Below are 113753 nucleotides of genomic sequence, written 5' to 3' on the forward strand. Positions count from 1 at the left end.
ACCGGCGTCATCGCGATCGAACGGCCGATCTCGACCAGCTGATCGAGCAGCGTCGTGCCCTCGACCCACAGCGTGCCCGGGGCCCAGTAGTGCTCGTCGGATTTGGCGTACTCGATCGTCGGCAGCAGCCAGGCATCGATTCCGGATGCTGCCACCCGCTCCACCGCGGCCGAGGCCACCGCTTCGGCGACCAGGGCGTCGGTGCGCAGCGGCAGGTGCGGACCGTGGTGCTCGATCGCCCCGATCGGCACGACGGCGATCGAGCGCTCCGACGTCGCGGCCACGAGCGCGGGACCCGACAGGTCGGCCCAGCGCCGCGTCACCGGCACGAAGGGCGCGCTCACCGGATCGCGCCCTTGGTGGGTCCCGCGTAGGCGGGGTTGAGCTTGCCGGGGTTCAGCAGCCCGGCCGGGTCGGTCACGGCGGCGAGCTCGACCGTCTGCGCGAGCCGGAAGTCCACGTTCCACTGGTGCGGGTTGTGCACCCCGACCCCCAGATCATTGAGTCTGTGGATGCCGTCGTAGACAGCATCCGGGCTCTCGTAGATGCCCGCGAGCATGCCGATCGGCACGGTGTGACCGGCCTCGATGTGCAGCATGCCGCCGGGGTAGACGGCGTGCACCTCGTCGATGCGGTCCACGAGCGCGTCGCCCGAGACCTCGACGTGGAAGTAGACGCCCGGCTCGGACTTCTGCAGCCACTCGATGGGGTGGTTGTAGCTGAGCACCGAGATCGCCGACGAGACCCCGGGGCCCTCGCGCACGTCCTCGATGCGGCCGCCCGCGGCCTCGATGATCGCCGTGGCTTCGGCCACGAGCGACGCGTCGACGATCATGCGCAGCGAGCTGCGTCCCGCCGGGAAGGCGTCGTCGGGCGGCAGCTGCGCCGTGATGTGCGGGGTGTCGGCCGACACCAGGCGCGGGGCCGGCTGCAGGCGCCCGAGCGTGCGCAGCACCGAGAGGGAGCCGGCGAAGCCCGGGAACGAGGCGTAGAGGCCGCGCCAATCCTGCAGCGGCTCGAGCCGCACGGTCGCCCGCGCGATGATGCCCGCGGTGCCGTAGTTGTGCACGTACCCGAGCGCCTCGTCGCCCTCGACGTGCTGCAGCACTCCGCCCGAGGTGGGCGTGACGACATCGAGCGCCGCGACGAAGCCCATGTCGTTGCTGCCGTGCGCGATCGTTCCCGTGCCGCCCGACCCGCCGCCGAGAAACCCGCCGATCGAGGAGTGCACGGTCGAGGGGTAGATCCACAGCTGCTTACCCTCGGCGCGCGCGGCCTGTTCGAGCGCGTTCATCGGGGCCCCGGCATCCGCCGTGATCGTGTCGCCGTCGATGCCGACGATCGTGCGCGCCCGCGACGTGTCGACGACGAGTCCGCCCGACATCGGGATCGCCTGCCCGTAGTTGCCGGTGCCCTTGCCGCGCGGGGTGACCGGCACCCCGTGCCGCACGGCGAGGGCGACGACCGCCGCGATCTCGTCGGCGGTCGTCGGAAAAGCGACGAGGTCGGCGACTCCCAGCGGCAGCAGCTCGGCGATGATCGGCGACATGCGCGCGCCGTCGACGGATGCCTTCTCCCGCTGCCGCATGTCGCTGCTGACTCCGCGGGGGCCGAGCAGATCGTTCAGGTCCGCCTCGAGGGCGGCGTAGTCGGGGTGGTTCATTCGTTTCCTTTCCTGACGGCGTGGGGCACCCGGCGCCGGCGCTCGCCGCGGCTCGGGGGGTGGCCCGGTACTCTGCATCCATGACGGATGGCATCGATCGCGCCGGCGCGGAGCCCGCGGACGTCGACGCGTCCGCGCGGGCGCTGGGTGCCCGCATCCGAGAGCTGCGCAAACGGCGCGGCATGACGCTGACGCAGGCGGCGCGTGAGGCGGGGCTGTCGCATTCGTTCCTCAGCCAGGTCGAGCGCGGCCTCGAGCGGCTGAGCATGGTCTCGCTGTTCCGCGTCGCGAACGCTCTCGGCACCACGCAGCAGGATCTGCTCACCGAGGACCCGCCGGAGCGGCCCGCCGGCAGTTACCACGTCTACCGTCAGTCGTCCGAGTCGCCGGTCGACGCCGGGTCGGGGCGCGTCGCGGTGCTCGCTGAGCAGCGCGCGCGGTTCCTTCCGATGATCTTCTCGGGTTCGTACGGCGACGACATGTGGTGGGAGCACGCCGAGGAGGAGTTCGTCTATGTGCTGGAGGGCGAGCTGATCGTCGTCTTTCCCGATGCCGAGGTCGCCCTGCGCGCCGGTGACGCGACGTATTACGAAAGCGGCATACGCCACCGCTGGCGCACCCCCGAGGGCGCGACGTGCCGGGTGCTCGTGGTCAAGGAGCAGCAGCACAACTGAGGAGGGTCGCGTGCGACCTCTGGTGCGCGGCATCCGCATCGCCGGCGGCCCGGGACGAGGAGTGTGACGCGCCGCGAGGACTCTCACGGGGCAATGGTCCTCGTGTCGCGCGGATGTCCTCGTGTCGCGCGGCGCCGCGCAGGTCACGAGCTGCCCCCGCCGAGTTCGGCGGCCACCGTTGCCAGTGCCCGCGCATAGGCCTGCTCATCGCCCGGCTGCACTCCGCCCGCCACGACCACCCCGCTCACGCCGGGCACCGCGAGCAGCGAGCGGCCGTATTCGATCGCGAGGCGAATCCCCTCGCGACGCACATCGCGAGCCGCGAACAGAGCGTGCACATAGCCGGTCGGCAGCGTCGCGGCGTGGAACGAGGCCAGCAGTTCCGCTCCCGCGCGGTCCACCACGAGCGGCACGCCGGGCAGCACAGGGGCGACGGTGCCTGCCTGCCTGCCCCGCTCGATGAAGGAGGCAACGTGCTCGGCGTCGCCGCAATACTGCGTGAGACACAGCATCCCGCCCGCTTGCTCCTTCTCGCGCACTCGCTGTCCCCTCAGGGCGGCCGGAGGCGCGTCCGGTGATTCGGCGAACGATGTTGCGAGGCCCTGTGCGCGTGCCAGGGGGAGAAGTGTCGTGCCCTCGAGATCGAAGACGGGCTGAGCGTCGGGCCGGTCGCCCGTGCGCGTGTGATCGCCTGTGACGCAGTGCACCCCGGCCACGCCGATGTCCTGCAGCGCCGCAAGCTCCCCCTCGAGCGCCACGCGATTGCGATCGCGGGCGTTGATGCCCATCCACGCGCGCATTCCGGCGTTCGTCATCAGTACGGCCCGATAGGCGGGCGGATACTGCGTGCGCGAGCCGGCCGCGTCGCCCGAGAGCACGGCGTCGGCACGGCCCCGCAACTCGTCCGCCGTGCGCGCGATGTCGTCGCGCACCATCGCCCGTGCGGGAAACCCGGTCATGATCAGCGGGCGACGGGCCAGGATGTCGAGGACGTCACGGCCGGCAGTCGTCGCGACCGCGGGGTGCGGTCTGCCGGTGCCGGTGCCGGTCACAAGGGCCGCGGCGGCCTCGGTGTTGCGCGAGGGGGCGCCGCCACCGGTACCGTCCCCGTCCCAACGGACGGGCAGGGCGTCGCCGAGAAAGACGCAGGGCGTCGGTGCGACTTCGCACGTGCCGTCGGCGTTGACGCCGCCGCAGGGTCCGTAGGTCATGGTCTTCGGGCAGTCCGCGTGTCGGACGGCGGCAGGTGTCAGCATGCGCTCGCACCTAGACTGCGCCCATGAGCGAAACCGAGTCGAATGCCGAGACCTTCGCCGTCTGGCTCGAGCGCCTCGCCGCGCCCGTTCCCTCGCCCGGCGGCGGAGCCGCCGCGGCCGCGACCCTCGCGATCGGCGCGGCCGTGACCCAGATGGCCGCAGGCTATGCGCCGGAGGGGGACGAACGCGACGCGGCCGTCGCGGCGGCGGCGTCGGGTCGCGCGGAGGCTCTCGCCGCGGGCGAGCGCGATGCCGCAGCATCCGAGGCCCTTGTCGCCGCGTTCCGACTGCCCGAGGACGCGCGCTCCGAGATGGTTCTGGCCGAAGCACTGCGCGAAGCCACCGAGGCGAGCCTCGCGATCGCCGGCATCGCGGCGCCCCTGCAGCAGGTGCTGGTCGCGCTCGCCGACCGGGGCGACCCGCGGCTGCTTCCCGATGTGATCGTCGCCGCGCGGACGATCGCTGCGGCTGTCCGCGCCGCGGCCGCGACCGCCCGCGCGAATCTCACGAGCGGGTCGGCGGCCGGCGACCCCGCGGACTCCGCGCGCCGCGAACGCGAGGCTGTCGCGCTCGGCGACCGGCTCGACGCCTTCGCCGCGAGCCGCACCGACGTGCTCTGATCCGGGCACACCCGGCGGGTCCGGTGCATGGCGCGGCGTGCGCGTGCCCGCGCGAGGACTTCGTGCCCGCGCGAGGAGGATTGCGCGACAAGAGTCCTCACGCGGATGCAAAGTCCTCGCGCCGATCCGCGGATCGACGCACACGCCGATGCATGGGCGGATGCTGGGGCGCGAGGCCGTGGACGCGGGCGCAGACGCGGGCGCAGACGCGGGCGCAGACGCGGGCGCAGGCGCAGACGCCGCCCCGCCCGACAGCGCGGTGCGGTGGATGCTGCGCCGCACTGCCGGGGAGACGCTCGTCATGGTGCCCTCCGCTCAGTCCATCGAGATCGACGTGTCGAGCAGCTCGTTCGTGTAGAGCGAGTCGATCTCGATGGCGTCGGCGTCGGACTGGGTGATCGAGCCCGAGTCGATCAGGAACGGCACGAAGTCATCGAGGATCGACTGCATGCGCTCGGGATCGAACTGGCCGAAGACCCCCGATGCCGGATCGTTCTGCACGATGCCCAGCTCGACCTGCTGCTCGACCGAGTACTCCGCGACGCCGGCCGAGTAGGTCCAGCCCGTGTCGTACTGCTCGACGAGGTCGACGATCAGATCGATCGTGTCGGCGGGATCCTCGAGAAAGTCGATCTGCGACTGCTGCATGATCGGCACGAGCTTGGCGAGGCAGTCGCCGTACTCCTCCAGGGCCTCCGGGCGCACCGCGAGCGGCTCGGGGTAGATCGAGTAGCCGATGTCCGACAGCAGCTGGAAGCCGACCGGCTTGCCCCACTCGGCGATCTCGTTCTCGTAGATGTAGGGCTCAGCGGTGGCGAAGCCCTGCTGCAGGATCGTCGGGTCCGACACGAAACGCTGCGGCGTGCCCTCGTAGCTGAGGTCGATCTGCGACTGGTCGATCATGCCCTGTGATTCGAGCAGCGCCGGGATCACATCGCCCGAGGTGACGACGATGGCACCGTCGGCGGTCGCCTCCTCGATCGTCTCGGCGCCGTTCTGGCTCTCCGGGTCCCACATCAGGATCTGGGGGCTCCAGGTCATCTGCGAGGTCACCGCGACGGTCGGCTGATCCGCTGCGGCCACGATGGCAGCATCCGTGTTGACGGCACCGAGCAGGATGTCGGTGTCGAGGTACATCAGCGCCGGAACCGGCTGGAAGTTGACGTTCGGCCCGCCGGGGCGCACCTCGATGTCGACACCGGTGTCGACGCCCTGGGCGACCAGGGTGCCCGTGACGGTCTTCATCTCTGTGTCGACCGTATAGTCGTCGCCGACGAGGGCGTACATGGCGCCGTGCTCGGCCTCGGGCTGCCAGTCCTGCTGCATGACGACCGTGGCGGGGCACGATTCCGACAGATCGAGCGGACCGCCGGCCTCGGCGGCGGGGGCGGCCTCGGTGGGCGCGCTGCTGGCATCGCTCGCGGGTTCGCTCGAGCACGCGGCGAGGGTCACCGCGAGCGAGATCACGGCGCCGGCGGCGAAGACGGGCCGCAGGCGGGCGGCGGGGGATGGTGTCGACACGGGATTCCTCCAGAGATGGTGGTGCGGGCAGGGTGCGGTGCGGTGCAGGTATGAGGGGCGGGATGCTGCTGCGGTGTGCGCCGCGGTGACGGCTCGGTCGCCGGCGGGCTCAGCGACCCTTCCAGCCGAAGAGGCGGCCCACGACGGCGCGATCGAGTGCGGCGAAGATCGAGAAGACGATGACGCCGAACAGGGCGGTGAAGATAATGGCGAGGAACAGCGACTCCATGTTGAGCCGCAGGGTGTAGGTGCGCAGGAGCCCGCCGATGCCCTGCGAGCCCTGCTGGAAGAAGAAGTCGCCGACGATCGCGCCGATCACCGCGAGGCCGGCGGCATTGCGCAAGCCGGTGAAGATCGACGGAATCGCGGCGGGCAACTGCAGCTTGGTCAGACGCTGCCATCTGCTCGCCTTGTTCAGGGTGAAGAGGTCGTGCGCGCTCGCCTCGGCGGACTGCAACCCGAACAGGGTGTTCGAGATCATCGGGAACACCGCGATGATGACGCACACGACGATGCGAGCGGGGATGCCGTAGCCCATCCAGATGCCGATGAGTGGCGTCAGTGCGAGAATCGGGATCGTCTGCAGGATCACGGCGTACGGGTACAGCACGCGCTCGGCGATGCGCCACTGCGACATGAGGATCGCCCAGCCCATCCCGATCACGACGGCCAGCGCCAGCCCGATGAGGGCGACCGAGGTCGTTTGCCCGAGCGCGACGAGCATGGGCCCGATGATCTGCGGGTTGCCGAGCGTCTCGGCGAATACCTGGTGCGGCGGAGGCAGTAGGAAGCGGCGGTCCTCGCTGAGCAGGAGGTACGACACCGCGTACCAGATCGCGAGGATGCCGAAGATCGCGAGCACGATCGGCAGGGCCCGCGAACTCGCCGCTCCCGCGGTGCGGGACAGTGAGCGGGCGGCGCCCGGTGCCGGTGGAGCAGACTCGGCGGCCGGGGCGGGTGCGACCGCGGCAGAAGGCGCGGTCAGGGTCTTCTCGCTCACGAGTGCTCCTCCAGGGTCTTCGAGAGGTGCCCGGCGATGCGGCCGAACTCGGGGTCGTAGCGCAGCTCGGGCGGCCGGGGATACGACCAGGGCAGTTCGATGTCCTCGACGATCCGGCCGGGCCGTCCGCTCATGACCAGCACGCGGCTCGAGAGGTACACGGCCTCCGAGATCGAGTGGGTGATGAACATCGCCGCGAACGACTTCATCTGGAAGATGCGCTGCAGCTCCGTCTGCATCTTCAGGCGGGTGATCTCATCCAGCGCGCCGAAGGGCTCGTCGAAGAGCGCGAGCTGGGGCTCCGCGACGAGAGCGCGGGCGATCGACACGCGCATTCGCATACCTCCCGAGAGGGCGCGGGGATGCTGCTTCTCGAAGCCCGTGAGACCGACCAGTGCCAGGGCCTCCCTCGCCCGCTCCGCGCGCTCCGCGGCAGGGACCCCCGCCAGCTCGCCGACGAGTTCGACGTTCTTCTGCGCGGAGCGCCACTCGAGCAGGGTCGCGTCCTGGAACACGAAGCTCGTGACGGCAGCATCCACGTCGAGGGTGCCCGCGCTGATCGAATCAAGGCCCGACGCCAGTCGAAGCAGCGTGGACTTTCCGCACCCCGAGGGCCCGACGACCGAGACGAACTCTCCCCGCGACACCGACAGCGAGACATCGGCGAGGGCACGCGTGCCGGTGTCGAAGTCCTTCGTGACGCCGTCCAGACGCAGCGTCGGTGCAGTCGTTGTGAGACTCATGCGGTGATCTCGCTTCTCTCGCGCACGGCCACGGCGGCCGAACTCGTGATTCGGGTGGCGACGACATGGCCCGCGCGCACGACGATCCGGTCGGGCGCCCGCTCGGCGAGTGCCTCGGCCACCGAACTCGCGCGCACGAGCAGCATGTCGGCGGCATCGCCCGCGGCGCCGGTTGCGCGCGGGAGCCCGAGTAGGTCGCGTCCCGCGGCGACGACCCGCCACGCTGTGCGGGGGGTGAGGTGCCCGGCGAGCACGAGCGCGGCGGTGACGTCGATCATGTCGCCATTGCCGAGCGGGTTGAACGGGTCCTGCACGTTGTCGCCGCCGGCGGCGAGCGCCACGCCCGCGTCGAGGATCGCAGCGAGGGGCGGCAGCGCGCGCGGCGTCGCGACCGGGTGCTGCCAGCCCTGCAGATAGAGGTTCGTGAGCGGGTTGGTGATGATGCTCACGCGTGCCTCGGCCGCGAGATCGAGCACGGCCGCGAGGACGTTGGCGGGCTGCACCGCGAGACTCACGCAGTGGCCCGCCGACCGAGTCATGTGTTCCGGCCAGTCAGCCGTGCGGCGGGCGAGGTCGGCGAGGTCGAGCGACGCAGGGTTGAGGGTCTCGTCCGTGTGCAGATCGATGCCGATGCCGGCGGCCTCGGCATGAGTGGCCGCGCGGTCGATTTCAGCGCGCGGGTCGTCGCTGAGGTGCGGCGCGGCGCCGATGAGGTCGACGCCGAGGGCGATGGCCTCCCGAACCAAGCCATCATCGATGAGCTGTCCGTGCATGGCGACAACCTGCAGGTCGACCAGACCGCGGTAGTCCTCGCGGGCATCGATCACGGCGCGGATCCCGCGTAGGGGATCGGCCCCCTCGTGATAGTTGACGTGGGTGCGGATGGCGGTCACGCCCGCCCGGAGCGCAGCATCGAGCTGGCGGCGGGCGTGGGCTGCGATCTGTTCCTCGCGCAGGGATGCCCCGTGCTCCTGCCAGCACGCCACAGCATCCTCGAGCGATCCCTCGGGCTCGCCGAACAGCCGCCAGGTGTAGGCCTTGTCGATGTGGGCGTGCAGGTCCGCGGCGGGCGGCAGCAGCATCCACCCCTCGGCATTCACGTCGGCGCCGCGCGCCGAGGCGATGTCGCGGAGTCCGCTGTTGTCGCCGAGGGGTGTGTCACCGATGACGCCGTCGACGATGCCGAGTGTCGTTGTCGTGCCGTCGGGCAGGGTGACGCCGCGGAGCCGCGCGATCTGCTGGCCGAGCGCCAGGTCTGCGGGGCGGGTGGGGAGCATGGAGCGCCTTTCGCGTCGGTGTCGAGTCCGTGGCACTGTTGTTGGCGTGGCCAACAACAGTCATTCAACGCGTGGTGTGTTTCGGCCGCGGGCGACACGTGTTGCGGGTTCGTTAATCGTGCGGCGGCTGTCGGTTGAGGTCGCTGTCATCGCTCTACCGTGAGTGCGGTGTCGACAGAGGAGTGTGCGTGAGTTATTTCAGCGACGTCGAGCGCGACTTGGTCGTCTCCGGGCGCACCGAACTGGCCGAGGGCGTGCTCGCGATCGATCTGGTCTCACCCAACGGGCGCGATCTGCCGGCGTGGACGCCCGGATCGCACATCGATGTGATGCTGCCCGCCCGGCCGGGTGTGGGGCCGCTCGGGCCGGGTGCGGCATCGGCCGGCCCGGGTGGCGAGCCGCTCGAGCGGCAGTACTCCCTCTGCGGCGACGGCGATGACCGTTCGACGTGGCGGGTCGCCGTGCTGCGCGAGGACGCGGGCCGCGGCGGTTCGGTCGGACTGCACGAGCGGATCGAGGTCGGCGGGCGCCTGCGCGTGCGCGGGCCGCGCAACCACTTTCCGTTCACTCCCGCGGCGGGCGCGCGCTACCTTTTCGTCGCGGGCGGCATCGGCATCACCCCGCTGCGCTCGATGGTGGCCGCCGCCGAGGCTTCGGGCGCCGACTGGACCCTCGATTACGCCGGCCGCTCCCGCGCGAGCATGGCCTTCGTCGACGAGCTGACCGCGCTCTACCCGACGCGCGTGCGGGTGCACGCCGCCGACGAGGGTGCGCGGCTCGACGTCGCGGCGCTCGCCGGGTCTATCGGGTCTGCTGGGTCTGTCGGATCTGTCGGGGCTGCCGGATCCGCTGGGTCTGCCGGATCTGCTGATGCTGCCGGGACTGCCGGGGTGGATGCTGCCGTCTACGCGTGCGGACCCGCCCGGCTCCTCGAGGCACTGGAGGCGGCGTTCTGCGGTGCCCCGGACGTGCTGCACCTCGAGCGGTTCGAGGCGAAGGAGTTCGGCGACCCCGTGTGGACGGAGCCGTTCGAGGTTGAACTCGCCATGACAGGAACCGTCGTCACCGTCGACCCCGACACCTCCGTGCTGGATGCGATCCGCGCGCAGTCGCCCGAGACGCCCGTGCTCTCGAGCTGCCGCCGCGGCACGTGCGGCACCTGCGAGGCGCCCGTGCTCGAGGGCGAGATCGAGCACCGCGACTCGATCCTGACCCCGCTCGAGCGCGAGGAATCGGCCGTGATGATGGTCTGCGTCTCGCGCGCGGCGTGCCCGCGCATCGTCCTCGACCTCTGAGCCCGGCGACGCCCTCCCGCGACGTTGGGGCGTCAGCGCGACGTTGGGGCGCGCTGCTCCGCGCCCCAACGTGATTTCGACGCCCCAACGCCGCTGCGCGCGCGGTTTCGACGCCCCGACATCCGGCATCCCGGCATCCCGCGATGTCTTCTGTATCGAGCCCCTCCGATGGCGTTGGGGCGTCAGCGCGACGTTGGGGCGTGCTGCTCCGCGCCCCAACGTGATTTCGACGCCCCAACGTCGCTGCGCGCGCGGTTTCGACGCCCCGACATCCGGCATCCCGGCATCCCGACGCCCCGACGCCCCGACGCCCCGACACCGAGCACGGGCCCGGCTGCGCTACCGCCCGACGCGGGCGCGCAGCGCGGCGACAAGCTCGGGCTCGTCGGCCGTGACGAGGCGATAGTCGCGCACGACAACCCGACCCCCGACGACCACGTGGCGGGGGCGACGACCCGGGGATGCCCAGAGCAGCCCCGCGACGGGATCGGCCACGCCCGCATCGGCCACACCCGAGACGTCCCACACGCACGCGTCGCCGCGCGCGCCGGGGCGCAGGTGCCCGATGTCGTCGCGCCCGAGTCCCGCCGCCCCGCCCGCCGTCGCCATCTCGAGCACGACCCGCGCAGGCAGCGGCGGACCCACCAAGCCCGAAACCTGCATTGCGAGTCGCGCATCCGCGAGCAGGTGTCCGGCGTCGTTCGAGCCGCCCCCCGACGTGCCGAGGCCGATGGTGATTCCCGCCTCGCGCAGACGAGCGACGGGCGCGATGCCCCAGCCCATCGGCACGTCGCAGCCGGGAGCGTGGGTCGCCGACACACCGTGGCGAGCGAGGATGCCGATCTCGGCATCCGTCACATCGCACAGGTGCGCGATCGTGACGTCGGGAGCAAGCCATCCCCATTCCTCGAGCAGCTCGAGCGGGCGCCGACCGTAGCGGGCGAGCGCGATCTCGGTGTCGACCTGCTCGTTGGCCTGCGTGCGCCGGCGCAGGCCGTGCGTGCGTGCGACCTCGCCGAGCGCGCGGAACGTCGCCTCGGGGTCCGAGTGCACACCCGCGGGCCCCACTGCCACCTGCAGCGCCCCATCGGCCGAGACACCCCCCGTGTGGTCCTCGCCGAGCAGTCCGGCCACGATCGCGTCGGCGCTGGCCGCCGCGAGGTGTGCGTCATCACGCGCCGTGCCGCGTACGAAGACGAGCCGCCCTCCGAGCCGCGCGGCGGCGTCCGCGATGGCGCGCGCAATCGCGACGGAATCGGCGACGGGGTCGGCGCTCGTGCCGGGGTCGGGCCAGTTGAGCTGGTGGTCGGCAACGGTCGTCACGCCCGCCAGCAATGACTCCGCGATTCCGATCGAGGCCGTCGCGCCCGTCAGCGAGGCGTCGATGCCCGCGGCGGCATACGCGGCGGCCATGGCGGGCAGCCATTCGCGCATCGCGACGCCGCGCGTACCCGGCAGGGTGCGGAAACCCGACTGCAGCAGATGATGGTGCGCGTTCACGAGCCCGGGCGTGATGACGCATCCGGTTGCATCGAGAGTCTGCGTCAGGGTCGCCGCGGTCGGCGCCGCGTCGACCACCTGGCCGTCGGCGATCACAAGGTCGCCGTCGCGCTCGGTGGCCCCATCGATCATGAGGCGCTCGGCGCCCGTGAGGATCAGCATCCTTCGTTGATACCACCCCGCCGCCCTGCCTAGCTGCCCGCCAGTGCACGACATGTCGTCGAGTGCACGGGATGTCGTCGGCGCCACGTCGTGCACTCGGCGACATCCCGTGCGCTCGGCGCCACCCCGGCGCCACCCCGGCGCACTCACCCCACGGTCGTGAGCAGCTCGCCGTTCCAGATCCACACCCGCGCGCCGTCCGAGGCCAGCGCTGTCGGCGCCGCCGGATCCGCACCTTCCACGCAGGTACCGCCGACCGTCACGCCCGCGCACGTCGCGCTCGTCTGCGCCGCAACGACCGAGGTCCCGGCGACGGCGAGGGCGACAGCATCCCGCAGCCCCGTGTCGACCCAGGCCGAGCCGTCGAGGGTGTGCACGGCGCCGTCGCAGATCAGGGCGACCACGTCGTCCTCACGCAGCGAGCGGGCATTCGCGCACGGAGCCGCAACAGCTCCCGCCGGCGTCACGACAACCCCGGCATCGAGCGGGTCGATGAAGGTCATCGTGCCCAGCTCGTCGGGGTAGGGCTCCCAGAAGCGTCCCTGCGTGAAGGTGCGCAGTGCCTCCGTCGTGCACTCGGCGGTGAGCGTCGCGACAGCCTGCGCCTGCGTGCCGGCGAGCGGATCGATGCGCGCGACCTGCGTGATGTCGCGATACAGCGGCGTCACGTCGTTCCAGGAGTCCCCGCCGGTGTTCGACCGCTCGATCACCGGCGTCGTGCCCGCGACGCAGTCGCCCGCGGTGGCCCGCCACATCACGCCCTCCGTACCGAGCGTGAGAAAACGCTCGTCGGCCCGCGCGACGACCGGCGCGGGCACGGGCGACGGGGTCGGGATGCTGTCATCCGCGCTGGGCGACGCACTCGGCACCGCGTCGCTTGCGCTCGGCGAGGGCGAGGCGGTGACCGATGCGCCGGCGCCCGTGTCGATCGGATCGGGCCGGCCACGGTCGAGAGCGAGGAGGGCGAGCGCGATCACGCCGATCGCGAGCACCGCGACGATGACGACGCTGATCCACTGGGCGCGGCGCGTCCTGGCGCGCGCGCGGGCGCTGCTGCGGTGACGGGGCATCGCGTCCCCTACGGCGTCTGCGAGCGCTGCCCGGCCGTGGCAGCCGCGCCGTCGCGGCCCTGGGATCCCGACGCACCCGGCGCCCCCGGCGCACCGGACGCACCCGGCGCCCCCGGCGCACCGGACGCACCCGGCGCCCCCGGCGCCCCCGACTGCCCGCGGCGCGTCCGCGGCCCGGGCGACTTCGGCGTCTTCGGTGCCTTGCCGGTCTTGGCCGGCTCCTGCGAGTACCCGTAGCCGCCGTATCCGTAGCCGTACCCATAGCCGTAGCCGTAGGCATCCGGTCCGCGCGTCGGGACCATCGTGAGCACGAGGCCCGCGACCTTCGCGTCGACGGTCTCGAGCGCGTCGATCGCGCCCTCGAGCTGGTGGCGGTTGGTCTCACCCGCGGCGACGATCACGATCGCGCCGCTCGTGCGCTTGGCGAGCACGGCCGCGTCGGTGACGGGCAGCAGCGGGGGAGCGTCGAGGATCACGACGTCGACGTCGCGCGAGAAGGACTCCAGCAGTGCGTGCATCTGCTGCGAGCCCAGCAGCTCGCTCGGGTTGGGCGGGATCTTGCCGGCCGGCAGCACGAACAGCGAGCGGTTGCCCCACTGCTGCACGACATCGGTCAGCTGCACGCGGCCGATCAGCACATCGGTCAGGCCCGCGCCGCCCTCGAGGCCGAGGTACTCATGCACCTTGGGTTTGCGCAGATCGGCGTCGACGAGCACGACGCGCTTGCCGGCGTCGGCGAGGGCGATGGCGAGGTTGACGGATGTCGTCGACTTGCCCTCGCTGGGCACGCTCGAGGTGACGACGAAGCTGTGTCCGCCGTCCATGTCGAGGAACTGCAGGTTCGTGCGCAGGGCGCGGAAGGCCTCGCTGCGCGGATTCTGCGGGTCCTCCTTGAGGATGATCGGCCGCTCCTTCGCGCGCGGGTCGAAGGGGATCGCGCCGATGATCGGACGGTCGGTGACGAGCTCGACATCCCGGGTGCCGCGGATGCGGGTGTCGAGCACCGTGCGCAGCACCGCGAATCCGATGCCCAGCGCCAGACCCACGAGGGCGCCGAGGGCGAGGTTGAGCGGCACGTTCGGGCTGACGGGCACGAACGGCGCCTCGGCGTCCTTGACGCGCGTGAGCTTGATGGGGCTCGTGTCGGAGTCGGGAAGCGTCTCGAGGTCCTCGACCTGGCTGGTCAGGCTCGCCGCGATCGCGTTGGCGAGGTCGGCGGCCAGTACGGGGTCGGGGTCGGCCACCGAAACCTGGATGATCGTGGTGTTCAGCGGGCTGGTCGCGCTGACCTGGGCGCCGAGGGATGCTGCGGTCGTGTCTTCGAGGTCGAGCTCGGTGATGACGGGGTTGAGCACGATGGGCGTGTTCACGAGGTTGACGTACGTCGTCACGCGCGCCTGCGTGAAGGTGTTGCCCTGCTGCAGCTCGGCGACCGTCGACCCGGCCTGGCTCGAGACGAACACCTGGCTGGAGGCCTCGTACACGGGTTCGCGGGTCAGGCTGTATGCCGCGGCGGCCCCGATCCCGAGCAGGGTCAGGGCTACGATCACGAGCCAGTTCTTGCGCAGGATGCGGATGTAGTCGCTGAGCTCCACGGGGTCCCTTCGGGCGTCGCCTGCTGCTCCGGTGGGGGGAGTTGTGGGGAAGAGCGGTGCGTGCGATGCGGCGTCGTTCGGTTGCCTTTTGCGGCGTTGCCTATCCTGCCACACGGGTGTTTCGGCGAAGGGTCGCGCGCGGCGCGGATCCGCGAGCCCCTACCAGCCGCTCGATCCCGTCGCAACGGGGATGATCCGGCGGCCGCGACGGGCGTACCGTGGCGTGCTTCGAGAAGGGAGACATCATGTCCGACAGCACCGCCGACCGGGGGTCGGCATCCGATCACTCGAAGGCGCCGCGCATCAACAGCTACGGCAAGCTCGCCATCTCGCTCGCGATCAGCCTCCTCGTGATGTGGGTGCTCACGATGTCGATGATCTGGGTGATCGATGACTACTACTGGAACCTGTCCAACTTCTACATGGCCCTGATCATGGTCGCCCCGATGGGGATCATCATGGTGCTTGTCATGTGGTCGATGTTCCCGCGCCTGTGGATCAACATCGCGCTCCTGGCCGGCTTCGTCGCGCTGTTCGTCACGGCGCTGCTCCTCGGTCGGGGCGGCGTGTTCGTCGGAGACGAGCAGTTTCTGAAGTCGATGATCCCGCATCATTCGCGCGCCGTGCTCGTGTGCGAGCAGTCCGACATCACCGATCCCGAGATCATCGCGCTCTGCGACACGATCGTCCAGACGCAGCTGGAGGAGATCGATCAGATGAAGGACATCCTCGACCGCTACTGACCCGCCCCCGGCCGCAGCGACGCGACGAAGTCGAGCTTGTCGAGCACGGGCGCAGGGATGACGAAGGGGTACAGGTCGTCCTTGCCCATGGAGCGGTTGACCATGTTCAAGGCGATCGAGAGGGGGATCCACACGCGCGTCACGACGTCGCGGAAGGCGACGACATCCTCGAGCGCCACCGGCTCGGCGAGCCCGTAGGCGGTCGACGTCTCGATCGTGTCGCAGATGTGCAGGTAGTGCGCCCAGGTCTCGGCGAAGTCCTCGTACGGGTGCATCGTCGCGTAGGCGCTGATGAATGAGCCCGGCCATCCGGCCGGCGCACCGTCGGCGTAGTGCCGGTTCACCGCCTCTTCGTAGTCGGCGCGCTCGTCGCCGAAGAGCGCGCGGGCGCGATCCAGGATGCTGCCACCCGCCGCCTCGACGAGCCGCCACTGGATGTAGTGGCCGATCTCGTGACGGAAGTGCCCGAGCATCGTCCGGTAGGGCTCGTCGAGTCGCACCCGCACCCGTTCGCGATACGCGTCGTCGCCCTCGGCGAGGTTGATGGTGATGACGCCCTGGTCGTGACCGGTGACGACGTCCTCGTGCGTGTCCGAGAGCAGATCGAAGCACAGGCCGGTCGTCGGATTCGTGCGGCGCGACTCGATCTCGAAGCCCAGCCGGTCGAGGTCGACGATCAGGCGGCGCTTGGCGCGCTCGGCGATCTGGAAGCTGCGCATGCCGCGCGCGTCGGCGTCGTTCGGGCGGGTGCGGGTGAGGTCGCAGCTGACGCACTGCCCGCCCGGCGTCGCGGCGAGCCAGGTGCATCCCGACAGGCCGAGGTTGCGGCAGATGTGCCAGGTCGCACCGTCGGCGTCGGTGTACCGACCGGCCACGATCGGCACGATGTCGACCTCGGTGCGCGAGAAGGCGAGGTCGGAGCCGCACGAGACGCACACCGAGTTCTCGAAGTGCAGCGGGTTGGCGCACACGCGGCAGCGGAAGGCTCTCATGCCGTCATGCTGTCACGCCCCACGCGCGGCGAGGGCGGGGTTGACGCGGCCACGGTGGAACCCGGCGGCGGCGACCACGGAGTGCGGGCGGTGGGGGCGGACGCGGTGGCGGCTAGGCTCGCGGCATGGAGGAATGGGTCGGCGAGGCCGCGGAACAGCTCGAGCGCATCACGCGCGACCCGATGGCGGATGCCGCGCACGGCGCGATCCGCGTCGTGTCGGTCTCCGCGCCCACGGGGCACGCCCGGTATCAGGAGCTCACGGTGCAGGCGCAGGTGTCGGCCCTCGGCATCGAGGAGAAGACCCAGCCCCTCGTGGTCGTGCTCGACACCCGTCGCCTCCCTCCCGTCGGCGCGGTGCTGCCGGCACGCATCTCGCGCACCCACGAGGGCATGATCGAGGTCGACTGGGAGTCGCTCGCCCGCTGAGCCCGGCATCGGGCGGCCCGGCCGCTCAGCGAACATCGAGGTGCGTGCGGTGGGGTGGGTCGATGGGTAGGCGCAGGTCCGGTGCGGCACGCACCAACGTCGGCATCGCGGTGGCCCTCGTGGCCGCCGGGGCGCTGGCGCTCGGCACGGCCGAGATCGTGTCGTCGACCCGGAGCTCGGCGGCGTCGTGCGTCGCGGGCGAGGGGGCGGCAGCATCCATCGCCGGGTACCGGGGCGTGCAGCTCGAGAACGCCGCCGCGATCATGGATGCCGCCACCGCTGTCGGCTTCGGCGCCGATGCGCAGGTGCTCGGTGTGATGGCGGCGATGGGGGAGTCGGGTCTGCGCAACATCGACTACGGCGACTGGGAGACCTCGGGCGTGCGCAATCCCGACGGCTCGCGCACGACCTCGATCGGGCTGTTCCAGCAGCAGGAGGGCTGGGGTTCGGTCGATGAGCGGATGGATCCGTCGCGCTCGGCGACCCTCTTCTTCGCGCGTCTCGCCGAGGTCGAGGGGTGGCAGGACATGAAGCCCACGCGGGCGATCCACGCGGTGCAGATCAACGCCGACCCCCACCACTACGCGCGCTGGGAGCGATCCGCGCGCGCCGTCGTCGAGGGCCTGTCGCCGGGCGGCTGCGGGGCGCGCTGATCCCGCGGCCAGGCCGCCGCCGCCGACCCGCGGCCGGGCCCACGACCGCGACCCGGGTCAGCGCGAGGACACGCGTGTCGGCGCGGTGGCGCCCGTCGCGAGCGGCGACATCAGTGCCCGAGCCCGGGCGCGCACGTGCCGCACCTCGGCCCGCGCGCCGGTGAGGGCCGCGGTGAGTTCGTACGGGGAGCGCGAAGCGGCCGACTCGATCGCGGCGGCGACCGCGACAGCATCCATGCCGGTGGCCTCGACCGACACCTCGTGCACGCCGACCCACGCGAAGTGCGCGCGCACCTTGCCGCTCGGCCCGGCGACCAGCTCGAGCGGGATCGCCCCGCAGGAGGCCGCGAGGATCAGCACGTGAAGACGGTCGGAGAGCACGACAGTCGCGCGCTCGTAGAGGCTCAGCAGTCGGCGCTCCTGCACGAGATCGGGCACGGATCCCCAGCCGAACGCCTCCGCATCCAGGGCCGCGGCGAGCTCGTCGGCGCGCGCCTCGTCTCCGCGCACCTGGGCGCTCACGACGATCCGCAGGCCGCGGGACCCGGCGAAGGACCGCACGCCCGCGAGCCATGCGTCGGGCGGGAAGGCGCGGGCGCCGCGCAGGCTGATCACGAGGGTGTCGCGAGCCGCCCCCGAGGGGCCGGGCTCGCCGGTGGGGATCGCGTCGCGCGCGAACGCGATGTCGGGGCTGCGCACCGCGCCGGGGACGAGCTCGAACGACGCCTGTTCGCGCATGGGCGAGAAGTCGGCCAGTCGTGCCGACATCCGATACACCCAGAGCGAGGGTGCGCTGATGCGGGCGAGCGCGCGCGGCGCGTAGACGATCGTGCCGCGTCGGGCCTTGACGGCGAGACCGAGCGCCAGGAAGACGAGCTCGCGCACGACGTGGCGCGACTCGAGCTGCACCTCGCCGGGCTCGAACAGCAGCACCGGCCGGGGCGTGGTCAGCAGCGCGCGGATCCACGCCTGGGCGCCGGGGCGCCGCCGGTACACGGGGCCCAGCGGCGCCGCACCGATCTGGTCGATCCAGGCGTCGGGCGCGCGTCCGACGTAGGTGTGCACCGGGCCGATGCCGTGCACCCACTCGAGCGTCTCGCGCCGGATGATCGCGTCGCCGATGTTGGGGTAGTCGCCCGTCATCGCCGCGAAGACCGTGCGCTCGCCGGGCTCGGCGGGCCGGCTCTCGCCCGTCACGCCGGCGCGGGATGCTGTCGCCTCGGTGGACGCGGGCTCGCCCGTTGCCGCGCCCGGCGACGCGTCGGCCGCGGCAGTGACCGGGGGAGCCGCGTTCGCGCGGTGTTCGCGGTCGAAGGTGCGCGCCGCGCGGAAGACGAAGACGAGCGAGAGGGCGTAGGCGAGCGCCCACGCGATCGAGAAGCTCAGCACGACGACGCCGATGTCGCCGGTGAGCGCGGCGGCGACGAGCCCCGTCGTCCAGGTGAGAGCTGCCCGCGTGAACTGCAACGCGAACAGGCGGCGCTCGCGGCCGAGCATCACGAAGAGGAAGTCGGTCGGCGAGACGGCGACCTGCAGCGTGGCGGGGATCGCGAGCATCGCGATCAGGACGCCGGCCGGCGCCCACTCCTCGCCGAGGACGGGACCGGCCAGCAGCGGGCCGCCGATCGCGAGCGCCGCGCCGACGAGGACGCCGAGCGCGAGGAATGCGCGCACGTGGGAGCCGAGGGACGCCGTCAGGCTCGGGCGCTGCTCGCGGATGATGCGGCTGAAGCTCAACTGCGTGACCTGGGCGAGGGCCTGGCCCGCGAGCGATATCGGCGTCGACGCGATGCGCTGGGCGACGCCCACCTGTCCGGCCGCGGCCGGTCCGACGGTCGCGCCCGCGATCACGGTGAGTCCCTGGATCGTGAGCCCCGACATCGCCCCCGCACCGATCGTGGGCAGAGCCCGGGCGAGTGTGTAGGGGGTGTCGCGGGCCGGTTCGAGCTCGGGGTCCGCGGTCTCGGCCGAACCGTCGGACCGGGCCGCGGCATCCATGGATCGTTCGCCCGTCGCGGGCTCTTTGACCAGGCGCGAGGCGGCGATGCCGATGAGTCGGCCCGCGAGCAGGGCGACGGGCAGCAGCGTGACATCGCCCCCCGAGAGGGCGAACACCGCCTGCAGAGACGCCCCCGCGACGCCGCCGACGAGGTTGCGCACCGCGAGGGCGCGCCGCGCGCCCTGCCGCACGAGGCGCGCGCCGTCGAGCAGCGGCAGCCCGAGCGCGGGCACGAGCAGGCCCGTCATGATCAGGATGCCCGACACGTCGGTGAGGCCCGAGAGGTGATCGATGACGCCCACGGCGATCAGCAGGAGGCTGAGCCCGAGCGCCACCGCGGTGCCGAGCCGCAGGCGCCGGCGAACCAGCTCGGCCGCGTGCGTGGTCGGCACGATGTACTCGAGACGCAGCGTCGCGAGCGGCAGAAGGATGAACGCGATCGCGAAGGCGAACTGGTACACGCCGAACTCGGCCGGCGGGTAGACCCGCGTGAGCACGGGCAGCACGGCGACGAGGGCGAGTTGGCCGACGACCTGACTGCCGATCAATGCGAGGGGCGCGCGTGCGCGTCCCGGTCGAAATTTCCCCACGGTAGCTCCCCAGCTTGCGCGTCGGGGAGCGCCATCGATCCCGCCTGGATGTCCATGCTGACACGGGCATGCATCGGGCGGCAGGGTATTGACGTGAGAGTTCTCTCACGCTACGGCAGGGTTCGCCTCATCCGGCGGGGCGCCGTTGCGTCCGGAGCGTCGCGGGGGACGGTCGCGACACGTCGGGCGGATGCTGTCCGCCGTGACGTGCCGCGACCGGTCGGACCCGCGATCGGCGCGGATCCGTGTCAGTTGCAGGTGATGGTCACGCCGCTGGAGACCTCGTGCGTGCCGGGGCCGTACTCCGAGCACAGGCGCGCGTACTCTTCGGCGGCACCGATCGCGAGGCCGATGAGGGCGATGCCGACGATGATCCCGATGATCATCAGGATCACGCTGATGATGATCGCCGCGAGCGCCCAGCCGTTCTTGGCACCGGCCTTGCGGCTCTGCACGAGCGCGATGATGCCGAGGATCAGGGCGACGAGCTGCACGAAGAACGACAGGATGAAGGCGACGATGCCGAGCGTCTTACCGGGCACGGGTGCTCCCGGGGCGGGCGAGGACGTGGCGTAGGCGGGCGGCGGGGCCGCACCGTACGCCGGCGGCTGGTTCGGAGCGGGGTAGCCGGCGGGGTTCTGGTTCGGGGGTGTGCTGCCCGGGGGCGGCGGTGTGGTGTCAGACATGTGCGGGTTCCCTCCCTGATCGCGCGGCACTGATGCGCGCGCAGAGCCGACGTTAGCGAGCGCGCGGGGCGCGACACAACGGGGCGCGCGGCGCGGGCCTCAGCCCGCGACGACCCGCAGCACGCGCGCGACCTCGTCGACCGCGGGGACGAGCTGCGCCGCCGCGAGGGCATAGGTGCGCTCCGATCGCCGGAAGGGGTCGATCACGTCGTCGTCGGCCGGGTCGTGCGGGGGCTCGACGGCGGAACGCAGGCTCGCGACATGGGCGACCGCGCGTCGCGCCCGCTCGGCGGGATCGGACGCGTCGCCGATCGCGGTGGCCAGGTCGGCGGCGCTCGCGTGGACCGACAGCCGGGCGAACTCCCGCACCGTGAAGGTCGAGCGAAGCCGCGCCGGCGCGAGCTCGACGATCGCCCGGCGGTGTTCGCGCGCCATGGCGAGGATCAGGTCGGGGGAGCGCAGCATCCCCTCGGTCAGTCGCCGCCCGCGGTGGGCCTGCGCCTCGGCGGGCGGGGCGCCGTGGGCGACGGCGAGGGATCCGGCCTCGGCGGGCATCGGATAGTCGATCAGGGCCCGCGTGCCGGCGCTGTGCACCTGGATGCTGCCGCCTGTGCGCGCGCGCAGCACCAGTTCGGCGAGGGGTGAACGGGCGACGTTGCCGGTGCACACCGTGAGTACCTCGAGCATGGGCGGGGCCTCCCGGTAGGTTGGCATCGTGCCCCCCGAGTCTAACGACGCTCCAGGCGGCGCCCCGGCCGCGGGCGCAGCCCCTGCCGCGGGTCCCGTCTCCGCCGCGGACACCGTCGACACCCGCGCGACGCGGGCGGCCGCACGCGCCGCCTCCGCGCCCGCGGGCGCAGCGCCCCTCTCGAGGGCCGGCTCCGACCGTCGTCCCGTCGCTCCGCGCTCGTGGACCGCCGGCGGATCGACTGTGCAGGACTGGGGCTACGACCTGCTCGGCTGGGCGATGATCTCCTTCGCCGCCGGCATCCTGCTCTCGGCCGGCATCCCGTCGGTCGTGCCGGGCGCGACCGGCGTGCTGATCGCGGGCATCGCCCTCTGGCTCGGCATGGCCGTGCCCGTGGCGCTCGCCTTCGCGCGGTCGCGGCCGCGGGGGCTGCTGCGCTTCCGCCCGGTCGATCTGCTGTACGGCGTCGTGCTGGGCGGCGTCCTGCGCCTCGCGCAGGGCTGGTTCGAACAGGCCGCGGCCGGAGGCCCCGTGCCCTTCCCCTCCTACCCCACGATCGACGGGCAGCTGTCGTCGTCGTGGTGGTTCGCCGACGCGCTCGCGCCCGTCGTCATCTCGCCGGTGATCGAGGAGTTCTTCTTCCGCGGCGTGCTGCTCGTCGTCATCTACACGGTCGTGCGCCGCGCGCTGGGCGCGCGGGTCGCGGCGTTCGTTGCGGTCGTCGTGACGACCGGTGTCTTCGTCGCCGCACACACGCTCAACGGCGCGCTCGGCTGGGACGACGTCGTCAGCTACGCCCTCGTCGGCATCGTGTGCGGGATGCTGGTGCTCCTCACCCGGCGCATCTGGGGCGCCGTGCTCGTGCACATCGTCTTCAACGCGACCTGGGTGGCGCTCGCGACGGCGGGCACGCTCCTCTCCTGAGCCCGCATTGCCGCCCTGCCCCTGTCGGGGTGTCCCACTTTTCGTCGGTTCCGGTGCCGCTGGGCGACAGATTTCGGGACATGCCGAATGAGTGCGGCGCGGCATCCGCCCTGCCCTTGTCGGGGTGTCCCACTTTTCGTCGGTTCCGGTGCCGCTGGGCGACAGATTTCGGGACATCTTCAGGGGAGTGCGGCACCCGTTTTGCACGGCCGCTGACCCCGCGCGCCGCCCCGCGCAGGCGTAGCGTCGAAACCGACAAAGGGGTTCATCATGAACGAACGCATCATCGTCGGAATCACGGATGCCCAGGCCTCGCGTCGCGCACTGGACTGGGCCACGCGGCGGGCCGCTGATCGGCACCAGAGCCTGCTGCTCGTCTCCATCGTCGGGGGCGCGGTCGGTGCCGTGGGCGAGGGAAGAGTGGTGGATGCCGCCCTCGAGCGCACCCAGGAGATGCTCGATCGCGAGGCCGCTCGCATCGCCGAGTTCCGCATCCCCGTCGAGACCCGCATCGGACGCGGCGATCCGGTCGAGCAGCTGATCCGCGCGGCGGAGAACTCGGCGCTGCTCGTCATCGGCAGCGACTACCGCGGCCACGGGCTCGGTCCTGTGCGCGGTCATCGCGGTATCCGCATCGTCGCGGGCGCCCACTGCCCCGTCGTCGTGGTGCCCGACATCGACGTGTCGGAGCGCCGCGGTGTGATCGTGGGTGTCGACGGCTCCGAGATCTCCGAGGCCGCGATCGCCTTCGCCGCCGCCGAGGCCGATCGCCGCGGCGAGAGTCTCACGGCGATCGGCACGTGGTCGCCGCTGGCCGTCCCGATGGGGGGACTCGCGTACCCCGACGACTACGTCGAGAACATGCAGAAGCTCACCGCCGAGAACCTCGGCATCTCGGTCGCAGGGCTGCGCCAGGACTATCCCGACCTGCACATCGAACAGGTCGTCGAGTCGGGGCTGCCCGGCGCGATCCTCTCGCGCCACGGCGCCACCGCGAGCCTCGTCGTCGTGGGCAGCCACGGGCGCGGCGCGTTCCGCCGGTTCCTGCTCGGCTCGGTGAGCGAAGAGGTGCTCGCCAAGCTCACGACGGTCACGGCCGTCGTGAGGTGACACGCACGACGGGGATGCTGTGGCCCGCATGACCCGCGGGGGCGCGGGGATTTGGGTCACAGCATCCCTTCGGGGTAGTCTTTCCCTTTGGTGCCTGCGTCCTGCTGACCGGGTACCGCGAACGTGAGCCCTCCACCGGCCCGTTGCCCCGGCATCCGCCGTCGACAACAGCCCCGGAGCGGGATTCACGAACCTCTCCGTTCGATCAAGAAAGCAGCACCACTGTGACGCGCACCTACACCCCCAAGGCTGGCGAAGCCCAGCGCGAGTGGCTCATCATCGACGCGACCGACGTCGTGCTCGGCCGCCTCGCGAGCCACGCCGCCGTCCTGCTCCGCGGCAAGCACAAGGCCACCTTCTCCAACCACATGGACATGGGCGACTTCGTGATCATCATCAACGCCGAGAAGGTGGCGCTGACGGGTCAGAAGCTGCAGAAGAAGATGGCCTACCGCCACTCGGGCTACCCGGGCGGCCTCAAGTCCGTCTCGTACGAGGAGCTTCTCGAGAAGAACCCCGTGCGCGCCGTCGAGAAGGCCGTGCGCGGCATGCTCCCGAAGAACAGCCTGGGCGCGCAGCAGCTGCGCAAGCTCAAGGTCTACCGCGGCGCCGAGCACCCCCACGGTGCGCAGCAGCCCACCACGTACACCCTCGACCAGGTCGCCCAGTAAGCGCCGCCGACTTTCCAGGACTTAAGGACACACTCGTGGCGAAGATCTCCGACTCCATCGAAACCCCTCAGAACTACTCGACCGAGACGCCCGCCGAGCAGGCCCAGGCCGTCGCCGAGCGCCCCGTGCTCTCGGTCCCCGGTGCGGCCGTCGGCCGCCGCAAGCAGGCCATCGCCCGCGTGCGCCTCGTTCCCGGCTCGGGCACCATCACGGTGAACGGCCGCACGCTCGAGGACTACTTCCCCAACAAGCTGCACCAGCAGCTCATCAACGACCCCTTCACGGTCCTCAACCTCACCGGCGCGTACGACGTCATCGCACGCATCTCGGGTGGTGGCCCCTCGGGCCAGGCCGGTGCGCTGCGCCTGGGCATCGCCCGCGCGCTCAACGAGATCGACGCCGAGCACAACCGCCCGACGCTGAAGAAGGCCGGCTTCCTCTCGCGCGACGCGCGCGTGAAGGAGCGCAAGAAGGCCGGTCTCAAGAAGGCCCGCAAGGCTCCCCAGTACTCGAAGCGTTGATCCCCGGTTCTTCCGGGATCACCGTTCACGGGTAGGGATCCGATGCCGCTCTTCGGCACGGACGGCGTGCGGGGGCTGGCCAACGGCCCCCTCACCGCCGACCTCGCTCTCACTCTGGCCCAGGCGACCGCCGTCGTCCTGGGCCAGGGTCGTACCGCCGACGCGCGCCGCGCCGCGGGCAAACGCCTCACGGCCGTCGTCGCCCGCGATCCGCGCGTATCGGGGGAGTTCCTCACGGCCGCCGTCGCGGCGGGCCTGGCATCGTCGGGCGTCGACGTGCTCGAGGCGGGCGTGCTGCCCACGCCCGCGCTCGCCTTCCTCGTCGGCGACCGCGATGCCGATTTCGGTGTGATGGTCTCGGCATCCCACAATCCGGCCCCCGACAACGGCATCAAGATCTTCGCGCGCGGCGGTGTCAAGCTGCCCGACGAGGTCGAGCAGCGCATCGAAGCCGCCATGACCGCACCCAAGCTGCAGCCGACGGGCGAGAAGGTCGGGCGCATCATCCGCTTCTCCGACGCCGAGGACCGCTACGTCGTGCATCTGCTCGGCTCGCTCGATGTGCGCCTCGACGGGCTGCGGGTCGTGCTCGACTGCGCGCACGGCGCCGCCGCGGGCGTCTCGCCCGAGACGTTCCGGGATGTCGGAGCCGAGGTCATCGTGATCGGCGCCGATCCCGATGGGCTCAACATCAACGACGGCGTGGGTTCGACCCACCTCGATCAGCTCGCGCGCGCGGTCATCGCGCACGGCGCCGACATCGGCATCGCCCACGACGGCGACGCCGACCGCTGCCTCGCCGTGGACGCTGCCGGTCGGGTCGTCGACGGCGATCAGATCATGGCGATCCTCGCCGTCTCGATGCGCGAGCGCGGCCTGCTCGCCAACAACACGCTCGTGGCGACCGTCATGAGCAACCTCGGTCTGCATCGTGCGATGTCGGCCCACGGCATCCGCGTGCTGCAGACCGCGGTCGGCGACCGGTACGTGCTCGAGGAGATGAACGCGGGCGGTCACTCGCTCGGCGGCGAGCAGTCCGGCCACGTGATCATGAGCGAGTATGCGACGACGGGTGACGGCATCCTGACCGGACTGCATCTGGCGGCCGAGATGGCGCGCACGGGTCGCACCCTCGCCGAGCTCGCATCGATCATGACGGTGTATCCGCAGGTGCTCGTCAACGTCAAGGACGTCGACCGCACGCGCGCCTCCACCGACGAGGGCGTGGCCGTCGCGGTGGCGGCGGTCAAGGCCGAGCTCGGTGACTCGGGGCGCGTCCTGCTGCGCCCGTCCGGGACCGAGCCGCTCGTGCGTGTGATGGTGGAGGCGGCATCCGAAGACGATGCCCACCGACACGCCGACGCGCTCGCGACTGTCGTGCGGGAGCGCCTCGCTCTCTAGCGTTGCGCCGCGTGCCCGCCGCATGCCCGCCGCGGGTCGGTCGCTCCGTCACCTGGCGCGCGGGGGTGTCCCACTTTCTGTCGCCAAGCGGCGCTCAAGGCGACAGATTTTGGGACATGCCCGGCGGGCTGAGCGACGTCGGCCCGGGCTGCCTCGGGGGTGTCCCACTTTCTGTCGCCAAGCGGCGCTCAAGGCGACAGATTTTGGGACATGCCCGGCGGGCTGAGCGACGTCGGCCCGGGCTGCCTCGGGGGTGTCCCACTTTCTGTCGCCAAGCGCCGCCCGAGGCGACAGATATTGGGACATGCCCGGTGGGCTGAGCGACGTCGGCCCGGGCTGCCTCGGGGGTGTCCCACTTTCTGTCGCCAAGCGCCGCCCGAGGCGACAGATATTGGGACATGCCCGGCGGGGCGGAGGATGCTGTGGGTCGGCGCTACGCCAGCGGCACAGAGGTGGCGCCGGGGCCGGCCGCGGGATGCCGCGGTCCGCGCGCCGCGGCGACCGGCATGATCGCCGCGAGTCGGGTGCCCCCGCCGGGTTGCGTGCCGAGGTAGACGCGCCCACCGGCCAGCTCGATGCGCGTGCGCAGCTTGCCGAGCGAACGCAGATCGGCGGGCAGACGCACGCCGATACCGCGGTCGGCGACGATCATCCGCACACGCGAGTTCTCGAGGCTCAGCGACACCTCGATCTGCTGCGCGTAGCCGTGCCGCAGCGCGTTCGAGATGCCCTCGTCGGCCAGCCGCATCAGCAGGAGGCGTTTCTCGAGGCCGAGGGGGCCGTTGCCGGTGCCCTCGGTGGCGCTGATGGCGGCATCCATCCGCAGCGTCACCTCAATGGGTGCGGGAACCCGCGCGACCAGCGCCCGGAGCGCGGGCACGAGGCCGTTGCCGATCTCGCGCGGATAGATCGCCGCCTCGAGGCCGCGCCTGCCCGCGCGACGCAGGGCGTCGAGCTCGTCGAGCACCGACGCCAGGCGCACGCGATCGGAGGCGTCGGCGCGCGCCGCCAGATCCTCCAGATCGGCGCGGATCGCCTCGATGCGACCGCGCTCGCTCGATCGCAGCGCATCGGCCTCGACCTGACGGTCGCGCAGCTCGGCGCGCTGCATCCGCAGCAGGGCGTCGGCCGCGATCGCCGCCGGCAGGATCGTGCGCCGCTCCGCCGCGCGCAGGCGCTGTTGCGAGCGGGTCACCGACAGAGCGAAAGCGAAGATCAGGCTGATCATGATCGACGCCATTGCGGCGTCGATGAGCACCGAGCCCCACTGCTCCTGGCTGTAGATGCCGGTGCTCAGCTGCATGATGGCCCGCACACCACCCACCGTGGCGCCCGCGGCGGCGACGAGCCACAGGGATGCCGGGGGCCGGTGCTGCTCGATGCGCAGCCGTTCGGCGAGCAGCACGGAGACGACCACAACCGCCAGGTTGATCAGCACGCGGCGGCCGACGTCCATCAGCGGCGCGGCATCGATCCCGCGCATCGTCTCGGACTGCACACCCAGCACGAGCACCGCCTGCAGGCTCGCCGAGATCGCAAGTGCCGCCCCGAGGATCGCGACGATACGCATCATCGTGCGGGAGTCGTGCTCACGATCGCGGGGGGTCGGAGCGGGTCCGGTCACCGGCGCACGGTCCGCCGCGGGCGGGTCGCCGGGGCGCCCCGAATGCGGCTCGGACACCGGGCGACGGGCGCGACTGGGGCCGTAAGCGGGAGACACGATCGCACCTCCTGGGCACCGCGGGACAACATGGAACTCTCGTCGGCGCTCCCCAGCCACCGCCAATAGCATAACCCGGGGGCTGGTCGGCGCTGTTCGCAGGGTATTTTCAGGCGGTCAGCCCCAGCTGAGCGACTCGATGTAGCGCAGCAGCACACCCTCCCGCAGCGCCCACGGGCTCACCTCGAGCTCGTCGACATCCATCGCCCTCATCGCCTCGTGCAGCACGACGGCGCCCGCGACGATCTGGAACGTCCGGTCGGCCGTGATCCCGGGCAGCTCCTGACGGGCGGATGCCGGCAGCCGGGCCAGTCGCGGAATCCACGAGCCGAGCGCGGCGCGGGGCAGCAGCATCCGCGGGCTGCCCGACCAGCCCGAGACGGGATAGCCCGCGAGCTTGGCGAGGGAGCGGATGGCCTTGGAGGAGCCGACGACGTGTTCGGGACGCGGCTGGTCGCCGAACGCGCCCGCGACCGCCGCGAGCTCCGCGCGCGCGTGGCGGCGCAGGGCCTCGACGGCGTCCTCGCCGGGCGGGTCCTCCGGGAGGAACTGGATCGTCATGCGTCCCGCCCCGAGCGGCACGGAGGTCGCGACATCGGGCAGCTCGTCGGCACCGGAGGCGATCTCGAGCGAGCCGCCGCCGATGTCGAACAGCAGGATCTGCCCCGCCGACCAGCCGAACCAGCGCCGCACCGCGAGAAACGTGAAGCGGGCCTCGGTCTCGCCGCCGAGCACCTGCAGCGGCTGCCCGAGCGCGGCCTCGATGCGGGCGATCACCTCGGCGCCGTTGAGTGCCTCGCGCACCGCCGAGGTGGCGGTGGCCAGCAACTCCTCAACCTTCTCGGCCGCGGCGACCTCGCGCGCGGTGGTCACGGCCTGCTCGAGGGCGCGGACGCCCTCCTCGGTGATCGCACCCTCGGGGCTGAGGTAGCGCATGAGGCGCAGCACGGTGCGTTGGCTGGTGGTCGCCAGCGGCCGCCCGCCCGGTCTCGCGTCGGCGACGAGCAGGTGGACGGTGTTCGAGCCGATGTCGAGGACTCCCAGGCGCACCCGCCTCAGCGTAGTGGGGCGCACCCCTCCGCGGGCCCCGCCCGACGCCCCCGCTAGCATGGCCGGGTGCCCGCCGACGACACCGTGCCGAGTCCCTATCGCGAGATCGCGCGCAGCGAGTGGGCCCGGCTCGCCGCCGACATGGACCAGCCGCTCACCGAGCCCGAGGTCGTGCAGCTGCGGGGGCTCGGCGATCGCCTCGACATCACCGAGGTGCGAGAGGTCTACCTTCCGCTCAGCCGGCTGCTGAGCCTCTACGCGAGCGCGACGAAGAATCTCGGGGCCGACACGGCGGCCTTTCTGCAGGAGCCCGACACCACGACCCCGTTCGTCGTCGGCGTGGCGGGTTCGGTCGCGGTCGGCAAATCGACGATCGCGCGCCTGCTGCGCGAGCTGATGAGTCGCTGGCCCGGCACCCCGCGGGTCGAGCTCGTCACGACCGACGGGTTCCTCTTCCCCAACGCCGAGCTCGAGCGGCGGGGTCTGATGGAGCGCAAGGGCTTTCCCGAGTCCTACGATCGCCGGGCGCTCGTGCGGTTCCTCACCGAGGTCAAATCGGGCGCCACCGAGGTGCGCGCCCCGTTCTACTCGCACATGCGGTACGACATCGTGCCCGACGCGAGCGTCGTCGTGCGCCGCCCCGACGTCGTCATCGTCGAGGGCCTGAACGTGCTCCAGCCTCCGCCCTCGCCCAACGACGTCGCCGTGTCCGACCTGTTCGACTTCTCGGTCTACGTCGACGCCGACACCGATCACATCGCCCGCTGGTTCACCGACCGCTTCCTCGCCCTCAAGGCCGGGGCGTTCGCCAACCCCACGTCGTACTTCAACGTCTTCGCCCACCTCAGCGACGACGAGGCCGTCGAGACCGCGATGCGGTACTGGAACGACATCAACATGCCGAACCTCGTCGAGAACGTCCTGCCCACGCGCCACCGCGCGACCCTCGTGCTGCAGAAAGATGCCCGGCACAGCGTCGACCGCGTGCTGCTGCGCAAGCTCTAGGCAGGCGACGACGCGGGATGCTGTCGCCCCGCCGCGCCCGGATGCGCCGCACACGGTGGCCACAGCATCCGCCGCTTACACTCGATCGCATGTGTGGAATCGTCGGATACGTGGGCCCGCGGCCCAGCCAGGGCATCCTTCTGTCGGGCTTGGCACGCCTCGAGTATCGGGGATACGACTCCGCGGGCATCGCCGTGATCGATGCCGAAGGCGACCTCGGCATGCGCAAGCGCGCGGGCAAGCTCAGCGTGCTGCGCGGCGACCTCGAGAGCACCCCGCTCGCCGACGGCACGACCGGCATCGGACACACCCGCTGGGCCACCCACGGCGGCCCGACCGACGGCAACGCGCACCCGCACCTGGCCGACGACGACAAGCTGGCCGTGATCCACAACGGGATCATCGAGAACTTCGGCGAGCTGAAGGCCGAGATGGTGGCGGCGGGCTACACCTTCCGCAGCGAGACCGACACCGAGGTCGCGGCGGTGCTGCTCGGGCACGAGTACCGTGCTCACGGCGGCGACCTCGTCGCGGCGTTCCGCACCATCGCCGGTCGTCTCGAGGGAGCCTTCACGCTTCTCGCGATGCACCGCGACCACCCCGGGCTCGTCGTGGGCGCCCGCCGCAACTCGCCGCTGGTGATCGGGCTCGGCGAGGGCGAGAACTTCCTCGGCTCCGATGTCGCGGCCTTCGTCGAGCACACCCGTCGCGCGCTCGCGATCGGTCAGGATCAGATCGTCGCGATCACCCCCGACGGTGTGACGGTGACCGACTTCTTCGGCGGCGCCGTCGAGGTCGAGCCCTTCGAGGTGACGTGGGATGCTGCCGCCGCCGACAAGGGCGGATGGTCCTCGTTCATGGCGAAAGAGGTGTCGGAGGAGCCCGAGGCGGTCGCCAACACCATTCGCGGTCGCGTCCGCGACGGCCAGGTCGTCATTCCCGAGCTGGACGGGCTCGACGAGCTCTTCGCCGGCGTCTCGCGCATCGTCGTCATCGCATGCGGCACGGCCGCCTACGCGGGGCTTGTCGGCAAGTACGCGCTCGAGCAGTGGACGCGCATCCCCGTCGACGTCGAGCTCGCGCACGAATTCCGCTACCGCGATCCCGTGCTCGACCCCGGCACGCTCGTCGTCTCGATCAGTCAGTCCGGTGAGACGATGGACACGCTCATGGCCGTGAAGTACGCCCGCGAGCGCGGAGCCAAGACGCTGTCGATCTGCAACACGCAGGGCGCGACGATTCCCCGCGAATCCGACGCGATCGTCTACACCCACGCCGGTCCCGAGGTCGCGGTCGCCTCGACCAAGGCCTTCGTCGCGCAGATCACCGCGCTGTACCTGCTGGGTCTGCACATCGCCCGCGTGCGCGGCTGGGCGCACAGCGGCACCGAGGCCTCGCTCCTGGTTCTCGAGCTCGAGGCGATCCCGGGCAAGATCAGCCGCATCCTCGAGACCGAGAAGGAGCGCATCGAGCAGCTCGCGCACTGGATGGCCGACACCCGCTCCGTGCTCTTCCTCGGCCGCCACGTCGGGTATCCGATCGCCCTCGAGGGCGCGCTCAAGCTCAAGGAGCTCGCCTACATCCACGCCGAGGGCTTCGCGGCGGGCGAGCTCAAGCACGGACCCATCGCCCTCATCGAGCCGGGCCAGCCCGTGTTCGTCATCGTGCCCTCACCCCGCGCGTCGGCCGACATGCACAAGAAGGTCGTCTCCAGCATCCAGGAGATCCGCGCCCGCGGCGCCCGCGTCATCGCGATCGCCGAGGAGGGGGATGTCGCGGTGCTGCCCTTCGCTGACGAGGTGCTGCGCATTCCGCTCGCCGAGCCGCTCTTCGAACCGCTGCTCGCGGTCGTGCCGCTGCACATCTTCGCGATGGCGCTCGCCGAGGCCAAGGGACTCGATGTCGACCAGCCCCGCAACCTGGCCAAGTCCGTCACGGTCGAGTAGCGTCCGATGATCGTCGGCATCGGCGTCGACCTCGTCGACATCCCGCGCTTCGAGCGCACGATCGAGCGCACCCCACGCCTGCTCGAGCGGCTCTTCTCGCCCGCCGAGCGGGCGCTGCGCCCGCGGTCCCTGGCCGCGCGGTACGCCGCCAAAGAGGCGCTCATCAAGGCACTGGGCGGATCCGACGGCGTGCACTGGACCGAGATCGAAGTCACCCCCGAGGAGTCCGGTCGCCCCTGGTTCACGCTCGCGGGCTCGACCGCCGAGGTCGTGGCGGCACGCGGCATCACCACGATCCATCTCTCGATGAGCCACGACGCGGGATTCGCCACGGCCTACGTCGTCGCCGAGGCCGCGCCGGTGCTCGGCGCGGAGCCCGCCGATCGCCGCTTCCAGGTGCGGTTCGCGGGAGCGGACTGGGAGGAGCGCTCGTGAGCCGGCTGCCCGCCGGAGTCATGCGCGAGGCGACGATCGACGTCGGGTCGATCACCGCCAACACCCGGCACCTGCGACGCCTCACCGGCGTCGACGAGATCATCGCCGTCGTCAAGGCCGACGGGTACGGCCACGGCGCCGCGCGCGCGGCGATCGCTGCCCTCGAGGGCGGCGCGACCCGCCTGGGTGTCGCCGACATCGCCGAGGCGCTCGCGCTGCGCCGCGCGGGCATCTACGCTCCCATCCTCGCGTGGCTGCACGCCCCCGGCGCGTCGTTCGCCGAGGCCGCCTCGCTGGGTATCGAGCTCGGCATCTCCAACATCGACCAGCTGCTGCAAGCCGGTGCGGCAGCATCCGCCGACCGCCCCGTGGGCGTGCACCTCAAGCTCGAGACCGGTCTCGCGCGCAACGGCATCGCGCCGGCCGACTGGGCCATGGTGTGCGCCGAGGCCGCCCGGCTCGAGCGCATCGGGCGGGTGCGGGTCGTGGGGCTGTTCAGTCATCTCTCGAACGCCTCCGAGGCCGAGGATCTCGCCGCCGTCGAGGCGTTCGAGCGGGGAGTGGTCGCCGCCGCGGCCGCGGGACTCACCCCGCCGCTGCGGCACATCGCGGCCACGAACGCGGCGATCGCTCTGCCTGCGGCGCGCATGAACTGCGTGCGCATCGGCATCGGCCTGTACGGGCTCTCGCCGTTCGCCGGTCGCTCGTCGGCCTCGCTGGGGCTGCGGCCCGCGATGACGCTGCGCGCGTCGGTCGCCGCGGTGCGCCGGGTGCCGGCCGGCCAGGGCGTGTCGTACGGGTACGACTACCGCACCTCCGCGGCGACGACGCTCGCCCTCGTGCCCCTCGGGTACGCCGACGGCGTGCCGCGGCAGGCGTCGGGGCGGGGGCCCGTGTCGATCGCGGGGCACCGCTTCGTCGTGGCCGGCCGCATCGCGATGGACCAGTTCGTCGTCGACGTCGGCGACACCCCCGTCGCGGTCGGCGACGAGGTCGTGCTGTTCGGCGATCCGACGCTCGGGGTGCCCGCCGCCGACGACTGGGCGGATGCCGCCGGCACCATCAATTACGAGATCGTCACGCGCATCGGGGCGCGGGTCGGGCGGCGGCAGGTGTCGTCGTGAGCGTCGCGGACGACCTGCTCGGCACGCACGACGTGGTCGATGCCCAGGCGATGGAGAACCTCGGCCGCCGGCTCGGTGCGGGACTCGCGGCGGGCGACCTGCTCGAGCTGACGGGTCCGCTGGGGGCGGGAAAGACGACGCTCACACGGGGCATCGCCGCGGGTCTCGGCGTGCGCGGGCCCATCCAGAGTCCGACGTTCGTGATCGCGCGCACGCATCCCTCGCTCATCGGCGGGGCGCCGCTCGTGCACGCGGATGCGTATCGCCTCGGCTCGGCGCTCGAGCTCGACGACCTCGACATCGATGCCGACGGCTCGGTCGTCGTCGTGGAGTGGGGGCGCGGCATGGCCGAGGGGCTGCGCGAGGTGTGGTGGGAGATCGAGATCGAGCGTCCCGTCGGCGGCCGGGGTGCCGACACGATGTGCGGCGACCTCTCGCGCGCGACCATCGAACTCGACGCCGACGCGCCGCGGGTCGTGACGATCGCGCGGCGGCCGTAGCGCAGCATCCCGCGCGTGTTCGGCCCGGCCCTGCTTCTGCGGGCGTTGGGGCGTTGATCCTGCCCGCCGGGGCGTCGGGGGGTTCCGGCCGCTGGGGCGCGTCGTTCCCGGCCGTTGGGGCGCGTGGGTTCCGGCCGTTGGGGCGCGTCGGTTCCGGCCGTTGGGGCGTTGAAATCACCGTGGGGCGTGCTGCAGCGCGCCCCACGGTGATTCTGACGCCCCAACGCGGGATTCCGTCGGCCGCGAGGTGATTCTGACGCCCCACCGTCGGCTCTGCGGGGCGTGGGCTGGCGTTGGATGCTGGGTCTCGATGTTCTCCGGCCGTTGGGGCGTTGAAATCACCGTGGGGCGTGCTGCAGCGCGCCCCACGGTGATTCTGACGCCCCAACGCCCCCGCACCGCCCCCGCACCGCCCCCGCGGCGCCGCGACTACCCTGGAGGGCGTGATCCTCGCCATCGACACCTCGCTCGGCACCGCCGTCGCGGTCGTCACCCTCGACGGGGAGGTGCGGGGCGAGGCATCCACCCCGAACGCCCTCGGCCACGCCGAGATCATCGGCGATCTGCTCGAGCGCGCGCTCGACGCCGCCGCCGCGACCCCGGCCGACATCACGCACGTCGCCGCCGGCATGGGCCCCGGACCCTTCACCGGCCTGCGCATCGGCATCGCGGCCGCGCGAGCCTTCGCCCTCGGTCGTCGGATCCCGATCGTCCCGGTCGCCAGTCACGACGCCGCGGCCCTCACCCACTTCGACCGGCCCGGCATTCGAGGCCTCATCGCGATCACGACCGACGCGCGGCGCCGCGAATTCGCGTACACGATCTACGCCGGTATCGACGAGCGCGGCCTGCCCATCCGCGCGGCCGAGCCCGACCTCGCCCCCCGCGACGAGCTCGACGCACGGCTCGCCGGGGCGGGGGCCACCACGGGGGACGCCACCGACGCCACCGCCACCGACGCCGCCTCCGCCAGCCCCACCCGCATCGACGTCACCGAGATCTCGGCGGCCGCCCTCGGCCGGGTCGCCGCGCGACAGATCGCGTCGGATGCTGTCGCCACAGCATCCGAGCCCCTCTATCTGCGCTCACCCGACGTCACCGTCGGCGGGCCGCGCAAGCGGGTCGGCACGTGAGCGTGCGCGCGGCGACGGGCGCCGACCTCGGCGCGATCATGGCCCTGGAGCGCGCATCGTTCCCGACCGACGCGTGGTCCGACGCGATGATGCGCGAAGAGCTCGCCTCGCCCCACGGCCGTTACCTCGTGCTCGAAGAAGCGGGCCGGCTGATCGGGTACGGGGGCGTACGGGCGTCCCGCGGGGCCTCGGATGCCGACATCCAGACGATCGCTCTCGCCGAGTCCGCCCGGGGTCGAGGACGCGGGCGGGCCCTGCTGCGGGCGCTGCTCGCCGAGGCGGCGGGGCTGGGGGCGCGCGAGGTGTTCCTCGAGGTGCGCGCCGACAATCCGGTCGCGCAGCAGCTGTACACGTCGGAGGGGTTCGCCGAGATCGGTCGCAGGCCCCGGTACTACCAGCCCGACGGGGTCGACGCCGTCGTGATGCGCCTCGATCTGCGGGGGTGGGCCGCGCAGTGGGCGGCCCAGCGTCCGGCCCGGGAGCCCGCGACGACAACCCGCGCCCTCCACCCGGCGCAGGGCGCGCAGATCACCACCGAGGCAGGAGCCTGCACGTGAACCGCACCGCGCCCCTCGTGCTCGGCATCGAGACCAGCTGCGACGAGACCGGCATCGGCATCGTCCGCGGCCGCATGCTGCTCTCGAACACGATCGCCAGCAGCATGGACGAGCACGCCCGCTACGGCGGCGTCGTGCCCGAGGTCGCCGCCCGCGCACACCTCGAGGCGCTGCAGCCGGCGATCGAGGCGGCGCTCGCCGAATCCGGCGTCGCCCTCGCCGACGTGGATGCTGTCGCCGTGACATCCGGACCCGGCCTTGCCGGCGCGCTCATGGTGGGAGTCGGCGCCGCGAAGGCGCTCGCCGTCGCCCTCGGCAAGCCTCTGTACGCCGTCAACCACCTCGTCGGACACATCGCGGCAGACATCCTCGACGATGCTGCCGAGCCGCTCGAGTACCCGACGGTCGCCCTGCTCGTCAGCGGCGGACACACCTCCCTGCTCCTCGTGCGCGACCTGACGAGCGACGTCGAACTGCTCGGCGAGACCGTCGACGACGCCGCGGGCGAGGCCTTCGACAAGGTCGCGCGCCTGCTCGGACTGCCCTACCCCGGGGGTCCCGAGATCGACCGTGCGGCAGCATCCGGCGACCCGAGCGCGATCCGCTTTCCGCGGGGGCTGTCTCGGGCCAGCGACATGGCGGCGCATCGCTACGACTTCTCGTTCTCGGGTCTGAAGACCGCCGTCGCCCGGTGGGTCGAGCAGGCCGAGGCCGCGGGTGTCGAGGTGCCGATCGCCGATGTCGCGGCATCCTTCCGCGAGGCGGTGATCGACGTGCTCGTGACCAAGGCCCTCGACGCGTGTGCGCAGCACGGCGTGCCGCGCCTGCTGCTCGGCGGGGGAGTGATCGCCAACCGCCGCCTGCGCGAGGTCGCTCTCGAGCGGGCCGAGGCCGCCGGCGTCACGGTGCGCATCCCCCCGCTGTCGCTGTGCACCGACAACGGCGCGATGATCGCGGCGCTGGCCTCCGAGCTGATCATGTCGGGGCGCCCCGCGTCGACCCTCGCGTTCGGCGCGGACTCGACCCTGCCGGTGACCGAGATCCAGGTCGCGGCGGCCGAGACGGTGGATGCCGGGGCCCGGGCATGACCGACCCTTCGCCGCCGCGCGCGCCCGAGGGCATGACGCCGCGCGCGCCCGAGGGCATGACGCCGCGCGCGCCCGAGGGCATGACGTCGCGCGCGACTGAGGGCGCGGCGCCGCGCCAAACCGACGGCGTGACGCCACGCGCGCCCGAGACGGGGCTCGCGGCTCCCGCCGCGGTACCCCCGCCCGCCCTCGTGCCCGAGACGGGTCCGGTGCCGTTCCCGCAGAATCCCGATACGGAGGCCGTGCCGGCACCGCCGCGCACCCGCGGCATCGCGGGGTGGGCGCTCGCTGTGGCGATCGTCGGCCTTGCCGCATCTCTGTTCGTGGGCTGGGGCTTTCCGCTCGGTATCGTCGCGGTCGTGGCCGCGGGAATGGCTCTCCGGCGCGCGGGTGAGAGTCGGCAGATCGCGGGGTGGGCGCTCGCGCTCGGCATCCTGTCGCTGATCTACAGCATGATCTGGATCGCGTGGGCGGCGTCTCAGGCGACGCTGTTCGCCTGAGGCACGGGCGTCAGACGCGATCGGCGAGGATCGCCAGTCGCGTGGCGCCCACCCGCGTGAGCAGCAGCGTCGCGGACTCGGGTCCCGCGAGTCGCAAACGCGTGCGCAGGACGGCGGGATCGACATCCACCCCGCGCTTCTTGATCTCGAGGGTGCCGATGTCGCGCTCGCGCAGGGCGCGGGCGAGCTTCTTGACGTCGGTGGGCAGCACCTCGCGCACGCGGAACGACGACACGAACGGACTCGTCAGCGCCGCGTCGCCCGTCAGGTAGGCCACGCCGAGCGCGAGCGGACCCGCCTCGAGCGCCCGCGCGACCTCGCCGATCAGCCGAGCGCGGATGACCGATCCCGCCGGCTCGTGCACGAAGGCACCGAGCGCGCGCACGGGCTCGTCGTCGGCGTCGCCGGGCGCGGTCAGCTCGTGCGCCCCGCCGCCGGTGAGCACGAGCGCCGAGCGCCGCACGCCCGGCCGGGCAAGGGCCCCGGACCACAGCACGAGTTCGATCGTCGATCCATCGGCGGTGATCCACTGCGCCTCGACGTCGTCGGGGATCTCGCCGCGATCGAACGCCGGACCGAGCTTGATGCCCGCGGGCATCCGAGCCGCGAGGCCGAAGGCCCATGCGAGGCTCGGCGTGTACTCCGACGCCCCAACGGCCCGGGTCTCGCTGTGCCCCGCGGTGCGACGGGCGGGGTCGAGCCAGACCGCGTCGACGCCGGCGAGGTCGGCATCTTCGGCGCGCCCGCAGACGACGGATGCCGCGCCCTGGAACGGCGCGAGGTTGTAGGCCGCGAGGGCCGCTGTGACATCGTCGGACTCGACGGCGCGCACGTCGAGTCCGAGGCCCGCGAGCCCGAGGGCGTCGCCGCCGATGCCGCAGCCCAGGTCTGCGACGACCGAGGGGCCCGCATCGCGGAAGCGACGCGCGTGCAGCGTCGCGACCTGCAACCGCGTGGACTGCTCGAGGCCCGCGCGCGTGAACAGCATGCGCTCGGCCAGGTCGCCGAACTTGGCCCGCGCGCGTGCCCGCAGCCGCGCCTGCCCGACGACGGCCGACACCAGGTCGGGGGAGTGCCCCGCCGCGCGCAGCCGCGTGACCTCGCGGGCGACGTCGTCTGTCGACTCCAGCGCCGGGGTCGCGTCGAGCAGCCGCAGACCCTCGGGGGTCAGCAGCGCGGTGAGCTCGGACATCAGCACCGGACCAGCCTAGGTGCAGCCCCCGACACGGCCGGATGACGGCATCCGTCACCCGGATTGGCACTCGCGTTGCATGAGTGCCAGCGGATGCCTACACTGTGATTAGCACTCTCACCACGAGGTTGCTAACAAGTCTTGGATCAAGAAAGAGGTAGACCGTGACGGTTTCCACTCAGGTTTCCATCAAGCCGCTCGAGGACCGCATCGTCATCCGCCAGGTCGACGCGGAGCAGACGACGGCTTCTGGCCTGGTCATCCCCGACACCGCGAAGGAGAAGCCCCAGGAGGGCGAGGTCATCGCGGTGGGCCCGGGTCGCATCGATGACAACGGCAACCGCGTTCCGCTCGACGTCGCCGTGGGCGACCGCGTGATCTACAGCAAGTACGGCGGCACCGAGGTCAAGTTCGGCGCCGATGAGTTCCTCGTGCTCTCGGCCCGCGACGTGCTCGCGGTCGTCGTCCGCTGAGCGACTGATCGATCGGAAGGGCTCGGGTGCTTCGGCATCCGGGCCCTTCTGCATGTCTCCGCGGCTTCGTGTCTCGTGCCCTGAGCCCGTCGAAGGGCCGCGCCCGCGTTTCGCGCCCTGAGCCCGTCGAAGGGCCGCGCCCGCGCCTCTGGCAGAATTCCACGCACACTCGGCAGGCTCGGGATGCTGTCGTGTCGGTGACCGGGCGTAGGCTGAGCCGGTGAGCCCCACCCCCGCGCCCGATGCTGCGCGGTCGGTCACATCCGCGGGGGTTTCCGCCACGCCCGACCCGGCGCGCGAGCGCGCCGTCGGCGGCATATATGCCTTCACCGCCTACCTGCTGTGGGGATTCCTCCCTCTCTACTTCCTGCTGCTGGCCCCGACCGGTCCGTGGGAGATCGTGGCCTGGCGCATCCTGCTCTCGCTCGTCTTCTGCGTGCTGCTGCTGTCGGTCACCCGCTCGTGGGGCGCGTTCGCGCGCATCATCCGGCAACCGCGGCTGCTGTTGTGGACCGCCCTCGCGGGAGCCGTGATCTACGTGAACTGGCAGGTCTTCCTCATCGCGACGCTCACGGGCCACGTGATCGAGACGAGCCTCGGCTACTTCATCAACCCGATCTTCACCGTCATCCTCGGTGTGCTCGTGCTGCGCGAACGCCTGCGCCCGACGCAGTGGATCGCGATCGCCATCAGTGCGCTCGCCGTCATCGTGATCATGGTGGGTTACGGCTCGTTCCCGTGGATCGCGTTGACCCTCGCCGCCACATTCGGTGTCTACGGGCTGATCAAGAAGCAGATCGGTCCGGCCGTCGATGCGGTCGGCGGTCTGACGCTCGAGTCCTTCTGGCTCATGCCGGTCGCGATCGGGCAGCTGATCGTCGTCTCGCTCACGACGGGCCTCACCCTCGGCAGCGCCGGCATCGGGCACGCCGCGCTGCTCCTGCTCGCGGGTGTCGCCACGGCCACCCCGCTGCTGTTCTTCGCCGCGGGTGCGCGGCGCGTGCCCCTGACCGTGATGGGACTGCTGCAGTTCATCGCGCCGATCATGCAGTTCGTCACGGGGGCGTTCCTCCTCGGCGAGCCGATGCCCCTCGAGAGATGGATCGGGTTCGCGCTCGTCTGGGTCTCGCTCACGGTGCTGACGGTCGACTCGCTGCTCTTCGCGCGGCGGGCGCGAGGCGCCTCCGACCTGGGCGCGATCACCTGACGCGGAACCGGGTTCTTCGCCAGGTGGTACCGGGTCGATGGGGGAACAGTGGCTGCAGCATCCCGTCGGTGGGGGAAACTGTCCCGTTCGGGCGGCAAAACCGGCCCGTTATCGGGTCGTGACTTTACTGTGACACATCGTTAACGCACCGCAACATTGGTGGGCGGGTCCCGCGCTTAGGGTGAATCCACTGGGCAGGCTTCCCGAGCCGTGCCTCACGTTCATTCACAGCAAGGAGCAACATGAACGGCTTCACCCGCTCGCGCGGCAAGGTCCTCGGCGGTATCGCCGCGGTCGGCGTCAGCGCGCTCTTCCTCGCAGGCTGTGCCGGCAGCGGCGGCGACACCGAGTCGTCCGAGCCCGCCGCCGAGGCCGGCGAGGAGATGACCCTCACGATCGGCACCGCGCTGCCCCAGACCGGAAACCTCGCCTTCCTCGGCCCGCCCGAGGAGGCCGGTGTGGCATACGCCGCATCGCAGATCAACGAGGCCACCGCCGACACCGGCCTGACCATCGAGGTCGAGTACGGCGACTCGGGCGACACCGACAACAAGGCTTACGAGACCGAGATCCCGCGCCTTCTGGGCATGGACGTCTCGGCCATCATCGGTGCCGCGTCGTCCGGTGTCTCTCTGCAGTTCATCGACCAGGTCGTCGGCGCCGGCACGATCCTGTTCTCCCCGGCGAACACGTCCGACGCGTTCACGACGTACGACGACAACGGTCTGTACTTCCGCACCGCTCCCTCCGACGTGCTGCAGGGCGAGGTTCTCGGCAACCTGATCGCCGAGGACGGCAACCAGACGCTCGGCATGATCGTGCTCAACGACTCGTACGGCACCGGACTCGCGGGCTACGTCACCGAGGCTTTCGAGGCCGCCGGTGGCGAGGTCGTCGCGGCGCCCACGTACAACACGGGTGACACGTCGTTCGACGCGCAGATCAGCGAGGTCCTCGCGGCCGACCCCGACGCGATCGCCCTGATCACGTTCGAGGAGGTCACGACGATCCTGCCGAGCCTGTTCGGCCAGATCCCCGCCGACAAGCTGTACTTCGTCGACGGCAACCTGTCGAACTTCGGCGACGAGTTCCCCGCCGGATCACTCACGGGCGCCAAGGGCACGCTGCCGGGTCTGACGATCGATTCGCTCGCTGACTTCACGGGCGAGCTCGACGCCTTCCTTGAGGCCGAGGGCACCGCCCCGCTCGAGGAGTACAGCTACGCGGCCGAGTCCTACGACGCCACGATCCTGCTCGCGCTCGCGTCGCTCACCGCTGGCTCGACCGACAGCGCGGCGATCGCCGAGGCGCTCATCGAGGTCTCCGGTGGCTCCGGCGAGGGCGAGACCTGCTCGACCTACGCCGAGTGTGCCGACATCATCCTCGGTGGCGGCGTGGCCGACTACGACGGCATCTCGGGTCCGATCACGTTCGACGAGGTCGGCGACCCGACCGAGGCGTCGATCGGCATCTACGAGTTCGTCGAAGACAACACCTACGTGGCCTACGAGGGCTGAGCTCTCCACACCACGCGTCGGGGCCCCGGTTCTTCGGAACCGGGGCCCCTTCGCATGTCGGCGTGGCGGCGCCGCTTGCGCCGTCGTCTGCGGCGTCCACACCGCCTGTGGCCGTCGTCCGCGTCGCCGGTGCCGTCGTCCGCCCGCACCGTCGTCCGCCTTCCGGACCACGCGCCGATCCGTCGACCCGTCGAGCGGGCGCTCGGATCCGTCGAGCGGGCGCTCGGATCCGTCGAACCCACATTTTTGCAGCGAGCCACCACACGACGTCTGGTGGCTCGCTGCAAAAATGTCGGCTCGGCGCGGCTCGGCGCGGCTCGGCGCGGCTCGGCGCGGCTCAGATCGGGTCGACCAAAAGGGGTCGGGCTGGGCGGCCGCGCCCAGAGGGGGCCGCCCCCTCGGCCGAAACCGGTCAACACTCCGGACCCGTGCTGCGCCCCGGGCCCGATCCGGGCCGATTCGGGCTGAGCGGCCCCGATTCTCCGGATCTTTGGCACGCGACCGGTCCTCCCCACCGCTCCGCGGAAGCGCGGTGTCCCCGAGCGCACCGCATTCGGCCGGCCGCCCTCGGCGCGGAGTCCGATGCTGCATGCATGTTCGACATGCACCCCGATCGCCTCTACGTCCACGCCGACCTCAAGTCCGCCGGCCTCTCGCAGCGCCGGATCACGGGCATGGTGCGCGGGGGAGGTGTCGCTCGGCCCCGGCAAGGCGTGTACGTACATCCGGACTCCTCCCTTGCCTCATTGAGCGCCGCCCACGTCGGAGGACTTGTCACGTGCATCACCCTGCTGAGCGAGCTCGGCGTCTTCGTGCTCGAACGTGAGGGCGTTCACGTCCAGGTGCCACCGCATGCGACCCGGTTGCGCACGAAGGCGGGGGTGCGACTGCACTGGACACCGCTGCACAGGACACCACCCCCTTCCTCGCTCCGGGTCGAGGTCTTCGACGCGCTTCTGCAAGCGACGCTGTGCCAGCCGCCACGGGCCGCGCTCGCGACCCTCGACAGCGCGCTGCATCTGGGGCTCATCGACGAGGACGACCTGGACGAGCTGTTCCGGCACATTCCACGGCGGCGCCGCGCCCTGCGCGCGCTGGTGGACGGGCGCTGCGAGTCGGGCCCCGAGACCTTCGTCCGCCTGCTCCTGCGTGCCTTGGGGTTGACCTTCGAGTGCCAGGTCGAGATCCCGGGTGTCGGTCGCGTCGACTTCGTCGTCGAGGGGTGGCTCATCATCGAATGCGACAGTCGTGCGCACCACAGCGGGTGGGAGGCACAGGCCGCGGATCGACGGCGGGACCTGGCGGCGGCGGCGCTCGGCTACGCCACCATTCGTCCCGTGGCGGCCGACATCCTTGCCGATACACCGGCGCTCGGCCGGGTGATCGTCGGGATGGCCCAGCGGATCGGGCTTCGCGTGCACAACACTCCGGAGGCATCGGTGCCTCGGCCCCGATCACGTCGGATACGGGCCTGATCTGCCGTGTGGCTCCGGAATGTTGGCACGCCGGGCATGGCGCCAGCACGCCGGGCATGGTGCCAGCACGCCGGGTGTGGCGCCAGAACAGCGGGCGTTGCCGCCGCACCGCGGCGCCCCGGACGCGCCACGCCAAGAACGACGGGGTGGATGCTGTCGCTGCATCCACCCCGCCGGAACAAGCGGACTGAGGCTCAGGTGCCGAGCGTGCCCAGGTACAGCTCCGTGACCTTGGGGTCGCTGAGCAGCTCGCGTCCCGTGCCGGTGTAGGCGTCGCGGCCCTGGTCGAGGACGTAGCCGCGGTCGCAGATCTGCAGGCACCGACGCGCGTTCTGCTCGACCATGATGCAGGTGACGCCGGCCTTGTTGATCTCGGAGACGCGGATGAACGCCTCGTCCTGCCGGACGGGGGAGAGCCCGGCGGACGGCTCGTCGAGCAGCAGAACCTTGGGGTCCATCATCAGCGCCCGACTCATGGCGACCATCTGCCGCTCGCCGCCCGAGAGCGAGCCCGCCCGCTGCTTGAGGCGCTTGCCCAGCTCGGCGAAGATGCCGGTGACGAACTCGAGTCGCTCCTTGTAGGCCGACGGGCGCTGGTACAGGCCCATCTGCAGGTTCTCTTCGATCGTCAGGCTCGGGAAGACGTTGTTGGTCTGCGGGATGAAGCCCACCCCGCGGGCGACCAGCTTGTTGGCCCGCAGCCCCGTGATGTCGTCGCCGGCAAGGGTGACCGTGCCGCTGCGGATGTTGACCTGGCCGAAGATCGCCTTGAGCAGGGTCGATTTTCCGGCGCCGTTGGGTCCGATGATGCCGATCAGCTCGCCCTGGTGGGCGGTGAGCGAACAGCCGTTGAGGATGTTGACCCCGGGCAGGTAGCCGGCGTGCACGTCGTCGACGTGCACCACCACCTGGCCGGTGAGAAGGTCGGTGCTCACTTCTGCTCCTTCGTGTCGGCCTGTGTATCGGCCTCCGGCTCGCCCGATCCGCCCGACTCGCCCGATCCGCCCGATCCGCCCGAATCGCCCGGCGCGCCCGAAGCGCCCGGCCGGCCCGCGCCGCCCGCGGGTCCCTCGTCCTCGGCGATCCCGTCGGCGACCAGCGCGTCGGCGCTGGCGGAGGCGGATGCTGCGGCATCCGTCGTCGGATCGGCCTCGATCGCCGTGATCCGGCCCGTGACGACACCGAGGTCGAGCTCCTGGTGTGCGCCGAGGTAGGCGTCGATGACGGCGGGGTTGCGCATGACCGTGTACGGGTCGCCCTCGGCGACGACGCGACCCTCCGCCATCACGACCACCCAGTCGGCGATGTGGCGCACCATGTGCATGTCGTGCTCGACGAACAGGACCGTCATGCCCTCGTCCTTGAGGTCGAGGATGTGATCGAGCAGCGACTGCGTCAGCGCCGGGTTCACCCCGGCCATCGGCTCATCGAGCATGACGAGGGTCGGCTGGGTCATCAGCGAGCGCGCCATCTCGAGCAGCTTGCGCTGGCCGCCCGAGAGGCTCGCGGCGAAGTCGGCCGATTTGGTGTCGAGCTTGAACTTGGCGAGGATGCGCATCGCGCGCTCCTCGATCTCGGCATCCTGCCTGCGCCAGATCGCCGGGATCAGGCTCTGCCAGAACTTCTCGCCCCGCTGGCCGGTGGCGCCGAGCTTCATGTTCTCGAGCACCGTGAGCAAGCCGAGCGCCTTGGTCAGCTGGAAGGTGCGCACGAGGCCCATCCGGGCGACACGGTAGGCCGAGACACCCGAGAGCGACCTGCCCTCGAACGACCAGGTGCCCGTGTTGGGCTTGTCGAAGCCCGTCAGCAGATTGAACAGCGTGGTCTTGCCGGCCCCGTTCGGACCGATCAGCGCCGTGATCGCGCCGCGCGGGATCTCGAGGTGATCGACGTCGACCGCCGTGACACCGCCGAACGTGCGCCGCACGTTGTCGGCGACGAGGATCGGGTCGACCTTGGCGACGCCGGGCGCCGCCTCGCCGACGTGCAGGCCGGTGGTCTTGGGGCGCGCGACGGGGGCGGTGGTCGCCGCGCCCTGGGCATCATTTGACAAAGGTCAGCTCCTTCTTGTTGCCGAGGATTCCCTGCGGCATGAAGATCACGAGCAGCATGAGCGCGACGCCCACGAGGATGAAGCGCAGCGTGCCCGCCTGGATCTGGCTCATGAACGGCAGGACACCGGCCTGCACGAGCGCGGGGAGCACGTTGGAGAGGAACGTCTGGAGCACCCAGAAGATCAGCGACCCGAGGATCGGACCGAAGACCGTCGCCGCGCCGCCGAGGAGCAGCGCCGTCCAGACGAAGAAGGTCAGCGAGGTGACGTAGACGCCGGGGCTGACCGCCGAGGGCAGCGCGTAGACGATGCCGCCCGCTGCGGCGAGCACACCGCCCAGCACGAGGGACTGCATCTTGTAGGCGTAGACGTTCTTGCCGAGCGAGCGCACGGCGTCCTCGTCTTCGCGCACGCCCTTGAGCACACGTCCCCAGGGGCTGCGCATCAGCATCCACACCACCAGCGCGGCGATTGCGAGCGTGACGATGCCCATGATGCGCACCCACCACTGCGTCTCGTTGTAGGTCCAGGGGCCGAAGCCGTAGGTGCCCGTCGGGATGGGGTTGGCCGCCCGGAAGCTCGAGTGATAGCCGCTGAGGCCGTCGGCCGAGCCGGTGAACTCGTCGAACGCCGTCGTGAGGAACAGCAGGCGCACCACCTCGGCGGCGGCGATCGTGACGATCGCGAGATAGTCGCCGCGCAGCCGCAGGGTCGGGATGCCGAGGATCACCGCGAAGATCGCGGACGCCACGAGGCCGAGGATCGCCGCGAGCCACCACTCGAGCCCGAAGGTGAGCACCGAGATGGCGTACCCGTACGCGCCGATGGCCATGAAGCCGGCGATGCCCATGTTGATCAGGCCCGTGTAGCCGAAGTGCACGGCCAGGCCCAGGGCGGCGAGGGCGTAGCCCAGCGTGGCGGGGCTGATGATCGACGACGCCGAGTTGGAGAGGATCTGGAGCCAGTCCATGGTGCGCTTAACCTATTCTCTCGCGGCGGCCGAGGATGCCCTGCGGTCGGAACAGCAGGATCACGATCAGGATGAACAGCGCGCTGGCGTACTTCAGGTCGGCGGGGATCCACAGGCTCGACACCTCGACCAGGATGCCGACGATGAGGGCGCCGACGAGGGCGCCGTAGGCCGTGCCGAGTCCGCCGAGGATGACGGCGGCGAACATCAGCAGCAGCACCTGCGCACCCATGTCCCAGCGGATGCCGGGGCGGAAGTACGCGTAGAGGATTCCGGCGAGTCCGGCCAGGCCACCCGCCACGACCCAGACCACCCGCACCACGAAGTCCACGTCGATGCCGGAGGCGGCCGCGAGCGAGGGGTTGTCGGAGATCGCCCGGGTCGCCTTGCCGAGCCGCGAGCGGGTCAGCCAGAGGGCGAAGGCGACGATGACGACGATCGAGATCGCGATCGAGATCATGTCGATCACGCTCATCTGCACCGAACCGAACAGGTTGATGCGCGGCGTCGAGGAGTACGGCAGCTGCAGTGTGCCGCCGCCGATGAAGAACTGGAAGACGTATCGCAGCGCGAGCGAGAGGCCGATCGAGACGATCATGAGCTGCACGACGCCGACTCTGCGCCTTCGCAGCGGTCGCCACAGGATCATGTCGAGCACGAGCCCGAGCCCGGCGCTGAGGATGATGGCGAGAGGGAACCCGAGCCAGAGGGGCAGCGCGAGGCTTGCCGGCCCGACCAGCACGAGGGCCGCGATCGCGCCGAAGGTGACCATTTCGCCGTGGGCGAAGTTGGAGATGCCGGTGGTGCCGAACACGAGCGAGAGGCCCACGGCGGCCAGGCCCAGCATGAGACCGAAGCTCAGCCCCTGCACGATGCGCTCCACGAGCTGGTCGGCGAACGAAGTGACGTTGCGCTCACCCTCGCCGATGAAGAAGTTGACGGTCACGCGCCCTCCGGCCCCGACCTCCACCTCCTTCTCGTTCGGGGTGTCGCTCTCCTCGTCGACGACGGCGATGCCCTCCGGCAGGGTGTCCTCATCGAGGGTGACGGTGTAGGTCTCGCCGCGTTCGGGGACGCCGACGCGCCATTGGCCCTCGGCATCCGTCTCGACCTCCTGCTCGCCGCCGGGTCCGTCGATGACGAGCCGGACGCCCTCGAGGGGTTCGCCGTCGAGCTGCACGTTGCCGCTGATGCGGTACGGGTCGTCTTCGGCGGCCGACGCCGGAGCAGCGGCCAGGGTCAAGATCATCGCGAGGAAGACGCCGAGCAGCGCACCTAAGGCAAGGATCGATCCCACCCGGGAACGCCTTGCCATCGCGGTCGTGGGACTCACAGATCCTCCAGTCCGGGCGCCATCCGCGGATGGTCGCGTCGCATCCGCCTTGATGGACGACGGTACGAGCGTAATGTGTCGGCGGTGTTTCGGTGCCAGATCGGTCTGCGCACGTCGGCACGTGATACCGAATCGCAACCGAGCTGACACGGGATGCCGTGGCCTCTCAGGCCGCGGGATCACGGGCTCGCGCGCGGGAATGCGACGGGCTCGCGCGCGGGAATGCGAGAGGTCGTGCAGACGTAGAATCTAGGGACGGATCGGACCCTGCCCAGCCGACCCGGTTCGCCCCCCACCCGCAGGAGGAGCCCCCATGGACCAGCACGACCCGTTCGGATTCGTCGGCCTCACCTACGACGACGTGCTGCTGCTCCCGGGCCACACCGACGTCATCCCGAGCGAGGCCGACACCTCCTCCCGGGTCACGCGACGCATCACCGTCGCCACCCCCCTGCTTTCCAGTGCGATGGACACCGTCACCGAGGCCCGCATGGCGATCGCCATCGCGCGCGAGGGCGGGATCGGCATCCTGCACCGCAACCTCTCGATCGAGGAACAGGCCTCGCAGGTCGACCGGGTCAAGCGCAGCGAGTCGGGCATGATCACCGACCCGATCACGACGACACCCGACGCCACCGTCGAAGAGGTCGACGCGCTGTGCGCCCAGTACCGCATCTCGGGGCTGCCGGTCGTCGATGACGACGGGCGGCTGGTCGGCATCATCACCAACCGCGACATGCGCTTCGTCTCAGGCTTCGAGCGCCAGACGACGCGCGTGCGCGACGTCATGACCAGCGACGGCCTCATCACCGCCCCCGTCGGCATCGGCGCGAACGACGTGATCGCGACCTTCGCCAAGCACCGCGTCGAGAAACTGCCGCTCATCGACGACGAGGGCAAGCTCGCGGGCCTGATCACGATCAAGGACTTCGACAAGAGCGAGAAGTACCCCCTCGCCACCAAGGACGACCAGGGGCGCCTGCGCGTCGGCGCGGCGATCGGATTCTTCGGCGACGCGTGGCAGCGCGCCGAGGCCCTGCGCGACGCGGGTGTCGACGTCATCGTCGTCGACACCGCCAACGGGCAGTCGGCAGGGGTCATCGACATCGTGCGCCGGCTGAAGTCCGACGCCTCCTTCTCCCACATCGACGTCATCGGCGGCAACGTCGCCACGCGCGAGGGTGCCCAGGCGCTCATCGACGCGGGCGCCGATGCGATCAAGGTCGGCGTCGGGCCGGGGTCGATCTGTACGACCCGCGTCGTCGCAGGCGTCGGTGTGCCGCAGGTCACCGCGGTCTACGAGGCGTCGCTCGCCGCCCGGCCGGCGGGCGTTCCCGTCATCGCCGACGGCGGCCTGCAGTACTCGGGCGACATCGCCAAGGCCCTCGTCGCGGGCGCCGACACCGTCATGCTCGGCTCGCTCCTGGCGGGCACCGACGAGTCGCCGGGCGAGATCGTCTTCCAGGGCGGCAAGCAGTTCAAGCAGTACCGCGGCATGGGATCGCTCGGGGCGATGCAGACGCGAGGCAAGAAGACCTCGTACTCGAAGGACCGCTACTTCCAGGCCGACGTGCCCTCCGACGACAAGCTCATCCCCGAGGGCATCGAGGGCCAGGTCGCCTATCGCGGTCCGGTGTCGGCCGTGGCCTACCAGCTCATCGGCGGGCTGCGACAGTCGATGTTCTACGTCGGTGCGCGCACGATCGACGAGCTGAAGGCGAAGGGCCGCTTCGTGCGGATCACCGCCGCGGGTCTGAAGGAGTCGCACCCGCACGACGTGCAGATCGTCGTCGAGGCGCCCAACTACAAGAAGTAGCCGGGGCGCTCGGCAGGCTCACCCGTCCGGGACGCGGGCTCGCTAATCTGACCCCATGGCCGAAGAGCGCAGACGAGACCGGACGGTCATGTCGACGACGCGTACCGAGGCCTACACCGATGCCGTGTTCGCGATCGCGGCCACCCTGCTGGTGCTGGATCTGACAGCATCCACCATCGGCGAGGTGACCACCGACGCCGAACTGTGGGCGGCGCTCGGGGCGATGATGCCGAGCTTCGTCGCGTTCGCGGTCAGCTTCGGGCTGCTGAGCATGCTGTGGGTGATCCACGCGCGGCAGTTCCGCGACATCTCGCGGGTCGATGCCACGCTGCTGTGGATCAACAACGCGCGGCTGCTGTTCATCGTGCTGATCCCGTTCACGACGTCGCTCACGGCCGACTACTCCGACTTCTACGCCGGGCGGATGCTGTTTCCGATCAACGTCTTCCTCGCGACGCTGCTGGGCTATCTGTCGTGGGTCTGGGCGTCGGCGCGCGGCGGTCACCTGCTGCGCGAGGACGTCACCGATGCGCGCGCTCAGGGCATCGGAGGGCTCGCGGCCGTGCTGATCGGTGGGGTCGTCGCCGCGATCTCGCCGTGGCTGGGCTCGTACGCGTTCTTCCTCTACTTCCTCAACGGGCCGCTCTCCGCCCTGCTGGCCCGCCGTCAGCACTCGCGCGCCGCGTAGGGGCCGGGTCTGGACCGGCCCCGCAGGGCGGCGTACCCTCGGCGGCATGTGCCGCAGCATCCACACTCTCCACAATTTCGAACCGGCAGCCTCCGCCGACGAGGTCAACGCCGCCGCCCTGCAGTACGTGCGCAAGATCGCAGGAACCACGAAGCCCTCGAAGGCCAACCAGGAGGCCTTCGATCGCGCCGTGCACGAGATCGCGCACATCACGCAGCACCTGCTCGATGACCTGGTCGCCACGGTGCCGCCGAAGAACCGCGAGGAGGAGGCCGCGAAGGCCCGTGCCCGCGCGGTCGCGTCGGGGCGGTACTCAGCCGCCTGACCGCGCGCCGAGGGCGCTGTCGGGGGCGACCGGTAGGCTGGGCGGGTGAGCATGGAGATCGAGATCGGGCGTGCCAAGCGCGCGCGGCGCGCGTACACGTTCGACGACATCGCCGTGGTGCCCTCGCGCCGCACCCGCAACCCCGAAGACGTCTCGACCGGCTGGTCGATCGACGCCTACCAGTTCGGCATCCCCGTGCTCGGCGCCCCGATGGACTCCGTCGTCAGCCCCCGCACCGCGATCATGCTCGGCCAGCTCGGCGGACTGGGCGTGCTCGACCTCGAGGGCCTGTGGACCCGGTACGACGACCCCGAGCCGCACCTCGCCGAGATCGCGGCGCTCGAAGACGCCGACGCGACGCGGCGCATGCAGGAGCTGTACGCCGAGCCCATCAAGCCCGAGCTGGTGAGCCAGCGCCTGGCCGAGATCCGCGCGGGTGGGGTCACCGTCGCGGGCTCCCTGACGCCGCAGCGCACGCAGGAGCTCTACGAGACCGTCGTCGCGGCGGGCGTCGACCTCTTCGTCATCCGCGGCACCACCGTCTCGGCAGAGCACGTGTCCTCGGCGCAGGCTCCCCTCAACCTCAAGAAGTTCATCTACGACCTCGACGTGCCCGTCATCGTGGGCGGCGCCGCGACCTACACGGCCGCGCTGCACCTCATGCGCACGGGCGCCGCCGGCGTGCTCGTCGGCTTCGGCGGGGGAGCGGCGTCGACGACCCGTGCGACCCTCGGCATCCACGCTCCGATGGCCACGGCCGTCGCCGACGTCGCGGGTGCGCGCCGCGACTACCTCGACGAGTCGGGCGGGCGTTACGTGCACGTCATCGCCGACGGCGGCGTGGGCACCTCGGGCGACATCGTCAAGGCGCTCGCGATGGGCGCCGACGCCGTCATGCTGGGCGTCGCGCTCGCGCGCGCGACCGACGCGCCCGGCCACGGGTTCCACTGGGGCCCCGAGGCGCACCACTCCAAGCTGCCGCGCGGGCGTCGCGTGCACGTCAAGCAGGTCGGCCCTCTCGAAGAGATCCTGTACGGGCCCGCGCCGGTGGCCGACGGCACCGCCAACCTCATCGGGGCGCTGCGCAAGTCGATGGCCACGACCGGCTACTCCGACCTCAAGGAGTTCCAGCGCGTCGAGGTCGTCGTCGCCCCCTACGGGCAGGGATGACCACGACCGGCACCGTGACCGACCCCGCACCCGCGCCGGATCCCGACGAGCAGATCTTTCCGCCGACGCTGCGCGAGGTCATGCTGCGACCGCGGTGGCTGGCGATGCTCGCCCTGTGCCTCGCCGTCGCGGGAGTGTTCGCCTGGCTCGGGCAGTGGCAGCTCGCGCGCGCGATCGACAGCGATCCGCCGCCGCCCGGCCAGACCGAGCAGGTGCGAGAGCTCGCCGACGTCGTCGCCCCGGGCGAGTACCTCGCCGAGCCGCTCGTCGGTCAGCTGACGGATGCTGTCGGCACATGGGTCCCGGGCGACTTCCTCGTCGTCTCGTCCCGCTTCAACGACGACGTCGAGGGGTTCTGGGTCACCGGTCAGCTGCGCCTCGCGGGCACGGCGGCCCCGACATCCCTCGCCGTCGCCATCGGATGGGTTCCCACGCGCGACGCCGCGGACGCCGCGGCCGGTGCGCTCGAGGACGCCGTGGCCGAGACCCCCGACGCCGCCGTCGAGGTACGCGGCCGACTCATCTCCGACGAGGGCCCGGGCCTGCCCCCCGCCGGTGCGGACCCGCAGGAGATGACCCGGATGTCGCCCGCCGCGTTGCTCGCCCGCTGGCACGACATCGACGGGCTCGAGGTGTACCGCCCGTATCTCGCCGCCATCTCGCCGGAGTCGTCGGGCGACGTGGGGCTCGACGCGATCACCTCATCCGCCCCCGAAGAGCTGTCGCCGGTCAACTGGCTCAACATCTTCTACGCGATCGAGTGGGCGGTGTTCGCGGGGTTCGCGTTCTACCTCTGGTACCGCCTCGCGCGCGACGCGTGGGAGAAGGAGCTCGAGGCTCTCGAGGACGCCGCCGCCGCAGCATCCTGAGCCGGTGCGACCGCCGCGGTCGGGGGTCGCACCGCGGGTAGACTGGGCATCATGCCCGCCCCCCGCCTCGCATCGTTTCCGAAGATCCGCGGGGCGCTGAGGTTCTACCAGATCGCCTCGATCATCACGGGCGTCGGGCTGCTGCTGCTCGTGGCCGAGATGGTTCTGAAATACACCCCGCTGCACGTCGAGCTGTTCGCCGGAGGCTCGGGGGGCCTGCTCTGGTTCGCCACCGCGATCCCCGGCCCCGAATGCCAGTGGTACTCGCTGTTTTTGCCCGGCAGCGCGTGCGAGATGATCTCGACCGGTGACGGGTTCAACCTCTCGCTGTTCATCCTCGTGGCCCACGGCTGGTTCTACGTCGTCTACCTCTTCGCGTGCTTCCGCGTCTGGAGCCTGATGCGCTGGCCTTTCCCGCGCTTCCTGCTGCTCGCGCTCGGCGGCATCGTGCCCCTGCTGTCGTTCTTCCTCGAGGTGCGTGTCGCCCGCGAGGTCAAGTCCTATCTCGCCGAGCGCGAAGCGGCCGCGGCCGCCGAGGCGACGGCATCCACCCCCGCCCCTTCGTCCGAGAGCATCCGGTGACCGAAGCCACAGAGACCTCCCAGCGGCCCGTCCTCGTCGTCGACTTCGGTGCGCAGTACGCGCAGCTGATCGCGCGGCGCGTACGCGAGGCCGGCGTGTACAGCGAGATCGTGCCGCACACCGCCAGCGCGGCCGAGATCGCCGCGAAGAACCCCGTCGGTCTGATTCTGTCGGGCGGCCCCTCGTCGGTGTACGAGCCGGGGGCGCCCACGCTCGACCCCGGCGTGTTCGAGCTCGACGTGCCGACCCTCGGCATCTGCTACGGCTTCCAGGTCATGGCGCAGGCGCTCGGCGGCGAGGTCGCCAACACGGGGCTGCGCGAGTACGGAGCGACGGATGCTGCCGTCGTGGGCTCCGGGGGAGTGCTGCTCGAGGGCCAGCCCGCCGCTCAGAACGTGTGGATGAGTCACGGCGATCAGGTCTCGCGCGCACCCGAGGGATTCGATGTGCTCGCCGCGACCGTCGCGACCCCCGTCGCCGCGTTCGGCAGCGACGCGCGCCGCATGTACGGGGTGCAGTGGCACCCCGAGGTCAAACACACCGATCACGGTCAGCGCGTGATCGAGAACTTCCTGCACCGCGCGGCAGGTCTGCCGGCCGACTGGAACAGCGGAAACGTCATCGCCGAGCAGGTCGCCCGCATCCGTGACCAGGTCGGCTCGGCTCGTGTCATCTGCGGTCTGTCGGGCGGAGTCGACTCCGCAGTTGCGGCGGCTCTCGTCCACGAGGCCGTCGGCGACCAGCTCGTGTGCATCTTCGTCGACCACGGTCTGCTGCGAAAGAACGAGCGCGAGCAGGTCGAGACCGACTACGTCGCCTCGACGGGTGTGCGCCTGGTGACCGTCGACGCGCGCGAGCAGTTTCTGTCGGCGCTTGCGGGCGTCTCGGATCCCGAGAAGAAGCGCAAGATCATCGGACGCGAGTTCATCCGTGCCTTCGAGGCGGCCGAGCGCGATCTGGTGCTCGAGGCCGCGGCCGACGGCGAGCCGATCCGCTTCCTCGTGCAGGGCACGCTCTACCCTGACGTCGTCGAATCGGGCGGCGGTTCGGGCACGGCCAACATCAAGTCCCACCACAACGTCGGCGGTCTCCCCGAGGATCTGCAGTTCGAGCTCGTCGAGCCGCTGCGCACCCTGTTCAAGGATGAGGTGCGGGCCATCGGCCGCGAGCTCGGGCTGCCCGAGGTGATCGTCGCCCGTCAGCCGTTTCCGGGGCCGGGCCTCGGGATCCGCATCGTCGGTGAGGTTACCGCCGACCGCCTCGAGATCCTGCGTGACGCCGACGCCATCGCCCGCGAAGAGCTGACGCGCGCCGGACTCGACAGCGAGATCTGGCAGTGCCCCGTCGTGCTGCTCGCCGACGTACGCTCGGTCGGTGTGCAGGGCGATGGGCGCACCTATGGTCACCCGATCGTGCTGCGGCCCGTCTCGTCCGAAGACGCGATGACTGCCGACTGGACCCGCCTGCCGTACGACGTGCTCTCGAAGATCTCGAACCGCATCACCAACGAGGTGCGCGAGGTCAACCGGGTCGTGCTCGACGTGACGTCGAAGCCGCCGGGAACCATCGAGTGGGAGTGACGCGCCGTTAGGCGGCGCGCGGGTCCGGCGCTGCGCGCTGGTCGACGGACGTTGCGCGCGCGTCGACCAGCGTTGCGCGCCGTTCGACGGGCTTTGGGTGCGCTTGGCGGCCAACATTCCGGAACGATGGGGCGTGCACGCCCCGCGCGCCTTGTGTTTCCGCGGTTCGGTTGTGTGCTGCGGTCCGTTTCTCCGGAATGCTGTCCGCCGTGCCGTGCCGTGCCGTGCCGTGCCGTGCCGTGCCGCGCCGCGCCGCGCCGCGCCGTGCCGCGCCTGCCGCGTGGTGAACCGATCGGCGCCGGGGTCATCGGCGGTCAACATTCCGGAACGAAGGGGCGTTCACGCCGCGCTCGCCGCGTGTTTTCGCGGTTCGGGTGTGCGTTGCCGGCCGTTTCTCCGGAATGTTGTCCGCTGTGCCGTGCCGTGCCGTGCCGTGCCGTGCCGCGCCGGCGCCGCCGCGGCGCCCGCCGCAGCCCGAGCCACGCGAAGAGGGGGCCGTCCCGAAGGACGACCCCCTCTCGAGGTACGAAACCGCGGGTCAGTCGCTGCCGCGCACGATAGCGATGATGCGCAGGATCTCGATGTAGAGCCACACGACGGTCACCATAATGCCGAAGGCGCCGAGCCAGGCGTACTGCCGGGGAGCGCCGTTGCGCACGCCCTGCTGGATGGAGTCGAAGTCGAGCACCAGCGAGTACGCCGCCATGATGACGACCAGCACACCGATGATCAGCCCGAGGGGGATGCCGAAGACCTCCTGGCTGAGCAGGCCGAAGGCCTGGCCCTGGGGTAGGACGCCCGTCCACATGAGGATCACGTTCAGGAGCGAGAAGACCAGGTATCCGATCATCGCGATCATGAAGATCTTGGTGGCCTTCTTCGACGCGCGCACCTTGCCGCTGGCGAACAGGGCGAGGGTCACGCCGACGACGGCGAGGGTGGCGAGCGTGGCCTGCATCACGATGCCGGGCCACTGCACCTCGAAGAACGCCGAGATGCCGCCGACGAAGAGTCCCTCGAACGCGGCATAGGCGAAGATCAGGGCCGGGCGGACCTTCTTGCGCGACGTGAAGATCACGACGAGCGAGAGGACGAAGCCGCCGAGGGCGCCGATGATCCACGGCAGGATGTTGACGGGCTGGTTGGCGTCACCGGTGATGGTGAGGCCGCCGAGGGTCCACACCCAGCCGATCGCGGCGGTGACGAGCAGGATCGCGAAGAGGGCCACCGTCTTGACGGCGGTGTCCTCCACGGTCATGCGGTCGGTCTGGTGCGCACCGGCGGCGGGGGCGGCGTACATGCCCTCCATCTGCGCCTGCGCTCCAGCGTCCACCGTCGCGTGCGAGGCGGAGGCGAACTGCGACGAGCGGCCGAGGTTCGCGGCCTGCGATCCGCCGGGGTAGGTCTGCACGGCGCGCGGGTCCTGGAACGCCGGGTTGTTGAACGCGGGGTTGTTGAGGGCCATGGCCTGGCTCACACTCCAAGTGCTGTCGGGGTCACAGCGATGTGCTGTTGAACAACGATATCCGCTCGAGCGCCCCGAAGCACGGTCTTGCGCTGTGAGAGGACTATGAGGCATCGATCGGTGGGCCGCCCTGGCCGGGAGCGCGCGCCGGCCGCGGATACCCTGGAGCGCATGGCCCCCCGGCATCCGCTCGTCATCGGCCACCGCGGAGCGCCCGGGTATCGCCCCGAGCACAGCCGCTCGTCCTACGATCTCGCGCTGGCGATGGGCGTGGATGCTGTCGAGCCCGACATCGTGGTCAGCCGCGACGGCGTGCTCGTCGTGCGGCACGAGAACGAGATCTCGGGAACGACGGATGTCGCGACGCGGCCGGAGTTCGCCGATCGGCGGACGACGAAGGTCGTCGACGGGCAGGCGCTGACCGGGTGGTTCACCGAGGACTTCACGTGGGACGAATTGCGCACCCTGCGCTGCCGCGAGCGGCTGCCGAAGATCCGTCGCACGAGTGCGAGCTTCGACGATCGGCAGCCCGTTCTGAGGCTTCGCGACGTGCTCGACCTCGTCCGCGCGGCCTGCGCCGAGCAGAGCCGACCCATCGGGGTCGTGCTCGAGATCAAGCACGCAACGTACTTCGCCGGAATCGGGCTGGATCCGGTCCCCCTCATCGCCACGGAGCTCGCCGAGAGCGGGTGGATCGCGCCGCCCGGTCCCGTCGTCTTCGAGGCCTTCGAATCGACCGCGCTGACGCGGCTGCGCGCGCTCGGCATCCCCGGCACGTACATCTATCTGATCGAGGCGTCGGGCCGGCCCTTCGACCTGGTCGCGGCGCGCGGTGCATCCGCGCCGACGTATCGCGAGAGCGTCGACCCCGCAGGTCTGGACGCGCTCGCGGGCGACGTCGACGGCGTGAGCGTCGATCGCCGGATGATCCTCGAGACCGCCCGCACGGGTCATGGCTTCTCCGTCGCCGACGCGCATGCCCGCGGTCTTCAGGTGTACACGTGGACATGCCGCCCCGAGAATACGTTCCTCACGACGGGGTTCACGGGTCGGGGCGGGGGTGCGGCCTTCGGCGACTATGAGGGCGAGTGGGCGCTCATCCGGGATGCTGGCGTCGACGGCGTCTTCGTCGACCACGCCGATCTCGGGGTCGAGTTCTTCCGCCGTGAGGCGCGGGGTGCGAGGGCGGCGGGCGCACGTGCATAGGCTGGCCGCATGACCCCCGGCATCGAGGCCACCGCCGTGCGCCGCTCATTCGCCGACGTGCATGCGGTGCGCGACGCGACGCTGCAGGCGCTGCCGGGACGCGTGACGGCGCTCGTCGGGCCCAACGGCTCGGGCAAGACGACGCTGCTGCTCATGCTCGCCTCGCTCCTCCGGCCCGATGGCGGCACGATCCGCATCGACGGCGTCGATCCCGTCGCCGATCCGGGCGGGGCGCGGGCGCGCCTCGGATGGATGCCCGACGCGCTCGGCGCGTGGCCCTCCCTCACCGTGCGGGAGACGCTCGTGACCACCGGGCGGCTGTACCGGATGCCGCGCGAGGCCGCAGCATCCCGCGCCGCGGCGCTCATCGGGCAGGTGGGGCTCGACGAGCTCGCCGATGCGCCGGCCCGGGTGCTCTCGCGCGGGCAGAAGCAGCGGTTGGGACTTGCCCGAGCCCTCGTGCACGACCCGCGCGTGCTGCTGCTGGACGAACCCGCGTCGGGACTGGACCCCCGTGCCCGCATCGAGCTGCGGCACCTGTTGCGCCGGCTCGCGGCTGACGGGCGCACGATCCTCGTGTCGAGCCATGTGCTCGCCGAGCTCGAGGAGATCGCCGACGACGCGGTGTTCATGCTGCGCGGTGAAACCGTGGGCGCCGAGCGGGTCGCCGCCGCCGCGACCCGCTCGCGCGATTGGCGGGTGCGCCTGCTCGATGGGCCCGGCGAGACGTTCGGCGCCGAGACGTCCGCGGCGCTCGCGCGGGTCGCCGCCGCGCTGCCGGACCTGGATCCGGCAGTGGTGCGCGTCGACCGGCGCGACATCCTGATGCCGTTCGCCTCCGAGGACGAGGCGGCGTCGGCCCTCTCGCGACTGATCGCCGCGGGGGAGCGGATCGTCGAGTTCGCCCCGGCGACCGGCGAGCTCGAACGCACGTTCCTCGATCTCGGCGACGAGGGGAGCGCGCCATGATGCCGTTTCTGACCGGGGTGGCGACCGTGGCGGGCCTCGAGCTGCGGCAGCGGGTGCGAAGCGTGGCCTGGTACGTGCTGCTCGGCGTCTTCGCCGTGCTGCTGTTCTTCGTCGCCGTGCTGGCGGGGATGGTGTTCTCGTCATCGCCCGAGCAGTTCCGCGGCGCGTACTCGGTGCTCGTCTATGTGGTTCTGCTGCTGGCGACCCTCGTCAGCCCGGCGCTCTCGGGCAACGCGATCAACGGCGACCGCGAACAGGCCACCCTCGCCCCCGTCCAGGTCACGCTCGTCTCGACGCCGCAGATCGTGATCGGCAAGTTCGTCGCCGCGTGGGTGACGGGTCTCGCCTTCGCGCTCGTCGCCGTGCCGTTCATCGCCTTCATGGCGATCGCCGGAGAGGTGCCGATCGGTGTGGTGGCAGCATCCGTCGCAGTGCTCGTCGCCGAGATCGGCGTGATCGCGGCGCTCGGCGTGGGCCTGTCGGGCGTGCTGAACCGGCCGCTGTTCTCGGTGGCGACGACCTATCTGGTGGTCGCGGCGCTCACGATCGGCACGCTCATCGCCTTCGGGCTGGGTGGCGCCGCAGTGCGCACCGAGGTCACGGACCGTTACCGGTCGTACGTCTACGACTTCCAGGGCATGCCGACGACGGATCCGCCCACCTGCGGTGAGTGGGAGGAGACGACGCGCGAGGTGCCGCGCTTCGACGGCGTCTGGTGGATGCTGGCGGCCAATCCCTTCGTGATCCTCGCCGACGCGACACCCATCGCCTTCTCGCCCCAGGGTTACCCGGTCGACACCTTCGGGCAGATCTCGGTGGCGGTGCGGGTCATGCAGCTGCCTCCCGAGGGGAACGAGTGGGACGAGTGCGCCGGCGCGTCGTGGGACCAGGGTGAGACGGCCGAAGAGATCCACGCGCGGACGGTGCCGAGCTGGTTCGCGGGGCTCGCCATCCAGATCGTCCTCGCCGCGGGCGTGCTCCTATGGGCGGGGCGGCGCACGCGCACGCCGGCCGGTCGCCTGCCGAGGGGCAGCCGCATCGCCTGACGGCGGGGATCAGAGCGCGGCGAGTGCGATGCCGCCCGCCGCGCCGACGAGTACGACGATCCAGGGCGGGGTGCGCCACGCGACCAGCAGCACGAAGCAGACCAGGGCGAGGCCGAACGTCGCGGAGTCGACGATCGCCGTGACGAAGACGGGATCGTAGAGGGCGGCGGCGAGGATACCGACGACGGCTGCGTTCGCGCCCCGCATCGCCGCCTGCGCCGCGGGCCGGGCGCGCAGGGCGTTCCAGAATGGCAGGACCCCGATCAGCAGCAGCATGCCGGGCACGAAGATGGCGACCAGCGCGAGCGCGGCGTAGGCGAGACCCGCGGCGCCGGGGGCCGCGAGGGCGCCGAGGTAGGCGGCGAACGTGAACAGCGGGCCCGGCATCGCCTGCGCCGCGCCGTACCCCGCGAGGAACTCCTCGGGCGAGACCCATCCGCCGGTGACGACCTCGGCCTCGAGCAGGGGCAGGACGACGTGGCCGCCCCCGAACACGAGCGCCCCGGCGCGGAAGAACGCGTCCGCCACGTCCAGGGCCGGGCTCGAGAGGAGAGCGGCCGCGACGGGCAGACCGATCAGGAGCGCGACGAACAGGCCGAGGGCGATGAGACCCGCGCGCCGTGAGACGCGCAGGGGCAGGGCGACAGCATCCCCCGTCGCGTCGGCGCGGCAGAGCCAGAGACCGGCGCACGCGCCCAGCACGATGGCGGCGACCTGGCCGAGGGATCCGGCGGCGAGCAGCGCGATGACGGCGGCGACGACCGCGATGCCGGCGCGGCGCGCGTCGGGCGTGAGGCTGCGAGCCATGCCCCACACCGCCTGCGCCACGATGGCGACGGCGACGATCTTGAGGCCCGTGAGGATGCCGGAGCCGACCACTCCGCCGAACATGCCGGCGCCGGCGGCGAACGCGACCATGAGGATCGCCGAGGGGAGCGTGAAGGCGAGCCAGGCGGCGAGCGCGCCCGCCGGCCCGGCGCGGAGGAGCCCGAGCGCGAACCCGACCTGGCTCGATGCGGGGCCGGGCAGGAACTGACAGAGCGCGACGAGGTCGGCGTATCCGCGGTCATCGACCCAGCGGCGGCGGGTGACCAGTTCGTCGCGGAAGTACCCGAGGTGCGCGATCGGCCCGCCGAAGGACGTGACTCCGAGCTTCGCGAAGGCCCGGAACACCTCGCCGGGGGTGCCCGAGGGGCGAGGGGTCTCGGCGATCGGTGCGGGCGCGTCAGTCACGGGGTCACCCTAGCTTTCGGGGGTGTCCATCGGCGGGCGGGCGTGGTGTGGCGGGCCGGGGTGCGACACTGTCCGGATGGTCGAGATCGAGATGGCGCCGATCGCCGCCGGTTCGGTGACGTTGCACGACGCGCGGCGCAAGGCTCGTCGCACCGTCACGCTCGAGGCCTTCGAGCTGGGTGTGTATCCCGTCACGCAGGAGCAGGTCGCCGAGATCCTCGGCGAGGGCGCATCACACCCGCGCCGCCCCGCGACCGATGTGAGCTGGCTGCGGGCGATCCGCTTCTGCAATGCCGCGTCGGAGTGGGAAGGGCTGGATGCTGCCTACTCGTTCGAGGGCGAGGAGGTCACCTGGCACGTCGATGCCGATGGTTTCCGGCTGCCGACCGAGGCTGAGTGGGAGTTCGCGTGCCGCGCCGGCTCGATCGGCGCGCACTACGGCCCCCTCGCCGAGGTCGCATGGACGGCTGCCGATGGGCTGCGCGCCCCCGCCGACATCGGGGGCAAGATGCCCAACCTGAACGGGCTCTTCGACACGCTCGGCAACGTCTGGGAGTGGTGCTGGGATCTGCTCGATCCCGCGCGTTACGGCGAGTACCGGGTGTTTCGGGGCGGCGGTTTCGCCGACGACGTGCACAGCGTGCGGGCGGGCGTCCGCCGCGGAGGCCATCCGCGCATGCATCACGACGACGTCGGCTTCCGCGTGGCACGCGGTGGCTTCGAGACGGTGGATGCCGCTCAGGGCTGGTCGGCGGTCCTCGATCGTGAGCGCGCCTCGGTCGACGGTCCGCTGCCGCCGGGATGGACCCCGCTCGGACGGTGATGCGGTCGGTGCGGACTCGGTGGCCCGCCGCTCCTGCTCGGTGCTGAGTTCGAGAGGAAGAGCACGCTGATGAGCATCGCGATGATGAAGGTTCTGAACGCGAACGCGATGTAGGTCTGGCCGGTCACGATCGCGCGGGCGCGGGGGGCGGTGATGGTGACGTCGGAGGAGGAGATGGTCGTCGCGATCTGCGCCGACAGGTGGTAGTAGTCCGTGAAGACCGGTCCCTCGCCCGTCTTGCCGGCCCATTGCGCAGCGGATGTGGGGATGGCGGCACTGCGGCGCGGACTGTTCGTCGCGGCCAGCCACACGTGCAGAGTCCGGGCATCGCCGCGGCCCAGCATCGGGCGTGATCGTACTCGCCCGGATCGCGGGCCGGAGATCCGTCAGCACTGTTCGTGATGTGTAGACGCGACGGCGGGAGTCGAACTCAGGCGGGCGGTTTTGGCCGCGTCGCGAGATTCGGGGAAAACCGCGTCATTATGCGGAATTTTCGCTTGCCTCGGCGGGGCTGAAACCGGTTCGATCGGGTGTGATGTCTCAGGACATGGGTGACGGTTCTGCATCAGGACATCGGTGACACTTCTTGTATCAGGACATCGGTGGCAGTTCTTTGGGTTTGGGTCCGCGGGGCCTGCCGTTGCCGACGTAGCGGATGCCGGGTGGTGGCCAGAGGTGTTCGACGATGAGGGTGCCGCGTTCGTCGAAGACCATGATCCCGGCGGGCTCGTAGAGGACGAACACGTCCTGTCCGCGCATCGGGTAGCTGATGTTGAAGATGCAGCCGCGGACCTTGATTGATCCGTTCGGATGGACTGTCGCGACGCGGATCCCGTCGAGCACCCGACCGTTCGGCGAGGGTGCCGGCGGGAGCGGATCGTTCGGCTTGCGTTTGATGGTTCGAGGTCTGGGCGGGGTCGCTTTCTGTGTCGCTTCCCACGCCTGCAACGGTGTGATCCGGCCGGGCAACGCCTGATGCGGGCGTTCGGTGTTGTAGATGTGGTCGAACCGGTCGACCTGAGCCTGCAGTTCTCGGAGGTTGCCGGCGATGGGCTGCTTGTCGAGGTAGCGGAACAAGGTCTGGTGGAACCGCTCGTTCTTGCCTTGCGTGGTCGGCTTGTAGGGCTTCCCGGTGATCGGTTCGACGCCGAGCCGGGACACATACTCGACGAGCTGCCCGATGATTCCGCGGCGTGAGGGGTTCAGTGCGATGCCGTTGTCCGACAGCAGCCGCTGAGGAACACCGTGACGTTTGATCGCCTTGCGGACCACCCGGATCGCGTCTCTGGAGGTCTCGCCGACGGCGGCGTGGGACGCGACGGCGTAGCGGGAGTGGTCGTCTATGAGCTGGAAGATCACGCATTTGCGGCCGCCGGCGAGGACGTACTCGGTCGCGTCGAGCTGCCAGCATGCGTTGGGCGCCGGATACACGAACCGGCGATACGCGGCCCGCGGCTTCTTCCTCGGCTCGACTCGGGCGACACCGGCCTCCCGGAAGATCCGCGCCAGAGCAGCGATCGACGGCACCGGTGCCATCCCCAGGGCGATCATCTTGTCGTGCACGCTGATCGGCCCGTGATCCAGCCCGGACTCCTCCAGCGCGCGCCGCACCCCCACTGCCTGAACCTTGACGTCGTCGGCGATGGCCGTCGGGCTGGACTTCGGTCGCCGGCTCCGCGGCTCGAGCGCCGCGGCCTGCCCCTCGACGAGGGCGCGATTGCGGATCGCGTAGAACGTCTTCCGCGAGATCGAATGCTCCGCGCAGAACGTCGTCACTACCCCACGCGGCGCATCCGGCGGCCACTGCGCGATCGCGAGACGGACACGAGGATCGACAGGCTCAACACGGCTCATCCCTCACAAATAGAGGAGAAGTGTCACCACCAAACAGCCCCGAACTGTCACCGATGTCCTGATGCAGACTCGTCACCGATGTCGTGAGACATGACAACCGGTTCGATCGGGGTGAATCTCGATCAAGTGTGGGCAAAATGTGGGCAAACCGTCACCGATGTCCTGATAGATCACAGTCCCGAGACATCACAGCCGTGGCGAAGACGTGGACGGCGTCTCCGCTGAGGGATCCCTATCCGGGCGATGCACGCTGAGGGCACGGCGGCGTGCGTCTTCGATCGCTGTTCGTGCAGGGCGCGGAAGCGGTCCATTGCTGTCGCGGCGGTGCCCTCGGTTACGCTCGTGCCCGTGACGAAACAGCTGGCCGCGACGATCTGCTGGGCGGCGGCATCAGTGTGCGGCGCGGTCTACCTTGTTGTGCTGCCGTTCCAGGACTGGGCGAAGAACGGCTTCTCGTTCATCCCTTACCCGTGGACGTGGTGGCTGATCGCCGGCGCCGTCATCTTCTTCGTGGCATGGGTAGTCCTGTCCTGGAAGCCCAAGCCCGCCTCGGCGCCGACTCCGGCTCCGCGCTCCGGTGTCCGTAGCTCAGTCCCGGGGCGCCACGTCTACGGGCGGCTCGCTGTCGAGAAGAAGATTGGGACTGATGCGCTCCACGTGAAGTGGGCGGACAACGGCGTCATCGTGGGATACCTCGTCCCCTCCACCAACCGAGGCGGCTGGCAAGTGCTGGATCACGAGGAGAATGAGCTCACGTGGGCCGGGAGCCCGGAGGAGGGCGCAGCGTACCTCGAGCGCCACGCCCCATAGGGAGACGAGCGGTCGAAGATAGGGGAATGATCTTGCTGGATGGATCGCTGGAATTCCAGCTCCCCCACCTGTGCGATGAACGCAGGGGTCGGTTATAGCGATATCCAGACCGGTGGGAAAATCACCGTGCACACCTCGAAGAGCTCCCTGAATGGCCCCGCCCAACCTATTCCCACACGAGCGTAGGAAGTGGCGCGCGTAGCGACCGACAGAAACCACAACTGCGGCGAGTCTGAAGAGCAATCCCGTCGGACGAGACAAGAGAGGAACGGCTCGCGTGGGGATGCCCTTCGACCACTACATCAGCCGGGCGCACATGCGCCAATGGGCCACGAACCATCGGGTCAGCATGCTGCAGCGCGGTAGGAAACCCAAAGTGATCGAGGTGGGCAAAAAGGTTGCCGCCGAACAAGGGCTCAACGACCCGGCGCTCGAGGCGGCCTATGGGAAAGTGGAGGACGCCTTCAGTCGGGCGCTGCGACGACTGCTCGACTTCTCGAGCGCTCCGACAGACGACGAGTGGCGCGCCGTCCGGGAGTACACCGTACTCATGCACGACCGGTACCCCGCGCTTCGCGGCTCAGCAGTTGACGAGCATGGTGTCTACGGCGGGAACGCCATAATGGCGCCAAACCCTGCCAACTGGGGCAACGCGGACGGCGCAACCGCGCCCCTGGCGCAACTCGCAACGTTAATGGACCGTGAGCAACTCAAGGACGCGCGGCGGCAGCTCTTGTCGGTCAACGCGCAGCTGTTGCCTCGCATCACACAGGTCTTCCGCGTCGGGCCGATGTTGCTCGGCGATGCCGGCGTCCACGCGCTCACGCTGCGCCCCGATGCGGACACAGAGCGGACGTATGTCGCGATGCCGTTGTCGCCGGACGCGATGGTCGTTTTCGGCAACCAGAATGCCGACGACGATGAGGTGCGCGACATTGGGCGCCTCCTCACAACGAAAGTTGCGATGGAGTCGACCGTGGTCATCGACACCCCGGAAGCCCCCGTCATCACCAGCTTCGTTACAGAGATGTGGTCGCACCAGCCGGAGCCCACCGGCGCCGGACTGCCCAAAACAGTTCGCGTCTTCAATCGAATCGATGACATCTCCGCCAGCTGATCAGTATCGGCGGAGGTCGACGGGACGGGCACAACGCGTATCCGTGAGACCTACAAATCGGCCCGAGCCGGGCGTCCGGTCCTCAATTCTGACTCTCGACCTTGAACCTGGCCTGCTGCTCCGCCTGGGTCGCACGGATCCCTCAGCGGGCGGGATGAGTTGGTGCCGCGACTCATGGCGATGTGTCCGATCGCCTCGACTGATCGGGTCCCAAACCTTCTGACTCGACGGTGATGGTCAAGGGGTTGGGGCCTCTTTGCACCGGCGCAGCGGTGAGCAGGGCCTTAACTTTCGCGCCTTAAGGTCGGAGCATGACCGACGATCACGATGCAGCCGATCACGATGCAACCCGCAAGCAATTCGAGGCGTTGTTGTCCCTGCACAAGTACTTCCTCAACGCGGACTTCCAGCGCGACGTGTTCATGAAGCGGGTCACGCGTGAACGGTCGCCAGGTGAAGTTGACTTCGTCACCGCGCTGGACGACCAAATCGCCATGAGCTTTTGGTACGCGACCGTTTACATCGTGATCGAAGGCTGGCGAAAAGCTGGGCTCGCCGACTCGGACGTCGACTTGCTGCTCAGCGACGACCGCGTCGATCGCCTTCGCCGCTTTCGCAATCAGGTCTTTCACTACCAGCGCGAGTATGACAATCCCAGACTGCTTGAGTTCCTCGGGACCGGCGATGACGATGCCCAGGCCGCGACGCAATGGATTCGACGCATACACATAGCTCTCGGGAGATCCATCCGACAGGCGCTGCAGGAGATGCTGGACGAGCAACGCGCAGGAGCATGATCGGCGACCATGATCGCCAGGAGTAAGAGCAGGCGTTAACCCTTGGGGTGCGTGTGCGGCAGGTGCTTCGCCCAAGACCGTGCGCAGTTAGAGCCACCCTCGAAGGCTGCCCATGAACAGGGCGCCTCCGAGAGAACTCCGGGATTGATGATCTGTCGGCGAAAGGGGGTCGATGCGGCGGGAATCGTAGCTTCGCTACAGGTATTGAGACAGGTCGTCGGACCGCCGAGCCATCTGGGCTGAAGGCTCTCTAGGATTGCGCTGAAGCGCTGGGCACGCCGACCGGTAACGCCGTCTGACCCTGGGGTATGTGTCAACGGCCAGTAGGAATTGCCCATAGGCGGCCAGCGGAAGTGCCCGCTGGTGGCCAGTGGAACTGCCCATTCGCGGCCAGGAGTTCTGCCCACCGGGTTGTGGTGGCCCTGGCCGCGTGAGGCAGTCCCGCCGGGTCAGGTCATGGGGGTCACCCCCGTGCCGGCGAGGGCCTGCGCGAGGCGGATGGACTCGCCGGTGGTCTGCGCGAGGTGGGCATGGTGGAGGAGCCGGTCGACGGTCGCGGTCGCGAGGGTCTTGGGCATGAGCTCGTCGAACCCGGAGGGGTGCAGGTTCGAGCTGATCGCGATCGATCGTTTCTCGTAGGCGGCGTCGACGAGCCGGTAGAGGCCTTCCGCGGCGTCGTCGCCGACGCCGAGTAGACCGATGTCGTCAACGACGACGAGGTCGGCGCGGAGGATCCGGGCGACGGTGCGGGTGACGGTGTCGTCGACGCGGTGCGCGCGGATCAGCGCGCCGAGGTCCTCGAGCCGGAACCACGCGACGCGGAGGCCTTGTTCGACGGCGTGCTGGCCGAGCGCTTCGAGGAAGAACGTCTTCCCTGTCCCGGCGGGCCCGCAGATCACGAGGTTCTCCCGCCGGTGCACCCATTCCAGGGTCCGCAACGCCTGCTGGGTCGGCGCCGGGATCGTCGACAGGGACTGGTCCCAGGAGTCGAAGGTCTTCCCGGTGGGGAACCCGGCGGCCTTGCGGCGGGCGGCGAGCATGGACCGGGACCGGCCGGCGATCTCGGCGTCGAGGAGTGCTTTGACAACCTCCGCGGGTTCCCAGCGTTGTGCCCTTGCGGTCGCGAACACGTCGGGTGCGATGCCGCGGGCGTAGGGCATCTTCAGCTGCCGCATGGTCTGCTCCAACTCGGCCGGGATCGGCGGGGCGGCAGGGGTCGCGACGCTCACAGCTCGTCCTCCTCGTCCGTCGCGATGATCTCGACGACGGGGACGATCACACCCCGCGGCTGGCCGATCGCGGCCCACCCGGACGTGCCCTGCGCGAGCGACCGGGTCTCCGACGCCGCTCTCGCCGGCGTCGCGGTGATCCGGCTGCCGAGGATCGACGTGAGATCACCGGTATCGAACCGGCCATACGCGGCTGCGGTGCCGAGGGTTTCGTCGACGACCTCGATCCCGTGGATCCGGGCGAGCTGGACGGCTTCCCGCATCTTCTGGTTCATCCGCTGCGTCCCGGCCGCTGCGGCCTCGAGCAGCCAGGCCGCGGCGCCGTGACCGATACCGAGGAACTCCGCCTCCTCGGTGCTGCGGGCCTTGATCGTGTAGTCGCCGGGAACCTTCACCCCCGGCTGGGCGGGGAAGTGGGCGTCGTCGATCCTGGGGGTCCCGGGGCGGGCGCGGTCGTGTCGGGCGACCTCGACGGGCCCGTCGATGCCGTGGTGGACGATCACGACCCGCTCGGAGTCAGCGGCGCCCTGGACACGGACGAACACCTCCGCGCCCATCAGCAGGTGCGGGACGGAATACTGCCCGTTCTCGAACGCGACCATCGGCGTGTTCTCCCCGACCCGCCGGGACACTCCGAACGCGATGGTGTGAGCACGACCCGGGACCGGGTGCAGCCGCTGCTGCTCCTCAGCGAGCATCTCGACCGGGCGCCGCTTGGTCACCCGGTGCTCCCGCCCGTTGACGTCGTCCATGAACGCGTCGCAGGCCGCCTCGAGTTCGCCGAATGAGGCGTACTGGTCGCGGAGGTTCGCATCGGTGGGCACCAGGTCCGCTTTCGCGAGCTTCACCGACGCTTCCGCGCCACCCTTCGAGGCCGGGTCCGCGGGCTGACAGGTCAGCACCGTGACCCCGTAATGCGCGGCGAACGACACCGTCTGCGCGTTGCGGACCGGGACCCCCGCGATATGCATCGTGGTGACCGTCTTCTCGTTGTCGGTGAGGACATACGTCGGCGCGCCCCCGACCGCCCGGAACGTCCGATCCAACGCGGCGAACACGCTCGGGAGGGTCTTGTCGCGGATCGGGATCACCACCCGGAACCGACTGAACGCGAGCCAGGCGACGAACAGCACCGTCTTCACCCCGCCGACCACGGGCCCGTCGCCGAAGTCGTACTGCAACCACAGCCCCGGCTCGGTGACCCACGGCCGATGCACCCGACGGTTCCCCGCCCGCCACGACGCCTTCACCGCAGCGACCGCCCGCCTGGTCGACCGCTCCGACCCTTCGAACCCGATCGAGGTCAGCACCTCGTGGACCTTGTCGGCCCGAACCTTGCCCTTCGTCTTCTCGACCAACTCCTCGACCTTCGGCAGGAACTCGTCGATGACGCGCGGCCTGCGCGCCGCAGCGCCGACAGGCCGGCCCGCGTCCCGCGCCGCGACATACGCGGCGACCGTGTGATGAGAGCAACCCGCGAGCTGCCCCGCAGCCCGATACGACCCCGTCGCATCGAACGCTTCCAGAATCTCCATGACTTCTCCGTCAGACTTCAACACAGCCCCTTCCCGGGCGACGACGACCTAAGCACCCGTCATCGAACCGGGAAGGGGCCCCACCATCGCGACGACGCGCGGGGCGGAACCATCAGACGTGGGCAGAACTCATGGCCACCAACGGGCAGTTCTCCTGGCCACCTACGGGCAGGTCTCGTGACCGCCTACGGGCAGTTTTCCATGGCCACCGACAGGTATGCGATGACATTGAACTCGATCTGGCATTACACGGACGGTCGCGGGCTGGAGGGGATCGTCACGCACGACAAGCTCCGAGCAACGTCGTTTCGGCATCTCAACGACTCCAGAGAAGCTGACTATGCGACCGGCCTACTGAAAGCCGCAGCCGAGAAGCGCCGTGACTCCGTTCCAGCCCCTTATCAGGCGCGCTTCGATGAGCTCATGGAGTACGCCGAACGGCGAGGACTTGACCTCTTCCTTCTCTGTGCGGCCCGAAAGCCGGACTTACTGACTGTTTGGCGAGGCTATGGCGGCAGGGTCTCATACGCCATCGAGCTGGACGCCACTGTTGACCTTCTCCCCGTTGAGCGAAGCAAGGAGAAAACCCACCCGCACCCTCCAGCCGGACACGAGATCGAGCGCGACGAAGACGGCTACATCGTTCAGGACCCTGACCAGCTGCACATCGAAGCGGTCCCGTGGCGGAAAGTTCGTTACGACACGGCCGGTGTGGATCAGCGGGTGGACAGGATCGCCAAGCTGGCGGAGAAGCCCAAGCACGCGCTCACCGACATGTTCCTGCCATGGCACGAACTCGCTGACATCAAGATGCTCGAGCTGAAACACCCTGCCTTCAAAGATGAGCGGGAAGCGAGGATGATCCTCGAAGTGGCTCCCCGCTGGAAGTTCGTTTACCACTACGAAGGACGATTCGGGGTCACGCCATTCATTGAACTCTCCGCCCTCAATGGTGAGAATCAGCGGTACGCGAACGACAGATACCTCACGAAGGCTGGCCCGCTTCCCATCCGCTCCGTGACGATTGGACCTACGCCGCTCGGTGATGAGGTCATCGATGCGACACGGGAATTCCTAGAAGTGAACGGCTACCCGGATGTCGACGTTTCTCGAAGCACTATCCCGTTCCGATCCTAAGCTCGTGGTGACAACGCAGGCATGGGACGCTGTCCGCTCCGAGGCGGCTTGACGATTCCGAGGTCGCTGCTCGTCGCTGCGGGTCGCGAGAGGTACACCGAGAGACTCGCGCATGACGTCGTCGGCTCGCTGCGCGGCGTCTCGCTTCCGAGCAGTCCAGCTTTCGGCGATGGGTTCACCTGAGACCCTCACCGGTTGAAACCTCGACGTGTCCGTACGCCCAGCTAGGGTCAGAGGCGTTGATCTTCGAGGCGTGAGGGGGGCGCGATGCAGCTGTCATCGTTTCAGGTGTACAAGTACAAGAATGTGCTGGACTCGAGTGAGGTGTCCGCCGAGGAGGACATCACGACCCTCGTGGGAATGAACGAGTCCGGTAAGTCCACGATGCTGGACGCGCTTTACCGGCTCAATCCCGTCTACGGCGACGGCTTCGTAGAGCTTGAGGACTACCCGCGCTGGAGGCGGAGTCGCGACAGCCGCAGCGAGGACCTCCTGCAGGTCTCGCCGATCCAGGCGACCTTCCGCCTCGACAAGGCCGATCTCGACACGCTGACGGCGACCCTTGGCGACGGGCGTCGTGGCTGCCGACAGTGCGCTGGTCGGTCGCCGCTACAGCGGTGAGACGTGGGCACAGGTCGAGCTCGACGAGGCACGGTTCCTCCAGAACGTTCTCGAAGGGCACCCTGACGCACAGGCTTTCGCTGAGCAATACAACACCGTCGCCGCACTACGCGCTGCGCTTCAGGCGGTGGCTCAGGAGGAGGCCGATGGCGTTGCCCGTGCCGCTGCCGAAGCCGCGGATGCAGCAGCGGGGGTCGAGGACGCGGGCGAGACTGTCAGATCGTCGGCTCCCACTTCTGCGCCTGGCACGTCCACCCAGGAGGTGCTCGCACGCATCTCTGCGGTCGTCGGTACCGGCGATCTCGGGGCCGTCGCAAACTCGATCATCCTGGCTCGCATGCCCAAGTTCTTCCTCTTCTCGGACTACCAGAGTCTAGAGGGACGGGTTGATGTGGCGACGCTCAGGGAGGATGCGGACGAGCAGCCTGGTGCATCTCCCCGGCAGACCGCTCGTGCTCTCCTGAAGCTCGCGAATACCGACGTCAACGCGATGGCAAATTCAAACTTCGAGTCGAGCACGGCGGAACTCGAGTCGGTCTCCAACGACCTGTCCAGGGAGATGAAGGCGTACTGGAGCACCAACCCCGAGCTCCGCATCAAGATCATGACGGAGCCCGAGACGGTCGCGGACGCTCGCGGAGAGCGCAGCGTCATCCGCTATCTCAACTTTCGCGTCGAGGACCGCAAGCACGACTTCACCAACAACTTCTCCCGCCGGTCGTCGGGCTATAGGTGGTTCTTCTCGTTCCTCGCGGCATTCAGCGAGTTCGAGAGCCGCGGCGAGGACGTCGTCATCCTGCTCGACGAACCCGGCCTCACGCTCCACGCCAAGGCCCAGAGGGACTTCCTGCGATTCATCAACGAGCGCCTCGCGCCGGCCGGGCAGGTCATCTACACGACACACTCGCCGTTCATGGTCGACCAGATCGAGCGCGTCCGTGTGGTCGAGGATCGCGGCGAGGACATCGGGTCGGTCACCTCCTCCGACGCGTTGGAGGTGGGCGAGGACAGCGCGTTCCCGCTGCAGGCCGCGCTGGGCTACGACCTTAGTCAGAACCTCTTCATCGGCGAGCGGAACCTGCTCGTCGAGGGCCCGTCGGACCTTGCCTATCTCGACCTGATCAGTCGTGCCCTCCGCAAGGTCGGAAGGGTGGGGCTCGACGAACGCTGGCGCATCCTTCCCGCTGGCGGTTCCTCGAACGTACCCACCTTCGTGTCACTCCTCGGCCGGAAGGTCTCGGTCACCGTCCTGCTCGACTCGGGTGTCGAGGGCGCGGGCAAGGTCGAAGCAGCGATGAACGCGAACAAGATCGACAGCGATCGGGTGATTCTCGTCAGCTCGGTGCTTCAGCAGAATCACGCCGATATCGAGGACCTGTTCTCGGTGGACGATTACCTCGCGCTCTACAACGAGGCGCTGGGCAGGAGCGTCACGGCTGAGAGGCTGTCGGAGCACCACGATCGCATCCTGAAGCGGCTGGAGTCCGCGGGAGAGCCCAAGTTCGACCACTGGCGGCCCGCCGAGATGCTGCTGCGCGACCCCGCCCGCGTGGACGCGTTGTCCGCAACGACGCTCGACAACTTCGAGGCCCTCGCCAAGAAGATCAACGCGACCCACCCCTGACGACTCCTCCACCCCACCCCGGTCGCGAGTGGCGACATGAGGACGTCACACGCACATGCACGATCCGTCGGCGGTGTACTCGGTGAAGCAGACTGGGCAAGTTCGCGCTTGCTGCTCCGCGAGTCGGCGCTCTGCGGACAAGGTCGCGGGCTTCTCGCCGCCGACAAGGCGCTCGTAAGAGAGTCTGCAACGTTCGGTTACCCGATCAGAGTCGCGCTCGTAGTCACGAAGGAGTCTCGTCTGTCGGGAACTCAAGCCCAGTGGTTTCTCATTCGGCGTCCGGAACTGCTCGAGGTTGGACGCCATACTGTCGATTTTCCAGTCGACACCGTCGACCGTGCGGCCCAAGGCTTCGGCTAGAAGAGCCTGAAGATCCTGGTCACGACGACTCCCGATGAGGAGGATGTGGAGCGCAGCCTCTTCGCCCTCGAGCGTCCAGTCCTCGCCGAAATTGCTCGCGCCAGTCTGAAACTTCATGTCGTCGTCTGTGGGCATGAAGCCATTCTTCCCGCTTCGCTCCTCGGGTGGGTGATCGAGAGCGGGTCCTGCCTCGAGCGATACGCCGGGCCATGCTGGGGAATCGACGAGGCCGCAGGCTGAGGAGTGGACCGATTCTCGTAAGATCCGCCCGCGAAGGTGGCCGATGAAGGTCGCTCATGCGAACACGTCGAGACGCCTTGGGACGATCGACGGAACGCGATCGCCGACGATACGAGCCGCGACGCAAGAGCGACAAGAGTGACGAAACGACAATGCACGTAGGCACCATTCCTGGTGGTGACACAACTACGCATGTATCCTGCTGTCATGCGAGGCGGATTGCGGAGTTGGAAGCGCGGGGCTGAATCCCGCGGCATCCGCAATGCGATCTCGTACGCGTTCGACGGCACATGTGATGCGCACCGTGCTCCGACAGGAGTTGAATCTGCACGGCACTACGGTGCGACCGACGAGGCCACCGTCACACGATTCGTGGCGGTAGCGGGGGAGCTGGCTCGCGACGAGCTGGATGCGTCCGCGCTGCGGCGGTGGATCCAAGGGGAGGACCCCAAGACGGGTGAACCACGCGGACTCATGCACCGATCAGATAACACTGACCTGCTCCTAGACGGGACGATCAACTTCCCGAAGTCCTACAGCGTCGCAGCGCTCCTTGACCCGGAGCTCGCCCACGAGTTCGAGTTGCTGCAGGACCGGATGCGCGACCGCACCATCCTGCTCTGGCAGCGCGAGTTGAACGCGCGTCGTGGCCGGGGCGGACGCATCCGTGAAGACATCGCTCGGCTCGAAGTCGTCGAGTTGCAGCATCGGCGGTCGCGGGCGCTCGACCCGCACATCCATCGACACCTGTGGCTGAACATGAAGGTGCAGGGGACCGACGGCAAATGGTCGAGCCTCGACTCACGGGTTGCGCTCAAGCTCCACAACGTGGTCAACGCGGAGGGTGAGTTGGCGGCTCGCAGCGACCCACGATGGGTAGCCGCACTCGCCGCCCACGGCTACACGCTCGACGCGAATGGCGAGATCGCGCAGCTTGTCCATGTCGTGCGCCCGCTCTCGCGACGCTCGAACCAGATCGAGGCCAACCGTGTTCGGCTGATTGCGGAGTGGCGCGAGGAGCACCTTGGGCGGCAACCTGGCGTCGACGATCTTCACCACATCGACGAGCTGGCTTGGGCGCAGCGACGCCCGGGAAAACCTGCACATCTTGATGAAGCCGAGTGGGAAGAACGGGTGCGCAGTGAACTCGCCAATATCGATCCCATCCTTCTTTGGCGGCGGAATCCTGCCCGGCTCGACCCCACGTCGATCGCCGACCTCGATCGCGATTTGCTCGCGCGGATGGCGCTCGTCGAGGCCGACGCTCGTTCGGTCTCGAGCAGTGGGCGGTTCTCGTCATGGGATCTGCGTGCCAGCGCCATCCGGGCCATCTCCCGAACCGGGGTCGTCGCCGAGAGAGACACGCTCGACGAACTGGTCGACGACGTCGCGTCTCGGGCGACCGAGCACACGATCGACCTGGTGCCCGACGATCCGGCCAAGCCTGCGCACATCAAGGCGCTCATGGCCCAAGCGACGGTGCTGCTCAAGCTGCGCGTCGCGAATAGGTTTGCAGCACTCGCCACACCCGGGCAGCTGCCCGACGAACGACAGATGCGTACCGTCGCACGGCGTTTTGTGGGGGAGAGCGCGGAGCTCGTTGGTGCGCAGATCGCTGCGGCCTCCGCCATCGCCGGGACCGGGCGCCTCGTGTCGGTGACCGGTCCTGCCGGGTCGGGCAAGACGACGCTGTTGCGCGTCGCACTCCACGCCCTGCGACTGCAGCGGCGACGCATGATCGTGGTCGCGCCGACCAAGAAGGCGGCTGCCGTGGCCGAGCGCGAGATCGGGGCCACGGCATCCAGCCTGCACGCGTTGCTCGCCGACCACGGTTGGCGCTGGGGAATCGACGAAGCGGGAGCGGCTGTGTGGACCCGCCTGCAGATCGGTCGGACGGATGCGGCGACCGGCCGCACGTACCGCGGCCCGCGTGACTTCCGACTCAGCCGAGGCGATCGCATCGTGGTGGACGAGGCCGGGATGGTGGACCTCCACACCGCGGACGCGCTCGCGATCGTCGCGGGGGAGACCGGCGCCGGCATTGCCATGATCGGCGACCCGCGCCAGGCTGCGCCCGTTGGCCACGCGGGCGCGATGGCCGCGATGACCCAAGTAGCCGACAACGTCGTCGAGCTGAGTGAAATTCATCGCTTCACCGACCGCGCCTATGGGGATCTCACGCTGAGGTTGCGCGAGGTCACGACGGCAGAAGATGCGGCCGAAGTCGCCGCGGCCCTCGGTGACGGAGGGCACGTCGCGCGGGTCGCAAGCACGGATGCGGCGCACGATCTTATGGTGGACGCCTGGTTCGACTGGGCTGACCGCGGCAAGCGCGTCGCGCTCGTGACGGCCACCAACGACGATGCCGCCGCAATCAGCGAAGCAATCCAGCGGCGTCGCGTCGAGACCGGCGCACTCCGCGCGGATGCCGTCGCTCACGGTCGTGACGGTCAGCAGCTGCTCGTCGGCGATGTCGTGCAGACTCGGCGGAATGACCGGAGCACCGGAGTGCAGAATCGGGCGACCTGGGTAATCACCGCGATCCGGCCGGAGCGCATCGAACTCCGGAATCTTGCCGACACCACCGAGCGCCGACACGTCTCGGCCGAGTACGCATCCGACCAGGTGCAGCTCGCTTACGCGTCGACGGTGCACGGGATTCAAGGCGACACCTCGGATGCGTCTGTCGTGGGCCCGGGCGTCGATGCGGCGGGACTCTACGTCGGGCTGACCCGCGGGCGAGCCTGGAATCAGGCCGTAGTTGTCGCGGGCTCTCAGGATGCGGCGCTGGGCGAACTCGCCGAAGCGATGCGCCGCGGCAGCCCAGAGTCGACCCTTGAGGACTCGCGACATGCCGCACGGCTGGATTTGTCGCGTGCGGCGAGGGACGCAACTCGGTCGCCTGTCGGTGAGGCCCCGTCGTGGTTGCGAGAGGCGCCGCACGGCGCGGGTCTGAGTCGGTGATGGCGCCGCGTTGACTGATGTTCCATATATTGCTATGTTCCACTTTATGCGGAACGTATACTTTTCTGGAACGGACTCGCTCGTAGATGGGTTCAGCTCCGCGCTGGAATCGGTTGGAGCGCGTTCGGTGATCGTCGAGCGCCAAACCGGCAGCAGTGGGGTCGACGCGGAAGTGCGCGCGCAGTTCGGATCAGTTCCGCTCGTGCTGGACGCCGACGTAAAGCTGACCCCGCCACGAACCCGTTCCGAGGTCGGAGCGCTGCCGAGCGTTCGACCCGGGAGCGTGCCGGTGATCGTCGCGCCCTTCCTTTCGCCCGCGGTGCGTGACGAACTCATCCGAGCCGGGTGGTCGTACTGGGATGCGACCGGAAATATGCGCATCTCGAGCGACGACCCGGCTGTCTGGATCGATCGGGTCGGCGCATCGCGGGACCCGGAACCTCGCGACGACGGGCCGCAGCGACTTCGATCACTGAAGGCCAAAGCGGTGTCGCAAGTCATCGTTCAACTTCTAAGCGCCGGGCGAACGGCATCGGTGCGGGAGCTCTCCCGTGAGACCGGCACCGGTCTGGGTACTGCTAGTCGCGTGGTCGATCTGCTTCGCGAAGAGGGCCTGTTTAAGAACACCACCGGGGGTCCCATCGTCGTTGCTGATCGACTGGCTCTTGCACAACGTTGGGCCCGCGACTACGGATTCGCCAACACGTTCAAGCCGACCCGATACTTCTCGCTCCTGGGCGAAGAAGTGGCGCTTGACCGACTGCAGCGATCTGGACTTACGTACGCGCTGACGGGTGTTCGTGGTGCCGCGATCGAGTTCGAGTCTCGCGAGCTGGTCGCGCCGCTGCCCGCTTCGGGTATCTGGCTCTATACCGACGACATCCCGAGCGTCGAGCGTGCGATGGACCTGGCTCCGGACCGAGGCGGCAACATTCTTGTCGCTCGGACTGATTTTCTGGCTCCATTTAAGGAAGGGACGCAGGGTACCGAGCCGCGGCTAGCGGTCCCATGGCGAATCGTCGGCGACCTGTTGGGAGCGGGCGGGCGCCTGGCTTCAGTCGGTGAAGAGCTTGCGGCAATCCACTCCCCGGGAATGGCCGGCTGATGCCCGCAGAGAACGTCAGTCCCGAGTACGTCGCCGCGCGACGAGTCCTGCTGGACGCGCTCGAAGCATTGGGCCCGCACCTCGACGCAATCGTGCTCGTCGGTGCACAAGCGGTCTACGTCCATGCCCCGCTTGGTGACCCTCGACCGATCTACACAACCGACGCCGATTTGGCGCTCGATCCCGAGCTACTCGCCACGCATCCCGACATTGCGCGGTCGCTTGCCGACGCTGGCTTCGCTCCGAACGCGACGGGCAATCCCGGAAGTTGGGTGTCCGTCGACGGCATCGTCGTAGACCTGATGGTGCCGCTCGGCGCGATGCCGCCGAGTTCGCGCCGCACCGCGCCGCTCGAGGGGCACGGTTCCCTGACCGCCCGTCGCACCCGCGGGCTTGAGCTCGCACTCTTCGACAGCGCCCCCGTCACGCTCACGGCGCTGGAGCCTCAGGACTCCCGGGCAATAGCGGTTCGCGTGGCTGGGCCGGCCGCTCTCGTGATCGCCAAAGCGATCAAGATTCAGGAACGAGTCGAGGGTGCTCGCGAGGATCGTGTGACATCGAAGGATGCCGGTGACCTGCTGCGATTGCTTCGAAACGTCCCCGCGGAATCGATCGGCGCATCTTTGCGTGATCTGGAGGCGACGAATCCGGTCGTGCAGCCCGTCGTGTCGGCGGCGGTCGACTGGCTGGACGATCAGCTGACTGGTCGTTCACCTCTCATCGACCTCGCTGTAGCCGACAGGACAGGCATCGAGGCGCCCGCCCAGGTCAGCGCGGCCGTGCGGCAACTCTTGCGTCGGATGCTCGACGCCTACCGCGACGCTGACGGATGATTTCGGGCCCGCGAAGCGCGTTGAGTGGTCAATGACAGCCGATCGTCATCGGCGCCGTGGCTCGCTGGAGTTTCGTATTACATTAATGACATGGCTGCGGACGAGACGATCAACGGCGCGCCGGTCACCGAAGCGCTGATCGCCGAGTGGGCGGCCGACGCCGAGGTCGGCTATGACCTCCCGGCCTTGAGGAAGCGCGGTCGGGGGCGGCCGGGGCGGGGCGCGGAGCCGTCGCAGGTAGTTGCCCTGCGTCTGACGGCCGAGGAGCTTGCCGCCCTCGACGCAGCTGCTGCTCGTGAGCACAAGTCTCGCTCGGATCTCATCCGCGAGGCCCTCGCGATGTACGCGGCGTGAGGGTTCGCGAGACCGGCCTCAAGCAGGGGTTCCCGTGGACGATGCCGTTCAGGCCGCGTTCTGCCCTAACTCAGCGACCCGTGAGTACGTCGTCGGTGCGTGTGCACGCCCGACTCTCCATCCAGTCGAGGACGCCGGAGCGCTTATACAGGATCGTCTTCGCAGAAATGCGGTAGAAGGTCGGGCCGCCACCGCGGTATCGCAGCTGCGCGAGAGCCGCGCGCGTCATGTGCATCATCTGGGCGGCGTCATCGAGATCGAGCCATTCATCCGCGGCATCCACTTCCTGTCCCCTCTGCGTAACCATGTCATCAATACGCACAAGCTAGAACCACTTGCGTAGCTATGTCAATAGCGCGCACCGTGTGGCATCATGTCGATGTGAGCAAGACGATCAGACTCTCGGGCCGCAGCATTCTCGTGCCGCCAGGCCTGTCGTTGAAGCCGATCATCGAAGCCGACATGCTCGTCGGAAGAGATGACATCGTCGGGCTCGAAGACGACGAGCGGGCCCGTGTTCGCCTGCGACTCGAATACTCCTCGGATGCGGGCAGGTACGAGATCGCCGAGTTCGCACTCGATCGGGGCCAGCTGCCGCTCGAGATCGGTGGGGCGCTGCTCCGCACAGTTCGCGTCCACACCATCGCGCGACGCGCCATCGCCTACTCGCTGCCGCTGTGGACTATCGGCATCATCATGCTCCGCGACAAACAGCGCCAAGGAATGCTCGACGACTTCGCGCCGTTCGAGCCCACGCATCCGGAGACCCTTCACCTAACGGCGCTGGTCTATCGCATCGCAGAGATCTCGAACGAAAATCCGGCGCTCGCCGTAGCCGAAACGATGGGGCTGAAGCAGCGGACAGCGACGAACTGGATCGCGCGGGCCCGGTCTGGGGGCTACATGACGACGGTCGTCGATCAGCCCGGAGCGCGACTCATCGCAATGGGCCTGATGGAGAAGATGGGTATTGAGCCCGACATCTCCGACGAGGAGCACCAGGCATTTCTCGACTCACTGATCGGTCGCCATGGGAACGATTGAGGCCTACGAGACAGGCGCGGGCAAGCGGTATCGCGTCCGCTACCGAACGCCAGATCACCGCCAGACCGACAAGCGCGGCTTCCGCACCAAGCGCGACGCCGACCTCTTCCTCGCCACCGTCGAAGTCTCGAAGGCAACGGGGGAGTACATCGAACCAGCTCGGGCGCGCACCACGATCGCCGAACTCGGAGTCGGATGGCTCGAGGCAAAGCGTTCGCGACTGAAGCCGTCGAGCTACAAGGCGCTCGAAGACGCATGGCGCGTCTACGTCATGCCGCGGTGGGGAACCACTCAGGTCTCGGCAATTGCGCACAGCGACGTGCGAACGTGGGTCTCGCAGCTGTCCGCGGGCACCGCGAAGACGAACCGGCGAGACCATCCGCGCACTCGTGCGCAAGGCGCGAGACCCAAGAGCGCAACGGTCGTGATTCGCGCACACGGGGTGCTCGCATCCGTCCTCGACATCGCGGTCAAGGATCGCCGCATCCCGCACAACCCTGCGCGCGGTGTCGATAACCTGCCTCGGAAGGGCAGAAAGGCGCACCGATACCTCAGCCACCAGGAGATCGAGCGCCTCGCCGTCGCATCCGGAGATCACTCGACCGTCGTGTACCTCGCGGCGTACACAGGGCTTCGTTGGGGCGAGTTAACCGCGCTGCGCGTCCGCGATGTTGATGCCTTGCGCCGGCGGCTCGCGGTGAACGAGAACGCCGTGCGTGTGGGCGCGCAGATCCACGTAGGGACGCCGAAGACCCACGAACTGCGGTCGGTGCCGTACCCCGAGTTTCTCGAACTGCCGATCGCGCAGTTGTGCGAGGGGAAGTCGCGCGATGCGATCCTGTTCGGCGACGGCCTCGACTATCTGCCGCGCCCGCGGGCCTCGGGGAAGTCACGTTCGTGGTTCACGACCGCGATGGACATGGCCGGCCTTGAGCGGATGACGGTGCACGACCTGCGTCACACGGCCGCATCGCTCGCGATCAGTTCGGGCGCGAATGTGAAGGCGGTGCAGCGGATGCTCGGCCACGCGTCCGCGGCCATGACGCTAGATGTCTACGCCGACCTGTTCGACGACGACCTGGACACGGTGTCGGCGTCGCTTAATGCTGCGCGGACGCGTGCCGTCGCCGCGACTTAGTCAATTGACTGACGGAAAGTGCTCGTCGATGAAACCGTGGGCAGCTGGGCTAGGCGGTGTGGTGTCACTGCCAAGCGGTCGATTGGTGCGCGGGCGCGGGCTGAGAAGCGGCCCGATCGACGTTGGCTGACGCGCCGGATTTCGGGGTGTATCTCAGGGCCCGCATGCACCAGGCGAGTTGGCAATCGCAGTGGATTGCGTGGCCGGACTTCCGTCTGCCTCGAGAGCCGTCGAGCGCGCTATCCGCACTACGTGAGGCTTAGGACCGGTCGGCCACCGAGAGGGTGGAGATTGCTTGCGGTGGCGGGACAGGGCGAACGGGAACCGCTCTCGCCATCCTCGCACGGTACGACGGGGTACCGGCCGATGACGCCGTCGCATGGGTGCGCGCCGCCTATCGGCGCAACGCCGTCGAAACCCCCTGGCAGCGCAAGTTCGTGCGTGAGGCACAGCTACCGCTCTGACCCGAAAACGATCGTTTCCGGGACTATGATCCGCTGTTGGCCGCGAGCGGTCCGCAAACGGGGGCCGTATCGAAACCGGCTTTCGGGACAGGCGGTTTCGGTACACAGTTTCGGGCCAGCCGGGTCCGAGTTAGGTGGTCATGGTTTAGCGGTCGTCGTCGTCAGAAAGGTCTTCGAGCACTTCGAACGGCGACTCTACGTCGCCGCGCCATGCCTCGATGCCTTCACGGATTGCGAGAACGGCAACCACGAGAGCAGCCACGGAGTCGGCCCACCACCATCCGAACAGGGTGTTGAGAATGAGGCCGATGAACACGGCCCCCGAGAGGTAGACGCACAGGATGAGCTGCTTTGCGTCGGCCATGACGCTCTTAGAGTCCAGTTCGCGACCGGTGCGCACTTCAAACCACGCCAGAAGCGGCATGATGACCAAGCTCAATGCGGTGATACCCAGGCCGAGCAGGCTGTGTTCCGGTCCCTCCTGGGTGATCAGACTCGTTACCGCGTCGACGGTCACGTAGGCGGCGAGGGCAAAGAACGCGAGGCCGATTGCGCGAACGGTGACCTTCTCCCAACGCTCGGGGTCTTTCCTCGTGAACTGCCAGGCGATTGCTGCGGCTGACAGCACTTCCACGATGGAGTCGAGCCCGAAGCCGATCAGTGCTGCGGACGACGCCAGCGTGCCGGCCCAAATCGCGACGATCGCCTCGATGACGTTGTAGGAGATCGTGAAGCCCACGATGAAGCGCACTCGGCGGTGCAGCTTCGCGCGACGTTCGCCGCTCAGAACCGCGCTCATGCGCTCGCCCCCGTTCCGCAGCAACCCGGCACGGTGCAGGAGGAGTCGATGCAAGGTGCGCTCTCATCGACTGCCAACGTCACGTCTACGAGCGTCTTCAACGCTGCTGCAAGGTGAGGGTCGGCGATTTCGTAGCGGGTCTGTCGACCCTCGGGCTCGGCGACGACAATCCCACAGTCCCGAAGGCATGTGAGGTGGTTCGACACGTTTGACCGTGACAGGCCAAGATCGCGGGAAAGGACAGCCGGATAGCTCGGCTCGTCGAGCAACCTCATCAGGATGCGAGAGCGGGTCGGATCAGCCATGGCCCGGCCGAGCCGGTTCATGACGTCAAGTCGCGAGGTAATAGTCAGCATGCGATGACTATACATCGGATGCTGACTTATTGAGAGGTGGCCAATCGTCTGTGGTCATTGAGAGAGCTACTGGCCCGCCTTTGTGGGTTTCCGCAAACGTTCAAAACTGATCGATTGCGGCACGACGACCAGGTGCAGCGCCGCGATGTCGGCACGCCGTGCCGAAACCGTGTGCCGAAACCCCCAGGCCCCGAAACTGAAATTCGTCGTTTGCGGTACCCATCGCCGGCGGAGACAGGCCGGTGACAACCGCAGCTGAGGCAGCTCCCGCCCGCGATACATGCGTCCATTCTCGTCGCGGGCCGGGCACAGCACCGAGCTCCCTCAAAGGATTCTTCAGTGGTGACCCGCATCAGAGCGATGATCGAAGCAATCACCACTGGGACATGTCTCACGGGAATTCGAGTGATGAGCCTGGGACATCTACCACCGCACACCGGGGCTGATCTGGACATCTGTTGGTGGAATTCACCATCTCCACCGAAGGGCTGGCCCATGCTGTCGCTGACGGCGCTCAATGCTCTGCCTCCGAGGTGCGCATCTGCTCCGGGGGTCCCCACGCCGGGTGCGCCCGGCATCCAAGCTGCGACGCCGTGCGATGCCTTCGATTCCCATGCAGCGTATTGAATCGGCGTCGAGCGATTGTCATAACTCCCGTTACCAGTTACCCACGGCATCCACAATCCGCGACCGGCATCCTCCCGGGAGACAGGGCGGCGACACCTTGATCGTGTGTGTCATGTCTCACGACATCGGTGACGAGTCTGCATCAGGACATCGGTGACAGTTCGGGGCTGTTTGGTGGTGACACTTCTCCTCTATTTGTGAGGGATGAGCCGTGTTGAGCCTGTCGATCCTCGTGTCCGTCTCGCGATCGCGCAGTGGCCGCCGGATGCGCCGCGTGGGGTAGTGACGACGTTCTGCGCGGAGCATTCGATCTCGCGGAAGACGTTCTACGCGATCCGCAATCGCGCCCTCGTCGAGGGGCAGGCCGCGGCGCTCGAGCCGCGGAGCCGGCGACCGAAGTCCAGCCCGACGGCCATCGCCGACGACGTCAAGGTTCAGGCAGTGGGGGTGCGGCGCGCGCTGGAGGAGTCCGGGCTGGATCACGGGCCGATCAGCGTGCACGACAAGATGATCGCCCTGGGGATGGCACCGGTGCCGTCGATCGCTGCTCTGGCGCGGATCTTCCGGGAGGCCGGTGTCGCCCGAGTCGAGCCGAGGAAGAAGCCGCGGGCCGCGTATCGCCGGTTCGTGTATCCGGCGCCCAACGCATGCTGGCAGCTCGACGCGACCGAGTACGTCCTCGCCGGCGGCCGCAAATGCGTGATCTTCCAGCTCATAGACGACCACTCCCGCTACGCCGTCGCGTCCCACGCCGCCGTCGGCGAGACCTCCAGAGACGCGATCCGGGTGGTCCGCAAGGCGATCAAACGTCACGGTGTTCCTCAGCGGCTGCTGTCGGACAACGGCATCGCACTGAACCCCTCACGCCGCGGAATCATCGGGCAGCTCGTCGAGTATGTGTCCCGGCTCGGCGTCGAACCGATCACCGGGAAGCCCTACAAGCCGACCACGCAAGGCAAGAACGAGCGGTTCCACCAGACCTTGTTCCGCTACCTCGACAAGCAGCCCATCGCCGGCAACCTCCGAGAACTGCAGGCTCAGGTCGACCGGTTCGACCACATCTACAACACCGAACGCCCGCATCAGGCGTTGCCCGGCCGGATCACACCGTTGCAGGCGTGGGAAGCGACACAGAAAGCGACCCCGCCCAGACCTCGAACCATCAAACGCAAGCCGAACGATCCGCTCCCGCCGGCACCCTCGCCGAACGGTCGGGTGCTCGACGGGATCCGCGTCGCGACAGTCCATCCGAACGGATCAATCAAGGTCCGCGGCTGCATCTTCAACATCAGCTACCCGATGCGCGGACAGGACGTGTTCGTCCTCTACGAGCCCGCCGGGATCATGGTCTTCGACGAACGCGGCACCCTCATCGTCGAACACCTCTGGCCACCACCCGGCATCCGCTACGTCGGCAACGGCAGGCCCCGCGGACCCAAACCCAAAGAACTGCCACCGATGTCCTGATACAAGAAGTGTCACCGATGTCCTGATGCAGAACCGTCACCCATGTCCTGAGACATCACAACCTTGATCGTGTGTTTCCTGCTCACAAAATGTGGGCAAAATGTGGGCAAAACGCGTTTCGACGAGAATGCGAGGGCCCGAGATCCGCGTAATTGCGGGGATCTCGGGCCCTTCAAACTAGACGCGACGGCGGGAGTCGAACCCGCAACGCGACCGGGTATGAGCCGGTGTCCGGGACCACCCGGGTCGCCGCGATGATTCGACGCTAACCCGGGGCCGACTGTTCTGTCGAGGGGGTTGCGCCGGATTTCTTCGCATGTCGCGCGATGACGTATCACCGCGCGGCGGGAGGCGGTGGCGCCGGGGCGTCGAGCGCCACCGCCATCCGCCTGACGATCTCACGAAGCTCCGAACGGGCCGGTTCGGCGAGGTCGGTCGTGTACCCCACCCCGGCCGGGATCCAAGACAGCCCGTACATCGTCTCGCGCACGTCGCGCCCGCCGACGGGCCAACGGGTGCGGTCCGCACCCTCGGGCTCTGCGCCCTGCGCCCATTGACCGAACGCCGCGCGCATCCGTTCGATCGGCATCTCGAGCACCGCGTTCGCCTCGACGGCCGTGCGCACCCACGACGTCGCAACGGTGATGTACTCATCCACCTGCTCGGCCGAGAGCTCACGCGGCACGAACAGCACCCGGGTGTGCTCGAGGCCCGCGAGCCTGTCCACGCGGAACGTGCGCCAGTCGTCGCGGTCGAGGTCCCAGCACAGCAGATACCAGTGCCGGTCGGCGGGCGCGAGATAGTGCGGCTCGACACGACGCACCGTGACGGCGTCCGAAGCCGATGTGTAGGTGAAGCGCACTCTCTCGTGGTCGCGGCAGGCCAACGCAAGCTCGCCCAGCATCTCGGGCGACACGCTCGATCCCGCACCGATCCCCGTCGGCTGCACAGCCTTTGCCAGCGCGGAGACGCGCCTGCGCAGCGGCGCCGGCAGCACCTGCTCGAGCTTGGCCAGCGCGGTCAGCGTCGTCTCGGCGCCTCCTGCGAGCCGCTGCGTCGCCGCGAGACGCAGGCCGATCGCCATCGCCACGGCCTCTTCGTCGGTGAGCAGCAGCGGGGGAACCGCGCTGCCCGCTTCGAGGCGATAGCCGCCCGCGGTTCCGGGGGATGACTCGATCCGATAGCCCAATTCGCGCAGGCGCTCCACATCCCGCCGGACGGTGCGCTCCGTCACCCCCAAGCGCGCCGCGAGCTCCGAACCCGGCCAGTGCCGGTGCGTCTGGAGCAGGTTGAGCATCGACAGCGCACGTGACGTGGTACCGGACATGTGCCCAGATTGCCCCACGATGCGGACTGGATGTGTCCGCTATGTCTTCTACCGTCGATCCCATGGTGCACGAACCGATCATCGAGGCCCAGGGCCTGACCAAGAGATTCGCCGTCAAGAAGAAGACGGTGGATGCTGTCACCGATCTCTCCTTCTCCGTCGACCGAGGCGAGCTCGTCGCGTTCCTCGGACCCAACGGTGCAGGAAAATCCACGAGCCTGCGCATGCTGACGACGCTGCTGCCGCCGACGAGCGGGTCGGCGCGCGTGGTCGGCCACGACATCCTCACCGACAGTGCGGCGGTGCGAGCCCGCATCGGATACGTCGGGCAGCTCACGAGCGGCAGCTTCGCGCAGCGCACGCGCGACGAACTGCTCAGTCAGGGTGCGTTCTACGGGATGTCGCGCGGCGATGCCGTGCGTCGAGCCGATGAACTGATCGACTCGCTCGACCTCGGCGCCTTCGCGACGCGGTCCGTCCAGCAGCTCAGCGGCGGGCAGAAGCGCCGGCTCGACATCGCGCTCGGGCTCATGCACGCCCCGCCGCTGCTCTTCCTCGACGAGCCGTCCACCGGCCTCGATCCGCAGAGCCGCGCGAACCTCTGGCAGCACATCCTGACCCTTCGCCGCGAGCACGGCACCACGATCTTCCTGACGACGCACTACCTGGAAGAGGCCGACCGCTATGCCGAGCGCGTCATGGTGATGGACCGGGGGCGCGTGATCGCCGACGACACCGCGTCGGCTCTCAAGGCGACTCTGGCGGGTGACGTGCTGACGTTCGGATTCGCGTCCGCCGACGCGGCGTCCTCGGCCGGGCCGGTCCTCGAGCAGCTCGTCGCACGTGCCGGACTCGCGGGTCGCGAGGTACGCCACGAGGCCGAGACGTCCCTCGGTGTCACGGTGCCCGAAGGTGACGCGCTCCTGCCCGAGGCTCTGCGCGCGTTCGAGGCCGCCGGCCTCCGTGTCCTGCGAGCGACCGGCGTGCCGCCGACCCTCGACGACGTGTTCCTCGCCCTGACTGGCCGCACCCTCCGGGAGGCCGGCGAGGGCTCCGGAGCAGAGGACGACGACAAGAAGGATGCCGCGACGTCCGAGACGATGGGAGCGAACCGATGACCGCCCAGACCCCCGCACGGCCCGACACGGCCGTGCGCCCGAACATCGCGCGCGACACGTGGAACGTGCTGACCCGAGAACTCAAACCGCTGCTGCGCGACCCGTTCTCGCTCATCTTCAGTCTGTTGCAGCCGCTCGTGTTCCTCGGTCTTTTTGCCCCCCTCTTGATCGGACAGTCGGGCATGCCGGCGGCCGAGACTCTGCAATGGTTCGTGCCGGGCGTGCTCGTCATGATCGTGCTCTTCGGCACGGGGATCACCGGCTCGAACCTGCAGTACGAGATGATGACGGGCTCTCACGAGCGCACGCTCGTCGCGCCGCTGGCGCGGTCGTCGCTGCTCGTCGGGCGGGCGCTGAAGGAGATCGCGCCGATCGTCGTGCAGGCGCTCATCATCGTGGCCATCGCGTGGCCGTTCGGTTTCGTCGTGAACGCGCCCGGACTCGTGATCGGTGTCGCGCTGCTGGCGGTCTTCGGTGTCGGGCTCGGTTCGCTCTCCTACTCGCTCGCATTGGCGACGAAGGATCGAGAGTGGCTCTTCTGGGGCGTGCAGCAGACTCTGATCTTTCCGCTTCTGATCCTGTCCGGGATGCTGTTGCCGCTCGACGCGGCGCCGCCGTGGATGCGGGCGGTCGCGACCGTCAACCCGGTGAACTGGGTAGTGCAGGCCGAGCGGGCATTGCTGTCGGGCGACCTCGCCGACATCACCGTGCTGTGGGGTTGGGTGGCGGCGCTCGCGCTCGCGGCGGTCGGGCTGACGGTCGGCATCCGCGCGATGCGTCGCACGGGATAGTCCTCGCGATGGGTCGAGATCGGCGGCGGGGGACCAAGTGCCCTACCGGAGTGCGGTGACGCGGCGAAGGATGAAGCCAAAGGAAAGGGGTCAGATCATGACCGACCGAAATTGCACACCCACGGTGATGCCGGTCCCGAAGTCGCGCCGGCGGCACTGCTCGCAGAGTACTGCGGGCGGTCCGTGACGCGTCCCGCCTCGTGCGTGCACCGAGACCACGGCACCTGGCAACGTCTGCGCTCATCTGCACGACCGTCGAAACGGATGTGCACTCGCGTGACGGATGGGGCGCAGCATCCCTCGTCCGTCGTGCATTCGTCGTCAGCACTCGATCTCGGCGCAGGCGCAACGGCAGGAGTCGATCGCGGGATCTGCCGCACGGGATAGTCGGCGACGTAGGGTGAGCTCGTGAGCGATGACGCCCGACCGCCGATCGGCGATGTCGTGCGCGAGATCGTTCGGGCGTCCGCCGCGACCGTCGTCGACACCCGCGGCGCCGCGCTCGCCGACGAAACCGACGGCGTGCATCGGCATCGGACCGCCGTGCGCCGTGTGCGCAGTGTGCTGGCGGCTTTCGCACCGCCGCTCGATCCCGCAGCCGCGCGACGGGTGCGCGTGGTGTTCGCGGAGTGGGGCGGCCAGCTCGGCGTCGTCCGCGACGCGGAGGTGCGGGCGGATGCCGCGGCGCAGGCGCTCGAGAAGCAGCAGATCGCGGATGACGGCATCCGGCGCCGTCTCGTCGACGACGAGCTCATGCAGTACCAGCGCCTCCACGCCCGGCTGGTTGAGCTCGCGGAGGGTGAGCGGCTGGCCGAGGCGGACGCCCTGCTGCGCGATCTCGCCGCGGACCCCGTCCTCGAGGGTGCAGAGGAGTCGGCGCGCCGGGCGCTGCGCCGCATTCTGCGTCGGGAGGTGCGGCGCGTACGCCGCGCGGCCAAGAGGCAGGACGGCAGCGTCGAACGACTGCACGAAGTGCGTAAGGCCGGTCGGCGCCTCCGTTACGTCGGCGAGGCGATCGGGGCCGCGACGCCCCTGTTCGCCGACATCGTCGCCGACCTGGCCGCGGCGGGCGAGGCCGTGCACGATCTGCTCGGCGACCACCGCGACCTCGTGATCTTCGCCGAGCGGGTCGAACGCGAGCGGGCGCGCGCCGCGCGGGCGGGCGAGCCGGTCGCTGCCTACGATGCTCTCGCGGCCGAGGCGCGCGCCACGGCCGACCGCCGGCTCGAAGGACTCGACGACGCGCTCGCCCGCATCCGGACCGCCGGACGTCCCCTCCGCTGAGCGCTCGCGGGCGGGGGCGGATGTCGGGGCCCCCGCCTACACTTGACAGGCCATGACCGATGCCTCCACGCCCCTCGTCGTCGGCAGCGATCGCGGACCCCGCGACTCTGCCGGTGCGACAGCATCCCCACCCGACGACGACCTGCTCGCGGGTCTGAACCCGCCCCAGCGCGAGGCCGTGGAGTATCGCGGCGAGGCCCTGCTGATCGTGGCCGGAGCGGGGTCGGGCAAGACGAGCGTGCTCACCCGGCGCATCGCGCTGCTGCTGCGCCGGCGCGAGGCGTGGCCGAGCCAGATCCTCGCGATCACGTTCACCAACAAGGCCGCGGCCGAGATGCGTGAGCGCGTGCACGCCCTCGTCGGCGACGTGTCGCGCGGCATGTGGATCTCGACGTTCCACTCCGCCTGTGTGCGGATCCTGCGGCGCGAGGCCGAGAACTTCGGTTTCACGGCGTCGTTCACGATCTACGACTCCGGCGACTCGCGGGCGCTCGTCAAGCGCCTGGTCAAGGAGCACGAGGCCGACCGCTACGGCCTGACCCCCGCGGCGGTGCAGGGCAAGATCTCCAAGCTCAAGAACGAGCTCGCCGACGCCGAGTCGTACGCGCGCACGGCCAACATGTCCGATCCCGCCGAGCGCGTCTTCGTCGAGGTCTTCGCCGACTACCAGCGCGCGCTCACCAGGGCCAACGCGTTCGACTTCGACGACCTCATCGCCCAGACGGTCTATCTCTTCCGCGCGTTCCCGACCATCGCCGACACCTACCGCCGTCGATTCCGGCACATCCTGGTCGACGAGTACCAGGACACCAATCACGCGCAGTACGCCCTCATCCACGAGCTGACCCGCGCGCCGGGTTCCGGCGCCGAGCCCGAGGGGTTCGACGGCGGCGGGGGCATGATGATCTTCGAGCCGGCCGCACGGCGCGACGAACCCGACCAGGCGGCAGCATCCCTCACCGTCGTCGGCGACTCCGACCAGTCGATATACGCCTTCCGCGGGGCCGACATCCGCAACATCAGCGAGTTCGAACGCGACTACCCGGGCGCCAAGGTCGTGCTGCTCGAACAGAACTACCGCTCGACGCAGAACATCCTCAGCGCTGCCAACGCGGTGATCAGCCACAACTTCGATCGCAAAGACAAGAAGCTCTGGACCGATGTGGGTGCGGGCGACGCGATCATCGGCTTCACCGGCTACTCGCAGCACGACGAGGCGCAGTTCGTCGCCGACGAGATCGAGGCGCTGCACCGGCGGGGCACGGCCTACGGCGACATCGCGGTGTTCTATCGCACCAACTCGCAGTCGCGCGCGCTCGAAGAGATCTTCATCCGCTCTGCGCTTCCGTACAAGATCATGGGCGGCACCAAGTTCTACGAGCGTGCCGAGATCAAGGACGCGATGGCCTACCTCATCGCGGTCGCCAACCCCGCCGACGAGATGGCCCTGCGGCGCATCCTGAACAGGCCGCGACGCGGCATCGGCGATGTCACGCAGGCGACGATCGCCCGGTACGCCGCCGATGAGGGCATCACGTTCCGCGACGCGCTGGCCAACGCGTCGGCGCTGGGCGTCGGGCCCAAGATCCAGGCCGCGGTCGCGCAGCTCGACGCGGTGCTGGTCGAGGCGTCCGCCGTCATGCTCCCGCCCTCGGGTGAGCTGGCGCCGGCGACCTCGGTGGCCGAAGGGCTCGCGATCCTCCTGAACAAGAGCGGATACATGGACGCGCTGCGTGCGAGCCGCGACCCGCAGGACGAGGCGCGCCTCGAGAACCTCGACGAGCTGATCTCGGTGACCAAGGAGTTCGCCCGCAACAACCCCGAGGGCACGGTGATCGACTTCCTCGCCGAGGTCGCGCTCGTCTCGGACGCCGACGACCTCGACGATGCCTCCGGATCGGTCTCGCTCATGACGATGCACACCGCGAAGGGGCTCGAGTTCGACGCGGTGTTCGTCACGGGTGTCGAGGAGGATCTGATCCCGCACCGCATCTCGGCGAACGAGCCGGGCGGCCCGGCCGAGGAGCGACGCCTGTTCTACGTCGGCATCACCCGCGCCCGCAAGAAGCTGCACCTCTCGCTCGCGATGACCCGGGCGCAGTTCGGCGAGGTCACCGTCGCGATGCCCAGTCGTTTTCTGCAGGAGATCCCCGCCGACCTCATCGACTGGCGTCAGTCGCCCGGCGATGTCAACTCCCGCGGCGGCATGCAGTCGCGCGCGCTCAACGCCAGGCGCCCCGGGGGGTCCGGCGGTGCGTCCAACTGGGGCGCGCGTGCCCTGCCCGAGGGGGCGTCGGCGGGCCGCCGCTACGGCGACGACCTCGTGCCGAAGGCCTCCTCGATCGATCGATTCCCCAACCGCGTGCCCGCTCGCGTGCGCGACAACGGTGACCTCGAGCTCGCCTCGGGCGACCGCATCCGTCACGAGGACTTCGGCGAGGGGCGTGTCGATGCCGTCACGGGAGAGGGCGCCAAGCGGGTCGCGCACGTGCGATTCGACAGCGCCGGGCCCAAGAAACTGCTGATCAAGATCGCGCCCATCGAGAAGCTGTAGGGTCCGTGCAGGCCCGCCGACAGCATCCCGATCGTTCGGGCCCTGCGATTAGGCTGGAAGGATGGCTCTGTTCTCACGTCGCCCGAAGGCGACGGATGCGTCCACGTCCGACGACACGCCCGCCGACGACACGGCGGCCGAAGACACGGCGGCTGGCGGTTCGGAAGAGCGGGCGGATGCTGTCGCCGATGAGGGTGCCGAGCCCACACCTCAGGTGAACATCTCACTGTCGACCTTCCGTGGCGTGGGTGCCCTGGGGCCGCAGGATCGCGCCCGCGCGGACGCGGCGACGCCCGCGAGGACCACTCCGGCGTCGCCCGCGACGATGTCGTCGGCTGAGACGGCCCCGCCGAACGCCTCGCGCGTGCAGGGTCCCGCCGAGGCGCCTCCGCCCCGCGAGAGCGTGCCCGGCCTCAAGGACAACGCGCTGCTGCACGCCGCTCTCGCCCGCCTCAGCGAGAAGCCGACCGCCCGCGAACTGCTCGACGTCGCCCGCCAGCTGCTGCAGAACCACGTCTTCCTGCGGGTGCGGGGCGATGCCCGCGCCCTGCTGGCGGAGGGCAAAGAGCTCCCACTGGCGGTGGCGAAGCGCGGCGACGAGCAGTTCATGCTCGTCTACAGCTCGGGCGAGGCCCTGCAGGCGGCGGTGCAGGCCGACGGCCAGGCCGACACGTCTGCCGTCGCGCAGCCCGCCCTCGCGGTTTTTCGTCACATGATGGCCGGCCCGTACGCCGGGCTGCTGATCGACGGCGCCGCCGCGCAGGCGCGCGCGGTGTTGCCGCGCGCTGTGCTCGAACCGGCGCTCGCGCAGGCCGACCCGCAGCTGCGCGTGAAGACCGCGCTCGCCGCCGAACGCACACCCGAGACCGCCGTGTCTCTGGCGCAGACCCTCACCGAGACGCCGATCTGGGTCGCCGTGCGCGAGAACACCCCCGCCGGCGGGCAGGCTCCGCGCATGGGCATCGCCGAGGCGCGCACCGCCGACGGTCGTCGGTTGCTCGAGGTCTATTCGCACCCCCTCGAGATCGTGGCGATGGCCCGCGGCGACCGGCCGATGCCGTTCACGCCGGCGCAGTTGGGCAAGGCGCTGCGCGATCACCCCGAACTCTCCGGCGTGCTCGTCGATGCCGCCGGGCCCTGGTTGATCGTCGACCGCGACACCCTCGCGCCCGTGCTCGCACTGCCCGAGCCGCCCGCCGCTGCACCCGAGGCGCCCGCCGCTGCACCCGAGCCCGACCACACCGACCCCGCCGACGCAACCGGGTGACGGATGCCGGGACCCGGGCCTAGGGTCGAGTCCATGGCGTCCGAGCGCATCACCCTGACCGTCCCCGGTCCCGCGGGCGACCGCGAGGTCGGGCTCTCGAGCCCCAATCGCGTGATCTGGCCCGAACTGGGCATCACCAAGCACGAGCTCGCCGAGTACATGATCGCCGTGTCCGGTCCCTTCCTCGCGGCCAACGGTGATCGGCCGGTGTCGCTCGAGCGGTTTCCCGACGCGGTCGGCGGCGAGAGCTTCTTCTCGAAGAACCCGCCCAAGGGGGCGCCCGACTACGTCGAGTCCGTGACGGTGACCTACAACAGCGGGCGACGGCATCCACAGCTCGTGCTCACCGAGACCGCCGCGACCCTGTGGGCGGTGCAGATGAACACGATCGTCTTCCACCCGTGGGCGTCGCTGACGGCGAACACCGACAACCCGGTCGAGCTGCGCATCGACCTCGACCCGCAGCCGGGCACGGGTTTCGCGCAGGCCGTGTCGGCTGCGCACGGCCTGCGCGAGGTGCTCCGCGAGGCCGGTCTCGAGCCCTGGGTCAAGACCAGCGGCAACCGCGGTCTGCACGTGTTCTGCCCCATCGAGCCCACCCACGAGTTCCTCGACGTGCGGCACGCCGTGATCGCCGCGGCCCGCGAGCTCGAGCGCCGCATGCCCGATCGCGTGACGACGAAGTGGTGGAAAGAAGAGCGCGGCGAGCGCATCTTCGTCGACTTCAACCAGGCCAACCGCGACCGCACGATGGCGGGCGCCTACTCGCCCCGAGCCCTCGCGGGGGCGAGCGTGTCGACCCCGATCGAATGGGACGAGTTGGATGCCGTCGATCCGGCCTCCTTCACCGTCCGGTCGATTCCTGCCCGCCTCGCCGAGCGCGGGGACCCGTGGGCGGGTCTGCTCGAGCGGTCCGGCCGCATCGACACCCTGCTCCAGTGGTGGGAGCGAGACCTTGCGGCGGGGCTGGGGGAGCTGCCGTTCCCGCCCGAGTTCCCGAAGATGCCCGGAGAGCCGCCGCGCGTCCAGCCCAGCCGCGCCCGCAAACCCGACGCGTGACCGCCGGGCGTTTCGTCTCGTCGCTGCGCTCCTCGCTCAACGACCGGCGGTCGAAACGCAGCCCCGGTTATTGAGCGAGCGCAGTGAGTCGAGACGCAGCCCGTCGCCGTGGAGTCAGTACAGCACGCGGCCGAGGTCGTAGGCCGACACCTGCTCGAGCTGGTCGAACCGGCAGGACGCAGCATCCCGGTCGGGGCGCCACCGCTCGAACTGCACGGTGTGCCGGAAACGCCGGCCCTCGAGCTGGTCGTAGCGCACCTCGAGCACGCGCTCGGGACGCAGCCGCACGAACGAGACGTCCTTCGACCCCGAGAAGCGCGACCGGTCGCCCTCGCCCGTCACCGCATCGCCGGACTCGTCGCGCTCGACGAGGGGGGCGAGTTCGTCGACCAGCTCGAGCCGGCGCTTGTCGCTCCACGCCGCGACCCCGCCGACGCCGCGCAGCACACCGTCGTCGTAGAGGCCGACCAGCAGCGATCCCACGCCCTGGCCGCTCTTGTGCACGCGGTACCCGATCGCGACGACGTCGGCCGTGCGCGCGTGCTTGATCTTGAGCATCGTGCGCTTGCCCGGCGCGTAGGGCTGATCGATCGGTTTCGCGACGACACCGTCCAGACCCGCCCCCTCGAACTCCGCGAGCCAGTGGCGGGCGAGGGCGGCATCCGTCGTCGTGCGGGTCAGGTGCAGGGGATGCTGCACCCCGGCCAGCAGAGACTCCAGGCGTGCGCGGCGCTCGGCGAAGGGCAGCGCCGCGACATCCTCATCGCCGTCGACGAGCAGGTCGAAGGCGATGATCATCGCGGGGGTCTCGGCCGCCAGTCGCTGCACCCGAGAGGCCGCTGGATGGATGCGCTGCGACAGCGCCTCCCAGTCCAGGCGCTGCGCACCGGGTTCGCCGATCGCGACGACGATCTCTCCGTCGATCAGCGCGGGGCGGGGGAGTAGGTGCGGAAGAGCCTCGACGAGCTCGGGGAAGTACCGGGTCAGAGGTTTCGCCCCGCGGGATCCGAGTTCGACGCTCTCGCCGTCCCATGACACGAGCACGCGGAACCCATCCCACTTGGGTTCGAAGCTCAGCCCTGTGCGGTCGGGGACCTCGGGCACGGCCTTGGCCAGCATCGGTGCGGGGATCTCATGCGGCATGGTGCGTGCTCCTGTGGCGGCGTCGGGCCTAGGCGATCTCTTCCTTGCGCTTGCGTCGTGCCCAGCGGGCGGGGGCGTTCGGGCCGTCCCAGACCTGTACGACGCCCCACACGACCGCGGTGATCGGCACGGCCAGCACGGCGCCGAGCACACCGCCGAGCACGGTGCCGATCGTCAGCGCGATCAGCACGACGAAGGCGTGCAGCTTGAGCGTGCGCCCCATGAGCACCGGCTGGAGGAAGTTTCCCTCGAGCTGGTTGACGAGCACCACGACGCCGACGACGAAGAGCGCGTTGACGAGCCCGTTCGAGACGAGCGCGACGAGCGCGGCGAGGATGCCCGCGAGCGTCGCCCCCACGATCGGGATGAACGCGAGCAGGAACACGAGCACGGCCAGGGGCAGCCACAGCGGCACACCGAGGATCGCGAGTCCGATGCCGATGCCGACAGCATCCACGAAGGCGACCGCGGCGGTGCCGCGGATGTACGAGCCGAGGGTCGACACCGTCTTGTCGCCGATGCGCTGCGCGCGGGCGTAGTGCTCGCCGCGGAAGGGGCGCAGCAGGAACTCCCACAGCTGCGGGCCGTCCTTGAGGAAGAAGAAGAGCACGACCACGAGGAGCACGAACCCCGTGATGAAGTTGGCGACGGCGCTGACGCCGGCGAGCGCGCCGGAGCCGAACTGGGCGCTCGTGACGAAGTCGGTCGCGGTCGCGATCCACTCGTCGATCTGCGCCTGATCGATCTCGAACGGCAGGGTGCCGACCCAGTCGATCACCTGCTGCACGCCCTCCTCGGCCTGCGCGTACAGCTCGTCCCACTGGTTGCGCACGGCCCACACGATGAGCCAGCCCACGAGACCCAGCAGAATCACGATCGTGAACAGGGTGATCAGCGTCGCCAGGAGTGAGGGCACACCGCGCGAGCGCATCCAGCGCATGACGGGCGCGAACGCCGACGCGAGGATCAGTGCGATGACGACCGGGATCGTCACGACGGTGATCTGCTGCATGCCGAGGAAGAGCACCGCCGCCACGATCAGCACGACGATGACCTGCACTGCGCGGATCGAGAGCCGGCCGAATCCGTCGGCCCACAGGCTCCACGGGGCGCGTTTGGCCTCGAGATCGACGCGCGATCCCTCGAGTCGGACGGTGCGGGGCTTGTCGCCGAGGAGTCCCATGCCTCGACGCTAACGTGCCGGGGCCCCGGCATCCCACCCCTTGCGTGCGCCGGTGCCGCCGTGCGAGCGCCGGGCCGGGTGTTGCCTCCGCCACGTGGGGGCGTCAGCGCTGCGTGGGGTCGGGCGTTGGGGCGTCAGCGCTGCTCCGGGTCGGGCGTGGGGGGGCGTCAGCGCTGCGTGGGTTGGGCGTTGGGGCGTCAGCGCTACCGTGGGGCGTGGAGCAGCGCGCCCCACGGTGATTCTGACGCCCCAACATCGGGGTCGGGCCCGGGGTATACCCCAGGGGGTATGATGATCCCATGGCGACGAAAGAGATCACCCTCGAGAACATCACCGAGACCGTGTCTGGCGAGGGCATCGTGCTGCTCGACTTCTGGGCCGCGTGGTGCGGCCCGTGCCGCATGTTCGCCCCCGTCTTCGAGCAGGCGGCAGGCGAGCACCCCGACATCGTCTTCGGCAAGATCGACACCGAGGCCCAGCAGCAGCTCGCGGCGGGATTCAATATCGCGTCCATCCCCACCCTCATGGCGTTCCGCGACGGCATCATCGTGTTCGCGCAGCCCGGCGCGCTCCCCGCCGCGGGACTCCAGCAGGTCATCGACGGCGTACGGGGCCTCGACATGGACGACGTCCGCCGGCAGATCGCCGCGCAGCAGGCAAGTGCGCAGAGCGCCGAATGATGGGGGATGCTGTGGCCACAGCATCCCGTGCCGCGCCGCGCTGCGCGGCCACTCGCGGTGAGCGCATCGGCCGCGGTTTCGCCTCCGTGTTCGTCGGTGCGTTCGCGGTGAGCACGCTCGACAATCCGTGGTGCGCGGTGCCGGCCGCGATCTGCAGTGTGCTGCTGATGGTCGGCGCGGTCACGGGCTGGTGCCCGACCGACCTGCTGCGGGCGGGGTCGGGATGGAGGTCTGGGTCTGGGGCGCCGTCGTCCGATCCGGCGGCCGGCACACCGACATTCGACTACCCGGTCGCGCCCGAACCTGTGCGGGTGCCCTCGCGCTGACGCCGGCGGCCTCTCAGCACGTTGGGGCGTCAGCGGCGCGTTGGGGCGCGGAGCAGCGCGCCCCAACGTGATCCTGACGCCCCAACGCCGCTACGTTGTCGCGTCAGCGCGGAGCCGCGTCGAGCCGCTCCCAGTCGAGTCGCCGCTCAGGCGAAGGCGCTCATGCCTGTGATGTCGCGGCCGATCAGCAGGGCCTGGATCGACTCCGTGCCCTCATATGTGTGGATCGCCTCGATGTCGGCCATGTGCTGCATGACGCCGTTCTCGAGCAGGATGCCGTTGCCGCCGAGCAGGTCGCGCGCGACCGCGGCGATGCGGCGGGCGGCCCGGGTGTTGTGGAACTTGGCCAGCGACGCCTGCGTCGGCCGCAGTCCTCCCGAGGCCTCGAGGTCGGCGAGATGCCGGCAGTAGAGCTGCATCGCCGTCAGTTCCTCCAGCATCTGCGCGAGGCGTTCCTGCACCATCTGGAACTTCGCGAGCGGCTTGCCGAACTGCATGCGCTGCTGGGCATATGTCAGTGCCGCCTCGTAGCACGCGGTGGCGTGCCCGAGCGCCGACCACGCCACTCCCGACCTCGTCGCATAGAGCACGGTCGAGGCATCCTTGAAGGTGCGAGCGCCCGGCAGCAGCGCCTCGGCGGGAACCCGAACGTCATCGAGGGTGATGTGGGCCTGATGGATGCCGCGCAGCGACCCCTTGCCCGCGATCGGTGTTCCCGTATACCCGGCGCGGGTCTGCTCCACGAGCAGGCAGCGCACGGCGCCGTGGTGCTCGGCCCCCTCGTCGTCGATGCGCGCCCAGACGAACGTGACGCCGCCGGAAGCGCCGTTGCCGATCCACTTCTTCGCGCCGCGGATGACCCACTCGCCCGTTGCGGGGTCGCGTCGTGCCGTCGTCTCGAGCGACACCGAGTCGGAGCCGTGGTCGGGTTCGGTGAGGGCGAAGGCGCCGAGGACCTCGGCCGTGGCGAGGGGTCGGAGCCACTGCTCCTGCTGCGCGGTGGATCCGAAGAGGGCGAGCGTGCGCAGCGCCAGGCCGCCCTGCACGGCCAGCATCGTGCCGAGTGATCCGTCGCCGCGGGAGACCTCCATGTTGACCAGGCCCGCGGCCAGCGGCGAGAAGCGGGTGAGGTCGGGATGCTCGATGCCGTCGTTGACGAGGTCGAGCTCGCCCATGCGCCGCGCGACCTCGAGCGGGTACTCGGCGCGGTCCCACGCCTCGCGCATTCGCGGCGCGACCTCATCGACATACGCCCTGGCGCGTTCCCACACGGCGCGATCCTCCGCCGGGATGTCGGTGAACAGTGCGTAGTAGTCGGTGTCGAGTCGGCCCGTCACGTCGTAACGGCTCAGGTGCTCGCCGGGGAATGCTGTGGGGGCAACCGTCGTGGTCATGCCGGAAGGCTACTCCCGGCATCCGGTGTCAGCAAATGTGGAACGCGGTGCCAGCGCGTGTTCCGGGCGGGGTGCAACGCGGTCCTGGGCGCTGCGCGGCGTGGTCCCGGGCGTTGGGCGGCGTGGTCCCGGGCGTTGGGCGGCGTGGTCCCGGGCGTTGGGGCGTCGAGACCACGTTGGGGCGCGCTGCTCCACGCCCCAACGCGGTTCCGACGCCCCAACGTGGTCTCGACGCCCCAACGTAATCTCGACGCCCCGACGCTGACCACGGCGGCCGATGAGTGCGGGCGCGGCCGGGCGCGCGCCGCACCGAACCCACATTTTTGCAGCGAGCCACCACGCGTCGAGTGTGGGTTCGCTGCAAAAATGTGGGTTCGCCGCGGCCGCGACCGCGCGAGCGCCGCGACCGCGCGAGCGCCGCGACCGCGCAAGCGCCGCGACCGCCCCGAAGGACAGACCCGCGAGTCAGCGGTCGAGTTCGCTCCGCACGCGGCGGGCGATCTCGGCCGCGGGCATCGCGCGCGGGAACACCGCGACCACGACGTCGTCGGCGGCAGGCGCCTCGGCCTGGGGTTGCACGCCGTAGCGGCGCAGCGCGCCATCCAGCGCCGCGCGCAGCACGGACGCCGGCACGCGCTTGGTGCCCCGAAGCAGGCGGCGCAGCACGTGATTGTGCAGGGCCGTGACCAGCGCGGCGAATCCGACGGCGTCGAGCGGATCGATCCCGGGCAGCGCCTCGCGCAGGTACTCGTCGAAGAGGCGCTCGTAGCGGAAGACCGTGACGATCTCGCGCTCGCGCAGGGCCGGCACCTGCCGCACGATCTCGTAGCGTCGGCGGGCGACCTGGGGGTCGCGGGCGAAGTGCGCGAACACCCGCTCCGAGGCCTGGCAGACGGCAACCCACGGGTTCTCGTGCCCGCGCTCGAGCCAGGCGCGCACGTCGGCGAGCAGGATCTCGTGGTCGGCGAAGACGACGTCCTCTTTGCCGCCGAACTGGCGGAAGAACGTCGATCGGGAGACCCCGGCGGCCTGCGCGATCTGTTCGACGGAGGTCGCCTCGAATCCCTGCCGGGCGAACAGGTCGAGGGCCGCGGCGACGACGGTGGTGCGCGCGGCGGACGGGGACGGTGTCTCGCTCATGTCGACTCAGAGCCTATCGGCGCGCGTGTCGACGGCGATATCGAATCCGCATCGATCCGGCACTCGGTGCCGTCCTCGCTCGCACCCGCGCTGTCAAGACCGTTGCCCCGTCGACTCCCCGCCCCTTCACTGGCCAGCATGACATCGCTGTGGAAATCCGACCGGCACCCGCCGGAGGCCTCCGTCCCGTCCGAGCCAGGCGCGCACCACGACGTCGTGATCGTCGGTGCGGGCATCACGGGGCTCGTCACGGGGGTGATGCTGGCGCGCGAGGGGCGGGATGTCGCCATCCTCGAGTCGGGTGGCATCGCTCAGCTCGCCTCCGGGGCGAACACCGGCAAGGTCTCCCTCCTGCAGGGCAGCGTGCTCTCGACCCTGCGACGGCATCACCCGGCCTCGCTCGTGCGCGCGTACGTCGACGCGAATCGCGCGGGCATGGAATGGCTGCGCGCCTTCGCCGACGAGGCAGGGGTGCCCACGACGACGCAGACGGCGTACTCCTACGTGCAGGGTCGCGCGGGTCTGTATCTCGTCGACGCGGAGGTGGCGGCGGCGCGCGAGGCGGGGCTGTCGGTGCGACGGGTGGATCCCGCCGACATCCCCGCGCCACCGTTTCCGCTGGCCGGGGCGGCCGCGCTCGAGGGTCAGCTGGCGATCGACCCCGTGCGGCTCGCCGACGCCCTCGCCCGCGCGTTCGTCGCCGCGGGCGGCGTCCTGCATACCGGTGTGCGTGTCCGGAAGGTGCGGGTGCTGCCGCGCCCTCGTGTGTTGACGGATGCTGTCGAGGTCGCCGCCGGCCGGATCATCCTGGCCACCGGCACGCCGATCGACGATCGGGGCCTCTACTTCGCCAAGACGCAGGGGCTGCGCTCCTCCTGCGTCGCGTTCGAGACGGACGCCGAGATCCCGCCCGGGATGTTCCTCTCGATCGACGACCCCTCGCGGTCGGTGCGCGCGGTGAGCGCCGCGGACGGTCCGGCCGGGCCGGCGCGCCTCATCGTGGGCGGCAACGGACACCCCGTCGGCCGGGCCGAGTCCGAACGCGCGCTCATCGACGACCTCGTCGCGTGGACCCGCGAGCACTTCCCCGATGCGCGCGAGACGCACCGCTGGTGGGCGCAGGACTACGAATCCCACAACCTCGTGCCCTTCGTGGGGGGCATGCCGCGCTCGCTCGGCCGCGTGAGGTTCGCGACCGGGTACGGCAAGTGGGGCCTGACGAACGGACCCGCGGCCGCGCTGCGCCTCGCCGACGACATCCGCGGCACGCGCTGGCGCGATCGCCCCCGCTTCACGCAGCGCCTCTCCACGCGCCTGACCGTGCCCTCCGACATCGCACGCGGTCTTGCGGAAAACGCGCGCGTGGGACGCGCGGCACTGACCCGGTGGGCGGGCGCGCAGGCGCACGCGGTGCCCGTGGCCCGCCCGCCGGAGGGCGAGGGAGTGGTCGCGAACCGCGCCGGCATGCCGGTCGCGATCTCGACGGTGAACGGCCACACGCGGGCCGTCGGTGCGATCTGCCCCCACCTGGGCGGTGTGCTGGAGTGGAACGACGCGGCCTGCACGTGGGACTGCCCGCTGCACGCGTCGCGGTTCACGGCGGAGGGCGTCCGCATCGAGGGACCCGCGACGAGCGATCTGAAGCCGATCCGCTGAACCCGGCGCGTGCGGGCCGCCGTGCGCGCGGGTAGTACGCTGGATGACCGGTAGATCTCTCGATATCGAGACTTTTCTCCGTCCGCACCCGTCGCCCCATTGAAGGATTAGCAACGTGGATCTCTACGAGTACCAGGCCCGTGATCTGTTCGAGAAATACGAGGTGCCGGTGCTCCCGGGCATCATCGCCGACACCCCCGAGGAGGCGAAGGCCGCAGCCGAGAAGATCGGCGGGGTCGTCGTCGTGAAGGCGCAGGTCAAGACCGGCGGCCGCGGCAAGGCCGGCGGCGTCAAGGTCGCCAAGACCGCCGACGAGGCCTACGAAGCCGCGAAGGCCATCCTCGGCCTCGACATCAAGGGCCACGTCGTCAAGCGCGTCATGGTCGCCGCGGGCGCCCGCATCGACAAGGAGTACTACTTCTCGCTGCTGCTCGACCGGGCCAACCGCTCCTACCTCTCGCTCGCCAGCGTCGAGGGGGGCATGGAGATCGAAGAGCTCGCCGTCGAGCGACCCGAGGCGCTCGCCCGCGTCGAGGTCGACCCGCTGACCGGCATCGACGAGGCCAAGGCCCGCGAGATCGCGCAGGCCGCGGGCTTCGCCCCCGAACTGGTGGATGCTGTCGCCGACGTGTTCGTCAAGCTCGGCACCGTCTACAAGAGCGAAGACGCGACGCTCGTCGAGGTCAACCCGCTCGTGCTCACAGAAGAGGGCGACATCGTCGCGCTCGATGGCAAGGTCTCGCTCGACGAGAACGCCGGCTTCCGTCACGCCGGGCACGCGCTGCTCGAAGACAAGGACGCGGCCGACCCGCTCGAGGCCAAGGCGAAGGCGAACGACCTCAACTACGTCAAGCTCGACGGCGAGGTGGGCGTGATCGGCAACGGTGCGGGCCTCGTGATGTCGACCCTCGACGTCGTCGCCTACGCCGGCGAGAGCCACGGCGGAGTCAAGCCCGCCAACTTCCTCGACATCGGCGGCGGCGCCTCGGCCGAGGTCATGGCCGCGGGGCTCGACGTCATCCTCGGCGACCCGCAGGTCAAGAGCGTATTCGTCAACGTGTTCGGCGGCATCACCGCGTGCGACGCGGTGGCCAAGGGCATCGTCGGCGCGCTCGCCGAGCTGGGCTCCAGCGCCTCCAAGCCGCTCGTCGTGCGCCTGGACGGCAACAAGGTCGAGGAGGGGCGCGCGATCCTCCGCGACGCCGCCCACCCCCTCGTCACACTCGCCGAGACCATGGACGAAGGCGCCGACAAGGCCGCCGAACTCGCGAACGCATAAGGACTGAAGCAATGTCGATCTTTCTTGACAAGGACTCCAAGGTCATCGTCCAGGGCATCACGGGCGGCGAGGGCACCAAGCACACCGCGCTGATGCTCAAGGCCGGAACGCAGGTCGTCGGCGGCGTCAACGCCCGCAAGGCCGGCACGACCGTGCTGCACACCGACAAGGACGGCAACCCCGTCGAGTTGCCCGTGTTCGCCTCCGTGGCCGAGGCGATGGCGGCCACCGGCGCCGACGTGTCGATCGCGTTCGTGCCCCCCGCCTTCACCAAGGATGCGATGGTCGAGGCCATCGACGCCGAGATCCCGCTGCTGGTCGTGATCACCGAGGGCGTGCCCGTCGGAGACACCGCCGCGGCGTGGTCCTACGCGCAGTCCAAGGGCAACACGACCCGCATCATCGGCCCGAACTGCCCCGGCATCATCACCCCGGGCGAGTCGCTGGTCGGCATCACGCCCGCCAACATCACCGGCAAGGGCCCGATCGGCCTCGTCTCGAAGTCGGGCACCCTGACCTACCAGATGATGTACGAGCTGCGCGAGATCGGCTTCTCGACCGCCATCGGAATCGGCGGCGACCCCATCATCGGCACCACCCACATCGACGCGCTCGCCGCGTTCGAGGCCGACCCCGAGACGAAGGCGATCGTCATGATCGGCGAGATCGGCGGTGACGCCGAAGAGCGCGCGGCCGACTTCATCAAGGCCAACCTCACCAAGCCCGTCGTCGGCTACGTCGCGGGCTTCACCGCGCCCGAGGGTAAGACGATGGGCCACGCCGGTGCCATCGTCTCGGGCTCGGCGGGTACCGCGCAGGCCAAGAAGGAGGCCCTCGAGGCCGCCGGCGTCAAGGTCGGCAAGACGCCCTCCGAGACGGCCGATCTCATGCGCGCGGTGATCGCCGCGCTGTAGTCGTCTCGCACAGAGGGGTGGATGCCGGGGCCTGTGCCCTCGGCATCCACCCTCTTCGTGTGCACCCGCGGCTAGGCTGGGCACCATGCCACTGACCGGAGAATATCTGCCGAGCACCGCCGACTGGGCCCGCACTCAGGCCGAGAAGTACGAGGCCTCGAACGGTACCGAGGCCAACCTGCTGCGCGGGGTCCCGATCATCGTCCTCACCACCGTGGGGGCCAAGTCGGGCGGACTGCGCAAGACCGCTCTGATGCGCGTCGAGCACGAGGGCGTGTACGCCGTCGTCGCGTCCAAGGGCGGCGCCCCGAAGCCGCCGCAGTGGTACTACAACATCCTCGCCAACCCGCACGTCGAGCTGCAGGATGGCGCCGTCAAGCGCGACTATGTCGCGCGCGCGGTCGAGGGCGACGAGTACGAGCAGTGGTGGGCCCGCGCCGCCTCGGTGTGGCCCGACTACGACGAGTACCAGACCAGGACCGATCGCCGCATCGCGCTGTTCGTGCTCGAGCCCGCCGAGGCCTGAGCGCCCGCCGAGGCCTGAGAGCCCGGCGAGGCAGGCCGGCCCCGTCCGCGCTCGCGGGTAGGGTCGTTCGGGCATGTACCGCGTTCTCGTCGCCCTCCTCTGCGCCCTCGACGCCGCCATCGCGGCGGCGGTCGGGCTGGCGATGGTCGCCGCACCCCTGACGCTGCTCTGGGTGTTCGGGATGGGGTCGGCCGCAGACTGGGCGGCGCTCTGGCCGGCAACGGGCGCGATCTGGCAGCTCGGTCACCTCGTGCCGATGCAGATCACGCTGCCCGCCGAACTGATCGCGGCGGGCATCCCGGTCGATGCGGCGTCGTTCCCCCTCTCCGTGGCGCCTCTCGCCCTCGCGGTGTTCAGCGCCGTGTTCGGGCTGCGCTCCGGGGCGCGCGCCGCGCGCGCGGGCGCGTGGCTGACCGGTGCCGCATCCGCGCTCGCGGTGTCGGCCGCGGCATCCACGCTCGTCGCGCTCACCTCGGCGAACCCCGTTGCGGCACCGGTGCTCTGGCAGGCGATCCTCTACCCCGCGGCGGTGTACACGATCGCCGTGCTGGCCGGCGGCATCGCCTGCGCATGGAACGAGGGCGATGACGGCATCGTCGACGCCGTGCGCGACGCCCTCGCGGCGCACGGCCGGCCTTGGGCGCACGTCGTCGAGGCGACGGTCCGCGCGTCGATCATCGCCGCGGCGGTGCTCGTGGGCGCCGGCGCGATCGCGTTCGCCGTTGCCGTGTTCGCCGGAGCGGGTGAGATCATCGCCCTCTTCCAGGCCGGCAACATCGACGGGGTCGGCGCCACGATCATCACGCTCGGTCAGCTCGCCTACCTGCCGACGCTCGTGATCTGGGCGGTGGCCTGGATCGCAGGCCCCGGGTTCGCGTTCGGCGCGGGCACCGCGGTCTCGCCCGTCGGAACCGAGATCGGTCCGGTTCCGGGCATCCCGGTGCTGGGCGCGCTGCCCGAGGTGCAGAGCATGTGGTTGCTGCTGGTCGTGCTGATCCCCGTCGCCGCCGGCGCCCTCGCGGGCTGGGTCGCCCGGTCCGACCTCGTCGCGGCCGCAGACGCCGCGGCGTCGCCCGCGTCAGCATCGACCGATCGGATGCTGCCGCGCCTGGTCACCGCGCTCGCCACGGCGTTGGTCGTGGCCGGGATCGTGGCCGGGCTCGCGGTGGCGGCCTCGGGTTCCCTCGGCCCGGGGGCGCTCGTCGACGTCGGACCGCACGCGGGCATGGTCGCGCTGGCCGTGGGGGCGGAGGTGCTCGTCGGAGCGGCGATCCTGCTCCTCGCGCCCCTGCGCAGCGGCGGGGCGCTGGCCGCCGCGACCCACGGCGCGGGAGCGTGGGCGCCCGGACGGCACAGCCACGACGACACCCTGCGCCGGGCCGAGCGGTGGGGTCGCGCGCACGACGAGCCCGATCGCTGGCATCACCTCGACGAGACCGCGCCGATCGAGCGGGTCGCGGCGCCCGCCGCCACCGGGGCTGGGCCCACCACCGCAGCCGCGCCCGCGTCCGTTGAGGGCGAGCCCGGCGGCGACACAGACGAGACGGCGCCCATCGAGCGCCTGCCCCCGCACCCCGGCAGCGCGCACCCCGCGGACTAGACTGGGCGGGTGCTCACGGTCGCCGTCCTCATCTCGGGCACGGGATCCAACCTTCGTGCCCTGCTCGAGGCCGCCGCGCACCCCGATTACCCCGCGCGGGTCGTCGTGATCGGCGCCGATCGCGAGGCCGACGGATTCGGGCACGCCGAAGAGTTCGGCATCCCCTCGTTCATGGTCGCATTCGATCACTTCGACACCCGCGAGCAGTGGGGCGAGGAGCTTCGCCGGCAGCTCGATGTCTGGACGCCCGATCTGATCGTGCTCAGCGGCCTGATGCGTCTGCTGCCGCACGACGTCGTCGCCGCCTACGCGCCGCGCATCATCAACACCCATCCGGCATACCTGCCCGAGTTCCCGGGCGCCCACGGCGTGCGCGACGCGCTCGCGGCGGGGGTGACCGAGACCGGGGCCAGTGTCATCGTCGTCGACGACGGCGTCGACACCGGTCCGATCCTCGCGCAGGAGCGCGTTCCCGTGCTCCCCGGCGACACTCCGCACTCCCTGCACGACCGCATCAAGCCCGTCGAACGGCGGCTGCTGATCGATGTCGTGCGACGCATCGCCACCGGCGAGCTCGATCTCGCGGCACCGTCCGCGCACGCCTGAGCTCAGCATCCGCCGCCCGCCCCCACCGCAAAGGAGCCGCCCATGGCAGGACCCAGCCACGACCCCTCTCTCTACCGCGATCGCGATGCCGTGCCGATCCGCAGGGCGTTGGTGTCGGTCAGCGACAAGACCAACCTGCTCGTGCTCGCGGGCGCGCTCGCCGAGGCCGGTGTCGAGATCGTCTCGACCGGCTCGACCGCCGCGGCGATCCGCGATGCGGGGCACGCCGTCACCGACGTCGCGAGCGTCACCGGATTCCCCGAATCGCTCGACGGGCGTGTGAAGACCCTCCATCCCGGCGTGCACGCGGGCCTGTTGGCCGATCTGCGACTCGAAGACCACGAGCGTCAGCTCGCCGACCTCGGCATCTCGCCGTTCGAGCTCGTCGTGGTGAACCTCTACCCGTTCGTCGAGACGGTCGCCTCGGGCGCGCAGGGCGACGACGTCGTCGAGCAGATCGACATCGGCGGCCCCGCGATGGTGCGCGCATCGGCGAAGAACCACGCCAACGTCGCGATCGTCGTCTCGCCCGAGTCCTACCCCGCGATCATCGACGCGGTGCGCTCCGGCGGCACGACGCTGACGCAGCGGCGCGAGCTCGCCGCACGCGCCTTTGCGCACACCGCCGCCTACGACACCGCCGTCGCCGCCTGGTTCGCCGAGGGCACGCTCTCGGATGACCTCGACCTGCCCGCGCACCTGACGATCAAGGCCGAGCGCCTCGCGACCCTGCGCTACGGCGAGAACTCGCACCAGCGCGCAGCGATCTACACCCGCCTCGGCGGCCACGGCATCGCGCAGGCGCGTCAGCTGCAGGGCAAAGAGATGTCGTACAACAACTACGTCGACGCGGATGCCGCGCTTCGGGCCGCCTTCGACATGGTCAAGCCCGCGGTGGCCATCATCAAGCACGCCAACCCGTGCGGCATCGCCGTCGGGGCGCCGAGCGCGCTCGACCCGATCGCCAGCGCCCACCTGCGCGCGCACGAGTGCGATCCGGTCTCGGCATTCGGTGGTGTCATCGCCGCGAACCGCACCGTGACGCTGAAGATGGCCGAGAACCTCCGCGACATCTTCACCGAGGTCATCGTCGCGCCCGACTTCGAGCCCGCGGCGCTCGCCGTCTTCGCCGAGAAGAAGAACCTGCGCCTGCTGCAGCTGCCGCCGGACTGGAAGCAGGAGCCGATGGATGTGCGCCTGGTCTCCGGTGGGCTGCTCCTGCAGGACGCCGATCGGTTCCCCGACGACATCGAATCGGTGGCGAAGCACTGGGAGCTCGTCTCTGGGGAGCGTCCCTCCGAGGACGACATGACCGGTCTCATCTTCGCGTGGAAGGCATGCCGCGCGGTGAAGTCCAACGCGATCGTCCTGGCCAAGAACTCGGCCACCGTCGGCATCGGCATGGGGCAGGTCAACCGGGTCGATTCGTGCCGACTGGCCGTCGAGCGCGCGGGTGCCCGCGCGGCCGGCTCGGTGGCGGCATCCGACGCGTTCTTCCCGTTCGCCGACGGACCCGCCGTGCTGATCGACGCCGGCATCTCGGCGATCATCCAGCCCGGGGGCTCGGTGCGCGACGAAGAGGTCATCAACGCGGCGCGCTCTGCCGGCATCCCGATGTTCTTCACGGGCGAGCGCCACTTCTTCCACTGATCCGGGGCTCCGGCCCCGACGTGGGCGGACAACATTCCGGAGTGATGGCCGGTCCGGGTCACTATCCGTGTGATCAATGCGCCCGGTCGTAAGTTCATCCGGAATGTTGTCCGTTTGGGCCGGCCAAGCCCGGCGCGCGCACTGCCGCCGCCGTGTCCGATTTCCGCGAGCGGGTGCGGTGCGGCCGTGTCAGGCTGGGGACATGACATCGCCACCGAACGCCATTCCGGGTCATCCGGCGATGACGTTCGACGAGCGCTACCGGGCGATATCGTCGCGCGACACGCGCTTCGACGGACAGTTCGTGACCGCCGTCCGCACGACGGGCATCTACTGCCGCCCGAGCTGTCCCGCGCGCACGCCGAAGCCTGGCAACGTGTCGTTCTTCGCCACGAGCGCTGCGGCGCACGAGGCCGGGTACCGCGCCTGCAAACGCTGCCTGCCCGAGGCGGCGCCGGGCTCGCCCGCGTGGGATCTGCGCGCGGACGCCGCCGGACGGGCGATGCGCCTCATCGCCGACGGCGTCATCGAGCGCGAGGGTGTGCCGGGGCTCGCCCGCCGGCTGGGGTATTCGACACGCCACCTCACACGGATGCTCACCGCCGAGCTCGGCGCCGGGCCGCTCGCTCTGGCCAGGGCTCACCGGGCACAGACGGCACGGATGCTGCTGGTCGGCACCGATATGCCCGCCGCCGATGTGGCGTTCTCCGCTGGTTTCGCGAGCGTGAGGCAGTTCAACGACACCGTGCGGGAGGTGTTCGGCCTCACCCCGACGCAGCTCCGCGCGCGGCGCCGTGCGGCCTCCGCTCCGCCCGGTTTTGCGCCCGGCCTGATCCAGCTCGCCCTTCCCATGCGCGCGCCGTTCGATGCGGCGGGACTCTTCGCCTGGATGGCAGCGCGCGCGATCCCGGGTGTCGAGGCGGCGACATCCCACTGTTTCGCGCGGACCTTGCAGATGCCGGGCGGACCCGCGGTGCTCCGGCTGCGCGCCGACGGCGATCGGGTGCGCCTCGAGGCCCGCCTCGCCCACCTCGGCGGATTGGCCAGCGTGGTCGCGCGGGCGCGGCGCCTGTTCGACCTCGACGCCGATCCCGTTGCGATCGATGCGGCGCTGGCGGCTCACCCGGCCGTGGCGCCCCTCGTCGCTCGGACCCCGGGCCTGCGGGTGCCGGGTGCCGCCGATCCGCACGAGATGCTCGTGCGCGCGATGATCGGCCAGCAGATATCGGTCGCGGCCGCCCGCACCGCGCTCGCCCGTCTGACCGACGCGCTCGGCGAGCGCCTGCCCGACGGCCTCGACGGCGCGCCGGATACAGGAGATGCTGCGAGAACAGGATTTTTGGCGCGTGATTCGTCCTGTTCTGACGCCGACTCCTGTTCCGGCGACGCGGCTCGGGCGCGGGATGCCGCCACCACGCGGGATGCTGTCGCCACAAGCGCGCGTGCAGGCACAGGCGCGCTTGCAGGCTCGGGCGCCCGTGCAGGCACAGGCGCGCGTGCAGGCACAGGCACAAGCCCAGGCACAACCCCGGACACAGGCGCAGGCGCAGGCACAAGCACAACCGCGGCGGCCCCGATCGACCGGTTCTTCCCGACGATGGCGGCAATCGCCGAGCACGGCGCGGACGTGCTGCGGGGCCCCGCCGCGCGGATCCGGGCGATCGTCGGGACCGCCGCCGCGATCGCGGCCGGGGATCTCGAGCTGAGCCCGGGCGACGACGCGCGCGATCAGCGCGCCGCGTTGCTCGCGATGCCCGGGATCGGACCCTGGACCGCCGACTACGTGCGCATGCGCGTCACGGGTGACCCCGATGTGTTCCTGCCGGCGGACGTCGCCGCGCGCGCCGGGGCGGTGCGCGCGGGCCTCCCCGGCGATCCGCGCGCCCTCGACGCCTGGGCGTCACGGGTTGCGCCGTGGCGGTCCTACCTCACCGGGCACCTCTGGCGCACAGCCCTTGCGGCCCCCGTGCCGCCCACGGCACTCGATGCCGACCGACCGACCGAGAGGATCCCGGCATGACCGGCACACGCACTCCCTCCGCACCGACCGCGCTCGCGGCACACGCCGCACCGGCCGCGCTCGTCGAGACGATCGCCACGCCGGACGGCGCCTTCACGATCATCGCGGCCGAGGACGGCAGCGTCCTGGCCTCGGGATGGACGGCGGATCCCGCGGCGCTCACCGCCCGCATCCACCCCTCCCTGCGTCCGACCGAACTGCGTGCGGGCCCGACGCCTGCCGCGGAGGCGGCGCGGAGCTACTACGCCGGCGAGATCGCCGCGATCGACGGCGTCGTCGTGCGCCAGCGGGGCACGGATCTGCAAGAGCGCGGGTGGAGCGCGCTGCGCCGGATCGATCCCGGCGCGCCGCTGACGTACACGTCGTTCGCCGCGGCATTCGGGTCCCCGGCGGCGGTTCGAGCCGCGGCATCCGTCTGTGCGCGCAACGCGCCCGCGCTGTTCGTGCCGTGCCACCGCGTGCTGCGCGCGGACGGCACGCTCGGCGGCTTCGCGTGGGGGCTCGATGTCAAGCGGTCGCTGCTCGCGCGCGAGGCGGCGCGCTGACCGGGAGGTGATTGTTGCCAGCGGTGACATTCCGGGCATAGGCTGAAAGGCTCTTTTGCCGACGTCTTGCACGATCGCTCCTGCCCCACCGCTGGAACTCCTCGCGTCGCGCACACCCCTCGCCAGATCCCGGCGCCACCGCACGACCTCCCACAAGGATCATGACCCGCACCGCCACGCCCCCGCCCCGCGCCGAATCGTCGACGCTCGGATCCCTCGCCCGGCTCATTCCGTTCGCGCGTCCGGTGCTGCCGCGACTCGCCCTCGGTGCTGCGAGCGCGCTGGTCGCGGCGCTGCTCGCGCTGACGATCCCGCTCGTGCTCGAAGTGGTCGTGGGCGGTCCCGTCGCCTCGGGCGACCTCGTGCAGATGGCGTGGGGTGCCGCCGCGATCCTGGGGCTGGGCCTGGCGGAGGCGGCCATGGTGTGGCTGCGCCGCTGGTTCGTGCTCGGGCCCGCGACCATGGTCGAGTACGACCTGCGTCGCACCTTCTACGGCCGGCTGCAGCGTCTGCCCGTCGCATTCCACGATCGCTGGCAGTCGGGGCAGCTGCTCAGCCGGATGATGCAGGACATCTCGATGCTGCGCCGCTGGCTCGCCTTCGGCCTCGTGCTGCTCGTCGTGAACGTGCTGACGATCGTCGTGGGCCTCGTGCTGCTGTTCCGGTGGCACTGGCTGCTGGGTGTCATCTTTCTGGTCACCTCGGCGCCCCTCTGGTACGCCGGCTACCGCTTCGAGAAGACCTACGGCACGCTCGCGCGGCAGAGCCAGGATCAGGCCGGCGACCTCGCCACCTCGGTGGAGGAGAGCGTGCACGGCATCCGCGTGCTCAAGGCGTTCGGGCGTGGAAAGTACGCGCTCGGCAAGTTCGCCCGCCAGGCCGAGACGCTGCGCGAGACCGAGCTGAGTAAGGCCCGGGCGATCGGCTGGATCTGGTTCTGGCTCGTGCTCCTGCCCGACATCGCCTTCGCGCTGTGCCTGGGCGCGGGCATCTACCTCACCGCGCTCGGTCAGCTGCAGGCATCCGAACTCGTCGCGTTCTTCGCGATGGCGACCGTGCTGCGCTGGCCGATGGAGTCCATCGGATTCCTGTTCTCGTTCATGCTCGACGCGCGCACCGCCACCGATCGCCTGTTCGAGGTCTTCGACGAGCAGAACACGATCACCGACCCCGAGCATCCCCGCACCCTCGACAGCCCGCGGGGCGAGCTCGTCTTCGAGGGCGTGCACTTCAGGTATCAGGATGCCGTCGCCGGCGACCGCGATCTGCTCGATGGCATCGACCTTGTGCTGCGGCCGGGCGAGACGATGGCGCTGGTGGGGCTCACCGGGTCGGGAAAGACGACGCTCACCACCTTGCCGGGGCGGCTGTATGACGTCACCGGCGGACGCGTTGTGCTCGACGGCGTCGACGTGCGCGATCTCTCGCTGCGCGAGCTGCGCACGCACGTGGGTATGGCGTTCGAGGATGCGACGCTGTTCTCGCAGTCGGTGCGCGAGAACGTGCTGCTGGGCCGCGAGGATCTGGAGCCCGGCTCCGCCGAGGCCGAACGGGTTCTGCGTGAGGCGCTCGGGGTGGCGCAGGCCGGTTTCGTCGAGGACCTGCCGAACGGAGTCGACACGATCATCGGCGAGGAGGGGCTCTCGCTCTCGGGGGGTCAGCGCCAGCGTCTCGCGCTCGCCCGGGCCGTCGCCGCGCGTCCGGCGGTGCTCGTGCTCGACGACCCGCTCTCGGCGCTCGACGTCGACACAGAGGCTCTCGTCGAGGACGCCCTGCGCGAGGTGCTGCACGCCACGACCGCGCTCGTGATCGCCCACCGGCCCTCGACCGTCACGCTCGCCGACCGCGTCGCGCTGCTCGAGGAGGGCCGGATCTCCGCGGTGGGCACACATTCCGAGCTGCTGCGCACGAGCGCGCACTACCGGCACGTCATCTCGAGCCTCGAGGACGCCGCCCGGAACGCCCAAGACCCGGAGGCCCGCATGCGGGCGGGGGAGGTGAACCCGTGAGCACGACCGTGACCGGCACGAGCGGCGAGGACCGCTCCGATTACACGCGCGCCGAGAGCCGCGAGATCCGTCGACGCTCGCTGCGCCTGCTCGGATCGCTCATGTCGGCGGTGCGCTGGCAGCTGGTGCTCGCGGGCGCGCTGCTGGTCGTCTCGACGGCGTTCCGCGTCGCGGGACCCGCGCTCATCGCCTACGGCATCGACACCGCACTGCCCGCGGTGGTCGACCGCATGGACTGGATGCCGACGGTCGGCGTCGTCGCGGTGTACCTGCTCACCGCGATCGCGGGGGCCGCGCTCATCGCCTGGTACGTCGTCGTCGCCGCGCGGCTCACGCAGGCGATCATGCTCGATCTGCGCAAGCGCATCTTCCTGCACACGCAGCGGCTGAGCCTCGAGTTCCACGAGTCGTACACGTCGGGTCGCATCATCTCGCGGCAGACGAGCGATCTCGACACGATCCGCGAGCTGCTCGACGGCGGCCTCAACGAGCTGGTCTCGGGCATCCTCTACGGCGGGTTCACCCTCATCGCGCTGCTGCTGATCGACTGGCAGTCGGGTCTGATCCTCGTCGTCATGGGCATCCCGCTCATGCTGCTGATGCGGTGGTTCTACATGCGGTCGCAGCTGGTGTACCGCGAGTCGCGTGTGATCAGCGCGCAGGTCATCGTGAAGTTCGTCGAGACGATGACCGGGATCCGGGCCGTCAAGGCGTTCCGCAAGGAGACCCGCAACGACGAGGAGTTCGGCGACCTCTCGCTGAAGTACCGGGGCGTGAACATGCGCTCGATCCAGCTCTTCGGGACCTTCGAGCCGGGGCTCATGGCGATCGCCTCGGTGTCGTTGGCGCTCGTGGTCTTCTGGGGTGGGGTGCGGGTCGCCGAGGGCGGCATCGCGGTGGGCGTGCTCATCGCCGCCGTGCTGTACGTGCGCAACTTCTTCTCGCCCCTGCAGGAGGTCGCCTTCTTCCTCAACTCCTACCAGTCCGCCACGGCGGCACTCGAGAAAGTCTCGGGTGTGCTCGAGGAGGAGCCGACGGTGCCCGACCCCACCCAGCCGGTCGACCTGTGGAGCGCCCGCGGTCATGTGCGCTTCGACGACGTGCTGTTCGGCTATTCCGACGACCGCGTGATCCTCCCGGGCTTCTCGCTCGACATCCCCGCCGGCCAGACCGTCGCCCTCGTGGGGACGACGGGCGCGGGCAAGTCGACCCTCGCGAAGCTCGTCTCCCGCTTCTACGACCCCACGCGCGGCGAGGTGTCGCTCGACGGCGTCGATCTGCGCAGTCTGCACCCCAAGGACCTGCGCCGCGCGATCGTCATGGTGACGCAGGAGGCGTATCTGTTCAGCGGCACCGTCGCCGACAACATCGCGCTGGGCAAGCCCGATGCGACGCTCGACGAGATCCAGGCCGCGGCACGGGCTGTGGGGGCGGATGCTTTCATCCAGCGCCTGCCCGATGGCTACGGCACCGACGTGAACAAGCGCGGCGGACGCGTGTCGGCGGGTCAGCGGCAGCTGATCTCGTTCGCGCGCGCGTTCCTCGCCGATCCCGCCGTGCTGATCCTCGACGAGGCGACGGCGTCGCTCGACATCCCGAGCGAGCGTCAGATCCAGGACGCGCTGCAGACGCTGCTCGCCGATCGCACGGCGATCATCATCGCGCACCGCCTGTCGACGGTCGCGATCGCCGACCGGGTGCTCGTCATGGAACATGGCCGCATCATCGAGGACGGCACGCCGGAGGACCTCATCTCGGGCACGGGGAAGTTCGCGCAGCTGCACGCGGCGTGGCGGGAATCCCTCGTCTGACGCGCGGCGACGCGGAGGAACGATGGGGGGCGACGAGGCCTCGGTGGGGGAGGGGAATCCGAGGCCCCGCCGCCGGTCTCGAGCGTCGTGGCCTCTCCCCAGCCGCCACGACGAAACCGCGAGATCCTACAGTCGGATCTCGGCGATGACCTCACCGTACTCGGTCTCACCGGTGGGTGTGAAGCCCACGCGGCGGAAGAAAGCCTCGGGACCCTCTTCGCCCGCCTCGTAGATCACGGTGACGACGTCGAGGCCCCGGGCGCGCGCCTCTTCGAGCAGCCCCTCGACGGCGAACCGGCCGACACCGCGGCCCTGATCGTCGGCGTCGACGTTGATGCGCCACAGCACCGAGCGGAAGTATTCCTCGGGGGCATCGGGGTCGAATCCCGCGCTGACGAAGCCGACGACCTCGTCACCGTCGACGACGACGCGCTGCCATGTCGTGGCCGGATCGGCGACGGTGGCGGCGATGCCGTACGACACCGGGGCGAGGAACTGTTCCTGCCCCGGCTTGAGCGAGAGATTGTTCACGGCGACGATCGTCGTCGCGGACAGTTCCACCAG

Annotated in this window: 103 protein-coding genes, 1 tRNA gene and 2 pseudogenes (2 of these 106 cut by a window edge); 68 read left to right on the plus strand and 38 right to left on the minus strand. The window is 70.0% G+C overall.

The window, feature by feature from the left end:
• Together AB2L57_RS04365 and AB2L57_RS04370 are read right to left on the minus strand one after the other, a co-directional pair.
• Nucleotides 1-344 carry the beginning of a creatininase family protein gene (locus AB2L57_RS04365; protein ID WP_409048178.1) on the minus strand. The gene continues 454 nt to the left of window position 1, outside the view, so 344 of the gene's 798 nt are visible here — the first part of the coding sequence; its start codon is at nt 342-344; the stop codon falls past the left edge of the window.
• The gene (locus AB2L57_RS04370; RefSeq protein WP_409048179.1) at nt 341-1663 is read right to left on the minus strand and encodes an FAD-binding oxidoreductase; all 1323 of its coding nucleotides are present in this window, start codon (nt 1661-1663) and stop codon (nt 341-343) included. The genes AB2L57_RS04365 and AB2L57_RS04370 overlap by 4 nt, the downstream gene beginning before the upstream one ends.
• Before the next feature lie 80 nt (nt 1664-1743).
• Here AB2L57_RS04370 and AB2L57_RS04375 point away from each other — a divergent pair, with 80 nt between their 5' ends.
• Nucleotides 1744-2337, plus strand: a complete 594-nt coding sequence (locus tag AB2L57_RS04375) for a helix-turn-helix domain-containing protein (RefSeq protein ID WP_292811047.1) — start codon at nt 1744-1746, stop codon at nt 2335-2337.
• A gap of 143 nt (nt 2338-2480) precedes the next feature.
• Here the strand turns inward: AB2L57_RS04375 and AB2L57_RS04380 are convergent, their stop codons facing one another.
• The gene (locus AB2L57_RS04380) at nt 2481-3593 is read right to left on the minus strand and encodes a methylenetetrahydrofolate reductase C-terminal domain-containing protein (RefSeq protein ID WP_409048180.1); all 1113 of its coding nucleotides are present in this window, start codon (nt 3591-3593) and stop codon (nt 2481-2483) included.
• 23 nt (nt 3594-3616) lie between these two features.
• On the opposite strand from AB2L57_RS04380, the gene AB2L57_RS04385 reads away from it, so the two are divergent.
• Nucleotides 3617-4213 carry a cyclodeaminase/cyclohydrolase family protein gene (locus AB2L57_RS04385; protein ID WP_292811051.1) on the plus strand — a complete coding sequence of 199 codons (597 nt, stop codon included), beginning with the start codon at nt 3617-3619 and terminating at the stop codon, nt 4211-4213.
• Nucleotides 4214-4373: 160 nt separating this feature from the next.
• Entirely contained in the window at nt 4374-4571 is a 198-nt protein-coding gene (locus tag AB2L57_RS04390) for a hypothetical protein (protein WP_409048181.1), read from the plus strand.
• Here the strand turns inward: AB2L57_RS04390 and AB2L57_RS04395 are convergent.
• The 4 genes from AB2L57_RS04395 to AB2L57_RS04410 all read right to left on the minus strand — a co-directional run bounded on the left by AB2L57_RS04395 (nt 4529) and on the right by AB2L57_RS04410 (nt 8754).
• Entirely contained in the window at nt 4529-5734 is a 1206-nt protein-coding gene (locus AB2L57_RS04395; protein ID WP_292811055.1) for a hypothetical protein, read from the minus strand. The genes AB2L57_RS04390 and AB2L57_RS04395 overlap by 43 nt on opposite strands.
• A 109-nt stretch (nt 5735-5843) precedes the next feature.
• Entirely contained in the window at nt 5844-6734 is an 891-nt protein-coding gene (locus AB2L57_RS04400; protein WP_292811057.1) for an ABC transporter permease, read from the minus strand.
• A complete protein-coding gene (locus AB2L57_RS04405; protein ID WP_292811059.1) occupies nt 6731-7477 on the minus strand; it encodes an ABC transporter ATP-binding protein in 747 nt (248 codons plus the stop codon). The genes AB2L57_RS04400 and AB2L57_RS04405 overlap by 4 nt, the downstream gene beginning before the upstream one ends.
• On the minus strand, nt 7474-8754 hold the full coding sequence (locus AB2L57_RS04410) for an amidohydrolase family protein (RefSeq protein ID WP_409048182.1): 1281 nt from the start codon (nt 8752-8754) through the stop codon (nt 7474-7476). Before AB2L57_RS04410 ends, AB2L57_RS04405 begins: the two co-directional genes overlap by 4 nt.
• Before the next feature lie 188 nt (nt 8755-8942).
• Between AB2L57_RS04410 and AB2L57_RS04415 the strand changes: the two genes are divergently transcribed.
• A complete protein-coding gene (locus tag AB2L57_RS04415; protein WP_409048183.1) occupies nt 8943-10049 on the plus strand; it encodes a PDR/VanB family oxidoreductase in 1107 nt (368 codons plus the stop codon).
• A 339-nt stretch (nt 10050-10388) separates the two neighbouring features.
• On the opposite strand, the gene AB2L57_RS04420 is transcribed toward AB2L57_RS04415, so the two are convergent.
• The 3 genes from AB2L57_RS04420 to AB2L57_RS04430 form a co-directional block, all read right to left on the minus strand.
• Entirely contained in the window at nt 10389-11711 is a 1323-nt protein-coding gene (locus tag AB2L57_RS04420) for an amidohydrolase family protein (RefSeq protein ID WP_292811065.1), read from the minus strand.
• Nucleotides 11712-11857: 146 nt separating this feature from the next.
• Nucleotides 11858-12781 (minus strand): hypothetical protein, encoded by a 924-nt coding sequence (locus AB2L57_RS04425; RefSeq protein ID WP_292811067.1) that lies wholly within the window; start codon nt 12779-12781, stop codon nt 11858-11860.
• An 8-nt stretch (nt 12782-12789) separates the two neighbouring features.
• The gene (locus tag AB2L57_RS04430; protein WP_292811069.1) at nt 12790-14376 is read right to left on the minus strand and encodes a polysaccharide biosynthesis tyrosine autokinase; all 1587 of its coding nucleotides are present in this window, start codon (nt 14374-14376) and stop codon (nt 12790-12792) included.
• A gap of 245 nt (nt 14377-14621) precedes the next feature.
• Here AB2L57_RS04430 and AB2L57_RS04435 point away from each other — a divergent pair, with 245 nt between their 5' ends.
• Nucleotides 14622-15119 (plus strand): DUF305 domain-containing protein, encoded by a 498-nt coding sequence (locus tag AB2L57_RS04435; RefSeq protein WP_292811072.1) that lies wholly within the window; start codon nt 14622-14624, stop codon nt 15117-15119.
• Here the strand turns inward: AB2L57_RS04435 and AB2L57_RS04440 are convergent.
• Nucleotides 15113-16111: a putative zinc-binding metallopeptidase gene (locus tag AB2L57_RS04440; RefSeq protein WP_409048184.1), complete on the minus strand. Its 999-nt coding sequence runs from the start codon at nt 16109-16111 to the stop codon at nt 15113-15115. The genes AB2L57_RS04435 and AB2L57_RS04440 overlap by 7 nt on opposite strands.
• A 125-nt stretch (nt 16112-16236) precedes the next feature.
• On the opposite strand from AB2L57_RS04440, the gene AB2L57_RS04445 reads away from it, so the two are divergent.
• Both AB2L57_RS04445 and AB2L57_RS04450 read left to right on the plus strand, forming a co-directional pair.
• Nucleotides 16237-16539, plus strand: coding sequence for a hypothetical protein (locus tag AB2L57_RS04445; RefSeq protein ID WP_292813417.1), 303 nt, complete (start codon nt 16237-16239; stop codon nt 16537-16539).
• Nucleotides 16540-16601: 62 nt separating this feature from the next.
• Complete coding sequence (locus AB2L57_RS04450) at nt 16602-17192, plus strand: hypothetical protein (protein WP_292813414.1); 591 nt, start codon at nt 16602-16604, stop codon at nt 17190-17192.
• A gap of 57 nt (nt 17193-17249) precedes the next feature.
• Here the strand turns inward: AB2L57_RS04450 and AB2L57_RS04455 are convergent, their stop codons facing one another.
• The 3 genes from AB2L57_RS04455 to AB2L57_RS04465 form a co-directional block, all read right to left on the minus strand.
• The gene (locus AB2L57_RS04455) at nt 17250-19781 is read right to left on the minus strand and encodes a polysaccharide pyruvyl transferase family protein (protein ID WP_409048185.1); all 2532 of its coding nucleotides are present in this window, start codon (nt 19779-19781) and stop codon (nt 17250-17252) included.
• A 248-nt stretch (nt 19782-20029) separates the two neighbouring features.
• Nucleotides 20030-20467 (minus strand): DUF4190 domain-containing protein, encoded by a 438-nt coding sequence (locus AB2L57_RS04460; protein WP_409048186.1) that lies wholly within the window; start codon nt 20465-20467, stop codon nt 20030-20032.
• A 99-nt stretch (nt 20468-20566) separates the two neighbouring features.
• Entirely contained in the window at nt 20567-21181 is a 615-nt protein-coding gene (locus AB2L57_RS04465) for a low molecular weight phosphatase family protein (RefSeq protein ID WP_409048187.1), read from the minus strand.
• A gap of 1 nt (nt 21182) precedes the next feature.
• Between AB2L57_RS04465 and AB2L57_RS04470 the strand changes: the two genes are divergently transcribed.
• From AB2L57_RS04470 to glmM, 5 genes are all read left to right on the plus strand, one after another.
• On the plus strand, nt 21183-22079 hold the full coding sequence (locus AB2L57_RS04470) for a lysostaphin resistance A-like protein (RefSeq protein ID WP_409048188.1): 897 nt from the start codon (nt 21183-21185) through the stop codon (nt 22077-22079).
• A 270-nt stretch (nt 22080-22349) separates the two neighbouring features.
• Nucleotides 22350-23189, plus strand: coding sequence for a universal stress protein (locus tag AB2L57_RS04475; protein WP_292813402.1), 840 nt, complete (start codon nt 22350-22352; stop codon nt 23187-23189).
• Nucleotides 23190-23413: 224 nt separating this feature from the next.
• The gene (rplM, locus tag AB2L57_RS04480) at nt 23414-23860 is read left to right on the plus strand and encodes a 50S ribosomal protein L13 (RefSeq protein ID WP_292813401.1); all 447 of its coding nucleotides are present in this window, start codon (nt 23414-23416) and stop codon (nt 23858-23860) included.
• Between the two features lie 35 nt (nt 23861-23895).
• Entirely contained in the window at nt 23896-24381 is a 486-nt protein-coding gene (gene rpsI / locus AB2L57_RS04485) for a 30S ribosomal protein S9 (RefSeq protein ID WP_292813398.1), read from the plus strand.
• Between the two features lie 42 nt (nt 24382-24423).
• Nucleotides 24424-25782, plus strand: a complete 1359-nt coding sequence (gene glmM, locus AB2L57_RS04490; protein WP_409048189.1) for a phosphoglucosamine mutase — start codon at nt 24424-24426, stop codon at nt 25780-25782.
• A gap of 433 nt (nt 25783-26215) precedes the next feature.
• On the opposite strand, the gene AB2L57_RS04495 is transcribed toward glmM, so the two are convergent.
• Together AB2L57_RS04495 and AB2L57_RS04500 are read right to left on the minus strand one after the other, a co-directional pair.
• Nucleotides 26216-27406, minus strand: a complete 1191-nt coding sequence (locus AB2L57_RS04495; RefSeq protein ID WP_292813393.1) for a sensor histidine kinase — start codon at nt 27404-27406, stop codon at nt 26216-26218.
• Between the two features lie 213 nt (nt 27407-27619).
• Entirely contained in the window at nt 27620-28552 is a 933-nt protein-coding gene (locus AB2L57_RS04500) for a Ppx/GppA phosphatase family protein (RefSeq protein ID WP_409048190.1), read from the minus strand.
• Nucleotides 28553-28618: 66 nt separating this feature from the next.
• Between AB2L57_RS04500 and coaA the strand changes: the two genes are divergently transcribed.
• The 9 genes from coaA (at nt 28619) to AB2L57_RS04545 (ending at nt 36840) form a co-directional block, all read left to right on the plus strand.
• Complete coding sequence (gene coaA, locus AB2L57_RS04505) at nt 28619-29557, plus strand: type I pantothenate kinase (RefSeq protein WP_409048191.1); 939 nt, start codon at nt 28619-28621, stop codon at nt 29555-29557.
• An 89-nt stretch (nt 29558-29646) separates the two neighbouring features.
• Entirely contained in the window at nt 29647-31503 is a 1857-nt protein-coding gene (glmS, locus tag AB2L57_RS04510; protein ID WP_292813753.1) for a glutamine--fructose-6-phosphate transaminase (isomerizing), read from the plus strand.
• Nucleotides 31504-31509: 6 nt separating this feature from the next.
• Nucleotides 31510-31938 carry a holo-ACP synthase gene (locus AB2L57_RS04515; protein ID WP_292813751.1) on the plus strand — a complete coding sequence of 143 codons (429 nt, stop codon included), beginning with the start codon at nt 31510-31512 and terminating at the stop codon, nt 31936-31938.
• Nucleotides 31935-33062 (plus strand): alanine racemase, encoded by a 1128-nt coding sequence (gene alr / locus AB2L57_RS04520; protein ID WP_292813748.1) that lies wholly within the window; start codon nt 31935-31937, stop codon nt 33060-33062. Before AB2L57_RS04515 ends, alr begins: the two co-directional genes overlap by 4 nt.
• Nucleotides 33059-33562, plus strand: a complete 504-nt coding sequence (gene tsaE, locus AB2L57_RS04525; RefSeq protein ID WP_409048192.1) for a tRNA (adenosine(37)-N6)-threonylcarbamoyltransferase complex ATPase subunit type 1 TsaE — start codon at nt 33059-33061, stop codon at nt 33560-33562. The genes alr and tsaE overlap by 4 nt, the downstream gene beginning before the upstream one ends.
• 443 nt (nt 33563-34005) lie before the next feature.
• Nucleotides 34006-34695, plus strand: a complete 690-nt coding sequence (gene tsaB / locus AB2L57_RS04530) for a tRNA (adenosine(37)-N6)-threonylcarbamoyltransferase complex dimerization subunit type 1 TsaB (protein WP_409048193.1) — start codon at nt 34006-34008, stop codon at nt 34693-34695.
• A complete protein-coding gene (gene rimI, locus AB2L57_RS04535) occupies nt 34692-35252 on the plus strand; it encodes a ribosomal protein S18-alanine N-acetyltransferase (protein WP_409048194.1) in 561 nt (186 codons plus the stop codon). Before tsaB ends, rimI begins: the two co-directional genes overlap by 4 nt.
• Nucleotides 35249-36340, plus strand: a complete 1092-nt coding sequence (gene tsaD / locus AB2L57_RS04540; protein ID WP_409048195.1) for a tRNA (adenosine(37)-N6)-threonylcarbamoyltransferase complex transferase subunit TsaD — start codon at nt 35249-35251, stop codon at nt 36338-36340. The genes rimI and tsaD overlap by 4 nt, the downstream gene beginning before the upstream one ends.
• Nucleotides 36337-36840 (plus strand): hypothetical protein, encoded by a 504-nt coding sequence (locus AB2L57_RS04545; protein ID WP_409048196.1) that lies wholly within the window; start codon nt 36337-36339, stop codon nt 36838-36840. Before tsaD ends, AB2L57_RS04545 begins: the two co-directional genes overlap by 4 nt.
• A gap of 10 nt (nt 36841-36850) precedes the next feature.
• Here AB2L57_RS04545 and AB2L57_RS04550 read toward each other — a convergent pair whose 3' ends face one another.
• Nucleotides 36851-38038 carry a THUMP-like domain-containing protein gene (locus AB2L57_RS04550; protein ID WP_409048197.1) on the minus strand — a complete coding sequence of 396 codons (1188 nt, stop codon included), beginning with the start codon at nt 38036-38038 and terminating at the stop codon, nt 36851-36853.
• Between the two features lie 158 nt (nt 38039-38196).
• Between AB2L57_RS04550 and groES the strand changes: the two genes are divergently transcribed.
• The 4 genes from groES to AB2L57_RS04570 all read left to right on the plus strand — a co-directional run bounded on the left by groES (nt 38197) and on the right by AB2L57_RS04570 (nt 42704).
• Nucleotides 38197-38505, plus strand: coding sequence for a co-chaperone GroES (groES, locus tag AB2L57_RS04555; protein WP_292813730.1), 309 nt, complete (start codon nt 38197-38199; stop codon nt 38503-38505).
• Between the two features lie 220 nt (nt 38506-38725).
• Complete coding sequence (gene rarD / locus AB2L57_RS04560; RefSeq protein WP_292813727.1) at nt 38726-39712, plus strand: EamA family transporter RarD; 987 nt, start codon at nt 38726-38728, stop codon at nt 39710-39712.
• A gap of 242 nt (nt 39713-39954) precedes the next feature.
• Entirely contained in the window at nt 39955-41229 is a 1275-nt protein-coding gene (locus tag AB2L57_RS04565; RefSeq protein ID WP_409048198.1) for an ABC transporter substrate-binding protein, read from the plus strand.
• A 593-nt stretch (nt 41230-41822) separates the two neighbouring features.
• Nucleotides 41823-42704, plus strand: a complete 882-nt coding sequence (locus AB2L57_RS04570; RefSeq protein WP_409048199.1) for an endonuclease domain-containing protein — start codon at nt 41823-41825, stop codon at nt 42702-42704.
• 194 nt (nt 42705-42898) lie between these two features.
• Here the strand turns inward: AB2L57_RS04570 and AB2L57_RS04575 are convergent, their stop codons facing one another.
• Genes AB2L57_RS04575 through AB2L57_RS04590 form a run of 4 tightly spaced genes read right to left on the minus strand, consistent with a single transcriptional unit; the run spans nt 42899 to nt 47042 of the window.
• On the minus strand, nt 42899-43639 hold the full coding sequence (locus AB2L57_RS04575; protein ID WP_409048200.1) for an ABC transporter ATP-binding protein: 741 nt from the start codon (nt 43637-43639) through the stop codon (nt 42899-42901).
• Complete coding sequence (locus AB2L57_RS04580) at nt 43636-44694, minus strand: ABC transporter ATP-binding protein (RefSeq protein ID WP_409048676.1); 1059 nt, start codon at nt 44692-44694, stop codon at nt 43636-43638. The genes AB2L57_RS04575 and AB2L57_RS04580 overlap by 4 nt, the downstream gene beginning before the upstream one ends.
• Nucleotides 44695-44746: 52 nt before the next feature.
• Entirely contained in the window at nt 44747-45727 is a 981-nt protein-coding gene (locus AB2L57_RS04585; RefSeq protein ID WP_409048201.1) for a branched-chain amino acid ABC transporter permease, read from the minus strand.
• Between the two features lie 7 nt (nt 45728-45734).
• A complete protein-coding gene (locus AB2L57_RS04590) occupies nt 45735-47042 on the minus strand; it encodes a branched-chain amino acid ABC transporter permease (protein ID WP_292811266.1) in 1308 nt (435 codons plus the stop codon).
• 331 nt (nt 47043-47373) lie between these two features.
• Here AB2L57_RS04590 and guaB point away from each other — a divergent pair, with 331 nt between their 5' ends.
• From guaB to guaA, 7 genes are read left to right on the plus strand one after another with little or no spacing between them, the layout of a single operon-like run.
• The gene (gene guaB / locus AB2L57_RS04595; RefSeq protein ID WP_409048202.1) at nt 47374-48876 is read left to right on the plus strand and encodes an IMP dehydrogenase; all 1503 of its coding nucleotides are present in this window, start codon (nt 47374-47376) and stop codon (nt 48874-48876) included.
• Between the two features lie 55 nt (nt 48877-48931).
• Nucleotides 48932-49564 (plus strand): TMEM175 family protein, encoded by a 633-nt coding sequence (locus AB2L57_RS04600; protein WP_292811257.1) that lies wholly within the window; start codon nt 48932-48934, stop codon nt 49562-49564.
• A gap of 46 nt (nt 49565-49610) precedes the next feature.
• A complete protein-coding gene (locus tag AB2L57_RS04605; protein WP_292811256.1) occupies nt 49611-49889 on the plus strand; it encodes a DUF2277 domain-containing protein in 279 nt (92 codons plus the stop codon).
• Between the two features lie 51 nt (nt 49890-49940).
• Nucleotides 49941-51059, plus strand: coding sequence for a GuaB3 family IMP dehydrogenase-related protein (locus AB2L57_RS04610; RefSeq protein WP_292811264.1), 1119 nt, complete (start codon nt 49941-49943; stop codon nt 51057-51059).
• Complete coding sequence (locus AB2L57_RS04615) at nt 51056-51928, plus strand: SURF1 family protein (protein WP_409048203.1); 873 nt, start codon at nt 51056-51058, stop codon at nt 51926-51928. Before AB2L57_RS04610 ends, AB2L57_RS04615 begins: the two co-directional genes overlap by 4 nt.
• A gap of 51 nt (nt 51929-51979) precedes the next feature.
• The gene (locus AB2L57_RS04620) at nt 51980-52510 is read left to right on the plus strand and encodes a DUF3817 domain-containing protein (RefSeq protein ID WP_409048204.1); all 531 of its coding nucleotides are present in this window, start codon (nt 51980-51982) and stop codon (nt 52508-52510) included.
• Entirely contained in the window at nt 52507-54090 is a 1584-nt protein-coding gene (guaA, locus tag AB2L57_RS04625) for a glutamine-hydrolyzing GMP synthase (protein WP_292811251.1), read from the plus strand. Before AB2L57_RS04620 ends, guaA begins: the two co-directional genes overlap by 4 nt.
• Before the next feature lie 538 nt (nt 54091-54628).
• Here the strand turns inward: guaA and AB2L57_RS04630 are convergent.
• Entirely contained in the window at nt 54629-55555 is a 927-nt protein-coding gene (locus AB2L57_RS04630) for a Bax inhibitor-1/YccA family protein (protein WP_292811261.1), read from the minus strand.
• A gap of 171 nt (nt 55556-55726) precedes the next feature.
• Between AB2L57_RS04630 and AB2L57_RS04635 the strand changes: the two genes are divergently transcribed.
• The 3 genes from AB2L57_RS04635 to AB2L57_RS04645 are packed head-to-tail and all read left to right on the plus strand — an operon-like array spanning nt 55727 to nt 58776.
• Entirely contained in the window at nt 55727-56761 is a 1035-nt protein-coding gene (locus tag AB2L57_RS04635) for a glycerophosphodiester phosphodiesterase family protein (protein WP_409048205.1), read from the plus strand.
• Between the two features lie 9 nt (nt 56762-56770).
• A complete protein-coding gene (locus AB2L57_RS04640) occupies nt 56771-57730 on the plus strand; it encodes an ABC transporter ATP-binding protein (protein WP_409048206.1) in 960 nt (319 codons plus the stop codon).
• Nucleotides 57727-58776: an ABC transporter permease gene (locus tag AB2L57_RS04645; RefSeq protein ID WP_292811244.1), complete on the plus strand. Its 1050-nt coding sequence runs from the start codon at nt 57727-57729 to the stop codon at nt 58774-58776. Before AB2L57_RS04640 ends, AB2L57_RS04645 begins: the two co-directional genes overlap by 4 nt.
• Nucleotides 58777-58785: 9 nt before the next feature.
• Here the strand turns inward: AB2L57_RS04645 and chrA are convergent, their stop codons facing one another.
• A complete protein-coding gene (chrA, locus tag AB2L57_RS04650; protein WP_363331339.1) occupies nt 58786-59988 on the minus strand; it encodes a chromate efflux transporter in 1203 nt (400 codons plus the stop codon).
• 97 nt (nt 59989-60085) lie between these two features.
• Between chrA and AB2L57_RS04655 the strand changes: the two genes are divergently transcribed.
• The gene (locus AB2L57_RS04655) at nt 60086-60832 is read left to right on the plus strand and encodes an SUMF1/EgtB/PvdO family nonheme iron enzyme (RefSeq protein ID WP_292811240.1); all 747 of its coding nucleotides are present in this window, start codon (nt 60086-60088) and stop codon (nt 60830-60832) included.
• Here the strand turns inward: AB2L57_RS04655 and AB2L57_RS04660 are convergent.
• Nucleotides 60748-61176: a DUF1345 domain-containing protein gene (locus AB2L57_RS04660; protein ID WP_292811238.1), complete on the minus strand. Its 429-nt coding sequence runs from the start codon at nt 61174-61176 to the stop codon at nt 60748-60750. The two genes, AB2L57_RS04655 and AB2L57_RS04660, sit on opposite strands and share 85 nt — an antisense overlap.
• Nucleotides 61177-61397: 221 nt before the next feature.
• Nucleotides 61398-62608: pseudogene (locus tag AB2L57_RS04665) on the minus strand (integrase core domain-containing protein).
• 426 nt (nt 62609-63034) lie between these two features.
• Between AB2L57_RS04665 and AB2L57_RS04670 the strand changes: the two are divergent.
• The 3 genes from AB2L57_RS04670 to AB2L57_RS04680 all read left to right on the plus strand — a co-directional run bounded on the left by AB2L57_RS04670 (nt 63035) and on the right by AB2L57_RS04680 (nt 65410).
• Nucleotides 63035-63496 carry a hypothetical protein gene (locus AB2L57_RS04670; RefSeq protein ID WP_146048096.1) on the plus strand — a complete coding sequence of 154 codons (462 nt, stop codon included), beginning with the start codon at nt 63035-63037 and terminating at the stop codon, nt 63494-63496.
• Between the two features lie 283 nt (nt 63497-63779).
• Entirely contained in the window at nt 63780-64613 is an 834-nt protein-coding gene (locus tag AB2L57_RS04675; protein WP_100809980.1) for a DUF4238 domain-containing protein, read from the plus strand.
• 311 nt (nt 64614-64924) lie between these two features.
• Nucleotides 64925-65410, plus strand: a complete 486-nt coding sequence (locus AB2L57_RS04680; RefSeq protein WP_100809981.1) for a hypothetical protein — start codon at nt 64925-64927, stop codon at nt 65408-65410.
• 449 nt (nt 65411-65859) lie between these two features.
• Here AB2L57_RS04680 and istB read toward each other — a convergent pair whose 3' ends face one another.
• Entirely contained in the window at nt 65860-66639 is a 780-nt protein-coding gene (gene istB / locus AB2L57_RS04685) for an IS21-like element helper ATPase IstB (RefSeq protein ID WP_198159083.1), read from the minus strand.
• Nucleotides 66636-68195 (minus strand): IS21 family transposase, encoded by a 1560-nt coding sequence (gene istA, locus AB2L57_RS04690; RefSeq protein WP_409046926.1) that lies wholly within the window; start codon nt 68193-68195, stop codon nt 66636-66638. The genes istB and istA overlap by 4 nt, the downstream gene beginning before the upstream one ends.
• 156 nt (nt 68196-68351) lie before the next feature.
• Here istA and AB2L57_RS04695 point away from each other — a divergent pair, with 156 nt between their 5' ends.
• The 3 genes from AB2L57_RS04695 (at nt 68352) to AB2L57_RS04705 (ending at nt 71556) form a co-directional block, all read left to right on the plus strand.
• Nucleotides 68352-69311 (plus strand): hypothetical protein, encoded by a 960-nt coding sequence (locus AB2L57_RS04695; RefSeq protein WP_409048207.1) that lies wholly within the window; start codon nt 68352-68354, stop codon nt 69309-69311.
• 267 nt (nt 69312-69578) lie between these two features.
• On the plus strand, nt 69579-69932 hold the full coding sequence (locus AB2L57_RS04700) for a hypothetical protein (RefSeq protein ID WP_100809985.1): 354 nt from the start codon (nt 69579-69581) through the stop codon (nt 69930-69932).
• The gene (locus tag AB2L57_RS04705) at nt 69889-71556 is read left to right on the plus strand and encodes an ATP-dependent endonuclease (protein ID WP_100809986.1); all 1668 of its coding nucleotides are present in this window, start codon (nt 69889-69891) and stop codon (nt 71554-71556) included. Before AB2L57_RS04700 ends, AB2L57_RS04705 begins: the two co-directional genes overlap by 44 nt.
• A 45-nt stretch (nt 71557-71601) precedes the next feature.
• Here AB2L57_RS04705 and AB2L57_RS04710 read toward each other — a convergent pair whose 3' ends face one another.
• The gene (locus tag AB2L57_RS04710; protein ID WP_100809987.1) at nt 71602-72051 is read right to left on the minus strand and encodes a hypothetical protein; all 450 of its coding nucleotides are present in this window, start codon (nt 72049-72051) and stop codon (nt 71602-71604) included.
• 312 nt (nt 72052-72363) lie between these two features.
• Here AB2L57_RS04710 and AB2L57_RS04715 point away from each other — a divergent pair, with 312 nt between their 5' ends.
• The 4 genes from AB2L57_RS04715 to AB2L57_RS04730 all read left to right on the plus strand — a co-directional run bounded on the left by AB2L57_RS04715 (nt 72364) and on the right by AB2L57_RS04730 (nt 77412).
• On the plus strand, nt 72364-75120 hold the full coding sequence (locus AB2L57_RS04715) for an AAA family ATPase (protein ID WP_181003498.1): 2757 nt from the start codon (nt 72364-72366) through the stop codon (nt 75118-75120).
• Between the two features lie 127 nt (nt 75121-75247).
• Nucleotides 75248-76225, plus strand: a complete 978-nt coding sequence (locus tag AB2L57_RS04720) for a hypothetical protein (RefSeq protein WP_100809989.1) — start codon at nt 75248-75250, stop codon at nt 76223-76225.
• On the plus strand, nt 76225-77058 hold the full coding sequence (locus AB2L57_RS04725; protein ID WP_100809990.1) for a GSU2403 family nucleotidyltransferase fold protein: 834 nt from the start codon (nt 76225-76227) through the stop codon (nt 77056-77058). Before AB2L57_RS04720 ends, AB2L57_RS04725 begins: the two co-directional genes overlap by 1 nt.
• 90 nt (nt 77059-77148) lie before the next feature.
• Nucleotides 77149-77412 carry a ribbon-helix-helix protein, CopG family gene (locus AB2L57_RS04730; protein ID WP_100809991.1) on the plus strand — a complete coding sequence of 88 codons (264 nt, stop codon included), beginning with the start codon at nt 77149-77151 and terminating at the stop codon, nt 77410-77412.
• Between the two features lie 70 nt (nt 77413-77482).
• Here the strand turns inward: AB2L57_RS04730 and AB2L57_RS04735 are convergent, their stop codons facing one another.
• On the minus strand, nt 77483-77719 hold the full coding sequence (locus AB2L57_RS04735; protein ID WP_146048098.1) for a helix-turn-helix domain-containing protein: 237 nt from the start codon (nt 77717-77719) through the stop codon (nt 77483-77485).
• A 74-nt stretch (nt 77720-77793) separates the two neighbouring features.
• Here AB2L57_RS04735 and AB2L57_RS04740 point away from each other — a divergent pair, with 74 nt between their 5' ends.
• Both AB2L57_RS04740 and AB2L57_RS04745 read left to right on the plus strand, forming a co-directional pair.
• Nucleotides 77794-78456 (plus strand): hypothetical protein, encoded by a 663-nt coding sequence (locus AB2L57_RS04740; RefSeq protein WP_146048099.1) that lies wholly within the window; start codon nt 77794-77796, stop codon nt 78454-78456.
• Complete coding sequence (locus tag AB2L57_RS04745; protein WP_100809994.1) at nt 78443-79594, plus strand: site-specific integrase; 1152 nt, start codon at nt 78443-78445, stop codon at nt 79592-79594. Before AB2L57_RS04740 ends, AB2L57_RS04745 begins: the two co-directional genes overlap by 14 nt.
• Nucleotides 79595-80203: 609 nt before the next feature.
• Here AB2L57_RS04745 and AB2L57_RS04750 read toward each other — a convergent pair.
• Together AB2L57_RS04750 and AB2L57_RS04755 are read right to left on the minus strand one after the other, a co-directional pair.
• A complete protein-coding gene (locus tag AB2L57_RS04750; RefSeq protein WP_036300494.1) occupies nt 80204-80857 on the minus strand; it encodes a cation diffusion facilitator family transporter in 654 nt (217 codons plus the stop codon).
• The gene (locus AB2L57_RS04755) at nt 80854-81213 is read right to left on the minus strand and encodes a helix-turn-helix transcriptional regulator (protein WP_100809995.1); all 360 of its coding nucleotides are present in this window, start codon (nt 81211-81213) and stop codon (nt 80854-80856) included. Before AB2L57_RS04755 ends, AB2L57_RS04750 begins: the two co-directional genes overlap by 4 nt.
• Before the next feature lie 909 nt (nt 81214-82122).
• Between AB2L57_RS04755 and AB2L57_RS04760 the strand changes: the two are divergent.
• Nucleotides 82123-83333: pseudogene (locus tag AB2L57_RS04760) on the plus strand (integrase core domain-containing protein).
• A gap of 155 nt (nt 83334-83488) precedes the next feature.
• On the opposite strand, the gene AB2L57_RS04765 reads toward AB2L57_RS04760, so the two are convergent.
• Both AB2L57_RS04765 and AB2L57_RS04770 read right to left on the minus strand, forming a co-directional pair.
• Nucleotides 83489-83561 (minus strand) — tRNA-Met (locus AB2L57_RS04765).
• An 80-nt stretch (nt 83562-83641) separates the two neighbouring features.
• A complete protein-coding gene (locus AB2L57_RS04770) occupies nt 83642-84634 on the minus strand; it encodes a YafY family protein (RefSeq protein ID WP_292811236.1) in 993 nt (330 codons plus the stop codon).
• Nucleotides 84635-84696: 62 nt separating this feature from the next.
• Here AB2L57_RS04770 and AB2L57_RS04775 point away from each other — a divergent pair, with 62 nt between their 5' ends.
• From AB2L57_RS04775 to ligD, 6 genes are all read left to right on the plus strand, one after another.
• On the plus strand, nt 84697-85752 hold the full coding sequence (locus AB2L57_RS04775) for an ABC transporter ATP-binding protein (protein ID WP_292811233.1): 1056 nt from the start codon (nt 84697-84699) through the stop codon (nt 85750-85752).
• Complete coding sequence (locus tag AB2L57_RS04780) at nt 85749-86543, plus strand: ABC transporter permease (protein WP_292811231.1); 795 nt, start codon at nt 85749-85751, stop codon at nt 86541-86543. Before AB2L57_RS04775 ends, AB2L57_RS04780 begins: the two co-directional genes overlap by 4 nt.
• A gap of 408 nt (nt 86544-86951) precedes the next feature.
• Complete coding sequence (locus AB2L57_RS04785) at nt 86952-87827, plus strand: CHAD domain-containing protein (protein ID WP_409048208.1); 876 nt, start codon at nt 86952-86954, stop codon at nt 87825-87827.
• A gap of 52 nt (nt 87828-87879) precedes the next feature.
• Nucleotides 87880-90381 (plus strand): ATP-dependent helicase, encoded by a 2502-nt coding sequence (locus tag AB2L57_RS04790; RefSeq protein ID WP_409048209.1) that lies wholly within the window; start codon nt 87880-87882, stop codon nt 90379-90381.
• Nucleotides 90382-90442: 61 nt separating this feature from the next.
• Nucleotides 90443-91648 (plus strand): SseB family protein, encoded by a 1206-nt coding sequence (locus AB2L57_RS04795; protein WP_409048210.1) that lies wholly within the window; start codon nt 90443-90445, stop codon nt 91646-91648.
• Between the two features lie 33 nt (nt 91649-91681).
• Nucleotides 91682-92707 (plus strand): non-homologous end-joining DNA ligase, encoded by a 1026-nt coding sequence (ligD, locus tag AB2L57_RS04800; protein WP_409048211.1) that lies wholly within the window; start codon nt 91682-91684, stop codon nt 92705-92707.
• 114 nt (nt 92708-92821) lie between these two features.
• Here ligD and AB2L57_RS04805 read toward each other — a convergent pair whose 3' ends face one another.
• Complete coding sequence (locus AB2L57_RS04805) at nt 92822-93850, minus strand: ATP-dependent DNA ligase (RefSeq protein WP_292811220.1); 1029 nt, start codon at nt 93848-93850, stop codon at nt 92822-92824.
• 28 nt (nt 93851-93878) lie between these two features.
• Nucleotides 93879-95033, minus strand: a complete 1155-nt coding sequence (locus tag AB2L57_RS04810) for an AI-2E family transporter (protein WP_409048212.1) — start codon at nt 95031-95033, stop codon at nt 93879-93881.
• Between the two features lie 299 nt (nt 95034-95332).
• Here AB2L57_RS04810 and trxA point away from each other — a divergent pair, with 299 nt between their 5' ends.
• Together trxA and AB2L57_RS04820 are read left to right on the plus strand one after the other, a co-directional pair.
• On the plus strand, nt 95333-95713 hold the full coding sequence (gene trxA / locus AB2L57_RS04815) for a thioredoxin (protein WP_292811216.1): 381 nt from the start codon (nt 95333-95335) through the stop codon (nt 95711-95713).
• The gene (locus tag AB2L57_RS04820) at nt 95710-96039 is read left to right on the plus strand and encodes a hypothetical protein (protein ID WP_292811213.1); all 330 of its coding nucleotides are present in this window, start codon (nt 95710-95712) and stop codon (nt 96037-96039) included. Before trxA ends, AB2L57_RS04820 begins: the two co-directional genes overlap by 4 nt.
• A gap of 146 nt (nt 96040-96185) precedes the next feature.
• Here AB2L57_RS04820 and AB2L57_RS04825 read toward each other — a convergent pair whose 3' ends face one another.
• Both AB2L57_RS04825 and AB2L57_RS04830 read right to left on the minus strand, forming a co-directional pair.
• Nucleotides 96186-97433, minus strand: coding sequence for an acyl-CoA dehydrogenase family protein (locus tag AB2L57_RS04825; RefSeq protein ID WP_292811211.1), 1248 nt, complete (start codon nt 97431-97433; stop codon nt 96186-96188).
• A gap of 465 nt (nt 97434-97898) precedes the next feature.
• Entirely contained in the window at nt 97899-98573 is a 675-nt protein-coding gene (locus AB2L57_RS04830; RefSeq protein ID WP_292811209.1) for a TetR/AcrR family transcriptional regulator, read from the minus strand.
• A 138-nt stretch (nt 98574-98711) separates the two neighbouring features.
• Here AB2L57_RS04830 and AB2L57_RS04835 point away from each other — a divergent pair, with 138 nt between their 5' ends.
• The 11 genes from AB2L57_RS04835 (at nt 98712) to AB2L57_RS04885 (ending at nt 113189) form a co-directional block, all read left to right on the plus strand.
• Nucleotides 98712-100229: an FAD-dependent oxidoreductase gene (locus AB2L57_RS04835; RefSeq protein ID WP_292811206.1), complete on the plus strand. Its 1518-nt coding sequence runs from the start codon at nt 98712-98714 to the stop codon at nt 100227-100229.
• A 115-nt stretch (nt 100230-100344) separates the two neighbouring features.
• A complete protein-coding gene (gene sucC / locus AB2L57_RS04840; RefSeq protein WP_409048213.1) occupies nt 100345-101508 on the plus strand; it encodes an ADP-forming succinate--CoA ligase subunit beta in 1164 nt (387 codons plus the stop codon).
• An 11-nt stretch (nt 101509-101519) separates the two neighbouring features.
• Nucleotides 101520-102422 (plus strand): succinate--CoA ligase subunit alpha, encoded by a 903-nt coding sequence (sucD, locus tag AB2L57_RS04845; protein ID WP_292810624.1) that lies wholly within the window; start codon nt 101520-101522, stop codon nt 102420-102422.
• Between the two features lie 85 nt (nt 102423-102507).
• Nucleotides 102508-102948, plus strand: coding sequence for a nitroreductase family deazaflavin-dependent oxidoreductase (locus AB2L57_RS04850; RefSeq protein ID WP_292810627.1), 441 nt, complete (start codon nt 102508-102510; stop codon nt 102946-102948).
• Nucleotides 102949-103021: 73 nt separating this feature from the next.
• Nucleotides 103022-104548, plus strand: coding sequence for a DUF6350 family protein (locus AB2L57_RS04855; RefSeq protein WP_409048214.1), 1527 nt, complete (start codon nt 103022-103024; stop codon nt 104546-104548).
• A gap of 9 nt (nt 104549-104557) precedes the next feature.
• On the plus strand, nt 104558-105154 hold the full coding sequence (gene purN / locus AB2L57_RS04860) for a phosphoribosylglycinamide formyltransferase (RefSeq protein WP_292810630.1): 597 nt from the start codon (nt 104558-104560) through the stop codon (nt 105152-105154).
• A gap of 42 nt (nt 105155-105196) precedes the next feature.
• Nucleotides 105197-106804 carry a bifunctional phosphoribosylaminoimidazolecarboxamide formyltransferase/IMP cyclohydrolase gene (gene purH / locus AB2L57_RS04865; protein ID WP_292810632.1) on the plus strand — a complete coding sequence of 536 codons (1608 nt, stop codon included), beginning with the start codon at nt 105197-105199 and terminating at the stop codon, nt 106802-106804.
• 202 nt (nt 106805-107006) lie between these two features.
• Nucleotides 107007-108824 carry a DNA-3-methyladenine glycosylase 2 family protein gene (locus AB2L57_RS04870; protein WP_409048215.1) on the plus strand — a complete coding sequence of 606 codons (1818 nt, stop codon included), beginning with the start codon at nt 107007-107009 and terminating at the stop codon, nt 108822-108824.
• Complete coding sequence (locus AB2L57_RS04875) at nt 108821-109369, plus strand: methylated-DNA--[protein]-cysteine S-methyltransferase (protein ID WP_292810636.1); 549 nt, start codon at nt 108821-108823, stop codon at nt 109367-109369. Before AB2L57_RS04870 ends, AB2L57_RS04875 begins: the two co-directional genes overlap by 4 nt.
• A 161-nt stretch (nt 109370-109530) precedes the next feature.
• Entirely contained in the window at nt 109531-111378 is a 1848-nt protein-coding gene (locus AB2L57_RS04880) for an ABC transporter ATP-binding protein (RefSeq protein WP_292810638.1), read from the plus strand.
• Entirely contained in the window at nt 111375-113189 is a 1815-nt protein-coding gene (locus AB2L57_RS04885) for an ABC transporter ATP-binding protein (RefSeq protein ID WP_292810641.1), read from the plus strand. The genes AB2L57_RS04880 and AB2L57_RS04885 overlap by 4 nt, the downstream gene beginning before the upstream one ends.
• A gap of 126 nt (nt 113190-113315) precedes the next feature.
• On the opposite strand, the gene AB2L57_RS04890 is transcribed toward AB2L57_RS04885, so the two are convergent.
• Nucleotides 113316-113753, minus strand: the 3' portion of a protein-coding gene (locus AB2L57_RS04890) for an N-acetyltransferase (RefSeq protein WP_292810643.1). It continues 15 nt past the right edge of the window; the window shows 438 of its 453 coding nt (coding positions 16-453); its start codon lies off the right edge, out of view; the stop codon is at nt 113316-113318.

The organism is Microbacterium sp. HA-8, from assembly GCF_046111165.1.
Classification (GTDB): domain Bacteria; phylum Actinomycetota; class Actinomycetes; order Actinomycetales; family Microbacteriaceae; genus Microbacterium.

Bases quoted from the DNA above. Each gene is read 5' to 3' on its own strand.
- AB2L57_RS04590 (WP_292811266.1), bottom strand. From the start codon at position 47,042: ATGGCAAGGCGTTCCCGGGTGGGATCGATCCTTGCCTTAGGTGCGCTG.
- AB2L57_RS04435 (WP_292811072.1), top strand. From the start codon at position 14,622: ATGTCCGACAGCACCGCCGACCGGGGGTCGGCATCCGATCACTCGAAG.
- AB2L57_RS04875 (WP_292810636.1), top strand. From the start codon at position 108,821: ATGACCGGCACACGCACTCCCTCCGCACCGACCGCGCTCGCGGCACAC.
- AB2L57_RS04465 (WP_409048187.1), bottom strand. From the start codon at position 21,181: ATGCCAACCTACCGGGAGGCCCCGCCCATGCTCGAGGTACTCACGGTG.
- AB2L57_RS04570 (WP_409048199.1), top strand. From the start codon at position 41,823: ATGTTCGACATGCACCCCGATCGCCTCTACGTCCACGCCGACCTCAAG.
- glmM (WP_409048189.1), top strand. From the start codon at position 24,424: ATGCCGCTCTTCGGCACGGACGGCGTGCGGGGGCTGGCCAACGGCCCC.
- sucD (WP_292810624.1), top strand. From the start codon at position 101,520: ATGTCGATCTTTCTTGACAAGGACTCCAAGGTCATCGTCCAGGGCATC.
- AB2L57_RS04880 (WP_292810638.1), top strand. From the start codon at position 109,531: ATGACCCGCACCGCCACGCCCCCGCCCCGCGCCGAATCGTCGACGCTC.
- AB2L57_RS04475 (WP_292813402.1), top strand. From the start codon at position 22,350: ATGAACGAACGCATCATCGTCGGAATCACGGATGCCCAGGCCTCGCGT.
- AB2L57_RS04630 (WP_292811261.1), bottom strand. From the start codon at position 55,555: ATGGCCCTCAACAACCCCGCGTTCAACAACCCGGCGTTCCAGGACCCG.
- AB2L57_RS04375 (WP_292811047.1), top strand. From the start codon at position 1,744: ATGACGGATGGCATCGATCGCGCCGGCGCGGAGCCCGCGGACGTCGAC.
- AB2L57_RS04565 (WP_409048198.1), top strand. From the start codon at position 39,955: ATGAACGGCTTCACCCGCTCGCGCGGCAAGGTCCTCGGCGGTATCGCC.
- AB2L57_RS04710 (WP_100809987.1), bottom strand. From the start codon at position 72,051: ATGCCCACAGACGACGACATGAAGTTTCAGACTGGCGCGAGCAATTTC.
- AB2L57_RS04820 (WP_292811213.1), top strand. From the start codon at position 95,710: ATGATGGGGGATGCTGTGGCCACAGCATCCCGTGCCGCGCCGCGCTGC.
- ligD (WP_409048211.1), top strand. From the start codon at position 91,682: ATGGCGTCCGAGCGCATCACCCTGACCGTCCCCGGTCCCGCGGGCGAC.
- AB2L57_RS04870 (WP_409048215.1), top strand. From the start codon at position 107,007: ATGACATCGCCACCGAACGCCATTCCGGGTCATCCGGCGATGACGTTC.
- AB2L57_RS04805 (WP_292811220.1), bottom strand. From the start codon at position 93,850: ATGCCGCATGAGATCCCCGCACCGATGCTGGCCAAGGCCGTGCCCGAG.
- AB2L57_RS04515 (WP_292813751.1), top strand. From the start codon at position 31,510: ATGATCGTCGGCATCGGCGTCGACCTCGTCGACATCCCGCGCTTCGAG.
- AB2L57_RS04640 (WP_409048206.1), top strand. From the start codon at position 56,771: ATGACCCCCGGCATCGAGGCCACCGCCGTGCGCCGCTCATTCGCCGAC.
- AB2L57_RS04410 (WP_409048182.1), bottom strand. From the start codon at position 8,754: ATGCTCCCCACCCGCCCCGCAGACCTGGCGCTCGGCCAGCAGATCGCG.
- AB2L57_RS04610 (WP_292811264.1), top strand. From the start codon at position 49,941: ATGGAGATCGAGATCGGGCGTGCCAAGCGCGCGCGGCGCGCGTACACG.
- AB2L57_RS04825 (WP_292811211.1), bottom strand. From the start codon at position 97,433: ATGACCACGACGGTTGCCCCCACAGCATTCCCCGGCGAGCACCTGAGC.
- AB2L57_RS04660 (WP_292811238.1), bottom strand. From the start codon at position 61,176: ATGCTGGGCCGCGGCGATGCCCGGACTCTGCACGTGTGGCTGGCCGCG.
- AB2L57_RS04655 (WP_292811240.1), top strand. From the start codon at position 60,086: ATGGTCGAGATCGAGATGGCGCCGATCGCCGCCGGTTCGGTGACGTTG.
- AB2L57_RS04445 (WP_292813417.1), top strand. From the start codon at position 16,237: ATGGAGGAATGGGTCGGCGAGGCCGCGGAACAGCTCGAGCGCATCACG.
- AB2L57_RS04405 (WP_292811059.1), bottom strand. From the start codon at position 7,477: ATGAGTCTCACAACGACTGCACCGACGCTGCGTCTGGACGGCGTCACG.
- AB2L57_RS04545 (WP_409048196.1), top strand. From the start codon at position 36,337: ATGACCGACCCTTCGCCGCCGCGCGCGCCCGAGGGCATGACGCCGCGC.
- AB2L57_RS04600 (WP_292811257.1), top strand. From the start codon at position 48,932: ATGGCCGAAGAGCGCAGACGAGACCGGACGGTCATGTCGACGACGCGT.
- AB2L57_RS04420 (WP_292811065.1), bottom strand. From the start codon at position 11,711: ATGCTGATCCTCACGGGCGCCGAGCGCCTCATGATCGATGGGGCCACC.
- AB2L57_RS04385 (WP_292811051.1), top strand. From the start codon at position 3,617: ATGAGCGAAACCGAGTCGAATGCCGAGACCTTCGCCGTCTGGCTCGAG.
- AB2L57_RS04440 (WP_409048184.1), bottom strand. From the start codon at position 16,111: ATGAGAGCCTTCCGCTGCCGCGTGTGCGCCAACCCGCTGCACTTCGAG.
- AB2L57_RS04425 (WP_292811067.1), bottom strand. From the start codon at position 12,781: ATGCCCCGTCACCGCAGCAGCGCCCGCGCGCGCGCCAGGACGCGCCGC.
- AB2L57_RS04680 (WP_100809981.1), top strand. From the start codon at position 64,925: ATGACCGACGATCACGATGCAGCCGATCACGATGCAACCCGCAAGCAA.
- AB2L57_RS04780 (WP_292811231.1), top strand. From the start codon at position 85,749: ATGACCGCCCAGACCCCCGCACGGCCCGACACGGCCGTGCGCCCGAAC.
- AB2L57_RS04850 (WP_292810627.1), top strand. From the start codon at position 102,508: ATGCCACTGACCGGAGAATATCTGCCGAGCACCGCCGACTGGGCCCGC.
- AB2L57_RS04795 (WP_409048210.1), top strand. From the start codon at position 90,443: ATGGCTCTGTTCTCACGTCGCCCGAAGGCGACGGATGCGTCCACGTCC.
- AB2L57_RS04855 (WP_409048214.1), top strand. From the start codon at position 103,022: ATGTACCGCGTTCTCGTCGCCCTCCTCTGCGCCCTCGACGCCGCCATC.
- AB2L57_RS04615 (WP_409048203.1), top strand. From the start codon at position 51,056: ATGACCACGACCGGCACCGTGACCGACCCCGCACCCGCGCCGGATCCC.
- AB2L57_RS04790 (WP_409048209.1), top strand. From the start codon at position 87,880: ATGACCGATGCCTCCACGCCCCTCGTCGTCGGCAGCGATCGCGGACCC.
- AB2L57_RS04775 (WP_292811233.1), top strand. From the start codon at position 84,697: ATGGTGCACGAACCGATCATCGAGGCCCAGGGCCTGACCAAGAGATTC.
- AB2L57_RS04700 (WP_100809985.1), top strand. From the start codon at position 69,579: ATGCAGCTGTCATCGTTTCAGGTGTACAAGTACAAGAATGTGCTGGAC.
- AB2L57_RS04770 (WP_292811236.1), bottom strand. From the start codon at position 84,634: ATGTCCGGTACCACGTCACGTGCGCTGTCGATGCTCAACCTGCTCCAG.
- AB2L57_RS04835 (WP_292811206.1), top strand. From the start codon at position 98,712: ATGACATCGCTGTGGAAATCCGACCGGCACCCGCCGGAGGCCTCCGTC.
- AB2L57_RS04460 (WP_409048186.1), bottom strand. From the start codon at position 20,467: ATGTCTGACACCACACCGCCGCCCCCGGGCAGCACACCCCCGAACCAG.
- AB2L57_RS04585 (WP_409048201.1), bottom strand. From the start codon at position 45,727: ATGGACTGGCTCCAGATCCTCTCCAACTCGGCGTCGTCGATCATCAGC.
- AB2L57_RS04370 (WP_409048179.1), bottom strand. From the start codon at position 1,663: ATGAACCACCCCGACTACGCCGCCCTCGAGGCGGACCTGAACGATCTG.
- AB2L57_RS04635 (WP_409048205.1), top strand. From the start codon at position 55,727: ATGGCCCCCCGGCATCCGCTCGTCATCGGCCACCGCGGAGCGCCCGGG.
- AB2L57_RS04745 (WP_100809994.1), top strand. From the start codon at position 78,443: ATGGGAACGATTGAGGCCTACGAGACAGGCGCGGGCAAGCGGTATCGC.
- AB2L57_RS04830 (WP_292811209.1), bottom strand. From the start codon at position 98,573: ATGAGCGAGACACCGTCCCCGTCCGCCGCGCGCACCACCGTCGTCGCC.
- AB2L57_RS04725 (WP_100809990.1), top strand. From the start codon at position 76,225: ATGCCCGCAGAGAACGTCAGTCCCGAGTACGTCGCCGCGCGACGAGTC.
- AB2L57_RS04450 (WP_292813414.1), top strand. From the start codon at position 16,602: ATGGGTAGGCGCAGGTCCGGTGCGGCACGCACCAACGTCGGCATCGCG.
- AB2L57_RS04750 (WP_036300494.1), bottom strand. From the start codon at position 80,857: ATGAGCGCGGTTCTGAGCGGCGAACGTCGCGCGAAGCTGCACCGCCGA.
- AB2L57_RS04810 (WP_409048212.1), bottom strand. From the start codon at position 95,033: ATGGGACTCCTCGGCGACAAGCCCCGCACCGTCCGACTCGAGGGATCG.
- purH (WP_292810632.1), top strand. From the start codon at position 105,197: ATGGCAGGACCCAGCCACGACCCCTCTCTCTACCGCGATCGCGATGCC.
- AB2L57_RS04645 (WP_292811244.1), top strand. From the start codon at position 57,727: ATGATGCCGTTTCTGACCGGGGTGGCGACCGTGGCGGGCCTCGAGCTG.
- AB2L57_RS04620 (WP_409048204.1), top strand. From the start codon at position 51,980: ATGCCCGCCCCCCGCCTCGCATCGTTTCCGAAGATCCGCGGGGCGCTG.
- trxA (WP_292811216.1), top strand. From the start codon at position 95,333: ATGGCGACGAAAGAGATCACCCTCGAGAACATCACCGAGACCGTGTCT.
- AB2L57_RS04755 (WP_100809995.1), bottom strand. From the start codon at position 81,213: ATGCTGACTATTACCTCGCGACTTGACGTCATGAACCGGCTCGGCCGG.
- AB2L57_RS04675 (WP_100809980.1), top strand. From the start codon at position 63,780: ATGCCCTTCGACCACTACATCAGCCGGGCGCACATGCGCCAATGGGCC.
- AB2L57_RS04390 (WP_409048181.1), top strand. From the start codon at position 4,374: ATGCTGGGGCGCGAGGCCGTGGACGCGGGCGCAGACGCGGGCGCAGAC.
- glmS (WP_292813753.1), top strand. From the start codon at position 29,647: ATGTGTGGAATCGTCGGATACGTGGGCCCGCGGCCCAGCCAGGGCATC.
- AB2L57_RS04605 (WP_292811256.1), top strand. From the start codon at position 49,611: ATGTGCCGCAGCATCCACACTCTCCACAATTTCGAACCGGCAGCCTCC.
- AB2L57_RS04735 (WP_146048098.1), bottom strand. From the start codon at position 77,719: ATGGTTACGCAGAGGGGACAGGAAGTGGATGCCGCGGATGAATGGCTC.
- AB2L57_RS04380 (WP_409048180.1), bottom strand. From the start codon at position 3,593: ATGCTGACACCTGCCGCCGTCCGACACGCGGACTGCCCGAAGACCATG.
- AB2L57_RS04715 (WP_181003498.1), top strand. From the start codon at position 72,364: ATGCGAGGCGGATTGCGGAGTTGGAAGCGCGGGGCTGAATCCCGCGGC.
- guaB (WP_409048202.1), top strand. From the start codon at position 47,374: ATGGACCAGCACGACCCGTTCGGATTCGTCGGCCTCACCTACGACGAC.
- AB2L57_RS04730 (WP_100809991.1), top strand. From the start codon at position 77,149: ATGGCTGCGGACGAGACGATCAACGGCGCGCCGGTCACCGAAGCGCTG.